Annotated in this window: 114 protein-coding genes, 1 other RNA gene, 1 pseudogene and 1 riboswitch (2 of these 117 only partly in view); of the genes and pseudogenes, 13 read left to right on the top strand and 103 right to left on the bottom strand. The window is 42.0% G+C overall.

Annotated elements, in window-relative coordinates; all coding sequences use genetic code 11:
- From CVD28_RS17605 to CVD28_RS17620, 5 genes are all read right to left on the bottom strand, one after another.
- On the bottom strand, positions 1-460 hold the 5' portion of the coding sequence (locus CVD28_RS17605) for a sulfurtransferase (RefSeq protein ID WP_101594412.1). 386 nt of this gene lie to the left of the window's left edge; the window shows 460 of its 846 coding nt (coding positions 1-460); it begins with the start codon at positions 458-460; its stop codon lies beyond the left edge, outside the window.
- 138 nt (positions 461-598) lie between these two features.
- Positions 599-4,288 carry a dynamin family protein gene (locus CVD28_RS17610; RefSeq protein ID WP_180954205.1) on the bottom strand — a complete coding sequence of 1,230 codons (3,690 nt, stop codon included), beginning with the start codon at positions 4,286-4,288 and terminating at the stop codon, positions 599-601.
- Between the two features lie 189 nt (positions 4,289-4,477).
- Complete coding sequence (locus CVD28_RS28200) at positions 4,478-4,642, bottom strand: hypothetical protein (RefSeq protein ID WP_180954206.1); 165 nt, start codon at positions 4,640-4,642, stop codon at positions 4,478-4,480.
- Between the two features lie 117 nt (positions 4,643-4,759).
- Positions 4,760-5,302, bottom strand: a complete 543-nt coding sequence (locus CVD28_RS17615) for an isoprenylcysteine carboxyl methyltransferase family protein (protein WP_101594418.1) — start codon at positions 5,300-5,302, stop codon at positions 4,760-4,762.
- Positions 5,302-6,390 carry a type III polyketide synthase gene (locus tag CVD28_RS17620; RefSeq protein ID WP_101594420.1) on the bottom strand — a complete coding sequence of 363 codons (1,089 nt, stop codon included), beginning with the start codon at positions 6,388-6,390 and terminating at the stop codon, positions 5,302-5,304. The genes CVD28_RS17615 and CVD28_RS17620 overlap by 1 nt, the downstream gene beginning before the upstream one ends.
- Before the next feature lie 175 nt (positions 6,391-6,565).
- Here CVD28_RS17620 and CVD28_RS17625 point away from each other — a divergent pair, with 175 nt between their 5' ends.
- Entirely contained in the window at positions 6,566-7,018 is a 453-nt protein-coding gene (locus tag CVD28_RS17625) for a chemotaxis protein CheX (protein ID WP_101594422.1), read from the top strand.
- A 148-nt stretch (positions 7,019-7,166) separates the two neighbouring features.
- Here the strand turns inward: CVD28_RS17625 and CVD28_RS17630 are convergent, their stop codons facing one another.
- Entirely contained in the window at positions 7,167-7,940 is a 774-nt protein-coding gene (locus CVD28_RS17630; RefSeq protein ID WP_101594424.1) for an SDR family NAD(P)-dependent oxidoreductase, read from the bottom strand.
- A gap of 701 nt (positions 7,941-8,641) precedes the next feature.
- Here CVD28_RS17630 and CVD28_RS17635 point away from each other — a divergent pair.
- From CVD28_RS17635 to CVD28_RS17645, 3 genes and pseudogenes are all read left to right on the top strand, one after another.
- The gene (locus tag CVD28_RS17635) at positions 8,642-8,791 is read left to right on the top strand and encodes a cytochrome c oxidase subunit 2A (RefSeq protein ID WP_101594426.1); all 150 of its coding nucleotides are present in this window, start codon (positions 8,642-8,644) and stop codon (positions 8,789-8,791) included.
- Between the two features lie 23 nt (positions 8,792-8,814).
- Positions 8,815-9,294: pseudogene (locus tag CVD28_RS17640) on the top strand (cytochrome c oxidase subunit II).
- On the top strand, positions 9,291-10,946 hold the full coding sequence (locus CVD28_RS17645; protein ID WP_101594428.1) for a b(o/a)3-type cytochrome-c oxidase subunit 1: 1,656 nt from the start codon (positions 9,291-9,293) through the stop codon (positions 10,944-10,946). Before CVD28_RS17640 ends, CVD28_RS17645 begins: the two are co-directional and overlap by 4 nt.
- Before the next feature lie 130 nt (positions 10,947-11,076).
- Here CVD28_RS17645 and CVD28_RS17650 read toward each other — a convergent pair whose 3' ends face one another.
- Both CVD28_RS17650 and CVD28_RS17655 read right to left on the bottom strand, forming a co-directional pair.
- On the bottom strand, positions 11,077-11,985 hold the full coding sequence (locus CVD28_RS17650; RefSeq protein ID WP_101594430.1) for a DMT family transporter: 909 nt from the start codon (positions 11,983-11,985) through the stop codon (positions 11,077-11,079).
- A gap of 22 nt (positions 11,986-12,007) precedes the next feature.
- Positions 12,008-13,474, bottom strand: a complete 1,467-nt coding sequence (locus tag CVD28_RS17655; protein ID WP_101594693.1) for a carboxypeptidase M32 — start codon at positions 13,472-13,474, stop codon at positions 12,008-12,010.
- A gap of 294 nt (positions 13,475-13,768) precedes the next feature.
- On the opposite strand from CVD28_RS17655, the gene CVD28_RS28205 reads away from it, so the two are divergent.
- Positions 13,769-13,915, top strand: coding sequence for a hypothetical protein (locus CVD28_RS28205; protein ID WP_180954207.1), 147 nt, complete (start codon positions 13,769-13,771; stop codon positions 13,913-13,915).
- Between the two features lie 91 nt (positions 13,916-14,006).
- On the opposite strand, the gene CVD28_RS17660 is transcribed toward CVD28_RS28205, so the two are convergent.
- The 10 genes from CVD28_RS17660 to CVD28_RS17700 all read right to left on the bottom strand — a co-directional run bounded on the left by CVD28_RS17660 (position 14,007) and on the right by CVD28_RS17700 (position 25,880).
- Complete coding sequence (locus CVD28_RS17660) at positions 14,007-15,920, bottom strand: ATP-dependent DNA helicase (RefSeq protein WP_101594432.1); 1,914 nt, start codon at positions 15,918-15,920, stop codon at positions 14,007-14,009.
- A gap of 203 nt (positions 15,921-16,123) precedes the next feature.
- On the bottom strand, positions 16,124-16,297 hold the full coding sequence (locus tag CVD28_RS28210) for a hypothetical protein (protein WP_180954208.1): 174 nt from the start codon (positions 16,295-16,297) through the stop codon (positions 16,124-16,126).
- Positions 16,298-16,369: 72 nt separating this feature from the next.
- Positions 16,370-17,506, bottom strand: a complete 1,137-nt coding sequence (locus CVD28_RS17665) for a THUMP domain-containing class I SAM-dependent RNA methyltransferase (protein ID WP_101594434.1) — start codon at positions 17,504-17,506, stop codon at positions 16,370-16,372.
- Positions 17,507-17,515: 9 nt separating this feature from the next.
- A complete protein-coding gene (locus CVD28_RS17670; RefSeq protein WP_257985906.1) occupies positions 17,516-19,591 on the bottom strand; it encodes a sensor domain-containing protein in 2,076 nt (691 codons plus the stop codon).
- Between the two features lie 383 nt (positions 19,592-19,974).
- An RNA gene (gene rnpB / locus CVD28_RS17675) (RNase P RNA component class B) lies at positions 19,975-20,362 on the bottom strand.
- Positions 20,363-20,430: 68 nt separating this feature from the next.
- On the bottom strand, positions 20,431-20,742 hold the full coding sequence (gpsB, locus tag CVD28_RS17680; protein WP_101594437.1) for a cell division regulator GpsB: 312 nt from the start codon (positions 20,740-20,742) through the stop codon (positions 20,431-20,433).
- Positions 20,743-20,837: 95 nt separating this feature from the next.
- The gene (locus CVD28_RS17685) at positions 20,838-21,392 is read right to left on the bottom strand and encodes a DUF1273 domain-containing protein (RefSeq protein WP_101594440.1); all 555 of its coding nucleotides are present in this window, start codon (positions 21,390-21,392) and stop codon (positions 20,838-20,840) included.
- Between the two features lie 71 nt (positions 21,393-21,463).
- Positions 21,464-21,970, bottom strand: a complete 507-nt coding sequence (locus CVD28_RS28865) for a spore coat protein (RefSeq protein WP_257985907.1) — start codon at positions 21,968-21,970, stop codon at positions 21,464-21,466.
- A 336-nt stretch (positions 21,971-22,306) separates the two neighbouring features.
- Positions 22,307-23,581, bottom strand: a complete 1,275-nt coding sequence (locus CVD28_RS17695) for a ribonuclease H-like domain-containing protein (protein WP_101594442.1) — start codon at positions 23,579-23,581, stop codon at positions 22,307-22,309.
- Positions 23,582-23,600: 19 nt separating this feature from the next.
- Complete coding sequence (locus CVD28_RS17700) at positions 23,601-25,880, bottom strand: DEAD/DEAH box helicase (RefSeq protein ID WP_101594444.1); 2,280 nt, start codon at positions 25,878-25,880, stop codon at positions 23,601-23,603.
- A gap of 174 nt (positions 25,881-26,054) precedes the next feature.
- Here CVD28_RS17700 and CVD28_RS17705 point away from each other — a divergent pair, with 174 nt between their 5' ends.
- Complete coding sequence (locus tag CVD28_RS17705; protein ID WP_101594448.1) at positions 26,055-26,735, top strand: Crp/Fnr family transcriptional regulator; 681 nt, start codon at positions 26,055-26,057, stop codon at positions 26,733-26,735.
- Positions 26,736-27,069: 334 nt separating this feature from the next.
- Here CVD28_RS17705 and hcp read toward each other — a convergent pair whose 3' ends face one another.
- The gene (gene hcp, locus CVD28_RS17710; RefSeq protein ID WP_101594450.1) at positions 27,070-28,365 is read right to left on the bottom strand and encodes a hydroxylamine reductase; all 1,296 of its coding nucleotides are present in this window, start codon (positions 28,363-28,365) and stop codon (positions 27,070-27,072) included.
- A gap of 184 nt (positions 28,366-28,549) precedes the next feature.
- Here hcp and CVD28_RS17715 point away from each other — a divergent pair, with 184 nt between their 5' ends.
- On the top strand, positions 28,550-29,023 hold the full coding sequence (locus CVD28_RS17715; protein ID WP_101594453.1) for an Hsp20/alpha crystallin family protein: 474 nt from the start codon (positions 28,550-28,552) through the stop codon (positions 29,021-29,023).
- A gap of 218 nt (positions 29,024-29,241) precedes the next feature.
- On the opposite strand, the gene CVD28_RS17720 is transcribed toward CVD28_RS17715, so the two are convergent.
- The 4 genes from CVD28_RS17720 to CVD28_RS17735 form a co-directional block, all read right to left on the bottom strand.
- Positions 29,242-29,787, bottom strand: a complete 546-nt coding sequence (locus tag CVD28_RS17720; RefSeq protein WP_257985908.1) for a YppG family protein — start codon at positions 29,785-29,787, stop codon at positions 29,242-29,244.
- A gap of 72 nt (positions 29,788-29,859) precedes the next feature.
- Positions 29,860-30,228, bottom strand: a complete 369-nt coding sequence (locus CVD28_RS17725; protein ID WP_180954209.1) for a YppE family protein — start codon at positions 30,226-30,228, stop codon at positions 29,860-29,862.
- A gap of 186 nt (positions 30,229-30,414) precedes the next feature.
- A complete protein-coding gene (locus tag CVD28_RS17730; protein WP_101594459.1) occupies positions 30,415-30,672 on the bottom strand; it encodes a hypothetical protein in 258 nt (85 codons plus the stop codon).
- 153 nt (positions 30,673-30,825) lie between these two features.
- On the bottom strand, positions 30,826-31,815 hold the full coding sequence (locus CVD28_RS17735; protein ID WP_101594461.1) for a DUF2515 family protein: 990 nt from the start codon (positions 31,813-31,815) through the stop codon (positions 30,826-30,828).
- 130 nt (positions 31,816-31,945) lie between these two features.
- Here CVD28_RS17735 and recU point away from each other — a divergent pair, with 130 nt between their 5' ends.
- Positions 31,946-32,554 (top strand): Holliday junction resolvase RecU, encoded by a 609-nt coding sequence (recU, locus tag CVD28_RS17740; protein ID WP_101594464.1) that lies wholly within the window; start codon positions 31,946-31,948, stop codon positions 32,552-32,554.
- A 38-nt stretch (positions 32,555-32,592) separates the two neighbouring features.
- Entirely contained in the window at positions 32,593-35,307 is a 2,715-nt protein-coding gene (locus CVD28_RS17745; RefSeq protein WP_101594466.1) for a transglycosylase domain-containing protein, read from the top strand.
- 201 nt (positions 35,308-35,508) lie between these two features.
- On the opposite strand, the gene CVD28_RS17750 is transcribed toward CVD28_RS17745, so the two are convergent.
- From CVD28_RS17750 to CVD28_RS17835, 18 genes are all read right to left on the bottom strand, one after another.
- The gene (locus CVD28_RS17750) at positions 35,509-36,027 is read right to left on the bottom strand and encodes a YpoC family protein (RefSeq protein WP_101594468.1); all 519 of its coding nucleotides are present in this window, start codon (positions 36,025-36,027) and stop codon (positions 35,509-35,511) included.
- Positions 36,027-36,680 (bottom strand): endonuclease III, encoded by a 654-nt coding sequence (gene nth, locus CVD28_RS17755; RefSeq protein WP_101594470.1) that lies wholly within the window; start codon positions 36,678-36,680, stop codon positions 36,027-36,029. The genes CVD28_RS17750 and nth overlap by 1 nt, the downstream gene beginning before the upstream one ends.
- 154 nt (positions 36,681-36,834) lie before the next feature.
- Positions 36,835-37,530: a DnaD domain-containing protein gene (locus CVD28_RS17760; RefSeq protein WP_101594473.1), complete on the bottom strand. Its 696-nt coding sequence runs from the start codon at positions 37,528-37,530 to the stop codon at positions 36,835-36,837.
- A 232-nt stretch (positions 37,531-37,762) separates the two neighbouring features.
- Positions 37,763-39,055 carry an asparagine--tRNA ligase gene (gene asnS, locus CVD28_RS17765; protein ID WP_101594475.1) on the bottom strand — a complete coding sequence of 431 codons (1,293 nt, stop codon included), beginning with the start codon at positions 39,053-39,055 and terminating at the stop codon, positions 37,763-37,765.
- A gap of 148 nt (positions 39,056-39,203) precedes the next feature.
- Positions 39,204-40,403 carry a pyridoxal phosphate-dependent aminotransferase gene (locus CVD28_RS17770; RefSeq protein WP_101594477.1) on the bottom strand — a complete coding sequence of 400 codons (1,200 nt, stop codon included), beginning with the start codon at positions 40,401-40,403 and terminating at the stop codon, positions 39,204-39,206.
- A gap of 16 nt (positions 40,404-40,419) precedes the next feature.
- Positions 40,420-40,896, bottom strand: a complete 477-nt coding sequence (locus tag CVD28_RS17775) for a cell wall elongation regulator TseB-like domain-containing protein (protein ID WP_101594479.1) — start codon at positions 40,894-40,896, stop codon at positions 40,420-40,422.
- Positions 40,897-40,910: 14 nt separating this feature from the next.
- Positions 40,911-41,081, bottom strand: coding sequence for a YpmA family protein (locus CVD28_RS17780; protein ID WP_101594698.1), 171 nt, complete (start codon positions 41,079-41,081; stop codon positions 40,911-40,913).
- 109 nt (positions 41,082-41,190) lie between these two features.
- Entirely contained in the window at positions 41,191-43,989 is a 2,799-nt protein-coding gene (gene dinG, locus CVD28_RS17785; protein ID WP_180954210.1) for an ATP-dependent DNA helicase DinG, read from the bottom strand.
- A gap of 494 nt (positions 43,990-44,483) precedes the next feature.
- A complete protein-coding gene (gene panD, locus CVD28_RS17790) occupies positions 44,484-44,867 on the bottom strand; it encodes an aspartate 1-decarboxylase (protein WP_101594484.1) in 384 nt (127 codons plus the stop codon).
- A 29-nt stretch (positions 44,868-44,896) separates the two neighbouring features.
- On the bottom strand, positions 44,897-45,742 hold the full coding sequence (panC, locus tag CVD28_RS17795; protein ID WP_101594486.1) for a pantoate--beta-alanine ligase: 846 nt from the start codon (positions 45,740-45,742) through the stop codon (positions 44,897-44,899).
- Positions 45,739-46,575: a 3-methyl-2-oxobutanoate hydroxymethyltransferase gene (gene panB / locus CVD28_RS17800; RefSeq protein WP_101594489.1), complete on the bottom strand. Its 837-nt coding sequence runs from the start codon at positions 46,573-46,575 to the stop codon at positions 45,739-45,741. Before panB ends, panC begins: the two co-directional genes overlap by 4 nt.
- Before the next feature lie 299 nt (positions 46,576-46,874).
- Positions 46,875-47,855: a biotin--[acetyl-CoA-carboxylase] ligase gene (locus tag CVD28_RS17805; protein WP_101594491.1), complete on the bottom strand. Its 981-nt coding sequence runs from the start codon at positions 47,853-47,855 to the stop codon at positions 46,875-46,877.
- A complete protein-coding gene (locus CVD28_RS17810; protein WP_101594702.1) occupies positions 47,840-49,036 on the bottom strand; it encodes a CCA tRNA nucleotidyltransferase in 1,197 nt (398 codons plus the stop codon). Before CVD28_RS17810 ends, CVD28_RS17805 begins: the two co-directional genes overlap by 16 nt.
- 5 nt (positions 49,037-49,041) lie before the next feature.
- Positions 49,042-50,181 carry an N-acetyl-alpha-D-glucosaminyl L-malate synthase BshA gene (gene bshA, locus CVD28_RS17815; protein WP_374702546.1) on the bottom strand — a complete coding sequence of 380 codons (1,140 nt, stop codon included), beginning with the start codon at positions 50,179-50,181 and terminating at the stop codon, positions 49,042-49,044.
- Positions 50,181-50,891 (bottom strand): bacillithiol biosynthesis deacetylase BshB1, encoded by a 711-nt coding sequence (bshB1, locus tag CVD28_RS17820; RefSeq protein WP_101594707.1) that lies wholly within the window; start codon positions 50,889-50,891, stop codon positions 50,181-50,183. The genes bshA and bshB1 overlap by 1 nt, the downstream gene beginning before the upstream one ends.
- A 2-nt stretch (positions 50,892-50,893) precedes the next feature.
- A complete protein-coding gene (mgsA, locus tag CVD28_RS17825) occupies positions 50,894-51,292 on the bottom strand; it encodes a methylglyoxal synthase (RefSeq protein WP_101594495.1) in 399 nt (132 codons plus the stop codon).
- Between the two features lie 8 nt (positions 51,293-51,300).
- Positions 51,301-52,101, bottom strand: coding sequence for a 4-hydroxy-tetrahydrodipicolinate reductase (gene dapB, locus CVD28_RS17830; protein WP_101594497.1), 801 nt, complete (start codon positions 52,099-52,101; stop codon positions 51,301-51,303).
- Entirely contained in the window at positions 52,088-52,444 is a 357-nt protein-coding gene (locus CVD28_RS17835) for a nucleotide pyrophosphohydrolase (protein WP_374702547.1), read from the bottom strand. The genes dapB and CVD28_RS17835 overlap by 14 nt, the downstream gene beginning before the upstream one ends.
- A gap of 137 nt (positions 52,445-52,581) precedes the next feature.
- Here CVD28_RS17835 and CVD28_RS17840 point away from each other — a divergent pair, with 137 nt between their 5' ends.
- On the top strand, positions 52,582-53,454 hold the full coding sequence (locus CVD28_RS17840; protein ID WP_101594502.1) for a YitT family protein: 873 nt from the start codon (positions 52,582-52,584) through the stop codon (positions 53,452-53,454).
- Between the two features lie 130 nt (positions 53,455-53,584).
- On the opposite strand, the gene CVD28_RS17845 is transcribed toward CVD28_RS17840, so the two are convergent.
- From CVD28_RS17845 to CVD28_RS17975, 28 genes are all read right to left on the bottom strand, one after another.
- Positions 53,585-54,262 (bottom strand): zinc metallopeptidase, encoded by a 678-nt coding sequence (locus CVD28_RS17845; RefSeq protein WP_101594505.1) that lies wholly within the window; start codon positions 54,260-54,262, stop codon positions 53,585-53,587.
- Positions 54,263-54,319: 57 nt separating this feature from the next.
- On the bottom strand, positions 54,320-55,111 hold the full coding sequence (ypjB, locus tag CVD28_RS17850; protein ID WP_101594506.1) for a sporulation protein YpjB: 792 nt from the start codon (positions 55,109-55,111) through the stop codon (positions 54,320-54,322).
- Between the two features lie 96 nt (positions 55,112-55,207).
- Positions 55,208-55,798, bottom strand: a complete 591-nt coding sequence (locus CVD28_RS17855; RefSeq protein WP_101594508.1) for a DUF1405 domain-containing protein — start codon at positions 55,796-55,798, stop codon at positions 55,208-55,210.
- Between the two features lie 240 nt (positions 55,799-56,038).
- Positions 56,039-56,812 carry a menaquinol-cytochrome c reductase cytochrome b/c subunit gene (locus CVD28_RS17860; protein WP_101594510.1) on the bottom strand — a complete coding sequence of 258 codons (774 nt, stop codon included), beginning with the start codon at positions 56,810-56,812 and terminating at the stop codon, positions 56,039-56,041.
- 47 nt (positions 56,813-56,859) lie between these two features.
- A complete protein-coding gene (gene qcrB / locus CVD28_RS17865) occupies positions 56,860-57,534 on the bottom strand; it encodes a menaquinol-cytochrome c reductase cytochrome b subunit (RefSeq protein ID WP_101594513.1) in 675 nt (224 codons plus the stop codon).
- Positions 57,535-57,537: 3 nt separating this feature from the next.
- Entirely contained in the window at positions 57,538-58,044 is a 507-nt protein-coding gene (locus CVD28_RS17870) for a ubiquinol-cytochrome c reductase iron-sulfur subunit (RefSeq protein ID WP_101594515.1), read from the bottom strand.
- A gap of 179 nt (positions 58,045-58,223) precedes the next feature.
- Positions 58,224-58,682, bottom strand: a complete 459-nt coding sequence (locus tag CVD28_RS17875; RefSeq protein ID WP_101594516.1) for a YpiF family protein — start codon at positions 58,680-58,682, stop codon at positions 58,224-58,226.
- Between the two features lie 230 nt (positions 58,683-58,912).
- Positions 58,913-59,452: a ReoY family proteolytic degradation factor gene (locus tag CVD28_RS17880; RefSeq protein ID WP_101594518.1), complete on the bottom strand. Its 540-nt coding sequence runs from the start codon at positions 59,450-59,452 to the stop codon at positions 58,913-58,915.
- A 34-nt stretch (positions 59,453-59,486) separates the two neighbouring features.
- Positions 59,487-60,746, bottom strand: coding sequence for a tetratricopeptide repeat protein (locus tag CVD28_RS17885; RefSeq protein ID WP_101594711.1), 1,260 nt, complete (start codon positions 60,744-60,746; stop codon positions 59,487-59,489).
- A gap of 31 nt (positions 60,747-60,777) precedes the next feature.
- Entirely contained in the window at positions 60,778-61,647 is an 870-nt protein-coding gene (locus CVD28_RS17890; protein WP_101594519.1) for a hypothetical protein, read from the bottom strand.
- A 504-nt stretch (positions 61,648-62,151) separates the two neighbouring features.
- Complete coding sequence (gene aroA / locus CVD28_RS17895; RefSeq protein ID WP_101594522.1) at positions 62,152-63,447, bottom strand: 3-phosphoshikimate 1-carboxyvinyltransferase; 1,296 nt, start codon at positions 63,445-63,447, stop codon at positions 62,152-62,154.
- Positions 63,448-63,473: 26 nt separating this feature from the next.
- Complete coding sequence (locus tag CVD28_RS17900) at positions 63,474-64,577, bottom strand: prephenate dehydrogenase (RefSeq protein ID WP_101594524.1); 1,104 nt, start codon at positions 64,575-64,577, stop codon at positions 63,474-63,476.
- A 39-nt stretch (positions 64,578-64,616) separates the two neighbouring features.
- Positions 64,617-65,711: a histidinol-phosphate transaminase gene (gene hisC, locus CVD28_RS17905; RefSeq protein ID WP_101594526.1), complete on the bottom strand. Its 1,095-nt coding sequence runs from the start codon at positions 65,709-65,711 to the stop codon at positions 64,617-64,619.
- A 167-nt stretch (positions 65,712-65,878) separates the two neighbouring features.
- On the bottom strand, positions 65,879-66,247 hold the full coding sequence (aroH, locus tag CVD28_RS17910; RefSeq protein ID WP_101594528.1) for a chorismate mutase: 369 nt from the start codon (positions 66,245-66,247) through the stop codon (positions 65,879-65,881).
- A gap of 39 nt (positions 66,248-66,286) precedes the next feature.
- Positions 66,287-67,369 (bottom strand): 3-dehydroquinate synthase, encoded by a 1,083-nt coding sequence (aroB, locus tag CVD28_RS17915; RefSeq protein WP_101594531.1) that lies wholly within the window; start codon positions 67,367-67,369, stop codon positions 66,287-66,289.
- A 1-nt stretch (position 67,370) separates the two neighbouring features.
- Entirely contained in the window at positions 67,371-68,543 is a 1,173-nt protein-coding gene (gene aroC, locus CVD28_RS17920; RefSeq protein ID WP_101594533.1) for a chorismate synthase, read from the bottom strand.
- Between the two features lie 393 nt (positions 68,544-68,936).
- Entirely contained in the window at positions 68,937-69,710 is a 774-nt protein-coding gene (locus CVD28_RS17925; RefSeq protein ID WP_101594535.1) for a CheR family methyltransferase, read from the bottom strand.
- Positions 69,711-69,878: 168 nt separating this feature from the next.
- Entirely contained in the window at positions 69,879-70,325 is a 447-nt protein-coding gene (gene ndk, locus CVD28_RS17930; protein WP_101594537.1) for a nucleoside-diphosphate kinase, read from the bottom strand.
- A gap of 107 nt (positions 70,326-70,432) precedes the next feature.
- Positions 70,433-71,395 (bottom strand): heptaprenyl diphosphate synthase component II, encoded by a 963-nt coding sequence (hepT, locus tag CVD28_RS17935; RefSeq protein WP_101594539.1) that lies wholly within the window; start codon positions 71,393-71,395, stop codon positions 70,433-70,435.
- Positions 71,396-71,426: 31 nt separating this feature from the next.
- Positions 71,427-72,134, bottom strand: a complete 708-nt coding sequence (locus tag CVD28_RS17940) for a demethylmenaquinone methyltransferase (RefSeq protein ID WP_101594541.1) — start codon at positions 72,132-72,134, stop codon at positions 71,427-71,429.
- A 4-nt stretch (positions 72,135-72,138) separates the two neighbouring features.
- Positions 72,139-72,963, bottom strand: a complete 825-nt coding sequence (locus CVD28_RS17945) for a heptaprenyl diphosphate synthase component 1 (RefSeq protein WP_101594543.1) — start codon at positions 72,961-72,963, stop codon at positions 72,139-72,141.
- Between the two features lie 254 nt (positions 72,964-73,217).
- Positions 73,218-73,454, bottom strand: a complete 237-nt coding sequence (gene mtrB, locus CVD28_RS17950; protein ID WP_101594545.1) for a trp RNA-binding attenuation protein MtrB — start codon at positions 73,452-73,454, stop codon at positions 73,218-73,220.
- Positions 73,455-73,469: 15 nt separating this feature from the next.
- Positions 73,470-74,036 (bottom strand): GTP cyclohydrolase I FolE, encoded by a 567-nt coding sequence (gene folE / locus CVD28_RS17955; RefSeq protein WP_101594547.1) that lies wholly within the window; start codon positions 74,034-74,036, stop codon positions 73,470-73,472.
- 248 nt (positions 74,037-74,284) lie between these two features.
- On the bottom strand, positions 74,285-74,557 hold the full coding sequence (locus CVD28_RS17960) for an HU family DNA-binding protein (RefSeq protein ID WP_071351175.1): 273 nt from the start codon (positions 74,555-74,557) through the stop codon (positions 74,285-74,287).
- Positions 74,558-74,999: 442 nt separating this feature from the next.
- Positions 75,000-75,140, bottom strand: a complete 141-nt coding sequence (locus CVD28_RS28215; RefSeq protein ID WP_180954212.1) for a hypothetical protein — start codon at positions 75,138-75,140, stop codon at positions 75,000-75,002.
- Positions 75,141-75,395: 255 nt separating this feature from the next.
- Positions 75,396-76,874, bottom strand: coding sequence for a stage IV sporulation protein A (spoIVA, locus tag CVD28_RS17965; protein WP_101594552.1), 1,479 nt, complete (start codon positions 76,872-76,874; stop codon positions 75,396-75,398).
- 351 nt (positions 76,875-77,225) lie between these two features.
- Positions 77,226-77,969: a hypothetical protein gene (locus CVD28_RS17970; protein ID WP_180954213.1), complete on the bottom strand. Its 744-nt coding sequence runs from the start codon at positions 77,967-77,969 to the stop codon at positions 77,226-77,228.
- On the bottom strand, positions 77,966-78,163 hold the full coding sequence (locus CVD28_RS17975) for a DUF2768 domain-containing protein (RefSeq protein WP_101594718.1): 198 nt from the start codon (positions 78,161-78,163) through the stop codon (positions 77,966-77,968). The genes CVD28_RS17970 and CVD28_RS17975 overlap by 4 nt, the downstream gene beginning before the upstream one ends.
- A gap of 318 nt (positions 78,164-78,481) precedes the next feature.
- On the opposite strand from CVD28_RS17975, the gene CVD28_RS17980 reads away from it, so the two are divergent.
- The gene (locus tag CVD28_RS17980; RefSeq protein WP_101594555.1) at positions 78,482-78,700 is read left to right on the top strand and encodes a hypothetical protein; all 219 of its coding nucleotides are present in this window, start codon (positions 78,482-78,484) and stop codon (positions 78,698-78,700) included.
- Between the two features lie 313 nt (positions 78,701-79,013).
- On the opposite strand, the gene CVD28_RS17990 is transcribed toward CVD28_RS17980, so the two are convergent.
- From CVD28_RS17990 to CVD28_RS18120, 27 genes are all read right to left on the bottom strand, one after another.
- Positions 79,014-80,069: an NAD(P)H-dependent glycerol-3-phosphate dehydrogenase gene (locus CVD28_RS17990; protein ID WP_101594561.1), complete on the bottom strand. Its 1,056-nt coding sequence runs from the start codon at positions 80,067-80,069 to the stop codon at positions 79,014-79,016.
- A 15-nt stretch (positions 80,070-80,084) separates the two neighbouring features.
- Positions 80,085-81,395 carry a ribosome biogenesis GTPase Der gene (gene der, locus CVD28_RS17995; RefSeq protein WP_101594563.1) on the bottom strand — a complete coding sequence of 437 codons (1,311 nt, stop codon included), beginning with the start codon at positions 81,393-81,395 and terminating at the stop codon, positions 80,085-80,087.
- A 427-nt stretch (positions 81,396-81,822) separates the two neighbouring features.
- Positions 81,823-82,008 (bottom strand): capping complex subunit for YIEGIA, encoded by a 186-nt coding sequence (locus CVD28_RS18000; RefSeq protein WP_101594567.1) that lies wholly within the window; start codon positions 82,006-82,008, stop codon positions 81,823-81,825.
- A 5-nt stretch (positions 82,009-82,013) separates the two neighbouring features.
- Positions 82,014-82,898, bottom strand: a complete 885-nt coding sequence (locus tag CVD28_RS18005; RefSeq protein WP_101594569.1) for a YIEGIA family protein — start codon at positions 82,896-82,898, stop codon at positions 82,014-82,016.
- Entirely contained in the window at positions 82,891-83,502 is a 612-nt protein-coding gene (locus tag CVD28_RS18010; protein ID WP_101594571.1) for a YphA family membrane protein, read from the bottom strand. Before CVD28_RS18010 ends, CVD28_RS18005 begins: the two co-directional genes overlap by 8 nt.
- 140 nt (positions 83,503-83,642) lie before the next feature.
- Entirely contained in the window at positions 83,643-84,689 is a 1,047-nt protein-coding gene (gene fni, locus CVD28_RS18015) for a type 2 isopentenyl-diphosphate Delta-isomerase (RefSeq protein ID WP_101594573.1), read from the bottom strand.
- A 14-nt stretch (positions 84,690-84,703) separates the two neighbouring features.
- Positions 84,704-85,840: a 30S ribosomal protein S1 gene (gene rpsA / locus CVD28_RS18020; RefSeq protein WP_101594575.1), complete on the bottom strand. Its 1,137-nt coding sequence runs from the start codon at positions 85,838-85,840 to the stop codon at positions 84,704-84,706.
- A gap of 196 nt (positions 85,841-86,036) precedes the next feature.
- Positions 86,037-86,618 carry a lysophospholipid acyltransferase family protein gene (locus CVD28_RS18025; RefSeq protein ID WP_101594577.1) on the bottom strand — a complete coding sequence of 194 codons (582 nt, stop codon included), beginning with the start codon at positions 86,616-86,618 and terminating at the stop codon, positions 86,037-86,039.
- A gap of 3 nt (positions 86,619-86,621) precedes the next feature.
- The gene (cmk, locus tag CVD28_RS18030; protein ID WP_101594579.1) at positions 86,622-87,296 is read right to left on the bottom strand and encodes a (d)CMP kinase; all 675 of its coding nucleotides are present in this window, start codon (positions 87,294-87,296) and stop codon (positions 86,622-86,624) included.
- 359 nt (positions 87,297-87,655) lie between these two features.
- The gene (locus CVD28_RS18035) at positions 87,656-87,841 is read right to left on the bottom strand and encodes a DUF5359 family protein (RefSeq protein WP_101594581.1); all 186 of its coding nucleotides are present in this window, start codon (positions 87,839-87,841) and stop codon (positions 87,656-87,658) included.
- Between the two features lie 130 nt (positions 87,842-87,971).
- Positions 87,972-88,631, bottom strand: coding sequence for a flagellar brake protein (locus CVD28_RS18040; RefSeq protein WP_101594584.1), 660 nt, complete (start codon positions 88,629-88,631; stop codon positions 87,972-87,974).
- Positions 88,632-88,877: 246 nt separating this feature from the next.
- The gene (gene ypeB, locus CVD28_RS18045) at positions 88,878-90,251 is read right to left on the bottom strand and encodes a germination protein YpeB (RefSeq protein ID WP_101594587.1); all 1,374 of its coding nucleotides are present in this window, start codon (positions 90,249-90,251) and stop codon (positions 88,878-88,880) included.
- Positions 90,252-90,266: 15 nt separating this feature from the next.
- A complete protein-coding gene (sleB, locus tag CVD28_RS18050) occupies positions 90,267-91,145 on the bottom strand; it encodes a spore cortex-lytic enzyme (RefSeq protein ID WP_101594589.1) in 879 nt (292 codons plus the stop codon).
- A gap of 190 nt (positions 91,146-91,335) precedes the next feature.
- Entirely contained in the window at positions 91,336-92,001 is a 666-nt protein-coding gene (gene prsW, locus CVD28_RS18055; RefSeq protein WP_101594591.1) for a glutamic-type intramembrane protease PrsW, read from the bottom strand.
- 573 nt (positions 92,002-92,574) lie between these two features.
- Entirely contained in the window at positions 92,575-92,952 is a 378-nt protein-coding gene (locus CVD28_RS18060; RefSeq protein WP_101594593.1) for a cytochrome-c oxidase, read from the bottom strand.
- 64 nt (positions 92,953-93,016) lie between these two features.
- Positions 93,017-93,985: an asparaginase gene (locus CVD28_RS18065; protein WP_101594596.1), complete on the bottom strand. Its 969-nt coding sequence runs from the start codon at positions 93,983-93,985 to the stop codon at positions 93,017-93,019.
- On the bottom strand, positions 93,982-94,974 hold the full coding sequence (locus tag CVD28_RS18070; RefSeq protein ID WP_101594598.1) for a YpdA family putative bacillithiol disulfide reductase: 993 nt from the start codon (positions 94,972-94,974) through the stop codon (positions 93,982-93,984). Before CVD28_RS18070 ends, CVD28_RS18065 begins: the two co-directional genes overlap by 4 nt.
- A 166-nt stretch (positions 94,975-95,140) precedes the next feature.
- On the bottom strand, positions 95,141-96,418 hold the full coding sequence (locus CVD28_RS18075; RefSeq protein ID WP_101594601.1) for a Glu/Leu/Phe/Val family dehydrogenase: 1,278 nt from the start codon (positions 96,416-96,418) through the stop codon (positions 95,141-95,143).
- Between the two features lie 263 nt (positions 96,419-96,681).
- A complete protein-coding gene (locus tag CVD28_RS18080; protein WP_101594603.1) occupies positions 96,682-97,263 on the bottom strand; it encodes an adaptor protein MecA in 582 nt (193 codons plus the stop codon).
- A gap of 131 nt (positions 97,264-97,394) precedes the next feature.
- Positions 97,395-98,312, bottom strand: coding sequence for a MerR family transcriptional regulator (locus tag CVD28_RS18085; protein ID WP_101594607.1), 918 nt, complete (start codon positions 98,310-98,312; stop codon positions 97,395-97,397).
- A gap of 47 nt (positions 98,313-98,359) precedes the next feature.
- On the bottom strand, positions 98,360-99,142 hold the full coding sequence (locus CVD28_RS18090; protein WP_374702548.1) for a metallophosphoesterase: 783 nt from the start codon (positions 99,140-99,142) through the stop codon (positions 98,360-98,362).
- A gap of 190 nt (positions 99,143-99,332) precedes the next feature.
- The gene (locus CVD28_RS18095) at positions 99,333-99,965 is read right to left on the bottom strand and encodes a CBS domain-containing protein (protein WP_101594610.1); all 633 of its coding nucleotides are present in this window, start codon (positions 99,963-99,965) and stop codon (positions 99,333-99,335) included.
- Between the two features lie 89 nt (positions 99,966-100,054).
- Entirely contained in the window at positions 100,055-100,510 is a 456-nt protein-coding gene (locus CVD28_RS18100) for a YpbF family protein (protein WP_101594613.1), read from the bottom strand.
- A gap of 75 nt (positions 100,511-100,585) precedes the next feature.
- Complete coding sequence (locus CVD28_RS18105; RefSeq protein ID WP_101594616.1) at positions 100,586-101,233, bottom strand: LysM peptidoglycan-binding domain-containing protein; 648 nt, start codon at positions 101,231-101,233, stop codon at positions 100,586-100,588.
- 16 nt (positions 101,234-101,249) lie between these two features.
- On the bottom strand, positions 101,250-101,852 hold the full coding sequence (locus tag CVD28_RS18110; protein ID WP_101594619.1) for a CPBP family intramembrane glutamic endopeptidase: 603 nt from the start codon (positions 101,850-101,852) through the stop codon (positions 101,250-101,252).
- Entirely contained in the window at positions 101,842-103,359 is a 1,518-nt protein-coding gene (locus CVD28_RS18115; protein WP_101594622.1) for a RecQ family ATP-dependent DNA helicase, read from the bottom strand. The genes CVD28_RS18110 and CVD28_RS18115 overlap by 11 nt, the downstream gene beginning before the upstream one ends.
- Entirely contained in the window at positions 103,356-104,462 is a 1,107-nt protein-coding gene (locus tag CVD28_RS18120; protein WP_101594625.1) for a helix-turn-helix domain-containing protein, read from the bottom strand. The genes CVD28_RS18115 and CVD28_RS18120 overlap by 4 nt, the downstream gene beginning before the upstream one ends.
- A gap of 436 nt (positions 104,463-104,898) precedes the next feature.
- Here CVD28_RS18120 and CVD28_RS18125 point away from each other — a divergent pair, with 436 nt between their 5' ends.
- Positions 104,899-105,147 (top strand): ferredoxin, encoded by a 249-nt coding sequence (locus CVD28_RS18125; RefSeq protein ID WP_101594626.1) that lies wholly within the window; start codon positions 104,899-104,901, stop codon positions 105,145-105,147.
- Between the two features lie 112 nt (positions 105,148-105,259).
- Here the strand turns inward: CVD28_RS18125 and CVD28_RS18130 are convergent, their stop codons facing one another.
- The gene (locus CVD28_RS18130; protein WP_101594629.1) at positions 105,260-105,841 is read right to left on the bottom strand and encodes an ECF transporter S component; all 582 of its coding nucleotides are present in this window, start codon (positions 105,839-105,841) and stop codon (positions 105,260-105,262) included.
- Positions 105,842-105,999: 158 nt separating this feature from the next.
- Positions 106,000-106,135, bottom strand: a riboswitch (FMN riboswitch).
- 329 nt (positions 106,136-106,464) lie between these two features.
- Between CVD28_RS18130 and serA the strand changes: the two genes are divergently transcribed.
- Positions 106,465-108,039 (top strand): phosphoglycerate dehydrogenase, encoded by a 1,575-nt coding sequence (gene serA, locus CVD28_RS18135; RefSeq protein WP_101594631.1) that lies wholly within the window; start codon positions 106,465-106,467, stop codon positions 108,037-108,039.
- 267 nt (positions 108,040-108,306) lie between these two features.
- On the opposite strand, the gene CVD28_RS18140 is transcribed toward serA, so the two are convergent.
- The 6 genes from CVD28_RS18140 to ccsB form a co-directional block, all read right to left on the bottom strand.
- Positions 108,307-109,194, bottom strand: coding sequence for a peptidoglycan DD-metalloendopeptidase family protein (locus CVD28_RS18140; protein WP_101594633.1), 888 nt, complete (start codon positions 109,192-109,194; stop codon positions 108,307-108,309).
- 616 nt (positions 109,195-109,810) lie between these two features.
- Positions 109,811-111,082, bottom strand: a complete 1,272-nt coding sequence (locus CVD28_RS18145) for a hypothetical protein (protein ID WP_101594635.1) — start codon at positions 111,080-111,082, stop codon at positions 109,811-109,813.
- Positions 111,048-111,608, bottom strand: a complete 561-nt coding sequence (gene sigX, locus CVD28_RS18150; RefSeq protein WP_101594638.1) for an RNA polymerase sigma factor SigX — start codon at positions 111,606-111,608, stop codon at positions 111,048-111,050. Before sigX ends, CVD28_RS18145 begins: the two co-directional genes overlap by 35 nt.
- 315 nt (positions 111,609-111,923) lie before the next feature.
- On the bottom strand, positions 111,924-113,708 hold the full coding sequence (locus CVD28_RS18155; RefSeq protein ID WP_101594640.1) for an ATP-binding protein: 1,785 nt from the start codon (positions 113,706-113,708) through the stop codon (positions 111,924-111,926).
- Positions 113,705-114,421, bottom strand: a complete 717-nt coding sequence (locus CVD28_RS18160; RefSeq protein WP_180954214.1) for a response regulator transcription factor — start codon at positions 114,419-114,421, stop codon at positions 113,705-113,707. The genes CVD28_RS18155 and CVD28_RS18160 overlap by 4 nt, the downstream gene beginning before the upstream one ends.
- Positions 114,422-114,519: 98 nt before the next feature.
- A protein-coding gene (gene ccsB, locus CVD28_RS18165; protein WP_101594642.1) for a c-type cytochrome biogenesis protein CcsB crosses the window boundary here: on the bottom strand, positions 114,520-115,343 show its 3' portion. Its footprint extends 355 nt past the window's final position; the window shows 824 of its 1,179 coding nt (coding positions 356-1,179); the start codon falls outside the window, past its right edge; it ends in the stop codon at positions 114,520-114,522.

Here is a 115,343-nt window from a genome sequence, read left to right on the forward strand (position 1 = left end):
CGTAAATTGAGTTGTCAATAGCTATCGAGAAAGTACCCGGCTTGAACACAGCCTTCTCAGCATCTGTGGGGTATCCTTTCTCCTTCCAGACAGAAAAGCCCCCATTCAGCAAATATGTATCTGTGTGGCCGATATAATTCATCATCCATAAAAACCTGGATGCAAACGAGCCCTCCCCATTGTCATAGGCAACAATAATCGTTTCATTGCTAATTCCCGCAGCTTCCAGTTTAGTTTTAAAGTCGTGAAAATCAGGCAGCGGGTGCCTGCCTCCATGCTTTTGCTTCGGAGAAGAGAGGTCTTTTTCAATATCAAAAAAGGCTGCTCCCGGTATATGTTCCTTTTCATATTCAGCCTGGCCGTAGGCTTGCTGGCCTAGCTGAAACCGGCAGTCAACCAGCCTCACATTCTTTTTCTCCAACCATTCCAACAGTGTTTCTGCCTCAATAAAATATTTCATAGATACACTCCTTTAATCAATTGATAATCCTAACGGAACCTTCATGTCAATAATATTCTTTGTAATAGCCCGTACTTCCTCTTTGTTCCACAAAAAAAGCCGGATAGCGACATCGCCTCCGGCCTCAGTTTTCTGTGATTACAATCCTAATATCCTATTTCTTTCGCTGATTTCCTTTAATGCTTGTTCGTATAAAGGTATGTCTGCGTTTTCCTCTAATGCTGACCGAAGTCCGAGATACCTATCCTTTATTTCACGAGTATGCTTTTCTCTTAGCATTTCCATTTCAGCAGCAAGTGTGTTGGCCGCCGTGTCAAATATGTTGCGGGACTCTGTTTCGACGTAGGCCTTTGCAGCAGGCATTAAAGTTTCATATAAACTATCGCTCATCTTTTGTTTTTCGTTCTTTTCAAAGAATGATTTTGGATTCTTAAAAAAGGAAAGCTCTCTCTTAAAATTGTGTTCATCCATTTCATTGAAAGCAGATCTAAACTCGAGCGGTTTCATTTTTCCAGGTTCATAGTCACTTAAGGTGATATCCTCACGTATATTTTTTAGTCTATTAAGAAGCTCGGCATCTTTTTCGCCAATTAATTTTTTTACATATACTTCTGCTCTAAGTGCTGTAGCGCGCATTTCCTGCGCAAAATCGAAACCAAGAAAATCAAGCAGCTCACGGAGCGCCGACTGTAAAGCAGCCTTTAAATCCCGGCCGTCATCCTTGAGTACCGCAGGATTAAATGACTCCTTAAAGAAATCTGAAAACCTCAGGAAAACTCGCTGTATACAATAGTAAGCAAGCTCATTAACTTCCTTTTCCAGCCTTTGTTTGTCAGTTTCAGAAGATAGGCCTCCAATAGCCTCTAGCATTCTTTCCAATTCATTTCCAAGCTGCATCAGGATTTTACGTTTTGTCATTTCATCCTGCTTGGAAGAGTCTACAACCTGACGAAGCAGTTCTTCCGTTCTGGATAAAGTTCCCCGGGCTGACTGGATTGCCAGCTCTGTCAGCTCATTTTCAATAAACGATAAGAATTGCTGTTCGAAGTATCCCAGCCCGCTGTCAGGCAAGAAGTGGTGACTGAAAGCCTCCCCTTTCTTTTCTGCAATAGCTCCTTTTGATGTAACCGGGAAAAGCTTGGGAAAACGCACTCCAAAGCTGGTGAGCTGTTCTCTGACGTATACCGTCACTTCATTAAGTTCTTCAGCTGATCCAGCCAAATCAACAGCATTGATTAAAAAGAACATCTTATCCATGGCAAATGAATCTTTAACCCTGCCGAGCTGAATTAAAAACTCCCTGTCCGCTCTCGAGAACGGATGATTATAATAGGTTACAAATAAAATGGCATCCGAATTTTTGATATATTCAAAGGCTGCACCAGTATGCCTCGCATTGATCGAATCCGCTCCGGGGGTATCAACAAGGACCATCCCCTGCCGCGTTAGCTCGCATTCATAATATAGCTCAATCTCGTCCACAAAACAGGAATAGGCTTCATTTGACGCATACATTTTGAACTCATCAAGACCTACCAATAACTCGGCGCCTAAATTTGTCCTGTGCACTGGCAGGCCGGCAGAAAATGCCTTCAGGAAGGCTAGTTGAGTTTTGCCCTTATCATTTGGAACCTCCCCTTCAGTGAGCGATCGGGAGGCTTCCAGCGCCTGATCAAGATTATCTGCCTTAAGTTGGAAAGCAGATAAAGCAAGAACAACGTCCTCCAGGATCATATGTTCAGACTTAAGCCGGACACTTGCTGTACCATGGACTAAGTCCCCTTTTGGCGCCTTAATTTTATTAATCGCCGCCGTAGTAGGATTCGGAGACACAGGCAGCACTGTTTCACCCATTAGCGCGTTGGCAAATGAGGACTTCCCGGCACTAAAGGCACCAAACAGAGCAACCGTAAAAGTTTTTCCGTTTAACCGTTCTGCTTTATCCTTAAGCTCCTTATAAAGCGATTGGAAACCCTGTAGTGGAGAAACTAAATGCGATGCTTTGGTCAAGTTTTCCGCTGTTACTGAAAGCCTTTCTTTTCCTGTTAAAGCAGGGGCCTCACTATCTTGCTCTTTTGCAGTAATTTCAGGAAGAATTTCTGCTGTTTTTTCGGCGGGATCAGCAGAAGGAATCTTTTTAATTTCCCCGCTTTCCATAATTGCTGCATCCCTGTCGTCCTTTTCCCATTGACTTATCAGCAAAGCAGCTTCTTCATCGCTTTCTGGCGGCTGGGTACCGTTTAAGATAGATAACAGCTGTTTTTTTTCCTTATCTGCAAGATGTACAATATTTTCTGTATTTTGAAACGCATCTTCATACTTCTGCAGGCTTTCCAATTCTTCTTCAATTGTTAGAAGTCTGCTTTTCGTATCCGTTTGGGCAGCTGTGAAAACCCTCTTCGCAAATTCAGCAGCGGCATTCCTCGCCTGTTTCTTGACCGTGTCGGCCAGGTCGTTCGTATAATTTAAGACATATTCACCTGTGATTCCAGCCTGAGCCTTCAGCGGCTTCCGAATTAATTGTTCATTTACCTCCAGCTCAATTCCCTGACTGGCGGCTTCAAGTTCGGGGCTAATAATACCGGAGGACCTTAATGTCTTGGCTGCCAGCTCCTTAATATGCCAGACAAGCTGCGATGTTACCTTCTCACTCAGGTCATTTTGCAGCTTCAGCAGCCTTTCCTCCCGTTCAGCCTCTGTTTTTTTCCGGGAAAATAAAAGGCCAACTTTAAAATCTGCCTGGTTGGCTTCAAGAAAATCTTTCGCTATTTCCCGTGTTTGGGCAGGCATGATATAGGCATTCTTCAGAACCTTCTCCAATTCTTGCGCGAAGCCTGCCTCCAATTCCTCTGTTTTGGAACTCAATTCATTTTTTTCCGACTTTAACGAAGCCAGCTTACTGCGAATTTGTTCGAGTTCTCCCTCTTCCAATTGACCGAGAAGCTCGAGACTTTCCTGTTCTGCCTCTTCACCCTGAGCCTTTTGCCAAACAGCATGATTGAGGATCAGCCTCTCTGCTGCAAGGGTTATTGACAGACCATTGTCCCTTGTGCTATTTGCTATTAATTCTTTTACTAGTGCTATATCATTGTTTTCGTTGTCCAAATCCCGTAAGGACGTATAGAAAATTCCGTTTGGTGTTACACCCCAGTTTTCAAACGCCTCCTGAACGGAATGTTTAAACGACGAGAAGCTTAACTCTGAATCGTCATGTTTATCAATTTGATTCACAATCAAATATAAGGGTTTTTTTGCCTCAGCCATGTCCCGGGCAAATAAAAAATTCACCTCTGATTGGACATGATTATAATCCATCACATAAAAAATAATATCTGCCAAATGCAGTGTCGATTCAGTTGAGACCCTGTGAGCATCATCTGTTGAGTCGATACCCGGTGTATCCATGACCGCTATCTGTTCCGGAAGAGGAAAACTGCTTGAACTGACGGTAATCGATGCTACCTGATCACCATTTTTGCAGTACTCCTTCACCGCAGCAAAATCATAAGGCGCAGGAAAAAGGACAGGTTGCTGATTGTTAAAATAAACCTTAGCATAATCCTTTCCTTTTTGAAGTTTCACTGTATTGGCACTCGTTGGGATAGGGCTTGACGGCAAAACCTGCTCGCCCATCAAAAAATTAATCATGCTTGATTTTCCGGCTGAAAAATGGCCGCAAAAAGCAAAAATAAACTCTTCTTTATGCAGTTTCTTCATCAGCTGTTTCATTTTTTCGGCATTGCTGATATCTCCGCTTATGGTGAATTTGCGGTACAATTCTCCAAGCCTGCTAAGCTGACCATGCTGTACAGCTGAAATTTGCATCATGAAATCCATTACCCCTTATTTTATTAACTTTAATACACTCTATTGTAAACGATTTCGCTGTCTATTTATAGAAAAAATCCTTGATTGTACAAAGGAACCAGCTCCATGGTAAAGCTGCTGCTCACAAGCAGGCATCTCCAAAGATTTCGCTTTCTTTCATTATCCTTAAAAACAAAAAACCAGGCATGGCTACCTGGTTTGGGATGCTGTTATGAAATTTTGGCGTTTATTATTGTGCTGATTATTTGCAAAGGCTTGGGCTGTACGTTTGGCTGGCTTTTGAATGTTATTTAAAACATACACCATCACAAGGCTATATGTAACGACAGTAAGGGCAATTAAAAACCAAATCATGAAAGCACATCCTTTTCGTTAATGATAAATCATTTTTTAATTGAGAATAAATATCATCTTCAATTAGAATTGTATCATTAACGATAATCATTTTCAACGCTAAATATTTTGAACATCTTATGAATCGTGTGTTTCCGCCTTAAATGCAGTGCTGTAATCCGTTAGTGATTTAAGTGCCCGTTCTTCTTCGGGTATTCTCACCCGCATCATCATAATGTTTAGGCAAGTAAATAAGACTGCAGTAATAAAGGCATTAAACAAAAGTGCCATTACAATTATTTCAGTCGCTACAATTAAATAGTTCGGATGCTTGATGAATTTATAAGGCCCTTTAATCACAACATTTGCCCCTGGCAAGACAATGATTTTAGTATTCCAATATCTGCCCAAGGAAGAAAGCGCCCACACTCTTCCTGCCTGTGCTGCAAGAAAAATAGCCAGCCACAGCCCCCAGATTGGCGAGAGGTCGGTGTCCAGGTATGATACTTCCATGATTAAAGATAAAAAGTATCCAATGTGCATCGCTACCATCCAACGGTAATGGCTAGTCCCAAATTCGATTGCCCCCTGCTGCTTCATCCATTTTTCATTCCGCTTTGCTATGAATAGCTCCGCAAACCGCTGCAGGCAGACTATGGCAATAATACCGCCAAATATCATTATTCCCACCTCATTAACAGCATTTCCGAAGAAAATCCAGGTCCAAGAGCTGCAGCCAGCCCGTACTCTCCGCTCTCTATTCTTTTTTGCAAAAAACGTTCAAGTACATACAGAATGGTTGCTGATGACATATTGCCATATTCACGCAAAATTCCCAATGAAGTTTCGATATGATGATCCGAGAAGCCAAGAGAGTCCTGATAGGCCTCAATGACTTTTTTCCCTCCTGGATGGGCTATAAAGTGCTTAATATCCTTCAATCCTAATTCCTTGGCATCCAGAAACTCCTCTACTTGCGGCTTTAGCCATTGTTTTACAATAGAAGGAATATCCTTGGAAAAAACAACAAAGAGCCCTTCATTCTTAACATCCCAGCCCATCACATCCAGAGAATTAGGCATAAGTGCCGAATGTGTCTCCATAAGCTTTGGCACAGCCGGAAGCTTAACTTCAGAAAGCTTTTCAAACTCATCCCCGCACACTAAAGCGCAGGCAATGCCATCCGAAAATAAAGATGTCCCTATTAAATTGCTTTTAGAGATATCATCCTTTTGAAAGGTCAAGCTGCAAAACTCGATTGCAAGGACAATAACAGAGGCTTTTGGATAGGCTTTGCAATATTCAAATGCCCTTGATAGCCCCGCAGCTCCTCCTGCACATCCAAGTCCCCAAATCGGAATCCTTTTTAAATTAGAGGAAAATGGGATATGATTCATGATCCGTGCATCAATGGTAGGTGTTGCCAGACCCGTGCTTGAAATAAATATAAAGGCGTCAATATCCTTTGGATTGACTGGTTTATGTAAAAATTCCCCGTTGTTAAGGCATTCATAAATTGCTTCATAGCCATATTTCACAGAATGTTCTATGTAAAGGCTGTTTTTCTCTTCAAATGATCTTTCTTCTTTGAACCATTCCAGAGGATTTGAAAAGTTCCGGGCCTGTACCTGTCCGTTTTCGAACACATGGATGAGCCGGTCTATGTCTCTGAAGGATGAACCAAACATGCTCCTAGCAAATTCCCTTGCAGATTCCTGGTTTATTTTATAGGGCAGTTCGATATGGGAGGCAGACATAATATATGGCATAGGATCACCCCTTCGTTTTATAAAGGGTAATATATCCTCTTTTATGTAAAAATAAACTTTAGCCCTTATGATCCATATGACCTGTGATAAAGTTACTGTTTTTTACTGATTTTTGGTGCTATACCTTCACTATTTTTGTTATTATAAAAAATATACAAAAATTCAGGGGGTTAATATGACTAGTGGTGTGATCACCAATGTTTTAAACGGGACTATTGATTCTGTAAAATCTGTAATCCCGCTCTCAATAGTAATAGGAAAACCGGCACTCATTGTACAGCCTGTTGAGCATGAAGCCATAGGCGTCCTTATTGGCATGACGGGAGATATCCGCGGCAGGCTGATAATTGAAGGAGCTGAGGAAACAATAGGAAAAATAGGAGAATCCATGTTCGGCATGCCGCTTGCGGGAGAAATGCTTGAATCCTTTGCGGGAGAGCTGGGCAATATGATTGCCGGCAATCTGGCTACTACTATCGCGGGGCAGGGATCAGAAATGGATATTACCCCTCCTACCGTTCTGGTGGGGAAGGCAAAAATGTATGGGTTTGAAAAGGCGCTTCGCTTACCGATTGGCTTAACAGATATAGGTGAATTGCGGATTATCTTAATGATGGAAGTTAGCTGAAAGAGCAGGTTTTGCAGAAGAAATTGCCTTACTGAAGCAAATAGAGAAATACAAGAAAACAGCTGTTCTGAACAGGGGTTTATAGCAAAGTATGGAGTTATTACATACCTTTTGCTGTCAATCCTGTTGGAACAGCTTTTATTATTTACTAGAATCCTTTAATTGTCATGCCTCCATCTACAAATAAAGTTTGGCCTGTAATATAGGAAGACGCATCACTTGCAAGAAATACAGCCGGACCTACTATTTCAGGAAGCTCGCCAATCCGGTTAAGAGGGGTCACTGCGAGAATATCATTAACATATTCTTCATCACTTAGCAGTTTTTCAGTTAGCGGTGTCTTAAAATACCATGGGCCAAGGCTATTCACCCTTATTCCAGACATTCCCCATTCCAGCGCAAGAACCTTGGTCATTTGAATCATGGCAGCCTTAGTAGCCGCATATACCACTCCTGTTCTTAACGCGGTGTGCCCGCCTACTGATGAAATAGAAATGATGCTTGCGCCGTTTTTATTATCCGCCATATTCCTGCCGATCTCCTGGGACATCATGAAAGCCGATTTCAAATTGGTATCCATAATTTTTTGCCACTCTTCATCCGTCACGTCGAGAGCTTTTGATCTTATATTCATTCCAGCGTTATTGACTAGAATATTAATCTCTTTAAACTCGTCCATAATTGCGGCAACAGCTTGCTGAATCTGTTCACGTTGTGTAACATCCAGTGCCCTAATATATGCTTTTCTGCCTGCAGCCTCAATCATGGCGGCAGTTTCCTGCAAATCACTTTCAGTCCTTGACATTATAGCAACATCTGCACCTGCTTCAGCCAGCCCAACTGCAATTGCCTTTCCAATTCCCCTGCCTGCTCCTGTTACAACAGCCGTTTTTCCATCCAGCCGAAATGTAGGTAAATACATCAGAAACCACTCCTATCTGCAATCTACTATTATTAAATCACTACTGATTGAGACAGACAATTACATGATGCTATAAATATAGCTCTATTGCTTCTTCGGCGGGTTGTTTTGGACTTCGATAATGATCGGTTTAAAGATGTTCCGCCCACAGCGGGTACATTGAGTTTCAACTGTGTATATTGCCCTGCAATGAATACAATATTTTTTCTCCAAAATTCCACATTCCTTCATTTAAATAATAATATCCTATTCTATTCACATATAAGGATTTTGTTTCCTTATTTTTGGAGGATTTCAGGTGTTAAGGGCCATCAAGAAGAGCCCTGCCAGACAAAGGTCCGGCAAGGCAGCTTTTTATGCATAACTATTCTATTGTCCGGTCAAAATTAATATTTATTTGCCAAAAATAGTATCGCAAGGAAACTAGCCATAAATGCCGAGTTTTATCCCGTTCAGGTAATAGCGAATTAAGTCATTGCCTTTGGGATTATCATACTCCTTAAACTTCACATATTCTTCACAACTTACAGGGTTTTATTGTGATTAAAATCACTGTTACATCAACTTTTACCTATTATCATGTTATTAAGTAAGCTTTGAACAATTTGTGAAATGAAAAAAACCAACTGGAATTGAACAAATTGTTTTGTATGATGAAAATGTATTTATCTATTTCCATTGTCTAGAAAGGAGTGAAAAGAATGGCACAGCCACAATTAAAAAATAAAACAAAAACAACAGTCGACGACCACTCATCCCTAAAAGGGACTCTGGCTTCCGTGTTCACGCTTGGATTGATTTTGATTATTACTTGGGTTAGTGTATATTTCTTATTTCTAGATCGTCTATAAAGAGAATTTAGGGGGAAAAAGCCATGCATATGCATAAATTTGAAAAAATATGGCTCATTTTCGGGATTGGATCATTGCTTGTTTTTCTAACAGTCCTTGGTGTCAGCGCTTTCTATATGGGCAATCAGCCGCCAAGCTGTTTAACTACGATTGATCCTGGAAAGATTGACCAAACTTAACCATTCGACAAGCCTGGACTTCATAAGGTAGAGGGCAAGGATTGGGATTATGAACTTGTATTTGTAGCACAGGCATTTGCGTATAACCCGGGTAAAGTAGAAATTCCAAAAGGTTCTACAGTGAAAGTTATTGCAACCACAAAGGATGTAATCCACGGATTTGAAGTTGCCGGAACAAACATTAACATGATGCTGGAACCAGGTTTCGTAAGTGAAAAGGTAGCTATCTTCAATAAAACGGGAGAATTCCTGATTTTATGTAACGAATATTGCGGAGCAGGTCACCATATGATGAACTCCCGAATTGAGGTGGTTGAAAAATGATAAGCTCTTTTGAAAAAGTAAAAGTTGATCCGCGTGATGCCAAGCTTTCGATGGCACACTTTTATGTAGCATTCACTGCCCTGGCACTTGGAGGGCTTGCCGGTTTGCTTCAGGTTCTGGTCCGTTCAGGCAAATTAGAATTGCCATTCGGAATCGGCTACTATCAAGTATTGACTGTTCATGGCGTATTATTAGGACTTGTATTAACTACTTTCTTTATTTTAGGATTTCAATTCGCGGTCATAAGCCGCACTGCCGGAACTTTATCAGACGGCGCCCGGAAAGCCGGCTGGATCGGTTTCTGGACAATGACGATCGGTACTGCCATGGCAGCTGCAATGGTTCTGCTTAATGAAGCTTCCGTACTTTTCACATTCTATGCGCCTCTAATGGCCCATCCAATTTTCTATATAGGTTTAACACTAGTGGTTGTCGGAAGCTGGATTGCCGGAGGTGCGATGATTACATCTTACATTAGATGGCGGAAGACTAATCCTGGCAAGCCTAGCCCGCTATTAAGCTTTATGGCAGTGGTAAATACTCTCATGTGGATTGTCGCCACAATTGGGGTAGCAGCAACCGTTCTTCTGCAAATGCTTCCTTGGTCATTAGGTTTAGTAGATACTATCGACGTTTTAATCAGCCGTACTCTTTTCTGGTACTTTGGCCATCCGCTCGTATATTTTTGGCTTCTTCCTGCCTATATGTGCTGGTATGCTATTGTTCCAAAAATCATCGGCGGGAAAATTTTCTCTGATTCTTTAGCTCGGATGTCTTTCATTCTGTTCTTGCTTTTCTCAATCCCTGTCGGTTTCCACCATCAGCTGATGGAGCCAGGTATTGATCCAGCTTGGAAGTTCTTGCAAGTAATATTAACATTCCTTGTAGTAATCCCTTCATTGATGACTGCTTTTTCTATGTTTGGGACATTTGAAATGTACGGCCGCTCTCAGGGAGCAACAGGCTTGTTCGGCTGGCTTAAGAAATTGCCTTGGGGTGATGCTAGATTTGTAGTTCCTTTTATCGGAATGGTATCTTTCATTCCTGCAGGAGCTGGCGGTATGGTTAACGCTTCTCACCAATTAAATCAGGTTGTCCATAATACCATTTGGGTAACCGGTCACTTCCATTTAACATTGGCTACAGCTGTTGTCCTAACATTCTTTGGTATCTCTTACTGGCTGGTACCTCACTTAACTGGAAGGGTATTAACAAAGAAAATGAACCGTTTGGCAATTATTCAGGCAATTGTTTGGTCCGTTGGTATGACATTTATGTCTGGTGCGATGCATGCTGCAGGACTTCTTGGAGCGCCTCGCCGTTCATCTTTCTCAACTTATGGTGATGCTGCACAGGCTACTGACTGGATTCCTTACCAAATTGCCCAGGCAGTTGGCGGAACTATTCTTTTCATTGGTATCATCTTAGTTTTGTATATCTTCGTAAACCTTGCTTTCTTTGCACCTAAAGGCGAGCAGGAATTCCCTGTTGGTGAAGTTGCTGATGCCGCTGAAAAGACTCCTATGGTATTCGAAAACTGGAAACTATGGCTTGGTATCACAGTTGTTCTCATCCTATTCGCATATACAATTCCGTTTATTGATATGATTCAAAATGCACCTCCAGGATCAAAAGGATATAAACTTTGGTAAAAAAAGCATACTTTCATATCTTTTACACAAAAAAGCAGATCAAACTCGATCTGCTTTTTTGTGTTGGATTCGAAATATCTCCCCCATCACCTGCTGCCGAACAAAAGATGATTAGGAGTTTCAGATAAAATTAGATTATGGTGCCAATCTCTTTCTTTTCTGTAACTGGGTCCCTTCTGCTGTATAAAACAACAGCCAGAAGAATAACCCCTGCTCCAGTTAATTGCAGCAGGGAAAGTGATTCAGAAAAGAAAGCAAAACCAATGATCATTGCAGTTACAGGTTCGATTGTGGCCAGGACTGCTGCTTTGCTGCTATCCATTGCCTTCAGGCCCCAAGTATACAAGAGGTACGCAAGTACTGTTGACAGCAGGCTTAATCCCAGAACCTTGAGCACTATTCCCATGTCAAAAAAGATTGGCGCTTTTGTCCAAATCCGGGTAACCGGAAGCAGAAATAAACTTGCTACAAAAAACGTATAAGCAGTAATAGTAAAGGTTTGGTACTTACCCAGTGCTGCTTTGCCAAAAATACTGTACAAAGCATACCCTAGTCCTGAACCGAGTCCAGCCAGATATCCAATTGGATTTCCATGCTGCATTCCTGAATCAAGTGCTCCTGTTACCAGAAAACAGCCCGCAAGCGTACAGCAAAGGAGGACTAGTTTTCTGGAGTTGAATTTCTCTTTTAAAAAAAGTACCGAGAGAACCATCACAAACACAGGCGAAGTGTACAAGAGAATAACAGCCGCAGAAATCGAAAGCATGTTCATTGCGGTAAAATAACACCAATTAAAAAAAACGATACTTAAAATCCCTGTTCCTATAAATAGATAAATATCCTTTAAATTAATTCTTAACAATCTTCTGTCCTTTATCAGCCCGATAATGAGAAGAAAGGCACTGGATGCTATAACTCTTACTGTAACAATCTCCATGGAAGAGAAGCCAGCTTCCGCAAGGCCTTTAACGAATATCCCAATTGCGCCCCATAAAATAGCCGCAAACAGAATGGCCAGAGCTGGAAGAAATAGTTTCATTCGGGATTCACCTTAGCTTTCATTACCTCAGCTTATAAACGCTCCTGTATTTCTCTTCAAGATAGTCGATTAAATAATTGGCATTTAGTCCATCCCCAGTAGTATCCAGCAAAATCTCGAGCGGCTGCTTTGTTTTTCCGTACTTGTGGACCTTTTCTGTCAGCCAGTCTTTAATCGGCGCTATATTCCCTGCTTTCAATAAATCATCAAAATTCGGAATGTCCTTTATCATAGCAGCCTTGAACTGAGCTGCATACATGTACCCTAGAGCATAAGATGGGAAATAGCCAAAGCTGCCGTCTGACCAATGAACATCCTGCAGCACTCCCTGCGCATCATTTTCCGGACGGACTCCTAGATATTCCTCATATTTTTGATTCCATACGGCCGGCAGATCTCTTACCTGAAGCTCACCATTAATCAAGGCTTTTTCAATTTCGTAACGGACCATAATATGTAGCGGGTATGTCAATTCATCTGCCTCAATCCGGATTAATGATGGTCTTGACTCATTGATTGCCCTGTAAAAATCCGTAACATCGACCTGTGCGAATTGGTCCCCTGAGAATGCTTTAAGGGAATCGTACTGTTTTTCCCAAAAACTGAAATTCCTGCCGACAAAGTTCTCAAAGAAAAGCGATTGTGATTCATGAATTCCCATGGACGTTCCGTCTGCAAGCGGCGTCCCCGTCAATTCTTTAGCAATATTCTGCTCGTAAACAGCATGGCCGCATTCATGTATTGTTCCAAAAACCGCAGTCCTAAAATCATTTTCGTCATACTTTGTTGTAATCCTTACATCCCCTGGATTCAGTCCAATGGCAAAAGGATGAACTGTCTCATCGAGCCTCCCCGCTTCAAAATCATATCCAAGCTCTTTCAGGATTTCGAGGCTGAACTCCCGCTGTTTCTCTTTAGGAAACCTGTTATATAAAAAAGCAGTTTCCGGCTTATTCGAACTATCTGCAATTTGCTTCACTAATGGTACAATTCTTTCCCGCAGCTTACCAAATACATTATCAAGAATTTCAACCGTCATACCCGGCTCATACATATCCAGTAAAGTGTCATATTTGTTATTTTCATATCCCCAATAGGACACAAATTTTTTCATATAAGCAACGATTTGCTCCAAATATGGCTGAAAAAGGCTAAAATCAGATTTTTCCTTTGCCTCTTCCCAGACAGCCTGAGATTTTGACTGCAGGACAACATATTGTTTATATTCGTCAGCAGGGATTTTCTTGTTTCTTTCATATTCTTTTTTACATTCCTGAACCAGTTTGTTCGTGATTTTATCCAGCTTGCTGTTAGCTTCCTCATTTGATAGCCTGGCAATATACGAAGCCATTTCTTCACTTGTAGACATGCTGAAAACCTCGGAGGATAAAATGCCGATTACCTCTGCTCTTTGTTCAATCCCTTTTTTAGGTGCACCCGTCCGCATGTCCCAATACACCAGCCCAAGTGCCTCATTATAAGCTGACATTTTCTTAACATACTCAGCAAATTCTTTTTTTACCTTCTCAATAGACACAAAAACTCCCCCTATTCTTAGCGTCAGGAGTGCTTCAATATTCCTGACTTCCCATTAACTGATCCAGCCCGCTCAGCTTCTGATAGGCTATTTTAAAACCTTATTTTTCCTTTCAACCTTTTTCATTTTATCATAACAGGCAAAAAATTTATCCATGGTTTATTCGTGAATTTTCATTATTAAAATATTTCTTACTACTTCTATTTCATGTTACGATTAAAAAAATTGTTTAGAGGAGGAACCAGCATGATCGAATTAGTCGGGAAGTGCAATTGCTGTGAAAGGGCTATTTACTGCAGAGATGGTTTTCTGGACGGAGAAAAGCTTGGCAAAAACGGTGAACTGTGCTGTTTCCCTTGCCTGGAAAACATGGAAAATGAAAATAAGGAATAGCGGGAGATAATTAATTTCTGCATAAAAAGACCCGCACCCCTAAAAATCAGGGTACAGGTCATTACTTCCAAGATTTAAAAATATCTTTGTTCTAAACGGTTGGCAGTACAGCCCTCATTTTGGCAGCAGTGTGATCATCCAATTCAGCCGGAAGCAAGATATGCACGGCCCCTTCATCCTGAGTCGTACGGATGAGCCGTCCAATACCCTGCCGCAGCCGGAGAAGCATGTATGGCAGATCTACTTCTTCAATCGGATTAGCCGCCGATTGTCTTTTCGCTTCAAACACCGGATCATTTGGAGGATATGGAAGTGAAAAGATTATCACATTTTTTAACGACTCCCCTGGGATGTCCAGCCCTTCCCAGAGATGGTAGGAAAGCAGCACGGAATGCTCCTCTTCCTGAAACCTTCTTACCAGCTCGCTGATTTCCATGTCACCTTCATAATAAAATGGATACGGTGAACTGCTGTCCGCATTTTCCTTAAACCATTGCAAATCTTCCTTCGAACGAAACAGTATTAATGTCCGCCCTTCATATGAAGAAATGCTGTTCAGTGCATATTCCAGTTTACTTTCCCTGTCATCCGCCTTAAATTCAGGCAAGTTCATTTGCATAACTTCGTCGTAATCAAAAGGAGATTCAACGCTAAAACTCAAATAGTCGTGAATCCCAAGACTGCTTGCGATATAGTCAAAAGACTTATCTTCCGATAGCGTTGCTGACGAAAAAACATATGGAATTTTCTTTGAAAATACTTCTTCACCCAATATGTCCTTCACCAGGCGCGGCATGATAACAAGAGTATTCGACTGGGCATGCTGTTCAAACCAGCTAACCGCTTTATTATCCTTTAAGAAAAGTGACAAAGAATAGCCAAACTGCTCCAAAAACTCCTCAGTTACCTTTAGATCATACTCATTTATTGTGTACATTTCTGCTTCGAAGACAAGGCTTTCTTCTAATTCTTCCACTTTTCGGTGAAGAAATTTCCCGCTTTTCATCAAAGTTTCTGATGTAAGAATCTTGTGGCGATTGGACCCGGTTACAGGCATTGAGTGTTTTTGCAAAAGAGAGAAAAACTCTTCATTCATGTCAATCAAGTCCTCAATGATGTATAACGTTTCATCGCGGACATCGTTTGCCATCAATCCCTGCAAAACCGCGGATAGCGTGTTGTCAGCAACTTTATAGGTAAGCGCCTTTTGGGCCGAAAACTCCAGGAGATGGCCTTCGTCAAAAACAACGCAGCTGTGTTCGGGCAGCAGCGGCAGCTGACCTTCTCGTTTTCTGGCATCTTTTGTCCAAATATGCTCCATAAAGAAATCATGTGAGCAAATAATCAGATCGGCAGCTTTCCGATAATAATCCCGAGACAATGTCTGGCCGCAGCGATGCCGTTTCTCACAGCTGAAGCAATTTTGGAGCTGATCCCAGCCAACCTTCGACCAATCCTCATCATTAACATAAGGATATTCTTTACGATCCCCATAGGGTGTGTACGATGCCATTGAGCTTCCTTCATTAACGAATCCCGGCAGCTCATCATAAAGGCGGTCGATTGATTCGGAATCTTCATTTGACACAGCATACTCCAGCTTTTTCAAGCACAGGTACTGGTCATGGTATTTTGCAAGGCGAACGTCAACCGAGATATCTAAGGCACTCTTGATTTTCGCTATATCTCCTTCTTCCTTGACCAGCTGCTCAATCAAAGTTTCATCCGCACAAGAAATGATGGCGGGCTTATTTGTATATCGTGCGTAACAGATGGCATAAAGCAGATAAACAAGGGTCTTTCCTGTGCCGACACCTGCTTCGGCAAAGATGACTTGCTTATCCTTAAAGGCTTTTTCCAGCTGAAAAGCCATAAAGACCTGTTCGTCTCGGAGTTCAAATCCTTTTTCCGGCAGAATATCGTAAAAGACATCGCCAATCCATTCGGAGAATTTTTCATAAAAGGAATCCGTTTTTGTGACTGTAAAAGGCAATGTTTGAAGCATTCTATTCTCCCCTTTTTATAAAACCCCAATAAATCTCGGGGGCTAATAACCTTAGGCATAAAATTACATTATTGCTGAATCTCGCTTGATAGTCAAGAAAAAACCTTACCAAAGGTAAGGCAAGGTTTTATGCATATTTTTGGCGCCAGGAGAAAACATGCGCTGCTTTATTAGCCGAAATAAGCCTTGAATTTTTCAAAACCCTAATCGGGAGTATTCTGCTGTTGAAGCTGGAAGGATAATGCCTGAAGCATATTTTTTTCCGCTTCCTTCAGTCCGTCTATCCCTTTATCACAGTTTCCTTCCAGTCTGATTTTTTCATATGAAGTATACAGTGCCTTAGTAATCATTTCAAAATCCGCCATTCTTGCGTACATAGGACCGCTCCTTCCCGATAAAAAAAGATAATCTCATTTTATGCAGGATCTGAGGACTGTATACATACAATATTATTTTCTCGGCGGCCTTGGCCCGAAAAACTGGTGGTAATCGGTTCGGATGAAGCCATTGAACAGCTTGCGCTTTTTTGTGGCTTGCTTTCCATAAAATTTTTCAAAATCAGGGTGGGAGGTTATGATATAAACCGACCATGTATCAAGCTTTTCAAACGCTATTCCCATTTGGCGATACATGTGTTCAACAGCTTGTTTTTCGCCGAGACGTTCTCCATAAGGCGGATTTCCGACAATGACACCGTATTCCTTTCTGGATGTCACATCGCTGACTTGCATTTGCTTAAATTGCAGCAGGTCCCCAAGGCCGGCTTCAATACTATTGTTCTTTGCAATTTCGACCATTTTATGGTCTATATCGTAACCGGCAATATCCAGCGGCTGGTCGTAATTTGCAAGATCCTCAGCCTCGATACGCACTTCATCCCATACCTTTCGACTCATCCATTTCCATTTTTCCGACGCAAACTCGCGATTGAATCCAGGAGCTATATTTTGTCCGATCAGCGCTGCTTCAATCGGTATTGTTCCTGAACCGCAGAACGGATCGATAAAAGGGCGGTCCGGATGCCAGTTTGTCAGCATGATAAGTGCCGCCGCCAGTGTTTCTTTTAATGGAGCTTCCCCTTGTCCAGTCCGGTAGCCGCGTTTATGCAGCCCTGCTCCGCTGGTGTCTATGGTTAGGGTTACTGTATCCTTTAGGATAGCGACCTCAATTTTATACAAAGCACCTGTTTCTTCAAACCAGCTGTCACGTCTATACTGCTTTTTTAACCGGTCTACAATGGCTTTTTTAACTATTGCCTGGCAGTCAGGGACAGAATAAAGCGTTGATTTTACTGATTTCCCTGAAACAGGGAATTCCGCATCCTCCGGTAAATATCTTTCCCAATCCAGAGCCTTTGTTTTTTCAAAGAGTTCGTCAAATGTTTTTGCCTTAAACTCACCGACCTTAATTTTCACACGGTCTGCAGTCCTTAACCAGAGATTTGACTTTGCGATGGCTTGCTCGTCACCTTTAAAGCTGATTCTTCCATTCTCTACTTCACATTCATAGCCCAGTTTTCTGACCTCGCCTGCAACGATGGACTCAAGTCCCATTGCTGAAGTTGCGATTAAATCATATGTTTTCAATCAATCACCCTATTTCATTATTGCTTGTGGATCCCAAGTTTCTAAAAATACTAATAAATCATCCCAACATAATGGCTTTGTAATATAAAACCCCTGAATTATATTACATTTTTCCCTGGCCAGAAATTTCAAATGCTTTTCCTGTTCTACCCCTTCAGCTACTACAACTAAATTCAGAGTATGCGCCATGGTAATGATAGCTTGAACAATTGATGCATCTTCCTTGTATGCCGACAGCTTCTTTATAAAGCTCTGATCAATTTTCAATGAATCAATCGGAAGTCTGTGCAAATAGCTCAACGATGAGTACCCAGTTCCAAAATCATCAATCGATAGCTTTATTCCCATTTGCTTTAGCTTGACCAGTTTGTTGTTCGCTTCAGGGGCATTTGGCATAATGATGCTTTCCGTAAGCTCCAGATCTACGCAATGCGGAAAGATGTTGGTATGCTGGATAATCTTCGTGAGATTTTTCACGAAATCATCCTGATTAAAATGGATTCCGGAAATGTTAATACTGACTTTAAGGCCAGTATACCCGACAATATGAAGCTTTTTAATATCATCGCAGGCTTGCCTGATCACCCATTCGCTAATAGGTACGATTAATCCAGTCTCCTCAGCAATCGGGATGAAATCAGCAGGTGATATCAGGCCGAGTTCCGGAGAATTCCAGCGAAGCAATGCTTCTACTCCTTCAACCTGCCCATTAGCCACATTTACAAGGGGATGATATTGCAAAAAAAGCTCCTTTTTTTCAACTGCTTTCCGGAGGCGGTTTTCAAGTACCATTTGCCTTGTTTCATTTTCAATTTGCAAACCTGTATGATAAAGCTCAAAATTATTCTTACCGTTTGCTTTAGCCTGGTACATGGCGCGGTCAGCGTGTTTAATAAGTGAATCAATGTCTTCGCCATCAAAAGGATAAAGGCCTACCCCAATACTTGTCGAGGTATAAACCTCCTGCTCGTGCAGTAGAAAGGGCTGTTGAAACGAATTTATTATGTCCTTGCATACTGAAACCGCTTCTCTCGGATGCTTTATGTTTGGCAATACAATCACAAATTCATCTCCCCCAAGGCGAGCGATAATATCTTTGTTCTTCAGCAGGCCTTTTAAACGGGAATATACCTTTTTTAAAAGTAAGTCACCATAATTATGCCCTAATGTATCGTTTATAAGCTTGAATCTGTCCAAATCCAAAAATAAAACAGCCAATAATTGATTATACTTCTTGGCGGTAATCAGTAAACGTTCGAGCCTTTTATACAGCAGGTATCTATTCGCGGCACCGGTAAGCACATCATAATGCGCTAGCTTGCGAAGCTTTTCCTCAGCCTGTTTTTGGTCAGAAATATCCGCAAAAACAGCGACATAGTTCGTCAGGGTACCCTCATCATCCAATATGGAACTGATTGTCAGCCATTCGGGGAATACCTCGCCGCTTTTACGCTTATTCCAAATTTCGCCCCTCCAACGCCGTTTTTCACCTATTTCCCGCCACATATCCCGGTAAAACTGGTCATTATGAAGGCCCGATTGAAGCATATTGGGTGTTTTGCCAATCACTTCTTCCTCAGTATAACCTGTTACAATTTGAAATGCAGGATTTACCGACAGAATTCTGCCTTTAGCATCAGTGAAGAGAATTCCTTCACTAATATTTTCAAAAATTTTGTCAGCCAAACGCAATTCTTTTTCGGATTTTTTTTGAGGTGATATATCTTCAAAAATTACGAGAAAAAAAACATTATGTAAATCTTTGTCAATTTTTCGGATCTTCATTCTATCTGTATATATTTCTCCATTTTTGCGTACCTTCTCGGTTTCGCCGCTCCATTTATTAATCTTTACAATCTTGTTCCAAATGCTGCTGTATTCCTGATGAAAGTAAAAAAGCCTTTGAAAATGAATACCTGCGAGTTCTTTTCCGGAATAGCCCGTAATTTTCTCTGCAGAGCTATTACTATCAACAATTTCACCTGTATCATTTAAGACCAGGACACCCTCTTGCATATGATCATAAACCAGTTCAGCTAAAGAGTACTGATCTCCAAGTCCTAAAAATGAATGATTTCCAACCACCGATGCATTCCCCCACATCAAAACTGTGTACCCTCAAACATTATACCAATAATGAAAATGTATTTTATTTATTATATATGTACGTTTTTCAAATTATCGGGACGATTTTCATAAAAATGTCGATATTCGTTTAAAAGGGTTGGGGGAATGTTGTTTTTGGAACAAATGCAATTTAGGTGCAGCTAAAACCATAGGGATGCAGGAATAGTAAAAAAACCTGCAGCTTCTAAATCTTATCCGCTAAAGGTGAGGAGCACTTCATGACACTTGTCTTTCATTGCACTTTCCTTCTATTGCTCCTATAAAAAAAATAAACCTGCCAATTAAGCTGACAGGGTTTATTATAAGGCAATTATCTTCAATTATAAATGTGTTTGTTAACGTTCTGTAAGCCATGTTTTGTACCATTGTACTGCAAACGATTGCTCATCTCGTACTCAGGTGGTAATCATCTATCTACAGGCATAATATATGCCTGTCTTTCTCCTCGTTCATTTCCAAGGAAGAAAGTGCCCCTACCAAAATTTGGGTTTCTCGCTCGTGGGGTTTACCTCGTTCCACCCTTTCCATTTCTGGAAAGGCTCCGTCACTGTGGCACTTTTATAGGTATTCATGCCATATTCATAATGAACTTAGGCATTTTCCCGGCCGTCAGCATCAAATGCTGCCCTGGCTTATTTTTTCGCCAGGCACGAACACTACAGGCATCTCAGCCTGTGCGAGCATGGACTTTCCTCTACAGCGTAAACGCTGCAGCAATTACCCAAACGTTAAACACAACATAATTGATTATATAGGACAATCGCTAAACGTGCAATGGTAAATAAGGCCAGCACCCATTAATCAAAAAGCTTGTTTCCGAAAACGTGTTTTTCCAAATTCGACAGCCTTTTAAGTATGTCAAAGTTTGTTGTTCCAGGCGCTGCACCGGGAGTCTGCTGGACCTGGCGTCTGGATACATCATCTGACTGCTTCCTCAAGCGAAGGTTTTCCTGCCTGAGATCTTCAATTTCCTGATGGAACACTTCATAATCTTTTATTATCAGATCTAAAAATTGATCCACATCTTCCTGTTTATAGCCTCGCATCGCTGTTTTAAAATCTTTTTCAAGAATATCTTTTGCAGTTAATTTTATCTTATCAGATAGCATAAGACCCACCTCAATACTTTCGCCAAACGTCTTTTCTTATATTTTTTCAAAAAGCGGGGAATTTGTCAACGAATGATACGGAAAACATTTTAGTATTAGTTCCAATCATCATGAGATTGATCTTCAATTACCTGCTGGAGATCATCAAACGTGATCTGAAAAACATGATATTCGCCTGATTCACTTAGTCTTTTTGCGTCCTTATAGACATATTTGGGCGAGCCGTCCTTTTCTTCATCATAGACAATCAGCATACCATCGCTTTTTTGAAGCATGAACATACTTTTCGTCCGTAATTGGGCCGGACCTTCATATGGCTTTTTAGATATGGAATCGACAAAATCGGCCTGAGCAAGCACACTTTCATAATATTCTCGATTATGCTCTTTCCAGGATTCTTCCTGGTTCAAATAAGGAGTCAGAACTGCCAGCTGCAGCTGGCTGTATTCCTCTTTCAGTTCCAGAACCATCTCCGCTCCCCATAGCTCTGCACCTAACTGTCCATTGATAATAACCCATTCCAGGCCTTCCTCGGCAAATAAAGCAATTCGCTGTTTTATTGCGCTTTGAATATATTTTACCCCTGGATGATCATTTTTAAAAATGCCTAATTCAAAAGGTTTGTAGCCCGTCAAGTATAGAACCTTCATCGAAAACTACATCCCTTTCTTTTAATATTATGTAAAAGAGCAAGGGCTGGAGATCCGCCCTTGCATCTTATTTAGAAGCAAATTCCCGGTCTTCTTGGAGGGCAGAAAGCTGGTGATACCGGCGGGCACATAGCCGGAGATACCGGTGGACGACCTCCACAAACAAAATGCTGATTCTTGCATGTCTCGACAACGGATTGGGTTTGAGGGAAGTAATGCTGGTGGTTAAAGACATGATTATTTACCGTTGTAGTGTGTGTTGGATGAACATGCGGCACAATATGCGGAATCACATTTTGGTTTACTACATTTTGTGTTGGATGAACTACTGTTGGAAGTATGTTGGCAGGAGCAACCTGAGTTGGACCGCCATATGCAGGTCCAGTTTGCGCTCCCATTACGCCCGGTGCCATACCCATAGGACCTGTTTGTGCCCCCATTACACCTGTTGGCGGATACGCAGGACCAGCTTGTGCTCCCATTACCCCCGGTGTCATACCCATCGGCTTAGTATATGCTCCCATTACACCGGACGGTTTTTTACCGCAGCAGCTGCCGGACATTTTATACATTTCCATTAATAAATCCCCTTTCGCCAGGTTTTGTATTACAGTAACAGACTATGACGAAATGGGGATACATGTACTAATTAAAGCACCTATTTATAAGAAAGAATAAAAGTTTTCTTTTAAGGTTGAAAATAGAATTGCCGTTAAGCATACAACAATGAAGAATAAGACTAATACCGCTTTATACATTTTTAAACAGCCCCGCTTGTAAAATGAATTAGTTGACCACAGTTTATCATTTTACACATTTTGTTAAAAGTCGACAATAGTTTTATGAAAAAGAAAGCGTTTAATAAAAGTGACAATTTCATGTCATTTCGCCGTCGCTCCAAACTTGTCTTCATTTTAGGATAATAGGAGGTTAGCCTTCCTTTTTTCTTTCTTTGTTTGCAGGCGGCCAATTCTTTTTTCCAGATCACTTTCAAGTATACCATGTAAGTTTGCTTTGCCGTTGAGCAACTCAAAGAGCTTCCAAGAAGCTGACAAGGCTGCATCATAGTCCCTGAAACGATGCTCATGCATTTTGGCCAGCTCAATCAATGCTTCCGCTCGCTGCCGCTCATTTCCGCCAGCGGATACGAACTCCCATGCTTCCCGTGCTTTATCATATTCCTTATCCTTTTTCCATTGACTTGCAAGTCCGTGCAGTGCAGTCAGCTGCTCTGACTCAGTCCCTTTCATAATGGCAGACTCATACGCATGGCGGGCTGCATCTTTATTTCCAAGAAGCTTCAGCCAGCGGGCAACCTCAAGAGATTCTCCGTTATAGCCATCCAATTGCAGAATTTGCCTGGATAGATGGATATATAGCGTAATTAAGGAAAGTACATCAATTTCATTGTGCTTCATAATACCAAATAATATTTCCGGATCTTTTCGCTCTACAAAATCGAAGTAAATCATCGGAGCTAAAAAGCCAGGAATATCATTTTCTCTGTGCACGCCAAGGATATCCTTTTCCACTGCAGATAGTTTTACTTTTTCAAGCTTATTTTTCCAGAGCCTTCTTGAGGCATGGTACAAATCAAAATGGCCAAATTCCGGAAGCCGGGGCACATGTTCCTTGATCAGAGTATGTCTTGTTTTCAGCTGGGGCCAATCAAAGGCCTTCCCGTTGTAAGTGACTAGCTTTTCATAATTCACCTTTTCCAAAAAGCTTTGATACAGAGGAACTTCATTTCCAGGCTCAGGCAGGATATGCTGCCGGACGATTACATGATCATTTTCAAAAAAGGCGTAGCCAAGCAAAAAGATTGTATTTCCCGTACCTCCTCCCAGTCCAGTGGTTTCCGTATCAAAAAAGAAAAGATCCTCTGCCCTATGTCCTGCACAAGAAAGGGGATGCTCAACCAAGCTATTGTTCCAGCTCTCTACCGCCCCAAATAATTCATTGAAGCGATAGCTGCCATGCTGGTAATCGAGCGGATAAATGGTCTCCCTGATCAAGCAATAAGTCCCATCCATTTGATATACGCTTGTGAAATTTTCCGTCCATTTCTCTATAAAAGGGATGGCCGAAGAGCTGACTTCAGCCGTTTTTACCTCTTTCAGAACGGCTTTTTCCGCTTCCGGAAGTGACATATGGCTTTTCATCCGGCCAAGTTTACTTTTTAGCGACATGTCATCACCGCCCCTTTCCCTATTGGATCATCTCAGTTGAAAACAGCTTCAATAGCTGGACTGCATCCCGTTTTGCGGTATGGGATGCTGAATCCGTCCCTACACAGGACGGGCATCCTGTTTCACACTGGCATCTCTCAATCATTTGCGTTGTCTCATGCAGAATCAAGTCTGCATTTTCATATACCTTTTCACTTAGCCCCACGCCGCCCGGATAGCGATCGTAAATAAAAATAGTCGGCTTTTCATTATGGGCCGCTTTTACCTGCGGGTACACATGGATATCATGCGGGTCGCACATTACATAAAGAGGCACCATGCCATTTAACGCCTGGGCAGCGCCGATCAATCCCTGCTCAATCCTGTTTTCTTCCCATCCAAGTATCTCCGGATTAAGGGAAAGCATAGCTGCAGCTGTATGAAGCTCTTCCTCGGGAAGTGTAATGGGGCCTGACCCGATATTGTCATGTGTATCAAATTTGATTTTTTTGAAAATGGTTGCCATAGCCCTTACTGAAACGTCCCCAAATGCTGCCTCGTGTGAAGGGGAGTTTCTTTGTTTATCAATTTCCAGAACCGATAACTGAACTGCCAGATTGGCATCTGTATAGTAATCGACATTCACTTCCCGCACATATGCTTTCTTTTCCTCCCAATCCAGCTCCTCAACCTGATATTGGACACCCTGATGCAGGTAAATAGCCTCATCATGCAGCAGAGTCATGGCACTGTAACGATCCATCTCTCCGATAACCTTCACATCTGGTTCGTTCGTCAAATCAATAATGACCACATTTTCCTGAGAAGCGGAGCGGAGGGAAATGTTATGCGCCGGGAAGGCATCATTCATCCAAAACCATTTGCCGTTATTTTCGTGAAGAACCCGTTCCTCAGTTAAAAATTCAAGAACATCAGCAATTTCTGCTTTCCCAAAAGTATCACCTGCTTTAAAAGGCAGCTCATATGCGGCGCACTTTACATGGTCGACCAGGATTACGAGATTATCTGGATTGATTCGTGCCGTTTCTGGATTCCTTCCGAAAAAATACTCCGGATTTTGGACAATATACTGGTCCAGCGCGCTGGAGCTCCCTACCATAATTATCAGCGCCTCACCATGCCGGCGGCCAGCCCGTCCTGCCTGCTGCCAGGCGCTGGCGATTGAACCGGGATATCCAGTCATAATACATACCTGCAGCTGCCCAATGTCTACACCCAGTTCAAGTGCATTTGTGCTGACGACTCCATAAATACTTCCTTCTCTAAGACCCTTTTCAATCTCCCTGCGCTGTTTCGGGAGGTAACCTCCCCGGTATCCGCGGATAGATTTTGGTCCAAGCTGCTTTGAAACCAATTCCTGCAAATAGGTCAGCAGGATCTCCACTCTTACCCGGCTTCTGGCAAAAACAATTGTTTGAATCTTGTTTCTTAAAAACTCCATGGCCAGCCTTCTTGATTCCAGAACGGCACTTCTCCTGATATTAAGCGGCTTGTTGACGACAGGCGGATTATAAAAAACAAAGTGTTTTTTTCCGCTTGGAGCGCCATTGTTATTAACAAGCACCATGCTTTTTTCAGTCAGCTCTTCAGCCAGTTCCCTCGGATTTGCTATGGTAGCAGAAGTACAGATAAAAGCTGGATCGCTTCCGTAGAAATGGCATATTCGCTTCAGCCTCCTGATAACATTGGCTGTATGGCTGCCAAAAACCCCTCTGTATATATGAAGTTCATCTATCACCACATATTTCAGGTTTTCAAAGAGTGACACCCATTTTGTGTGATGAGGCAGGATCCCCGAGTGTAGCATGTCGGGGTTTGTAATCACAATATGTCCTGCCTTCCGGATTTTCTGGCGGATATTTGACGGAGTATCCCCATCATAGGTATAGCTATTAATATTGACCTCCATTTCGTTGATCATTTCATGCAGTTCGCTTTTCTGGTCATAACTCAAAGCCTTTGTCGGGAATATATAAAGAGCCCTTGTTTTCTCATTTTCAAGTATTGATTGAATGACTGGCAGGTTGTAGCATAGCGTTTTTCCAGATGCAGTCGGAGTAACCGCAACAAGACTTTTACCCTTCGCCGCCGCATCAAAAGCGGTGGCCTGGTGGGTATAAAGACCGTCAATCTTGCGCTTCTTCAGTGCCTCCTGTATCCGCAGGTCCATAGAGTCCGGGAACGGTACAACTGAAGCAGGTTTTGCGTTTATTGTATGCCAATGGGCAATATTATCCTTAAATTCTTCATTCGTCTTAAGCTCTGAAATTAATTCCTGGAGATTTTTTCGCAATTTCATATCATCACCCCATTCTTTTATTTTAACGAATGAATGTTCGTTTAAAAAGAAATAAATTTTTACATTTCAAAGTTTCTTTCATCTGGGTTCTCTTTTTAGCAGAGGAATACTTTCACAGCCAATCACGGCACTGATATAATATGAGGAAAGCTTTATGCGGAAGAGGTTGTAAAAATGGTAAAAAATGCTTTAAAAAGCGCTCCGCTATTAAACGCTTTAAGCGCTGAAGAAATTAAGCTCATTGAAGAAATTTCAATCGTTCGTACATATGCAAAAACGCACCATATTTTTCTTCAGGAGGAGCCAATCCAAAATGTCTTATTTCTATTTGAAGGCCGGGTAAAGATCTATCGAAACGACGCAAATGGCCGGGAGCAAATTGTAGCAATCCACACAAATGGGGAGATGTTTCCACATGTTGGTTTTTTCCGGGAAGGAGGATATCCAGCATTCGCCCAGGCACTCGAACAGTGCACGCTCATTATCATACCGAAAAAAGAGTTTGAAAAGATCCTAATCTATAATCCGGATATGAGCAAGAAAATGTTCCATGTGTTAGGTGAAAAAATTGTTGATCTGCAAAAAAGGCTTGAAGCTCAAATCCTTAATAATTCTTATGAACAAATCATCAAGCTCATCCTCCGTCTCGGAAGCGACCTTGGCAGGAAAGATAGCGGTGGAGAAATTCATGTAGATTTAAACATAACGAATCAGGATCTGGCAAAAATGATTGGCTCCACCCGCGAAACCATCAGCAGGACATTAAGCAAGCTGAAAAAGCTCGGTCTTTTAATTGAAACGAAGGAAGGATACCGGTACCATCCTGAAAAATTGATGGATGAACTGCTGTTATAGAGAAGCACAAACGCCCTGTTCAGAGGAAGAACGTCTTAACTCTCCACTTCGTCACAAAGCTGTCGCTTTGTTTCGTGCGATGAAATGCTGTCGAAGCTTTCCTTGTCCTGTGGCGCAGTCGGCACTAGCACGTCCTCACAAAGCTAACGCTTTGTTTCGTGCGATGTATCGCTGCCGTAGAATTCCTTGTCCTGTGTGTCGGGGCTGGTTGCTGGAGCTAGACATCTGACTTGTTAAAAAAGTTATACTTTCTCTTTGAAAGCTCAAACGCCCTGATAAAAAAGGAAACCCCGTCCGCTGCAATCCTCAGACGGGGTTTCCTCATTTTTCAGTATTATTTTTCAACTGTATTAAGCATTGCTGCCATATCTTCCTGAGCAGTTGTAATCAATTTGAGGTTAAATGCATTTTGCAATACTCCCAAAACTCCTTCAGAAATAAATTCAGGGGGTTTTGGCCCAATAAGGATATCCTGGATTCCTAGGCTGAACAGTCCAAGCAGAATTGCCACTGCTTTTTGCTCGAACCAAGATAGTACGATACTTACCGGAAGCTCGTTTACCGGACAATCAAAGGCTTCAGCCAGCGCTAAGGCTATCTTAATCCTAGATACAGAATTATTGCACTGGCCCAGGTCAATATAACGCGGGATATTAGTCCCCGGAACAGTGCCATAATCTACATCATTGAAACGGAATTTACCGCAAGAAGTGGTCAGAATAACTGTATCCGGAGGCAGGGATGTTGCCAGCTCGCGGTAATACTCTGCCCCTTTGCCTGGTGCATCACAGCCTGCAATTACAAAGAAACGGTGTATTTTACCCGCTTTTACAGCGTCGATAACTTCAGGTGCTATGCCCAAAACAGTTTCATGGTGGAAACCTGTTAATAAAGTATCCTCAGATTCCATATCTGCTGCCGGCAATTCCAATGCTCTATAAATCAATGGCGCAAAATCGTTTCCTTCAATCTTTCGAACACCCTCAAGACCTGCTACTTCATATGAGAAGAATCTGTCTGCATATGTACCTTTAATTGGCATTACGCAGTTTGTTGTTGCGAGAATCGCTCCAGGGAATATTTCGAAAAGCCTTCTCTGGTCAAACCAAGCCTTACCGATGTTCCCTTTAAGATGAGGGAATTTTTTAAGGGCTGGGTATCCATGTGCTGGAAGCATTTCGGAGTGGGTATAGATGTTGATGCCCTTTCCTTCTGTCTGTTTTAACAGCTCTTCTAGTGCAAACAGGTTATGTCCTGTTACGACAATGCATTTTCCTTCAATTTTGTTCTGAGTTACCTTAACAGGCTGAGGAACTCCCAGTCTTTCTGTATGGGCCTTATCAAGCAGCTCCATTACCTTTATAGCCGCCTGGCCTACCTTTATAGCCGCCTGGCCTACCTTCATCGCCATATCTATATGCTCTTGAGTCATGTAAAGTGCTTCGTGTGTTACTTGATCAACAAACGGATCTGTATATCCCAGCTGTGCAGCATGTGTCCTGTATGCAGCAATCCCCTTTAAAGCAAAAATTATCGTATCCTGCAAACTCGAGATATTTTCATCTTTCCCGCATACCCCTACAATAGTACATCCGCCAGTTGGCGTTTGTTCGCATTGATGACAAAACATTACGTTTCCCCTCTCTCCTTTGTTATCTACTTTTTCATCATACTGGCTATGCTTTTCTAGTAACGTGATGTGCATCACACTTTTGTGATGTTCGCTGTTTTTACATATTTGCGCTATCAAGGCACCAATAAAGTTCCTTTCTCATAGGCTGTTTAGAAGCAGCATATACAACGGAGGGATTTCTATGGCATCCTCAGAAAACAAGCAGTCCTCAAAGGATTGGAAGAAAGAAGCTTTCAACGATTTCCTTTATTCGATGGATCGATTATTGGGCGAAAAGCCGATTAAAGGTTTATTGCAGTCGATGGATGATTTCTTTGCCACGGCTTCAAAAGAGAAAAGCTTTCCAGTTGAGCTATCCGAAACAGAAAATGAGTATCTCGTTTCTGCCAAGCTACCGGGCATTAGCCGCGAACAGATTGAACTGGAGTTTTTCTCGCAGACACTGGTCATTTCAATCAGCCATCAGGAATTAGAAATGGAAGAAAACCAATCGAAAGGAATCTTTAAAAAGCACTCAGCAACCAGAAGGCTTTCCCATTCTGTAGCCTTTGCAAAACCTGTTATGGGCGAAAATATCAAAGCAAATCATCGCGACGGCCTGCTCGAAATAAAGATACCAAAGGTGAGGGGTAAGAGGATTCAAATTATTGAATGAGGGGGAGCTAATGCACTCCCCCTTTTTTGCGGAGAAAATTCCAAGTGCTTCATTATTGAGCTTTAATTGCTCGCTAGCCGCAATCAATAGGCCAGCCCTGCAAAAAATTGTTCATTTTTTTAAAAAAACGACCCGTACCACTTTATTGTGTGTACGGGTCACTTACTAGTATTAATAGGTTTTTTATTTGGGCAGTTTTTGGAATACAGTATGGCCTTTTACGCTTTAAAGATGCTTCCGGCCCCTTTAAACATCGCCGATACCTGGCTAACTGTATTAAGCACCTGTCCGGCAGTATTCACCATTTTATTTAGATCGATTGTTCCATCCTGAGTTTTAAATTGGTTGAGTACTGATGATAAGCCCGCCTGCTGGGGCTTTTGCATAAAACTTTGTTTTGGATATGGATTGACGAACTGGTGTATTCCTGGCTGCTGGTATGGATTCGGCGGCGTGCTCGGCTGCAGCGGATTATCAAATGGATTATGCTGCTTTTCCGTATAATAAGGAACGGCCTGATGGGGCATCTGCTGTGCCCCCTGCATAAACGTCCCTGCTCCCATCACTTCTCCATTAAATGGCGGCCGAAATTGCGGCTGAAGATATGGTGATGGGGCATAGGTCTGGTACCCTCCAAAATGTCCGGCAGGAAAACTGTAGTGCTGGGGAAAGTGCATCTGCTGCGCCATAACAGCATAAGGCTGAATGGCTGCATCTTGCCTGGTAAATTGCTGTTGTCCAAAAAGGGACCCCATTCTGTACATGAGCCCTTCATCCTCCTCGTGATAATAGCTGATATACTATATGAGAAGAATCCCAATATGGTGCCCGCACTTTTATTGGAGTTTACGTTCAGCTTCCCGCAGGATGTTTTGAAGGGTAAATTCTACCGATTGGACATGGCTTTTAAAACGGCTTAAGCTTGTCTTTGGATAGAATGCCTGTATTGCTACATTTGAAATATTCTCTGCTGCCTGTTCTACCTGCAGCGGATATAAGTAAGAGAAGCTTTCCGCCTTCATCCAGCCCTTAACCGCTTCCGCCCACTCCCTCGCCAATTGATGGACATCATCGGCAAATGGCTTCACCTCCAGGAAGAAATCCCGTTCAGTTCCGTCAGCTTTTACACCATCAAAAATTTTATCAGCACGGTGGTTATATTCAATCAATTTTTTAGTCTGCTCTATAATCAAGCTTTTATCCACATTGCTTCCTCCTAACAAAAGCTTCGAAAGACAGATATGTCTGCGAAGTAAAAGTTTATACTTATAAAATAGCAGAAAATCACTATATTGAGTATTCTTTCACCAGGCAATTAAAGAAAGCTCTGATTGGGCCTGCTGGTAAACAGCTGGAATATTATTAGCATTACGAAAACAAGTATCAGATTATTAATAACTAAGGTTTGGCTTAATGGAAATAGGCTTGCCTATAGTCTGCAGCTTCTGGCTGCCTGCTGCCTCTGCAGTAATCCTCACTTTTCTAATTTTCAGCTGAACTCCCTCAGTTATATTCCGATTGTTTTGCATAATAAGGCCTCGTTCCCTTTCTACGCTCTTCTCAAGGTTTGTTTCCAGCCGTTCAATTGAAGCTTCTATTTCTGAGAGCAGTTCAAGTATTTCTTGTCTTGGTATCATTTTTACTGCCATTTATTTAATCCTCCTGTGTACTTTTTATTGTAAGATTCTTGCCGTCTGGCCGCGTTTCCTTCACTGTTGACAAAACTAGAAGAGAATCGGCAAACAAAGTGCCATTCCACGCAGATTCGACAAAAAGCAGATAAATAGTGTATAATGGCTAGCTTAATATCTATTTTTGACCGCCTTTTCCCCTATCACTATGTTTTCTATCGTTATCCCCATATGGAGCTGTTTTTGCTTTTTAGCAAACCAATCATTTAAATGAATTTTTTTTGGAACAGCCGGCTCCCGATACCATTTGCGTTTAACCTTTACTTTGCGGTCCCATTGTGAAAAATCCTTTCGGTGGTGGGATATTACAGGATAAGAAGCACGCAAAAAAGGAGTATTCCGCACTTTTTTTCTTTTAAAATATTGTTCGTAATCGTATCTGGATCCCGTATGCTCAGTCTTCCTTGAAAATTCGTGAAACTGAGGAAAAAGCTTTGGAGAAAATAAGATTGCAAATAACTTTTTGCCTAGTTCAATCCGGGTATCCAGTTTCGAGAACCGGGAAACTGAAGCGCCAAATAGATCTCCGTTTAGTGTTGGAAAAAGAACTACACTGAAATGCAGCAAATCCTGAAGCAAAAAAACCGTTGAGCGGAAAACATGCTTCTTATAAAAAAGATGGTCAATAACAGGCTTCTGGATAATATTCTGCTCATTGATTATCAAGGAATAAACCAGCCTTTTTTGATCCCTCACACCCCAAAAATAATTCCATTCCTTTTCCATAAAAAAAGAAACTGAAAAATATTTGCATAAGTGAAACATTGGGGTGCCGCATTCCGTCGAATAATGATAGAGAAGGAGCTGGGGGAAAGCATCTTCAAAAATAAGCCAATTTGCACGTTCATACAGCAAAAACAATATATACCGGTAATGTCTGGGGAGTCCTTCCTTCAGCCATTTCCCTTCAAGGTCACACATGTTATAGCCAGCATTCCGTGAAACCATGCTGGCCAAAAATGACCACTTTATGGATGGATGCTGAGCAAAAATTTCTGCATATGCCTTTGTTCTGGATATATTATCTTTATTGCAGCGTTTTGTTATTTCGTTAATTTTATTAATGATTTGCTGTTCTTTATCTGACAGAGGAAAACTCATATGTTTAGTTCACTCTTTCTGTGCTGTTTGCTGGTAATACTTGTATGGTTCAATCAAATAGTCACTTTTATTCACCCATTAGCCGCTATTTTTGTTATCATAGATGAGGTACCAAAAAGGAGGGGGAATTGTGGCCTTTCATTATCCGAACGGGAAAAGATATGTTCCGGCTGTTGCAGCATTGACCAGCCGCCCTGTAAAAAAAGCTAATTACGGCAATAGGGGGAAATCGCTCGAGGATGACATCAATGACTCCAATGAATATTACTTGGCTAATGGGATTGCCGTTATCCATAAAAAACCTACACCCATTCAAATCGTTGATGTTCACTACCCAAAGCGAAGTGCTGCTGTAATCAGAGAAGCCTATTTTAAACAAGCATCAACCACTGATTATAACGGAGTATATAAAGGGAAATATGTCGATTTTGAAGCGAAGGAAACCCAGAATCCAACCTCTTTTCCTTTGAAGAATTTCCATGAGCACCAAATCAAGCACATGGTGGCAGTCTCACAACAAGGGGGCATTTCTTTTGTACTGCTGAAGTTCTCAGCGGCTGATGAAATTTACCTTATGGATTCTCATCATTTAACCGGCTTTTGGGAGCGCATGCTCGAGGGAGGAAGAAAATCGATTTCGAAAGAAGAAGTCGAAGCCCATTCCAGTTTTATCCCGCTTGGATTCCAGCCAAGGATTGATTATATTAAAATCATCGATGGGATACTAACAAACAAATAAATAGATTGTGTTTTACATTAGAAAGGCAGGTTGCTGTAATGGCAGAAAAATATAAAACAAGGGAAGAACGCCGAAAATTGGCCGAAACAAAGACCAAAAGCAAGAAAAAGCCAAAATCAAAAGGCCTCTTTAGGAAGATTTTTCTCTTGCTAATCACATTGGGAATAGCAGGCATGGTTATAGGTGCAGGAACATTCGCTTATTTTGTCAGTGACGCACCGAAGATTGATGAAAAGCTGCTGAAAGATCCGATCTCATCAAAAATTTATGATAAAGATAAAAACCTGATAGATGAAGTAGGCAAGGAAAACCGTGACTTCATTCCGTATGAAGAATTGCCGAAAGAGGTTGAGGAAGCATTCCTGGCAACAGAGGATGTACGATTCTACAAACATCACGGTGTCGATCTTCTCCGCCTGGGAAGCGCTGTTGTCGCTAACCTTACCCAGGGATTCGGGTCCCAGGGGGCAAGTACGATTACCCAGCAATTGGTAAAGCGCTCCTTCCTGACTCCTGATAAAACGATAAAACGGAAAGCTCAGGAAGCATGGCTGGCGTATAGACTGGAACAAAAGTACACAAAACAGGAAATCCTTGAAATGTACGTTAATAAGATCTGGTTTGCCAATGAAGCTAATGGAATTGCTACGGCTGCCAATGTTTATTACGGCAGAGAACTAAAGGATCTGGAGCTGCATGAGATTGCTCTTCTTGTCGGCCTTCCGCAGAGCCCAAGCAGATACGATCCTTTTAAACACCCGGACAGGGCAAAAAAACGCCGGGATATCGTTCTGGGCCTTATGAATCAGCATGGGTATATCACAAAAGAAGAAATGAAAAATGCACAGGCAATACCTGTTGAAAAGAGTCTTGTAAAATCTGAAAAACAGGAAAAAGATACAACTCCTTATGATTATTTTATTGATACGGTAATTGAAGAAGTTGAAGATATGGGCGACTATAACGTCCATACTGACGGACTTGAAATCTATACAACCCTGGATACAAAAGCACAGGAATATGTCGATAAAATGCTATCAACAGACGAAATCATTAATTACCCGGATGATAAAATGCAGGCAGGCATCACCCTTCTGGATACTAAAACGGGAGAAATCCGTGCTATTGGCGGCGGAAGAAATGCAACCGTTAAACGAGGCATGAATTTTGCGACAGACATTGAGCGCGATCCTGGATCAACAATAAAGCCAGTCCTGGACTATGGTCCAGCAGTTGAAAAGTTAAAATGGTCCACTTACGAACAAATTGTCGATGAGCCATATGAATACTCAGATGGGACGAAAATAAACAATGCATCGAGGTCCCATTATGGCCAGGTATCAATCCGTGAAGCGCTGGTACGTTCACTAAACATCCCCGCATTGAAGACGTTCCAGGAAGTAGGCATGGATAATTCGCGGGAATTCGCGGCCAAGCTTGGCATTTCATTAAAGAAAGACACTTTTTATGAATCTGCTGCTATAGGCGCCCTTGAACCAGGCATTTCTCCGCTCCAGCTGGCTGGGGCATACAGTGCCTTCGGAAACAACGGAATCTATACAAAGCCGCATGCTGTAACGAAAATAGTTTTGCGCGATAAAAATACAACTATCAAAACAGCTCCAGATCCAGAGGTTGTAATGAAAGAATCAACAGCCTTCATGATCAGTGACATGCTTAAAGATGTTCTTAGAAAGAGCTATGGTACAGGACACACAGCAAATATCCCTGGCCTCCCTGTTGCAGGAAAGACAGGGACGACCAACTACACGGCAGAAGAGAAAAGCAAATATGGTTTTCCAAGCAAAGCAGTTCGGGATGCATGGTTTGCAGGATATACGACAAACTACACCGCAGCAATCTGGACAGGATATGATAAACAAAACGAAGACTATCTCGGACAGCAATCACAGCATATAGCCAAGAAGATGTTCAAAAATCTTATGACATATGTTTCAGAAGATGTAAAAACAGCCGATTTCACTAAACCAAAGAGCGTTGTGGAAGTTGGAATTGAAGCAGGATCCAAGCCGGCAAGCCTGCCTAGCAAATATACTCCTAAGGATAAAATCGTCTATGAATATTTTATCAAAGGAACGGAGCCTACAAAGGTTTCCAAGCAATTTGACAGGCTCGACGGACCAACTAACCTACGCGTCAACTATGACCAGCCTATGAACCAGCTGGTTCTGGAATGGGATTATTCTTCAGATGAGCAGCCTGACTTTGAAGTAACGGCAGCACTGGAAGGCGGAACGGAACAGGTTATAACAACTAAAGAAAAACAACTCATCGTCCAAAGTGCGGTTCCAGGCGGCATTTACAAATTCACTGTCGCGGCAAAAGAAGATGACCAAAAGAGTGATACCGCTTCTGTCACCTATCAGGTTCCAGGAGCAATACCTGAAGAACAACCTGAGGATCCTGCTGACGAAGACGGCGGCGATGGTGAAAACCAGCAGCAGCCGGGTGATTTGAGTGGAAATGGGAATAGCAACGGTAATGGGAATGGTAATGGGAATGGTAATGGGAATGGTAATGGGAATGGTAATGGCAACGGTAATGGGAATGGTAATGGGAATGGTAATGGGAATGGGAACGGCAATGGTACTATTCCTGGAGGGGGAAATAATGAAGAGCAACCCGATGAAGGTGAACCAGATGAAGATGGCCAAGTACCTCCAGAAACTCCGGAAGGCAATAGAGGCACTAATCCCGGAACTGGAACAACACCTCCCGGTACCACTCCCTGAGATTACATGAGGTAACGGAAAGAAAATGGCTACAATTAAAACGTTATGAGTAAAACAAAAGGCTGGCCCTAACGGTCGTTACAAACGACTATCTGGGGCCAGCCTTTTTAATAGCAGAATTATAGAAATTTTTTAAGCTGGTTATCCATAATCCATTCAAATGCCAAAATAAAAAAACCTAGTTTCTTAAAGAAGCCAGGTTTACTTTTGCAGCGCTATTTTTTTATAATATTGTTTTTCCAATTCAATCATGAGTTCTGTTAATTGTTTATATGAGTGGTATAGGAGCGGCCTGTTCATTACGAACTCCAGCCGTTCTACAGCATTAACCGGTTTAAAGTCAAATCCAGATAGTCTGCCTTGCCAGTCAGACAGTGTAACAGGGTATCCATTCATCCAGAACAGAGCTGAAATGAAAATGGCTAGCCCCTCTATCATCGGCCCAGCCGCTTCCTTAGTATTCCTTTCGGCAAAAAGCAGCCCTGCCTCCAAGCTTAATGTTTTCCACTTTGCAAATAGATCCGGCAACGCTTGTCCACTCTCCTGCCAAGGCTGAAATGCGTGATTTCCGTTTGCCGCCAGTATCTCATATGGATAAACCGCATATTCAGCAAGATTATCCCAAACTTGAAAACAATCAATTTCGAGTGCCAGTTCATTTGAAGAATAAAATAATGGATGCTCAAGGTCAGCAGGTATTTTACAATGTACCTGACTCATTAGCTATTCTTCCGTTTCATTCGTTTTTTGCCTTCCCTGCATACTTCCAGAAGAGGACAGATTTCACATTGCGGAGCCTGTGCTTTGCAGTGGTAACGTCCAAAGAATATAAGCCTGTGATGGGTTGCCGACCACTCATCCTTTGGAACCTTTGCCATCAGCGTTTTTTCTACCTCGAGGACACTGTCTTTCCACCGGCAAAAACCGAGGCGTTTGCTGACCCGCTCTACATGCGTATCAACCGCGATTGCAGGAACCCCGAAAGCAACAGAAACGACGACATTAGCTGTTTTACGGCCCACACCAGCAAGCTTCGTTAATTCATCCCTGTCCCTTGGCACTTCGCCTTGATAATCTTCTAAAATCATCCTGGACAGTTTTTGTATATTTTTCGCTTTATTACGGTACAGGCCGATGGAACGGATATCAGTTTCCAGTTCTTCAATCGGAACCGCTAAATAATCTTCTGGAGTTTTATATTTGTTAAACAAGTCCTTCGTCACTTTATTCACCAATGCATCTGTACATTGAGCTGATAATGCTACAGCAATGACTAGCTCAAACGGGTTAGAGTGATTCAGCTCACAATGGGCATCTGGAAACATCTTGCCCATCACATCAAGACAATGGCGAATTTGAGCTTTGTTCAGCATTTCGTACTACACCATCCTCATTGCAATTTGGAAAAGTTTGTTTAAATTTGGCCATATTAAACTTCGATTGAGCAAATCTTCCTCATAGAGACTAAATCATCCGGTTGTTGATTATGCCCATTCCCCCATAACTAAATTAATCTGCGTCAGATTTCTACTGCTCTAGCCAGTTGTAAAATGGAACATCCTTAACAACAACCGGCTCAGGCTTTCTTCCGCGCTTTTGGTGGGCCCGGAATTTCTCTCCCTGCATCTTTGCCTGATCAATTGTTTTAATTCCATTTTTCTTCCATTCAAATAAAATCCTGTCTATGTAGCGAAAATTCAGCTTTGCGGAAATAACAGCTTCTTTTAATGCTGCTTTAATAATTTCCGGCTGATGTGCATCATCATCCATCCACATGGCAAGTGTTTCACATTCAAACGGGGATAAAGGCCTTCCAAATTCCTGTTCGAAAACGGTATACAGGCTTTCTTCTTCTTGCTTTACCTGCTCTGATTCTTTATGATTTTGTTCATTCAAGAAACAGTTTATAATTTTTACTAGCATCGGCTCCAGGGAATAACTTTCGTGGCGAATGCTATCCGTGATTTCTTCTTCGATTACAATAAAGCCTTTTTGAATCAGCTTCTGCAAAAAGAGTAAGCATTCAGCCTCCGAAAATGTCATTCTTGCCGATATTTCTGCCGGTGTGGGAAACTTGTTCCCCTGTTCGGAAAAATTTTGAAGCTGCAAAAGCAGCATTAGCTCACTTTCATTCAGTCCGAGCATTTTATAATGTGATAAAAGAAAAGAAGGTACCATGATATGGCCTTCTTTCATCCATTCAAGCAATCCAGTTTTAATCATAGGAAACACACCTCATATGTAGTATAACATGAAAATTCCGCACCCGGCTAACTGCAAAACAGGAGAAACTTTTTACAGTTTGCTATGAAATTTCCTCGCTGTTATGGTCCCTAGCTTGGCAAGGGATTCAAAAAAATTAAAAAAAAAGAAAAACCCTGCCAAATGACAAGGTTCTTCTTAGCCGGAGAAACAGGTACATAATACCTAACATCGTACTGTCTGTAAATTTCTATTATGGATATAAGCGGTTTAACAAGCGCGGGAAAGGAATTGTTTCCCTTACATGCTCCACTCCGCTGATCCAGGCTACCGTCCTTTCAAGACCAAGGCCAAAGCCGGAATGAGGAACAGAGCCGTATTGTCTCAGCTCTAAATACCATTTGTAAGCATCTTCATTCAAACCATGCTCTGCTATCCGCTGCTTCAATAATTCAAAATCATGGATACGCTGGGATCCGCCAATGATTTCTCCGTATCCTTCAGGGGCAATCAGGTCGGCACAAAGTACAACGTCAGAACGCTCAGGATGCGGCTGCATGTAGAATGGTTTGATACCTGTCGGATAGTGCGTAATAAAAACAGGCTTGTCATAGCTTTCAGCAATCGCTGTTTCATGCGGCGCCCCGAAGTCATCACCCCACTGGATGTCGTCAAAGCCCTTTTCATGCAAAAACTTGATTGCTTCATCATATGTGATTCTTGGGAAAGGCGCTGAAATTTTCTCTAGAACAGTAACATCGCGGCCAAGAGTATTTAATTCCAGCTTACAATTTTCCAAAACTGATTGAACGATGAAAGACACATAGTCTTCCTGGACCTTCAGGTTATCTTCAAACTCATAGAAAGCCATTTCAGGCTCAATCATCCAGAATTCAATTAAGTGGCGGCGGGTTTTGGATTTTTCTGCACGGAAAGTAGGGCCAAAGGAAAATACTTTTCCCAGTGCCATTGCCGCAGCTTCCATATATAATTGGCCGCTCTGGGAAAGGTATGCATCCTCGTCAAAATACTTCGTAGCAAATAGCTCAGATGTGCCTTCAGGAGCACTTCCTGTCAAGATTGGCGGATCTACCTTTGAAAATCCGTTTTCATTAAAAAATTGATATGTAGCACGGATGATCTCGTTACGGATCTTCATTACAGCATGCTGTCGTTTAGAACGCAGCCATAGATGGCGGTTATCCATTAAAAACTCCGGGCCATGTGCCTTCGGTGTAATTGGATAATCCACAGCCTCGTGAAGAACTTCAATGTTTTGTACGAGAAGTTCATATCCGAACGGAGAACGCTCATCGCGCTGAACAATTCCTGTTACATACATGGAAGATTCCTGTGTTACAGACTTTGCCTGCGCGAAGATTTCTTCTGGTACATCAGCTTTAACAACAACACCCTGAATAAATCCAGTTCCGTCACGCAGCTGTAAAAAAGCGATTTTTCCGCTTGAACGTTTATTGGCTAGCCAGCAGCCTAAAGTAACTTGTTGGTCAACATGCTTACTGACCTCAGAAATAGTTATTTTCACTTTGTTTTCCCTCCATAAATTACAGCAAACAGCTAATTTCACTTTCTCATTATACATTTGGGGATAATGACAGGCAAACACAAAAATCATAATAAAGCCGTGAAAGAAAACCTTGCCAGACAATTGACAAGGTTTTCTTTTTTATGTGTTAAGCGTTTTGTACTTGTTGGATCTTGGCATTCACAAAACTTTGCATACGTTCAATAGCTTTTTCAAGCTGATCCAGGGAAGTAGCATACGACAGTCGGATATAATCCTCAGTACCGAATCCTGAACCCGGAATCACTGCGACTAACGCTTCTTCAAGCAAAGCTTCAGAGAATTCGTCTACATTGTTATAGCCGGTTAATACAGCCGTTTTCTTTGCATTAGGGAAAAGATAAAACGCTCCTTGCGGCTTTACACATGTGATGCCTGGTATCGCCGTTAGCTTTCCATAAATAGCATTAAGCCTGCTTTCAAAGGCATCCCTCATTTCAGAAACAGTATCCTGCGGCCCATTATAGGCTTCAATCGCTCCGTATTGTGCTGTTGAGGTTGGATTTGATGTACTATGGCTCGCCAAATTTGTCATAGCTTTAATGATTTCTGCACTACCAGCAGCATAACCTATTCTCCACCCTGTCATAGAGTGGGATTTTGAAACGCCGTTAATAATGATAGTCTTCTCTTTAAATGCCTCCGACAGCTGTGCGATTGAGGTATGCTCTGCACCGCCGTAAACAAGCTTTTCATAAATCTCATCAGAAACGATAAGGATATTATTTTTGACACAGATATCGCCGATTTCCTGCAGTTCTTCCGCTGAATAAATCATTCCGGTCGGATTGCTTGGAGAGTTTATGATCATTGCCTTTGTCTTGGAAGTAATGCTTGCTTCCAGCTGTTTGGCAGTAACTTTAAAATCATTTTCTTCTTTACCTTCAACATAAACAGGTACGCCTCCTGCCAGCTTAACCTGCTCAGGGTAGCTCACCCAGTAAGGAGAAGGTATGATCACTTCGTCCCCTTCATTCAATATTGCCTGGAAAAGTGTATAAAGAACATGCTTTGCTCCTGAACCTACCATTATTTCTGAAAGCTTATATTCAAGTCCCTGATCCTTTTTGAGCTTGGCGGCAATCGCCTTTTTCAATTCTGGCAGCCCTGCAGACGGCGTGTATTTAGTATGGCCTTCATTCATGGAGCGGACAGCCGCATCAATGATATTCTGCGGCGTGTTAAAATCAGGTTCACCTGCACCAAGTCCGATGACATCAAGGCCTTGGGACTTTAACTCCTTTGCTTTTGCTGTAATTGCCAGTGTAGTAGAAGGCGTGAGAGCCTGAACTCGATTTGCCAATTCCATTATTAAATCCCCCATTCTAAATGTTACGGTAAAATTTGAGCAATTCACCGGTCTTGAATTCATAGTACTCATAGTTATAGCGCCTTTTATTATCCAAGTATGTTACTTCCCATAGCGGGACACTTTTTTCCATACCCAGTTTAATAGTTACAATTTTATCAGGATCCGCTTCACTGGAGACTATTTTTCTGATGTCTTCTTCTGTCTTGCCGCTATGAAAATCTTTGATAACAACCTTTTGCTTTTTATCAAAAGGAATCCAGACAGCTTTCTGTTTTTTATTTTTATCCTTGCCGACAATCACATAATAGGACTCCATACCATTATAAATATAAAACTTGTCCTTCGTGACGAGTCCGGCTTCGTTTTGCGCTTTGCTAAACGCCCTCTTATAAGCAGCGTCTTTTGGCTTCAACGCGTGTATGTAGGCACCGGCCGAAATGCCGATTAGAATCAGAACGGCAAGAGAGGTAATAATCAGCCACTTTTTCAATGCAGTCACTCTTTCTAAGTACGATAAATAGTAAAAATTGCTTTATCTTGATTTTCTGAGTCCAGCGCCAGTCCGAACATTAAATCCTTTTCCTTAAGCGTCCGGTTCAGTGCATCGACAATTTTATATAGATCCGGAGAATGCTGGATCTTCACCGTCGAAATTACTTCAATTTTGCTTTCCATTTCTTCTGACCCCACTTTCGCTAGCCAACTAAGTGCGTTCTTTTTTTCACAATATTTATTATAACAGCAACTGCCGCTTTCCGATAATATTTCTGTCGCTTTTTGAAATTTATAGCCAATCATCTATTTCCTTTGATAACTCTAACTGACCGGCTTCCATCCACTCCAGGGACGGAAGCGCCCGGCGGAATTCTTCTCCATATTTAGCCGAAACAATGCGCCGGTCCAATACAAGCAGGATCCCTTTATCGTCTCTGGTCCTAATCAACCGGCCAAATCCCTGGCGAAAACGCAGCAGAGCTTCTGGCAATGCATAAACGGAAAATGGATTTTTCCCTTCCAGTCTGATTTTATTGCACTTAGCCTCAGTTATCGGTTCATCCGGCGGTGAAAAGGGCAGCCTTGCGATGGCCAGGCAGGACAGGGCTTCGCCTGGAATATCTATACCATCCCAAAAGCTGGCCGTTCCAAACAGCACGGCTTTTTCAAAGCTTTGAAAATTGCGGATAAGCCGAGATCTGCTTCCTCCGCTCACACCCTGGGCGAATAAAGAAAAATCTTCAATCCTGCCAGATTCCTTCACTTTTTCATAGGTATTCCTTAGCATCTCGTTTGATGTAAACAACACAAGCATTCTCCCTTTTGAGGCAGAAGCAGCTGATATTATATGCTTTGCAAGGGCATTTGTATATTCATCCGCCGTAACCCGGTTAATGTCCGGCATTTCTTTGGCAATCAATGCTTTGACATTTTTCCGATAATCAAAGGAAGATGGAAAAATTGCTTTTTGAATCCCCTTTTCCTTCGGTACGCCCAGCTGGTCCATAAAGAAACGGAATGATCCTTTTACACTTAGTGTGGCCGATGTCATTACCACACTGTCATATCTTGTCAGGTATTCTTTCCAAAGCTTTTCTCCTGCATCAATTGGCTGAGAATACAGAGAAATGCTTGAATGGGAAACGGTTTTGTTCGTTTCAAGAAAATAAACATTCTCTTCTGATGGATTCAGAAAAAACTCATGCAGCATGCTTTTCACCTGTAAAATTCCTGCCAGCACTGAGTCAATTTCATTTAAGAAAAACAGCTGATTTTTCTTCAGCTGTTCTTGCATATTTTGCAGCTGAACCGTCCTGAAAAGTATTTTTTTATATATTTCCGCGAGATAATGAATCAGTCTTTCCGCGAGAAGCTGTGCCGGCTTAAGGAATCCCCTTTGTTCATTGCTATGCTGAATTCTGATTGCGGATCTGTTGTAGCCTGCTGCAGAAGCGTTCTTTTCCGCCAATCTGGCCAATGTATAAAACATTTGTTCAAACTCATAGGAAAAATCATTAATTTCCCTTTCGATTGACTGATAGGGATCATCACAATTGATTTCATATTCCTGTACCATTTTTTCAAGCCGATAAAGCAGCTGTTTCTGATCGTGCATGCCAATACGGTTAAGCATAGTCTTGACAGTTATATAATCCAGCTTGTCCCCCAAGTATCTTGATGCAGCTTTTTCAATGTGGTGGGCTTCATCCAGCACGAGGTTTAGGATTCCTGAGAAAAATGTAGTTTCCGAACGGTAGTCAGCCAGCAAAAATGAATGGTTGGTGACAATAATATCTGCTTTCGCCGCTTTCTTTTTAGCCCTTTCAAAAAAATCCTTCTCCACCCATGGCTCCTGCAGACCTTTGTAGATGGTTTCCTCGCTTTGCAGCCTTTCCCAGAACAGCTGGCCTCCGCTTGTCAGGTTAAGTTCGTCCCTATCTCCTGTAACTGTTTCCGTCAGCCAGACAAGAATCTGGATTTTTGTCAGAGCAGTTTCGTAGTTATCTTCTTTCTCCCTCAAAGACCGCTCAAATTTGGCAAGCGATAGATAATTAGATCTTCCCTTAATAAGCACGGCTGAAACTGGAAATGGCAGCATTGCTCTTAACTTTGGAAGCTCCTTTCCTAATAGCTGCTCCTGAAGCTGAAGGGTATGTGTCCCGATCATAACCGGCGTTCCCGTTGTCTTAGAAATGTATACAGCTGGAAGCAGATAACCCAGTGATTTACCGATCCCGGTACCAGCTTCAATGATTGCATGGGTGCTCTTTTCAAAGGAATGATAAACAATGTCCATCATTTTCAACTGTCCTTCCCGGATTTCCGGGTTCGAAAACGCTTTGCTGAGCATAGCCAGCTTTTCAGACCGCGCAGCAGGATATTCCGGATTATCACCTTCACTGTTTGGCGGGATTGCATCGCTATTATTTAGAGCAAGACCGCGAAAAATTTCTATGTTTGGATTATGTATAGGAGATGACTTTTTCCTTATGTCAATACTCTCTTTTACTAGTTCCGCCAGCTCGCTTTTAAGCGACAGCGAAAGCCGGTACATATGTTTCAAAGTAAGAAGCGGCAGAGAAAACAATTTCTTTTTTAGATTTATGAAAAGCATGGCCGTTACATAGGCATCGCTGTCGGCACGGTGCGGCCTTGTGTGTGTGAATCCTTCTTGTTTAGCAAGATAGCTCAGTTTATAGCTGTCCGAGGTTGGCAGCAAGAGCTTCGAAAGCTCAACTGTATCAATAGCAGAACCAAAAAAGCCGTCATATCCGCAGCGCTTTAATTCTTCTTGTAAAAATGATAAATCGAATAGGACATTATGGGCAACGAAACAGGAGTTGCTCAGCATTTCAACAATTTTCGGTGCTACTTCCTCAAATACAGGCGCATCCTTAACCATTAAGTCGTTAATGCCAGTGAGCTCCTCAATAAATACAGGAATCTCTACGCCAGGCCGAATGAAAGTGGAGAATTCCTCGATGATCCGGTCATTTTCTATTACAACCCCGGCAAATTGGATAATCCGGTCGCCTTTTTTGGGTGAATTTCCTGTTGTTTCTAAATCTATCACTACATATCGCTGCACTATTATTACACCTCAATTTACAACATGCCTGTTTTCGCATAAAGTGTTGCTTTTCGTATCCAAACACCCTCCAGTTTTTTTGGGGGCTTCCGGGCATCTTCTCGGAAGAGTTTAAGGGATTTACTCAGTTTTTAAAACAGCCTTAGGGTCAAAAGCAACAAAGTTTCCCTAAAAGAGCCTATAACCTGCATTTTACGAATCTTATCTTTTATAACATAAGCTGCAGCATTAATAAAATGGTTATCCATTAATGAAAGATCATTTAAAAATGACAGAGTTTTAAACTTCCCATCAATAGATTCAGCTTAAGTCGTTGAAACATTCTTTTTTATATATTATAAACATAAATCGAATTAACTTTTAATGATTTGAAGAATTATTCTCTACTTTCCCAATAGTGTTTATGCTATATGGATATTTACCCTTCAAATAAATAAACAAGGGCGAAACTGCTGCTCCCAGTTACGCCCTTGTGTTAAAAAGGTTGATTTTTTCTAATAAATAGTAGCTTCCGGCTCATGTGAAATCATTTCAACGATCCGGTTATTTTCATCCATAATCGCGACTTTCGGCTTATGGCCGCGAACTTTTTCTTCTGGAATCATTACATAAGAAATAATGATCACGATGTCATCGGGCTGTACAAGTCTTGCTGCAGCACCATTCAGGCAAACAACTCCGCTGCCTCTTTCTCCTGCGATAATGTACGTCTCCAGGCGCGCCCCATTGTTATTGTTCACAATAGCCACCTTCTCGTTTGGAAGCATCCCGACAGCATCGAGGATGTTCTCATCGATGGTAATGCTTCCTACATAATTTAAATTGGCTTCTGTCACGCGAGCGCGGTGAATTTTGCCGTTCATCATTGTCCGAAACATTTCTTTTCCCCCTATAGGAATCTATGTTGTTAGATGGTAAAGACAACATTATCTATCAGCCTGGCCCTGCTGAATCTTACTGCCAGCGCAATAATAATTGTGCCTGACAGTTGGGAAAGCGGCTTGAGCTCTGGATAGGAATAAATTTCTACATAGTCAATCTTTCCATTAGTTTTATTTTCCAAATGCTCCCTTATCATTGAAACAATCGCTTCTGGATTTGTTTCACCATTCAATACTGCATTTTTTCCAATAGTAAGCGCCTGATAAAGTTCACTTGCCTCAGTGCGTTCTTCCTCAAGAAGGTTGATGTTGCGTGAGCTTTTGGCAAGCCCGTCCTCTTCCCTGATGGTATCTACCGGCACAACTTCAACCATAAAATTGAAGTCTTTCACCAACCCCTTAACAACGGCAACCTGCTGGGCATCTTTCATCCCAAAGTAGGCCTTGTCAGCTTGGGTAATATTGAATAACTTAGTCAGCACTGTGGCTACACCATCAAAATGGCCTGGCCTGTTTTTGGCGCACAGCACATCAGTCCTGTCTTTAACCACAACGGAAACGGAAACTTCATCCTGATACATTTCTTGTACAGTCGGATAAAAGATATAATCGGCGCCCGCGTTTCTTGCAACTTGTTCATCCCTGTCCATGTCCCGCGGGTATGAATCGAAATCTTCATTTGGACCGAATTGGAGCGGATTCACAAATATGCTCAAAACTAGAATATCGTTTTCTTTTCTCGCCTTTTGCAAAAGTGATTCATGTCCTTCATGCAGGTATCCCATTGTCGGCACATAGCCGATGCTTTTTCCGGCCGCTTTTTCGTTTTTAATATAATTTTGCATTTCATCAGCATGGGTAATTATTTTCATTTTCTGCCTCCGTACAATGAAGCAACTTCATCCTCTTGCATTGTAAATGTATGTTTGTCCTCCGGGAAGGAGCATTCTCTTACTTCAGAAACATATTGGGATAATGCTTCGGAAATTAATTCATTCGCATTACCGTAAGTTTTAACAAATTTAGCTACCCGGTCGACACCATAATTAATTACATCATGGTAAACCAGCACCTGGCCATCCGTCTCTTTTCCGGCACCAATCCCAATTGTCGGAATTGATAAGGCTTCTGTAACCATTGCAGCCACTTGGTGCGGCACGCATTCAAGAACAATGGCAAGTGCACCTGCTTTTTCACATGCCTTTGCATCTTCAATTAGTTTCCTTGCTGCTTCAGCATCCTTCCCCTGAACCTTGTAGCCGCCAAGCACGCCGACAGATTGGGGTGTCAGTCCCAAGTGGGCAACTACGGGTACACCAGCGCTGGTTAACGCAGAGATCATGGTTATGACATGGTCGCCGCCCTCCACCTTAACTGCATCGGCCTGGCCGTCCTGGATGATTCTTGCAGCATTTTTCAGAGTGTCTTCTATTGATAAATGGTAGCTCATAAATGGCATATCTGTTACAACAAATGTATTTCGTGCCCCTCGTTTTACAGCTTTTGTGTGGTGGATCATATCCTCCACCGTTACCGGAACCGTAGATTCATATCCCAGTACTACCATACCAAGGGAGTCACCGACTAAAATCATATCAACCCCTGTGTTTTCTGCCAATTTGGCAGATGGATAATCATAGGCAGTCAGCATGACAATTTTTTCTTTTTCCTTCTTCATTTTCAAGAACCGATTGGATAGCTTCATCCTTTTTCCTCCTTTTTAATCAAGAGGAGATGAAACACCTTTTCAGATGTTAGAAATCTGGAATACAAAAAAGACCCTTCATTGACAGAAGGATCCTGTAATTATCCAGAAATTTCATCCCTCCGTCCCAGTCCGGCACCCGGATCAAGGCAGATTATCAGATTTTACTTTCAGGGTTAGTTCAGGTGCAGTTCAGATTGGTGCTTGCTTTGCCACATTCTTGATACTGCCCACAAAGATTATAACAAATTCCTGCTGGAAATAGCTATTGTATTCTTTTCACAGAAGGGAAAAAAATGTTAAGCAAGGGAGATATCCGCTGAATAAATTTTATGTATCTGGCCGGAAATGTCTTCTAGCAGTAAAACTCCTTCATCGGTAATGCCTAGGGCGCTCCCTTTTATGGTGTCAGTAAGGGTGGTAGCGATAATTTCTTTGCCTATCGACACAGCGTAGCTTTCCCAAAGCTGTTTGATAGGCGAAAAACCTTTGTCCAAATATAGATCATACATACGCTCAAGCTTTAGCAGCAACGCCTGGATAAGCTTCGCTCTGGAAATCGGTCTCCCCTGCTCAATTTGAATAGATGTAGCTTTTTCCTTCAAATCATCAGGGAAATCCTCCAGCTTAGCATTTACATTGATTCCAATACCAATTATTACTGAATGGATTCTGTCGCTTTCGGCCTGCATCTCAGTTAGAATGCCCGTAACCTTTTTCCCGTTTATCAGGATATCATTCGGCCATTTGATTTCTGGAAGAGTATCTGTAACATCCTCAATGGCCTGCACTACTGCAACTGCGGCAAGCAAGGTAAGCTGCGGCGCCTGATGAATCGGGATATTAGGCCTAAGGATAATGCTCATCCAAATACCGGTATACTTTGGCGAGTGCCAGCTTCGCGAGAGTCTCCCTTTGCCTGATACTTGTTCCTCTGCAATCACTATTGTCCCTTCGGGTGCATCCTCGTTCGCTAGTTTGTGGGCAATTTGCTGAGTCGATGCCACCGTTTCCTCATAAACTATTTCTTTACCAAACCGATTCGTTCCCAATCCAATCTGAATTTCCGTTTTTGTTACTTTTTCCGGGGCAGAAACGATACGATAGCCTTTCTTTCTAACCGCATCCAGCTCATAGCCCTCTTTGCGAAGCTCTTCAATATGCTTCCAGACCGCTGTCCGTGAGCAGCCGATGAATTCAGCTAACTCCTGGCCTGAGACGAAATCGCCCTCCGCCTTCGAGAACGCCTCTATCAGCTTCGTCTTTACGTTTGATTCCAACTTAAAAGCCACTCCTTTATTGCTGCCTTTTCATTTTTGGACTGCTGCTCAAGCACCGCTTTAGTTATTCTATCGAGGTCCTCCTTAATCCAAGGACCAGGTTTTTTTCCAGACCACTGCATCAAATCACTGCCTGAAACCGCTAATTCTGACATATCTTTTATAACAAGCCCGGCGTATGCCTGGCTAACCCGTTCTTCTGCACTACTGTGATCAGAATCGTTTAATATACAAAGAAGCTTTTCCGCTATCAAAGCTTCATGCAGACCATAACGAAACAGAATATCATTTGATGTTGATGGAAGGACTCCAGCTTTCAGGAGTGCAGTGATTCTCTTGATCTCCTTTATCAGCTTAATCGGCATTTTCCAACGTCTTAAAAAAGCTTCTGGATCCTGAATCCGAAAAGTATAGATTATCAATGACCACTGTCCTGCTGGTTCATTAATTTCCTCAATCGGCAGGGCCAGCAGCTTGGTCAGCCCTTCTTGCTTACTTTCAAATCCAGGCAAGAAGGCAAATAGACCGCTATCCAGGAGCATTTTGAGGGCTTCTTTCCTGCCTTCTCCCTTCAGCAGCTTTTCAAATTCGGCAAAAATTCTTTCAACTGCTATTTTTGTCAGCAGTTCCCCATTCCGCTCAAGACTTTGAAAGGCTCCATGATCCAATGTAAAGGATAATTGGCTTACAAAGCGAAGTGCCCGCATCATGCGGAGCGCATCCTCTTTAAATCTTTCGTCAGGGTTTCCAACAGTCCTGATCAGCCGTTCCTCTATCGCTCTGCGTCCTTCAAACGGGTCTGAGAGACGGCCGTCTTTATCCATTGCAATCGCATTCATTGTAAAATCCCGGCGCATTAGATCTTCATAAAGTGACCTGATATATGTAACACTGTCAGGCCTCCTGTAATCAGAATAGCCGCTTTCTGCACGAAAAGTGGTTATTTCATACGTTTCATTCCTATACAAAACCATGACCGTTCCATGTTCAATACCAACATCAGCGGTCTTAGGAAAAATGCTCTTGATTTCAGCTGGTGTGGCTGATGTCGCAATATCCACATCGTGAATGGGTCTGCCAAGGATCATATCTCTGATCGACCCGCCGACAAAATATGCCTCAAATCCTGCCTGCTCAATCTGTTCAAGCACAGATGCTGCTTTTGTGAAAATTTCATTCATCACTATCAGGCTCCTGTATGGGCGAGCAGCTCTTCATATATAGAAATATACTGCTCTGTAATGATATCAGATCGGAATCGTGCTTTAACCAGCTCGAGTGACGCCTCGGAGAAACGGTTGTGCATCAAGGTGTCATTAAGCAGCATGATCGCTTTGTCCGCTGCAGATCGAGTATTTCCCAATTCACAGAGAAATCCGGTCTTGCCGTCCACAATAACCTCCGGAATGCCCCCAACATTTGTGCCAATGCAAGGAACACCGCATGCCATCGCTTCCAAAAGAACCAATCCAAAGCTTTCCTTTTCTGATAACAGCAGCATGAGGTCGCTGATTGAGTATAATTCTTCCAGATTATCCTGTTTACCGAGAAAAAGGATATTATCTTCCAAGCCTAAGTTTTTCACTTGCCTGCAGATTGCCGACATTTCAGGTCCGTCCCCCACTAATAATAGCTTTGCAGCAATCTTTTCTAAAACCAGGGAGAAAGCATCCACTACATCATCAACCCGCTTGACTCCCCTGAAATTGGACACATGAATGATGACCTTTTCATTGGCTTTAATTCCGAATTGCTCTCTTAAATGCGGGGAATCCGTTTTTCGGTAAACCCTTTCATCGACAAAATTATATACAGCCTGGATATTTTTATCAGGGGCAATAAGCTCATGGGTCTGCTTTACCAGCGCCTCTGATACAGCCGTTACTGAATCCGATTTCTCAATGCCAAACTTTATCACTTCAGTCATAGAAAGATCATAGCCCAGAACCGTGATGTCTGTTCCATGAAGCGTGGTCACGATTTTCACGGAAGTCCCCGACATTTGCTTGGCAAGAATTGCACAAACCGCATGCGGAATAGCATAGTGAACATGCAATATATCAAGCTTCTCCCGCTTGATAACTTCTGCCATCTTGCTGGCAAGAGCCAGGTCGTAGGGAGGATATTGAAACACAGAGTACGTACTGACCTCAACCTGGTGGTAAAAGATATTAGGGTACATTTTATTGAGGCGGAATGGCATGCTTGAAGAAATGAAATGTATCTCATGACCCTTTTCCGCAAGCAGCTTACCCAATTCCGTTGCTACTACACCTGATCCCCCAACAGTCGGATAACAGGTAATGCCTATTTTTAACTTCATCATTATTCTCCTAACAGGTCTGACTCAAGAACAATCGGCTTTTTACTGAAAAACCCTTCGGCATAAGCCACCCCAGCCTCTTTGCCAAACAGCCGCTCCCTTGCTTCTATCGATTCTATGTATCCATGGGTAAGCGGAGTGTCAAGGCTTCCTTCCAGCTTTTGAAACTGACTCGTATAGGCGTTCAAGCTGGCCAGCTTCTGCTCTATATGCAAGGAAATATCCACTACAAACCCTGGCTGATGGAATCCGTTTATCATATAAAAGTAAAGATTCCTGGTCCGGTGGGGTTCTTGCCCATTCGCTGTTTCATATTTTTTAATACCAGCTGAAAAAACAGCTTCTTCTACCAATCGCGCACAATTTCCATGATCGGGGTGACGGTCAGCTGTATAAGGAGCAAAAATGGCAAAAGGTTTATAAGTCCGGATAACTTCCGTGATTTTTCTTATGTATTCATCTTTCATAAACAGCCCCCGGTCGGGCAGATTTAAAGTGATTCGCTCCGCAGCCCCAAGGATGCTGGCAGCGGCCTTAGCCTCCGTCACCCTTGTGTCCACATTGCCATTGGATGATAGCTCCGCTTTAGTCAAATCACAAATAACGATCTTCTTACCTTGAGCCGCGTATTTGGATATCGTGCCTCCCATGCCGATTTCAACATCATCGGCATGGGCGCCAAACGCCAGTATGTCTGTTTTATAATCCTTTATCTTCACTTTTTGTGTTCCTCCACCCAGTCTATTAAGCCGTACTTCATGCCCCGTATCAGCACCTCAGCCGTGCCCATATTAGTAGCCAGCGGTACAGAATAAACATCGCATAAACGGACGAGGGCAGTAACATCCGGCTCATGGGGCTGGGCTGTAAGTGGATCACGAAAGAAAATAACCATTTCCATCTCTTTTCTTGCAATCTTGGCACCAATTTCCTGATCCCCGCCAAGCGGTCCTGAGTTAAATCGGTGAACGGGAAGCTTAGTCGCTTCCATCAGCCGCTTTCCAGTAGTACCTGTTGCATAAAGAGCATGCTCCTTAAAGATATCCTTGTAGGCCGTAACAAACCGTATCAAGTCATCCTTTTTATCATCATGGGCAATTAAGGCAATGTTCATAGTCTCACCTACTCTAATATATTTTCAAGTCCGTACACGAGAACATGAATTTTCATTACGCTTTCGACTGCCAGTTTAACTCCTGACATAAAAGAAGCACGATTGAAAGAATCATGGCGCAGGGTCAGGAGCTGTCCGTCTGAACCAAAAATAACCTGCTGATGGGCAACCAATCCCGGAAGGCGGACACTATGGACCCGCATTCCCTCAATGTCTGCCCCTCGTGCTCCGGCTATTGTTTCTTTTTCGGAATGGTGTCCTTGTGTTTTCTTTGTTCGGGTTTCTATGATCATATCAGCCGTTTTCACTGCCGTTCCAGATGGAGCATCAAGCTTTTGATCATGATGCATCTCAATGATTTCAACATCCGGGAAATACTTAGCTGCCATCTGCGAAAATTTCATCATTAAAATTGCACCTACTGCGAAATTTGGAGCAATGATACAACCCAGCTCTTTCTCAACGGTAAGAGCTTCAAGCAACTGCAAGTCTTCCTTTGTAAAGCCGGTTGTCCCAACAACCGGACGAACTCCATGATTTAATGCGGCAACCGTATGCTTCATTCCCACTTCTGGGGTTGTTAAATCAATTAACACATCTGCCCCTACAGCAGAAAGGCATTCGTCAATATCAGCATAAACTGGTGCATCAATGGCTGGAAGGCCATCTATATCCTTTACAAGCATCCCGCCATGCTTACGGTCCAGTGCAGCAACCAATTCAAATTCCTTAGTTTCATGGACAAGTTTTACTGCCTCTCTTCCCATTCGCCCTCTAGGTCCTGCTACAACAATTCTAATTTTCTCCATTTTCTTTTCCCCCTGATTCTATCCGTGTCCAGCGATCATGGTCTCTTGTATTAAATTTATTCATCACACGATCATGAGCTGTCTGCAAATCAATGCCCAGCGAATTGGCAAAGCAGATTAGGACAAACAGCATATCGCCTAATTCCTCTTCTACCGTGTTTTCCTTCTCACTGTTCTTTTTCGGCTTCTCGCCATAATAATGATTCACTTCCCGAGCAAGCTCTCCCAATTCCTCGCTCATTCGGGCAAGCATGGCCAGAGGGCTGAAATACCCTTCCTTAAACTGACTTATGTATGCATCCACTTCCTTTTGCAGGTCCTGAACAGTCTTTGCTTCTTCCACTTTAATCATTCCTTTACCTTTATTCTTACATGTTAGCTAAAACCATCCATGATGACAAATATTTTCGCCGGATTGCCCCTTTACACCCGTTTCGTTATAATATTGGCAAAGAATAGAAATTTCCGGGAGGCTCTCGAATGATTTTCGGCTTACGACTGAAAAATATCTTTTTTATCCTATTGGGCGCTGCCATCATGGCTTTTGGGCTGATTCACTTCAATGTTCAAAATGATCTGGCTGAAGGCGGCATCACTGGGGTAACCTTAATTTTATATCAATTATGGGATATCAATCCGTCCTATTCCAACCTGCTATTGAATATCCCTCTTTTCTTCCTTGGCTGGAAATTCTTTAGCAGATCTTCCTTTCTTTATACAATCATTGGAACAGTTGGACTTTCCATCTGGCTTTGGGTATTTGAACGTTATCAGCTAAAAGTGCCGCTTCATGATGACCTTATGCTTGTCGCTTTGTTTGCCGGGGGTTTTTTGGGAATCGGTCTGGGTATGATTTTTCGCTTCGGAGGTACTTCGGGCGGTGTCGATATCATTGCAAGACTTGCCCAGAGTTCCTTCGGGGTGAGCATAGGAAGGACCATGTTTTTATTTGACGCCCTGGTAATTACCCTTTCGATTTTAACCTATCTAAATGCCCGGGAAGCAATGTATACGCTGGTAGCCGTGTTCATCGGAGCCCGAGTTATTGATTTTATGCAGGAAGGCGCTTATTCCGCTAGGGGAGCAATGATTATCAGCGAAAAGAATAGTGAAATTGCCGAGAAGGTTATGAAAGAATTAGATCGCGGGGTAACCGTGCTAAAAGGCTATGGGTCATTTACTAAAACGGAAAGGGAAGTTTTATATTGCGTAGTTGCTAAAAATGAAATAGTCCGTTTAAAAAACGCGATTACATCTGTCGATCCGCATGCATTCGTTTCAGTAAGTGTAGTACATGATGTGCTTGGGGAAGGATTTACACTTGATGAAGAAAAAAATCCGATCGAAAGATGATTCTTTGCTGTTAAAATCTGAGCAGCGGTATCATCGCTGCTCATTTTATGTGTGGAGATCACAGACTGCCAAATGAAAACAGCCCTTCCATAACCTAGCCGGAAGGGCTGTTTAAATAGTAATATAACCATTAATCGTTTCTTGTCATCCCTGTGTAAATCAGAATTAACCGTACCAATTCAAGTACCGCTACAGCGGCAGCAGCTACATAAGTCATGGCAGCAGCATTTAACACTTTCCGGGTTTCACGCTCTTCATCATTCCTGATAATTCCAAGAGAAACAACCTGATCCATCGCTCTGTTTGAAGCATTGAATTCTACCGGTAACGTTATCACCTGGAAGACGACTGCAGCAGCCATGAACAGGATACCAATAAGCAATAAGCCGGAAAGCTGAGCGAATATCCCAATCATGATCAATACCCAGGAAAGATTGGAGCCAAGGTTTGCTACAGGAACTAACGCGTGGCGAAAACGCAGAAAGGCGTAATCCTGCTGATCCTGGATGGCATGGCCTACCTCATGCGCCGCAATTGCAGAGCTTGCCAATGAATAGCCATGAAAGTTACCTGAAGACAGGCGAACCGTTTTAGAACGGGGATCATAATGATCGCTTAAAACACCACGGGTTTCTTCAACTGTAACGTTATAGAGGCCGTTTTGATCAAGAATTTGCCTGGCTACCTGAGCCCCAGACATCCTTGAAGAAGAAGGAACTTTCGAATACTTTTTATAAGCGCTCTTTACTTTCATTTGTGCATATAATGGTACCAGGATGATGATCGCAAAATAAATAATGTATGTCATTGTTCCCTCCATAATAATACGTCTTACATTTATTTTAAGAAGTTTGTGCCGTAAGTGTCAATCATTCTGACCTTTGCTAGGCTTTTGCTTCTCTTTATCCCCTTTATACTTTCTCCAACCCACATAGGATAATGTAGAAATAATAATGCTGCCAGTCGTAAAAATAACCCACCATAACGAAGGATCTGTTTCATCCTCGGTCATTTCATCAAATATTGAAGCCAAATCGTCATGAAGCTCGTCAAGCTCCTTTTGACTTGCTTTTTCGGAAAATACCTGCGGGCGGTATTGATTAATAAAGCTTAGCCTTGCATCTAACTTTTGTACCCTCTCTGGGTCCAAATCAATCTTAAGGCTAGGCTGGATAATATCGTATTGCGCTAACAGCTGATCCAGCTGGTTTTCGAACTGCTGGGAGTCCTTGGATAATACTGCATCCTTTGCTTGGCTAAAAGTTCCCATAATCTGATCTTCCATAGACGTCCATAAAGGCTGGTGAGTCGACTGCACAGCATCCATCACGAGCCGGAATTTTGTAATGGAATTAATTTTTTCTTTATCGTCCTGTCCGGAATCCTTTACGGCCTTTACTGCATCATTGTGGGCTACAGTAATAATCCGAAGCTCGTCCATGCTAAAAAGCTTCTCCTCGCCTGTTGCCTCCAAAAACTTCTCTGAAAAATAAGTCAGCATCTTTGCTGAGTCATCATAGCGGTGCAGTCTTGCTAATTGCAATGCTTCATCTGATATGTCATCGAGCTTTCCCAAACTAGCAGAGGATTGGGCATAAACGGCAAACATCGGTACAGACATAACGGCAATAAATAGCAATAGAATCTTTTTAAGCATACAACTTGTCCCTCCTCATTACTCTATTAAAACTGTATGAGTAATAAGGAAAGAGTAGACCATCCGAACGATAATTTTTGTAAAGTCCTATATCTTCTATAGAGACAAGGTAAATCTGTTCTTCCTTATACCGAACCAATAAGCGATAAAGATAGAAAGTATGCTCAGCCAGAACGTAAAATAGCCGATTTCAGGCAAAAACTGCATCAGATCACTGTAACGAGGCATCATTTCAAATACATAATCTATAATATCATTGTGTACAGTCCAAACTCCTGCAGCTGCCAAATGCCATGTCTTTATCCGATAAAACGGGGAATAAAGGATTCCTTGAACTGCCATAGCAAAATGAGACGCCATTAGCATATAGCCTGTCCAAGCAAGATACCCGGTGGTATAGAGAGTAAGGATATTCATGATAACAGCCCAGATGCCGTACTTAAAGAGAGTAATAATGGCTAGAGCCTCGATCAGACCCCAATTCCTTTTTAATAAAAAGGCGATAATAACAAATACAAAAAAGAGGCTTGCAGTCGGGCTATCGGGAACAAAAATCAAGAAAATATCTGGAGTAATGCTTAATTGCGAGCCATACCAATAATACCCATAAATCGTTCCTAGAATGTTAATTATTAAAAGCAGGAAAAGAAAACTTCTGTTTGAAAGAACACTGTATAAATATTGCATGAAGACCCTCTTTCTTGGATTGGAAAATTTAAACCTTTGTTTATCCGGAACCTCTTATGGTTCCATTTTACCTTGAAATCCCTCAAAATCCAAGGTTTTCCAAGACCATTGAAACGTTTTATCCTGACTATTACTTCTGTGCGCAGGCGCCCATTATTCTATGAAATAGGAAGGAATGAGTTCAACTCTATCATAAAGCGAAAAAAACTGACGAACGAATCGTCAGTTTCATCAATCTTATTATTTACTTTTTGCTGTAGAAATAAATTCAGCCAGCTGCTTAAGTTCTTCATCAGTACCTTTGAAGATACCTGCCGGCATGCCGCCTTTACCTTCTTTAGCAATTTTCGCTACTTCTTCAGGCTTTAGGTTTTTGTCAACTAAAGCAACTCCGCCTGCTCCACCTGAAAGTTCTGCCCCGTGGCAGCCAATGCAGCCTTGAGCTTCATAAACTTTATAGCCAGGGCTTTCTTTATCAACTGCAGATTCAGCAACAATTTTACCTTGAGCTTTTGCAGCTTCCCAGTCATGCGTTGCAACAGACTGCCAAGTGAGGAAGAATGTTGCAGCAAGTGCCAGCAGCATAAATCCTGTGGCAAAAGGTCTCTTTGAAGGCCTGCGTTCAGGACCGCGGTCAATGAACGGTGCAAGCAATAGACCACCGAATGCCAAGCCTGGTATTACCATGGCTCCGATTACGTTATAAGGACCAGAAGCATACGAATATTTTAATAGTTGGTACAGGAATAAGAAATACCAGTCAGGAAGCGGAATATACCCTGTATCAGTAGGATCAGCTACCCTCTCCAGCGGAGACGGATGAGCAATTGTCAAACATAAGTAACCTACTAAAAACACCGCTCCAACCATCCATTCCTTCAAAAGAAAATTTGGCCAGAAAGCTTCTGTTTTCCCTGGATATTCCGAGTAATCCTTAGGAATATTGGGCTTTCGTTCTGATGGAGCCGGAACACGAGAATCCCCAACGAACTTCATACCTTTTCCACGATGCATTGAAAAATCCCCCTCCTTTTTGAAAAGGTTATAGTATTTACGAGATTTTATAGAGGGCCAGAAATACCCTGTTTACGGATCATCAGGAAGTGAGCCCCCATTAGTCCAAGAAGCGCTGCAGGAAGGAAGAAGACATGGATCGCGAAGAAACGAGTCAATGTCTGTGCCCCAACGATTGTTGGATCACCTGCAAGCAAGGTTTTGACAGCTGTACCGATAAACGGTACCGATTCAGCGATTTGAAGGCCTACGCGTGTTGCGAATAGCGCTTTCATATCCCAAGGCAATAAGTAACCAGTGAAACCTAGACCTAGCATAACAAAGAAAATTAATACTCCAACTACCCAGTTAAGTTCACGTGGTTTTTTATACGCACCTTGGAAGAATACGCGCAATGTATGTAAGAACAGCATAACAATTACTAAGCTTGCTCCCCAGTGATGCATTCCCCTTACAATTTGACCGAATGCGACTTGATTCTGCAAATAATACACGGACTCCCAGGCGTTTTTGATATCAGGCACATAATACATTGTAAGGAACATACCCGATAAAATCTGGATAACCGTTACGAAGAAGGTTAAACCTCCAAAGCAGTATACAAAGGCAGAAAAATGATGCGCAGGGTTTACGTGTTCGGGAACCTCGTGGTCTGCAATATCTCTCCACAAAGGCGTAATGTCTAAACGCTCGTCAACCCAGTCATAAATCTTGTTTAACAATTATTACGCCCCCTTATGCGGCTTTACTGCACCCAAGTAAAGAATTCCGTCTTTTGTTTTATGCTCGTACACATCCAGTCCAGCCAACGGCGGTGTACCCGGCACGTTCGCTCCGTCTTTCGTGTATAGACCGTAGTGGCACGGACAGAAGAAGTGATTAGGATTCGACTTATCTGTGTTCCATGCAACGGCACAGCCCAAGTGTTTACATACCGGTGATAATGCGACGACCTCGCCCTTATCATCCTTATAAACCCATGCTGTTTTTGTTTCTTCAGATTCGTACCACGCATCTACCTGCTTAACAGTAAAATCGACACGTTTTGGTTCGTCAGTTAAATCATCCACTTTTTGTTTCGTAGCAACATAGTCGCCGCCTTCAGAAGCCTTAAGTACAGGATCCACTGCAAACCTTACCATTGGCATTAACATGCCTGCCGCCATAAATCCGCCTACACCTGTGAGTGTATAGCTCAGGAATTGACGTCTTGAAACCCGATGCTTGCTCATGCTTTTCCCCCCTCTATCACTATAATGAGCCCAAGCGGACCAATCAAATAGCAACACTATAAAACTAGGACATTACAATGATATATCAATAATTTGCCAAGGTCAATAATCAGTTAAATTTAAAAGATGTCAACAATGTGTCCAATTTAAAGGAAATGTATGCGTTTTTATTTAAATTATCATTCATGCCATTTTCGGGTAAAAATCGCTAGCACCTGCCGTACTTGATCATCGATCATCGGTTTCTTATGTTTTTCTTCCAAATGCTCGAGCGGTATCGAAGGAATCCAGATCAAAGAGCCTTCCAGCTCCTGCTCATTTTCCTTCCATTCACTGTCCGAGGTTATGTAAAAGACATGGGCGAATCCTTGCTCTTTTAGCTCGCGGGCCCAGCCAGCTGCCAGCTCCAATCTTTTTTCTTCATCCAATGCGGATAAATAGGCCAGCTGCGGCAGCAGCATAATCCGGCCTTTAAATTGCCGTTCAATTTCCACTGTTAAAATGTCAGTAAAGTCTTTCATGGATGCTGATTGTTTCATATTTTCGGCAAAACTAACCGGCACAAGCGGGATTAAGGCCGTGTCAACATATTCCTTTGCCTGAAGATACATATCCATATCATTTGGCGTCCATTTCATGCTATCACTCCTAGTATGTCAGTCTACTCATTTATCTATCTTAGCACTTTTTAATAGAGTTGTGTGCAGGACATTATTTTATAAAATTAATACACTCATAGACCCCATTAAACCCTGACCTGCTGTATTCTTTATCCTGCTCTTATTGCTAATAGTTTCAGCCAATAAAAAAACGCACCCTCGATTTACTCAGGTGCGCGATACTCAATTAAATATGGAAATCAGTTACTTTATTTTAATTTTGCAAGCTGAGCAGTGAGCTGTGAAAATGCAGCAGAATCATTTTTGTCAAGTGCTTCATCAATAAGCCTCATAAGCCGGTCCCTTTGGAATGTAAGGATTGATTGCTCCAGGAACTGCTCGGCAAGGACTTTATCCTTGTCATTTCCCGGAAGATTCCGGGGTACATAAGGATTCTCCTCGAGCACAGCAGCATATTGATGAGAGGAATAAGCAGAGCGAAAGTTCAGCTGGATATATATTTCTTCATCACGGTTAAGACGTATATCGTGGAAAGATTTCTCGGCATCAGTCGTCATAACATTGGATTTATAAAATCTAAAGGGAGCTTCATCAACACAATGCGTTGACATGATCAGCCCCCGGGGGCAATATTGAGCCTGCTCGACAAAATGTACCCTCTTCATTAACTGATCATGGCTCATTAGATAATTTAATATCCAGACACATTCTCTTCTTTTCAGTTGATAATGGTTTAAAAACCAGCGGATAAAATCTTTTTTCTCATTCACAGATACAGGGGCAGCCACATGTATTCCCTCCTCTGTCCTTTTTTTATTTTTCCTACTCAGCTTCGAGCCTTTCCAGCATCATGATATATTCTTCATTTGCAGGGCTCTCGCTAAGCAGCTTGCTAAATACTTCTCTAGCTCCTGCCCTGTCTCCTTCTTCAACTAAGAAATATCCATAATCAATAAGAAAATCCTGATTCATTTCAAAAGCATTATATGCTTTTTTATAAGAGTTTAATGCCTCTGAATAATTTTCCAGCCCTTGATAGCTGACTGCGAGCAGCCAATCGAACTGAGGGTCATCTTCACCATAGCCCCGTATGCTTTCAATGCATTCCACAACATCCTCGTGCCGTTCAAGATGCACCAAAAGCTTCATCAAAGTAAGGGCAGCCTCCAAATAACCCGGATCCAGTGCCAGGGCTTCACGGAACATGTCCTCAGCTTCCTGTTCCCGGCCTGTCTTAAGGGCAACTTTTCCGCCAAAAAAGTAAAGTTCCTTATTGAATTCGTCAGCTTTAATTCCTTCCTTAACAATCTTTAGAGATAGCTCCAGCTCTTCAAGATGCTCATAGGATCTGGCAAGAAATAAATATAAAGAATGATATTCAGGATCAAGCTCTTTCAATTCGCTAAATTTAGCGACTGCGGTTTCATAATATCCCGCCTGATATGCGGTCAGCCCGTACTCGAATAATGTATTGATTTCAAGCTTATTTTCTAATGCCTTATCAAAATAAGTAAGGGCTTCTTCAAATTGGCCTGAACTGCTGAGAGCTTCAGCCATTCGCTGGCTGATATCAATGCCTCCAACCTCTTGCATGACAGGCAGCACTTTTTCAAAAGAAGCGATGCTTTCAATAAATTTGCCCTGCTGATAGTAAAGCTCGCCAAGCGCAAAATCGATGAGAATTTCATCTGGCAGTGATTGCTTTGCCTTTAATAACTTTCTTTCGCTGACTTCATCCATGCCCTGCATTTGATATAAATCCGCTTCAAGCAAAAGTGCACTCGGATAAATGTCATCCTCTGGGTCAATCTGTTCTAGAAGCAGCATAGCTTCATCCTCTTGGTCCATTTCTGTTAAAATCTCGGCAAGCGACAAGAGGATTTCACCTTCATCGGGGTACTTCTGGTGAAGGAATTCAAATAAATCCTTTCCCTGTTCAATAAATCCAAGCTGCGTAATTTCTTCAGCCAGCAATAGGATATCCTCATCCGATTCACTCTTTTTTATTTGATTTATATGTGAAAAAGCTTTCTCTAATTCGCCATTTTTAAGAATTTTCAATACATTTTCAACCGAGTTCATAAACATTCCTTCCTCCAGCAAAAACTTAATTCTATATGAAGAAACCGGGAATATGGACGGTAATTTCCTCACCATCACCTGGGACTAGAAAAAGATTTTCCCCGGCTCTTATTACTTTACCTTTTGAAACCGTACCTATTAGTTTATCATAAACTAAGCCATTTTTTCCATTTAGGAGGCTAGCGGCCGCTTCTTTAAGGTAGATGTTATAATTTATTTCTCCACCGGCATGCAAATCTCCTCTTTTCGGATAGATGCCAAGTTTTTTCATTTGTTCAAGCCCCATAGGCTCCCCTGGCACAAGCTCGTTTTCAAGGCTGTTCACTTTCACCATCTGCATGAGCCTCCTCCAGCGCTCTTCCTTTCCCCTTACTGGATCTTTCTTATCAAAAACAGGAATTAGTACTGGCGAATAAGGAAATCCGGCATGCTTTATCCATGTCCAGGCAAGGCATTCCAGCTCATCCATTTGATCAATTTCGATAAACACCGCAGGAATTTTCGCGGATTTGCAATACATAATGATGGAGGGAGTAAGCAATCTCTGCGGGATTTTCAGGGTAAGGACATAATCCAAAGGAGAGTTCTTAAGGAAAGACCTGTACAATTTAAGATTTTCTTTTACCTCGTATTCAAACCGGATTGGTACGGGAACTATAGTAGTCGTAATACCTCTTTTCACATATTGATCCATGAGAAAGTTTTGCGGGCTGCTGTCCAGCTTCTCTGCCACCGTACAATAGGAGGGTGTAATAACGAAACCGTCCAGATTCATTTTTATGAATCTTAGCTTTGACGTAGAAATATGGATGGTTTGTATTTTATTGTCATTAACGAATATTGACGTTTCCTTCAGAGCATCATGCTGAAATAGTTGAATTTTTTCCATCAAATAAGCCATATTCCACCCCCAACTTGTCTTATGACAGAATATGTTTTTTTAGATGAAATAAGACCTTTTGAGCGGGGATTCTTAAAACTTTTATTAGCTGAGGCTGTAAAGGATCACACAGCTGCATTTCTCCTAATTCTAAACTTTGTTAAATTTGCCTGTGGATTGCAGCGGGAGGCACTCGCTTTCTTGTCTCACGTTTTTATCAGTGAAGTCTCCCTTGACTCGCTACTTCCCAGGTATACGATTCTTGAAAAAACACCGCACGAAGGAAATGCGAAGCCCTATTTGAGGAGTCTCGCTCCTTCCGCTCCAATCAATATAGCACCAAAATCCTTAAAATTTAATATAACGCAATTCTAAAATAGTGAGGAATACCTTCAAAAAATAACACTGTCATTGACACCAGGATGGCTGCTGCATGGTATTTATACTTCAGTATTAAAAACCCTGTTCCGCACATTGGGATCAGGGTTATACTTTATATTGTGAGCTATTAATACAGCTGTATCGCTACAGTTGTACCAGTGACGATAAATGCTTAAAAAACTGAGGGTAAGAAACGGCAATAGCTTCAGGGTTTTCCAGAAAAACCTCTCCATCAGAGGCCAGTCCTGCCACAGCCAGCATCATTCCTATCCGATGGTCGCCATGGCTTGAAACAGTACCACCTTTTAGCTGAGCACCGCCTTTAATGATCATACCGTCGGATGTTGCCGTTATATTTGCACCGAGCTTGGCCAGTTCACTTGCTACTGTATCGATCCGGTTTGTTTCCTTCACCTTAAGCTCATGAGCATCTTTAATCACAGTAGTTCCTTTCGCGTGCGCAGCCAGCAGTGAAATTACCGGCAGTTCATCAATCAGGCGAGGAATAAGATCTCCGCCAATCTCGACGCCCTTTAATCTTGAGGATTTAACAGTGATAGTACCTGTCGGTTCAGCATTCTCTTCAACGATATCTGGTACAACTGTCATATCCGCACCCATCGCAAGCAAAACATCGAGGATACCAGTTCGGGTCGGGTTCAAGCCTACATTTATTAATGTTACTTCACTATCAGGGATGATTGCTGCTGCCACCATAAAAAAAGCGGCAGACGAGATATCGCCAGGTACTTTAATATTCGCAGCTATTAACTTTTGTTTTCCTTGGACAGATACCTCATTGCCGTTAACCGTAATTTCTCCTCCGAACCGTGCAATCATCCGTTCCGTATGGTCACGCGTTTTTGAGGCCTCCCTTACAATAGTGACACCTTCGGCCTGCAATCCGGCAAGTAAAATAGCTGATTTAACTTGAGCACTTGCCACCGGCATTCTATAATCAATGGAAGAAAGCGAACCTCCCCTAATTGATAAAGGCGTTCTTTCCCCATTCTTCCTGCCATCAATATCAGCTCCCATCAGCCTAAGCGGATCAACCACCCGGGTCATTGGCCGTTTAGCTATTGAACTGTCTCCTGCTAGGACAGCATGAAAAGGCTGGCCTGCCAGGATGCCGAGCATGAGCCTGATGGTTGTGCCAGAATTTCCTACATCCAGAAGCTCAGAAGGCTCCGTGAGCCCCTGAAACCCCTTTCCTGTTACCGTTACGCTGTCCCCATCCCTTTCAATCGGAACACCTAGCTGCCTAAAGCAGGAAATGGTGCTCAGACAGTCTTCCCCTGGGAGAAAATGACTGATGGTTGTTGTACCTTCGGCAAGTGCACCGAACATTACGGCCCTATGAGATATTGACTTATCGCCAGGTACATCTATATAACCTTGCAATGACTTTACTTTAGTTTTCAGTGATACGGTTTCCATCTTTTATTCCTCCTTTTCCGTTTTTTTTACGCCAGATATGTATCATATACAGTTAGGCGGCCGAGGCATTCCTGCGCTCTTTCCCGATCGCTGTCAGTCTGGAAGCTCAGCACGAGAACTCCATATATCTCTTCACGGGTCTCCAAAATCCTGATATTAGTTATACTGATCCGTTCTTCTGCCAGATAACCGGTGATCTCGGAAATAACACCGGGATAATCCGGAACATCGACATATAAATCGTAAAAAGCAGGGATCGCACCTTTTGATTTCGCTGGAAGGCTATCCCTGAATTTTCTTGCTTCATCAAAGAATTGATAGATTCCATCACTATCCCTGTCCTCGACCAATGACTTGATATTGGCCATCTCTGTCTGCCAGCTTTCCATTAGCGAAAGAATCACTTCCTGGTTCTGCAGCAGGATATCACGCCACATGGCTGGACTGCTGGAGGCAATTCTAGTAATATCGCGAAATCCCCCTGCTGCAAGCCTAGTTACTAAATCCTGATCAAGTGTGCTGGACCTCGCTTGGTTAACAAGTCCAGCTGCAATGATATGCGGGAAATGGCTGATAACTCCTGCAAGCTGATCATGAAGATGCGGACTAGTTACAAGAAAGTGTGCTCTTGTCCCTTTCAGCCAGTCCTTAAGCAATTCTATTTGTTCCGTATTGATATTTTCACCTGGTGTCAGCATGTAAAAAGCATTTTCAAATAGATGGGCTTTTGCAGCTCCAGTACCGCTTTTATGCGATCCAGCCATAGGATGAGCACCAATAAAGGCTATACCCCGGGCTGTAAGAGCTGCTGCCGCCTCTACAATCCGTTCTTTCGTGCTGCCAACATCTGTGATCAGGACTTCCTTTTTCAAAGGCATAGCAGCAAGGCGCTTAATCATTGCTGCAGTTTGGAGAACAGGTATGGCAATCACAATCAAATCTGCCTGTGCAGCACCTTTTTCAACTGTTTCGCAGCCTTCATCAATGATTCCCAGTACTTTTGCCAGTGCAATATTCTGTTCATTTACATCGTATCCGGTAATGCATGCCTCTTTATGCTCCTTCTTGATGGCGAGTGCAACCGAACCGCCAATCAAACCAAGGCCTATTACTAAAACGTTCCCTTTCACAGTTCTGCTCCTATCTACTCTCCTAAAAGAATTTAATTTCTATTTATTCCTTACAGCCAGCAGAGATTTCATTTGCTGGATGATTCCTTCGTTCTGCTGCTGTGAACCAACTGTAACGCGGATCCAGCCAGGAAAGCCAAGCGCCCTGCCAGAACGGACTATATATCCTTTTTCAAGCAGGAATTGAAATACTTCATCACTATCCATCTCAAAATTAATCAAGATGAAGTTTCCCTGTGAAGGATAGTAGGCAAGACCTGCTTCTTCACAAAAGCTGTAAAACTGCTGCAGACCCTTTTTATTTTCCTCTTTGCAGCGGATGATAAATTCCTGGTCACCGAGCGCAGCGATTGCAGCAATCTGGCCGAGTGTATTTGTATTAAATGGCTCGCGTGCCGGCTCCAGTCTGCGGATAATATCCTTATGTGCAATTCCATAGCCAACCCTGAAAGCAGCAAGGCCGTATATCTTTGAAAAAGTCCTCAAGATTATTAGATTAGGGAAGGAATCGAGCAATTTAACTGAATCAGGATAATCCTCAGCATTTGTATATTCAAAATATGCTTCGTCCAGAACGACCATAACGTCGTCTGGAACTTGGGATAAAAAGCCGACAAGCTCTCTCTCAGGAATATGGATACCGGTCGGATTGTTCGGTGAACAGACCCAGACTACCGATGTTTCCCCGTCAATCGCTGCAAGCATTGCTGTTAAATCATGGGCTCCATTAATTAAAGGCACTTCCCTAATGCCTGCACCTTCAATGACAGCATTGTGTTTATATTGCGGGAAAGTAGGAGCTGCCATGACGGTATTACGCCCCGGATAAAGCAGGCTTCTCGAAATGATCTGGATAATTTCATCTGATCCATTTCCGAAAATCAGCTCTGTTTCTTGTTTGTTAACATGCCTAGCGACCGCTGATCTCAAATTTGTGGCATAGCCATCAGGATATAGTGCATAGGAGGTTCCATAGCTTCCTATAGCTTCCCGGACAAGGTTTGAACAGCCAAAAGGATTTTCATTTGATGCCAATTTTGTTATTTCTGATAAACCGTATTGTTTTTTTACTTCTTCAATGGACTTGCCAGGCTGATAAGGCTGTAAATTTGTTACCGCTTCTTTCCATTTCATTACCAAACCCCTCGATTCACTATTACTTTAAAGCGACAAAGTATATGGATATTGTATCACATAGACGGAATTGTTTCTGCAATTACTTCTTCTTTTTTAAGTTATCTTCTAAATTAAAGCAATTACAATAATTATCCTATTTTCAAATGGGCCTTCATTTTATTTACTTAGTTTGATGGCTGCAGATCAGGCCTTAACGAGACTGCTTTATTTAAATAAACATGATGGATATCCTGCTGGTCTTTTTCTGTATTTACATGCATCATAATTCTAATGCAGAGCGGAAGAGCTCCCGGCACAGCAATTTCTTTCATGCACATGACAGGAACATATTTCCACCCTTCAATATTTCGTTGTGCTCTAGCGGGAAAAGCTGCATTAATATCATCGGTCACCGAAATAAATACCGATGCCACAGAATCCGCCTTTAATTCATTTTCACTAATCAGGGCCAAATAAAGCTTTTCAGTCTCTCTAACAATTAACGTCTCATCATTCTTATTGACAGTCGTCGCTCCGCGGACTCCTCTTATCATCTCTGCCCCTCCATTCTGCATCCTCATTTCTCGTTCAGCTCACGAATACATAGTTACCAGCAAGTCTTTAATAATATCATCAGACAGTTCAACAAGCTTTGGAAAACCAATTTGTTCTAATAAGACAAATTTCACCTTGCTCGTTACCGTTTTCTTGTCTTTTTTCATGATAGTGATAAGTTTTTCCGGCTCAAGTTCAGCTGGAACTGAAGTCCGGTATCCAAGGGACTCAAGCCAGTCAATAAGCTTAGCCAAATCAAAACGAAAACCAAGCTCCTGAATACTAAGTTTTAAAGCAAATAACAAGCCGATGATAACCCCTTCACCATGGCTAATCTTCCCATAACCCATTTCGGATTCAATTGCATGCCCCAATGTATGTCCAAGGTTTAGAAAAGCTCTGATTCCAGATTCTTTTTCATCCTCCTTAACGATGGCCGCTTTAATTCCAACACCTTTTTGAATCATGTATGACAGTTGACCGTCTGTAAGCTTTTCAAGTCCGGAAATATTATCCTGAAGCCAATTGTAAAAAGTTTCGTCCTGAATCAGTCCATGCTTGATCACTTCAGCAAACCCCGATCGAAGTTCAGAAAGCGGGAGTGTATGTAAAAATGCCAGATCATAAAAAACTGCTTTAGGCTGGTGAAAAGCGCCAATCATATTTTTCCCTAACGGATGGTTGATTGCCACTTTTCCTCCAACAGCACTATCATGGGCAAGCAGAGTTGTCGGCAGCTGGATAAAAGGCACTCCACGCATAAAAGTTGCAGCCACAAATCCGGCAAGATCGCCTACCGCTCCCCCGCCCAAGGCAAGAATAAGGGAATTTCGATTTAGGCCAGCTTCAAGTGCATATGTATGACATTGATAAAAAACCTCAAAAGTTTTAGCGAATTCACCTTCAGGGACAATGTACTCATTAACAATCAAACCATTATTCTTAAGGAGCTCCTTGACAGATTTCAAATGAAGAGCTGCTACCTTCTCATCAGTTAAGATTAGCAGTTTGCGCTTGTCAAATCCTTCACTTTTCAAAAAGTCAGGCAGCCCTTTAATTGCATCTTTGCCAATATAAACTGGATACTGTTCCGAAGATGTTTGGACGATAATGCTTTCCATATTAAAACTCCTTAGTTTCTTGCCTATATTGTTCTATATACTCAGCAAGTCTATCAAAGCGATCAGAAGGAAATTGGTCCACTATTGCTGTGGCAAGTTCCCACGCTACCACCGCTTCGGCTACTACAGCTGCCGCAGGAACAGCACAGCTGTCAGAACGTTCAATGCTTGCAGTGAATTCTTCCTTTGTGTCAATATCAACACTCTTTAAAGGTTTATATAGAGTAGGAATTGGCTTCATAACCCCTCGTACAACAATAGGCATACCTGTAGTCATTCCGCCTTCAAGCCCGCCAAGCCTGTTCGATTTACGATAGTAACCATCTTCCGGGCTCCAGGCAATCTCATCATGGACTTCGCTGCCAAATCTTCCCGCAGCTTCAAAGCCGATTCCGATTTCCACCCCTTTAAAGGCGTTAATGCTGACGATGGCTGAAGCCAGTTTAGCATCCAGCTTTCTGTCATAATGGACATAGCTTCCTACACCCACAGGCATCCCTTCCGCAATAACCTCAACAATGCCGCCGATGGAGTCACCATTTTTCTTGGCGTCATCAATTGCCGCCATCATTAGAGCCTCCGCTTCCTTATCAAAACAGCGGACTGGAGATTCTTCTGTCCTTTCCTTCAGCTCTTGAAGGTTTTGATAATTTGCAGGTGCGGCCTTTACATCGCCAATTTGCAAAACATGAGAGCCAATATGTATACCAAGAAGCGACAACAATTTTTTTGCTGCTGCACCCGCCGCTACACGAACAGTAGTTTCCCTTGCGGATGAACGCTCCAGAACATTCCTTAAATCCCTGTGGCCATATTTAATGCCCCCATTTAAATCCGCATGTCCTGGTCTCGGACGAGTGATTTTGCGTTTTACTTCTTCCGTCTCATCCTCCGACAGCGGAGCGCTTCCCATTATTTTTGTCCAATGTGTCCAGTCTTTATTTTCAACAACCAAAGCGATCGGTGATCCAAGGGTATAACCATGCCTGACCCCGGAAGAAATAAATGCCCTATCCTTTTCAATCTGCATTCTTCTGCCTCTTCCATGGCCTTTTTGCCTTCGTTCAAGCTCGAAGCTGATATCTTCCTCGGTGATCGGCATTCCCGCCGGAAGTCCCTCAATTAAAGCTGTTAGCTGAGGTCCATGTGACTCTCCTGCTGTTAAGTAACGCATATAGAGTTCCTCCTCCTTTTCCTCGTTAAAGGATTTATGTATCAATATACCATAGTTTTTCGTAATGTGGGTATCTCAAATGATAGAAAATTCCGCTTTTTTTAGAAAGAGGAAGCGTCAGGTTAAGACCAACAATGTTTGTGACAGAACTTAGTCACAACCCAAATTGGCTTTAACCTTTCTCAAAGAAAAAAGATAAGGAGTGCAGAAGACTTATAGTAATGTATAATAAATTCTTTTTTTCCTGAGCGAAGCTAAACGATACAACTTCCTTAGAATTTACATTTTTATTTAATTTATTTTTTTACCGAACAATCGGCGCAGCTCCGCCCCTTTTTCAACAGAAAAAAGCCTTGATATTCGGATCAAGGCTCTTTGCCGAAAACTCCTATATTATAGCTTCCGGTAAAAAAAAGTATCTTCCGTTTCAAAATCGTATTGTGCCGGGTTGAAAATCTGCTCTGTACTTCCTACAAAAAAAACACCGCCTGATTTAAGAGATTGGCTAAACTTCCTGTACAAAATATCCTTTGCTTCCTCTGTGAAATATATAAGCACATTCCGGCAGATAACTAAATCATGCTGAGACTCAAACGGATCGGCGAGAAGATTGTGCTGTTTAAAGGTAACTGTCTGTTTTATTTCCTCTGTAACCTTATAAAATTCTCCCTCTTTAGTAAAATGCTTTGCTTTAATATTAGGGGGAACCTCATTCAGTGACCTCGACGGATATACCCCCAGCTTGGCCCGTGCAATTACATTAGTATCAATATCCGTTGCCGTAATCGAAATGGAGGATAGAGGAACCAGGTTTGATAAAATCATCGCGATTGTATAAGGTTCTTCCCCTGTTGAACAGGCAGCACTCCATATTTTTAGCTTTTTAGATTTTTGGAGCAGACGAGGGAGAATCTGTTTTTCGAGCACTTCCCACCGTTTGGCATTTCTGTAAAATTCAGAAACATTAATTGTCATGCGGTCCAGAAATTCATTCATAATCTGTTTATCGCACTGGATAGCTTTAGCATAATCCCGGAAAGAAGAATAACCTTTCTTCTCATAAAGGGAAGTAAGTCTCCGTTTCATCTGGGCTTCTTTATATAAGGATAAATCTATTCCTGAAATTTTTTTTATCTGGTTTATAAACTCAAGGTAATCTTGCGGCATCTTCCATTTCTCCCTGCACTAATATTCGGCTGTCTAGACTTCTATAGGTATATCGGATTAGTTTAACAGATGTTTATGGGCGCAGACATTTGGAGCATCAATAATTAACAAAAAAAAGTAAACACCGTAGGTGTTTACTTTTTTCATAATTAATTAGCCGGCGGAGAATTAATAAACCCACTCATTGATAAGCTTTGAATATTCCACAAGTTCTTCTTCTTTAAAGAAAAGTGCAATTTCGCGTTCAGCGCTTGCTGATGAATCAGAGCCGTGGATTACGTTTTTGCCAACAGTGATAGCAAAATCGCCGCGGATTGTTGCAGCTGCTGCATCCTTTGGATTTGTTGCACCCATCATTTGACGAGCTGTTGCGATTACGTTCTCACCTTGCCAAACCATAGCAAAAACCGGACCAGAAGTAATGAAGTCTACAAGCTCCCCGAAGAAAGGACGCTCTTTATGTTCACCGTAATGCTGCTCAGCAAGTTCCTTTGAAACCGCCATCAATTTTGCACCTGCTAAATGAAAACCTTTTGTTTCAAAACGGGAAACGATTTCACCAATCAGGTTACGTTGTACTCCGTCAGGCTTTACCATTAAAAATGTTTTTTCCATGTAAGCTCCACTCCTACGATTATGTATGTTAGTTGCCTTTAATTAGACAATCCTTGAAAATATTATCATTTTTATGAAAATTTATCAACCTGAGCCCAATCGCTGCCTTAATATTTTCGTTTTCCGATAAACCTGGCAAGCTCATATAGAGTCTTGTTTGCCCTATTAGCAGGCAAGCCTCTAAGCTCGGCAAACGCTTTGCTTAAATAATTTTCGCTAACAGCCGAAGCCCTCTCAATGGCGCCCGATCGAGTAATAACCTCTATTACAGATGAAAGTTCTTCCTGCGGCATGCCTTCGCTTACATTGCTAACCAATTCTTTTATATGAGGATGATCTATTGCCATGAGTACTGGAAGCGTAATGTTCCCTTGTCTCAGGTCGCTGCCTGCAGGTTTGCCCAGTTCTTTTTCAGTAGCAGTAAAATCCAGAATGTCGTCGGTAATCTGAAATGCCATACCAACGTTGTAGCCAAACTTGTAGAGCTTGGTATGTATATGGTCTGGCACCCCAGCTGCAATCGCTCCAAGCTGGCAGCTCGCTGCAATAAGTACGGCCGTCTTTCTTTTTATCCTGCGGAAATATGTGCGGATATTTTGGTCAAACTGATATTTCTGGTCAATTTGCTCTATTTCCCCGACAGCTACTTCAAGAATTGTCTGGGAAAGAATTTTATGAGCAAGAGGATTTTTTATTTCCGCCATAATTTCAAGGGATCTGGCAAAGATGTAGTCGCCGGTATACATTGCAACCCTGTTGTCCCATTTTGATTTTACGGTTGGAGCTCCCCTTCGCAAATCGGAATCATCTATTACATCATCATGGACTAATGAAGCCATATGGATTAATTCAAGCGCAACAGCAACTTTTTTCACCACATTGATATCATATTCACCAAATTTAGCCGCCAAAAGGACGAACACTGGGCGGATCCTTTTCCCCCCTGCCTGCAGCAGGTGCAAAGAAGCCTGTCTCAGCACGGCGGAGTCGGATTGAAGGGTCGCTTCCATTTCTTTTTCTATTAATTGCAGGTCTGTATTCAAGAATGAATACATCATTTTAAGTTTCATACATTCCACCCAGCTTAATAAATGCTATACCTTACTTCTTTTTATACCCGAAATGTGTAGCAGCTACACCGCCGCTGTGAGACTTAAAGGCAACATCCACAAACCCTGCCTCTTTAAACATCCGGGCGAGCTCCTGCATTCCCGGAAAATCGCGTGCTGATTCCTGGAGCCAAGAGTACTCCTGAAAGCTCTTGGCAAATAGTTTTCCAAATAGCGGCATCATGTAACGGAAATAGAAATAATACAATTGCTTAAATCCCGGCATTGTAGGCTGAGAGGTTTCAAGACAGACTGCCATGCCCCCTGGCTTTAATACGCGGTTCATTTCCTTTAAAACCTGCATATAATCAGGAACATTCCGAAGACCGAACCCAATTGTCACATAATCAAAAGAGTTGTCTTCAAACGGCAGATCCATTGCATTTCCATGGATAAGCCGGATATTTTGCAGATTCAGTTCCTTTACCTTTTGCTCACCTATCTTTAGCATATTTTTACTGAAATCCAAGCCTGTCACCTTGCCCTCGGGCCCAGTGGCTTTGGATAAGGAAATCGACCAGTCAGCTGTACCGCAGCAAAGATCGAGTGCAGACGATCCTTTTTTAACGTTCATTAAGTTCATGGTAGCCCTGCGCCAGATAATATGCTGTTTAAAACTTATTACTGAGTTCATCTTGTCATATTTATCATAAATATTTTCAAAGACATGATGAACTCTTTCTTCCTTAGACTGTCCCATTGGTTTATCCTTCCTCCACTAGCGATTTAGCCGTTCCAGCATGACCGGCTATGAAAGAAGCCAGTTTTTTTTGCAATTCCCCATCAGGCGACAGCTTCTCAAGCCCCAGAACAGCTGCCTCGCGCGCCTGGTTAATGCAAAGGTCAATTTTATTCAGTAAATGCTTTCTCTGATCAGGCGAAAGCTCTTTTGACCTGTCCCTCTTCGGAAAGGACATTTTTTTCAATATATCAAAGATAACGGATTGTCCGCTTTCCATATATTTATTTTTTTCCTCAATAAGCCGATTGTGCAGAAGGAAGCTGGATGAAAACTCTATCCAGTCATGCTTTTGGAAAGAATCAGCAACTTTCCTGATCAGGCTTGATTCAATCGATGCAAGGGTATCATTCAGCACTGTCATTTCATTTATCGATTTTTGATATAGATTAATCTTTTGCTCATTTATATCTTTTATGGCTTCAGCCAGGACACGGATAAGAGAGATATTTTCAATGTCAGCAAGCAGTTTATAATATAAGCCACTGTAATAATCTCCAGCCAAAACGGTAAGCTGCCTGTTTTTTAGGACACCCTCGCTATCTTGGCCAGCAGCTTTATTTGTCACTTTCTCATGGGTATCCAAGGCAATCTGAATCAGCATCGTTGAAAGAATATACTTATCACGTTCTTCCACTGAAATATCCAGTTCCTCAAAGATACTAATGAGCAATAGCAGCTTATTCTCATCAATCAAAGGCTTTTCTAAAAATCGCAGCAAATAGGGATGATGTGCTTTTGCTTCAATCATGTCTTTTAATTCTGCCAATGTTTTGTCGCTGTTTAACATATGATATCACCCTTGCATCCCTTTTATCGTCATATCCGTTTTCTATGTATTTCTTTTATAGGCCGCGTATGGCCTTGTACCTGTTTTAAAAACACACATCATTATAACATAAAAAACTTTGGAAAGGGCTAATCCATGGATTTTTTCCTATTTTGGCTGCTGTGATCAATTATTTAGTCCAAAATCCAATCAGCCTGTCTAATAATAAATAAAACCCTGCGCGGCAGAATCGCGGCAAGGTTAATAAATACAATTCATTCAGCTTTTTTCGCTTCACTTTCGACTACTCCATAGGGGGTATATACTTTGGCCTTACCCCTTATTTTAATGGCAGAAGTATGCTCGGTAAATTGTGCAATCATTATTTCACCTGCATCAAGTTTTTCCGAGTGATGAAAACGGGTATCAGTTCCTCTGGTCAGGCCTATTACATTAACACCGTCATCCTCTGCCTTTATCACTACAAAATCCTTGCTTGTTTTTTCATCCATTTACTCACCCCATTGCTATCCCTTAATAAATGACAAGACCTCGGCCCGAGACCGTGAGTCCTCTGCGAAAACGCCTCTAACAGCCGAAGTAACCGTTTTGGAGCCGGGCTTTTTGACTCCTCTCATCGTCATGCACATATGCTCTGCCTCAACAACGACCATTACGCCGTGCGGCTTAAGCTTTTCCATAATTGAATTCGCGATGGTAGTCGTAATCCTTTCTTGGAGCTGAGGCCTTTTTGAAACTGCCTCTACTGCCCTTGCAAGCTTGCTTAAACCTGTAACCCTGCCATTCTTTGGGATATAAGCAACATGGGCCTTTCCATAGAAAGGGACCAAGTGGTGTTCGCAAACCGAATAAAATGGAATATCCTTAACAAGTACAAGCTCTTCATGGTCCTCACCAAAGATAGTTTCAAAATATTCCCCTGGATCTTGCTGCAGTCCAGAAAAAATCTCTTCATACATCCTTGCCACTCTTTTCGGTGTATCCAGCAAGCCTTCACGCTCCGGATCCTCACCAACTGCTTCCAAAATCATTTTAACCGCTTCTTCTATTTTCGCGTGATTTACTTTCGACATCATTTTCCTCCTAGGTACTTTGCAAACCGCAGGGTCCATGCAACCTTCCCCCGCTATTAATATTAATGCAGCGGATTACCCGCTTTTGGGCCGCTGCAGCTGCCTTCATTGCATTGTACCCGATTGATTAGGTATTGCCAGGTACAGTAGAAACTGAAAAAAGCACGCTTACATATTATCATATTTGTAAAATAAGGAGCAAAAAGGACCACATTCGTGGCCCTTTTCTCTTAAAGTGCTCTATGTAATTACTTAACAGCGTCTTTAAGTGCTTTACCTGGTTTGAATGCAGGAACTTTGCTTGCAGCGATTTCGATTTCATCGCCAGTTTGCGGGTTACGACCTTTACGAGCCGCACGCTCACGCACTTCAAAGTTTCCAAAACCGATTAATTGTACTTTATCGCCGCTTTTTAATGCATCTAGGATTGTATCAAAAACAGCATCAACTGCTTTTGTAGCGTCTTTCTTGGAAAGTTCGCCTGCTTCTGCAACTGCGTTAATCAATTCTGTTTTGTTCATGCCATTCACCTCCTCCCAAAAGCCTTTAATAGTAACCCATTATTACCGAATAATAGTGAATTATTACTTTTTTGAACATTCAGGGTACATTCTATACCTGCTTGTCGTATATTTCAATCATTTACTCTTCCAATGAATAGAAGCCCCGAAAATACAAGGTGGCAATACCCGCCAGTCCAGGTAAGAATGGCTTTAAATAGCGTTTTCTGTTAGTAGATTATCATAAACTCTATTCCATAAGCAAGAGATTAAAAAAAATATTGGTAATCTTTTCATAAAAAGATGCATATTTTTATTAATTTTCGGAAATTCCGGCTAAAACCCATACTGTTTCTGCCGTATCAATAATAATTAGCCGCTGCTTCAAACTACTATAAGGTCATTAAAATATCAAATAATAACTGCTATTCGTATAAAAACAGGTCTCTACTCCTATTCACAGCTAAGAAAATTCGCTCTTTCCTGCGTCTTCCGCACCAAAATAGAAAAGCGAAAGCACTCTGGCCAGAGGAAGAACGCCTAAAGCCGCCAGTGTTGTAACTAAATTCGTGTTACAACCTTCGTCCTGTGGCGACATCGGCACTAGCACGTCCTCACAAAGCTACCACTTTGTTTCGTGCAATATATCGCTTCCGTTGTGTTACTTCTCCTGCGCGTCGGGGCTGGGCGCTGCAGCTAGACATCAACATAGTGGTAAAATCAACTATGAGCTTTAAACGGAGCCTAATTTAATCAGTTGTTCTTAGCCCGAACAATCGGCTAAGCTCCGCCCCTTTTCCAAAGAAAAAAGAGGCGAAAAACCCTGCAAGCGGGTATCGCCTCTTTCTATCCGGCCCTTTTAAAGGATAATTGCAATTAGTCCTCCGGAGCCTTCATTAATGATTCTTTCAAGAGTTTCTTTTAGCTTGTAGCGTGCATTTTCAGGCATTAACGAAAGTTTTGCCTGGATTCCCTCACGGACTATGGAACTGAGGCTTCTTCCGAAAATATCTGAATTCCAGATTGATAACGGATCATCTTCGAAGTCCTGCATCAGATAACGGACAAGCTCTTCACTTTGCTTTTCTGTTCCAATGATCGGTGCGAATTCAGACTCCACATCCACTTTAATCATATGGATGGACGGAGCAACTGCTTTAAGTCGAACACCAAAGCGTGCTCCCTGTCGGATGATTTCAGGCTCATCAAGGCTCATATCAGCAAGTGAAGGCGCTGCAACCCCATATCCTGTTTGCTTTACCATTTTAAGTGCATCTGCCACCTGGTCATATTCCGCTTTCGCATGGGCAAAATCCTGCATGAGTGATAAGAGGTGGTCTTTCCCCCTTATCTCTACACCCACAATTTCTTTTAAAATATCATCATATAGTTCATCTGGGGCATATAGATCAATTTCCGCTACACCCTGACCCATTTCCATTCCCGCAAGCGAGGCACGGTCAATGAACTCAAAATCTATGAATTGTGCAACGACACGGTCAACATCCCTTAAACGCTTAATGTCCTTAACCGTTTCCTTTACAGCCTCCTGATAGCTTTTGCGGAGCCAATGGTTTTCCTTAAGCACCATTACCCAGCTAGGAAGGTTTACATTCACTTCCAAAACAGGGAATTCATATAATGCTTCACGAAGAACACTTAATACATCCGACTCACGCATGCCCTCTACACTCATCGCCAGCACCGGAATATCATACTTTTCCTGAAGTTTTACCCTTAACGCTTCTGTTTCTGCATGGTGCGGCTGGACAGAGTTCACAATCATAATGAACGGTTTTCCAACTTCCTTAAGCTCTCCAATGACTCTTTCTTCAGCCTCTAAATAATCAGCACGCGGAATTTCGCCAATGGTCCCATCCGTTGTGACAACTACCCCGATCGTAGAATGATCCTGTATTACTTTCCTTGTGCCAATTTCAGCAGCCTCATGAAACGGTATCGGTTCCTCGTACCATGGCGTATGAATCATCCGCGGCCCGTTCTCATCCTCATATCCCTTCGCACCAGGCACCGTATAGCCTACACAATCAACCAGCCTGATGTTTACATCAAGGCCCTCATCGACATGGACACTTGCTGCCTGGTTCGGAACGAATTTAGGTTCAGTCGTCATGATGGTCTTTCCTGCAGCGCTTTGCGGAAGTTCATCTTGCGCTCTTGCACGCTCTGCTTCACTGTCAATGTTTGGAATCACTACAAGTTCCATAAATTTCTTTATGAATGTTGATTTACCTGTACGCACGGCCCCGACTACACCTAAATAAATGTCGCCTCCCGTACGTTCAGCGATATCTTTAAAAATATCTACCTTTTCCAAGGTATCCCCTCCCGATATTAGAGTTGCTGGGATCATATCATCCTATTATGAATCTAGTACAATATATATTTATGATGTTGTCCTAAAGGAATATTCCTGCTATTTTAAAAAAATCCCCCCAGTACGATTTGAGCAATTATATTAAGGGCTGAAATTCAAGACTGAGAATGATACATGAAGATTAGAAAACTCGTCGATTGGCGAGCCTTAGAAAGGCGAAGACAGAGGCGTAGTTGCCCTTATGCGGATGGAAAGGAGATAGCAATTTTCAGCCCAAAAATTTTACACTTTCCTATCCGCGAAAAAAATAACCCTTCTCCTACAATATATTGTGCAGGAAAAGGGTTATTCCTAATTTGTCATAAACACCGGTTTTTTCTGATTATCTATCGTGTACGGCAGAGAGTTAGCCGGAACAAATTCCGAGCCATCAACCAACAGGCGACGTATATCCTCACCTGGTTTTATTCCTTCCCCGCCTTCTTCTAGGGCTTTCATTAAATCAGGTGTATAGTCGACATATAGCTTGGCATCCGGCGTATGTATTACAAAGTGAAGTGCCTGTCCAGAAAAAGGGCTTACAACAGTCGGTTCTTCCTTCAAGCCCATTTTCTTATAATCAAGTGTGTACACTTCTTTGGACAGCTGCTCATTATACGGAGGAAAGCCATTATTCTGCATGTAAATCGTAAGGCGTGTATGAAGATTCTGGACCGCTTCAGAAATTCTGATATCAAACAATTTAACTGTCGGATCCTTCTCAACATCTGTCAGTACATACTGAAATATGCCGCCCATCTCATATGCGTTGCCAGGCGGCTCAGCTATATATTTTGGTGCGAGTTTGCTAAAATCAATCACATATTTGTTATAAATAGGAGTTTCAGCGTCTTTCGTCTTAATTGGAAGTATTCCGCCTCCGTCCTTCTGGAATTGGTCAACTGCCATTTGGACTGACTGAATATGGTCTTTATACGGGATTTGGTTTTCTGAAAGCTTCTTTTCAGGGTAAAGGCATCCTGACAGCAGGAAAACGATCCCAATGTGAACGAAAATGGCCTTCAGCTTTGTATGATATTTATTTTGTTTTTTCATTTGGTCGGCCCGCTTAATACTACCACAAGTATAATAAGGCCAGCCGATATCATTAAAATATAGGCGATGATTGCCGTTAAGATTTTCCAAATCCCTTTAAGTTTAAAGCGGCTAAAATAGATAGCCACAATTGAAATGAACATAAATAGCATAGAGGCTAATGAAATCCACATTTTTTGCAGTGCTGGTGTCATCTTTTTTCTCTCCTTCATCCCAATAAAAAATGCCAAAAAATCACCAATAGGCTGATTCTTCCGGAGCAATGTAAAACATCCGATTGCGTGTTAAATCCTTCTTTGGGCCTGTCCAATATTTATATATGGTGTTTCCCTATAACGTGAAGTATTATAACACACGATAATTGCGTTGAGAAAAAGTATTTTCTAATATTCCTTAGACGGCTTCATACATTTTTTATTTCAAGAAAGTATTCAAAGCGACAGAGCCACCCTGAAGGAGGCTGACATAGCATTTAGGAGCAAACAAAGCTGTGGCTGCAGCAGGCGGCAATTATGGTATTGATGCTTCCTAATAAACAAACAGCGCCTGAATTACTCTCCAAACCCATCGCTACCGGTAACTCTTCTTATCAAAAAGCTATGTTAAAGCTCATTGTTAATTTTGCAACTATATTGATTGGAGCGGAAGGAGCGAGACTCCTCGAAAATGCTTCGCATTTCCTTCGTGCGGTGTTTGTTCAAGGATGCCCATTCAATGTCCTGCGGGAATAACAGTCAAGGGAGACCCCGCAGGCCAAAGCGCCGAGGGCTCCCGAACCGCCACCAGAGCTGAAATCAACAGCCAAGGTCAAACAGATCCTATTAAAAAAAAGGCAGCAGATTGGAAAAATCCCAATCTCCTGCCCATGACTAAAAATCCCCAACTCCAGGTAGAACTACCAGTTTGCTACGTTGCATTTTATGCATGCCTGCAAGGATCCGGATCACCGAATGCCCATCCCATGCATTTAAAAACTAACGGTAACCTTAGTTCCGTTAAACATATACTATGCACGTATAAACCCCATGGTGTTGCTGTTTTTGCTTAATCGCTCAGCCTTTCGCCAAGAATATTTATGAGATCTTCCATTTCATTTGTTTTCATACGGCTCATTAAAGTGTCAACTGAACTTTTTACATTGGACGAATTAAACAAAACATCGTACAATGCGTTTGTAATTGGCATATCCACACTGTATTTTTTTGCAAGCTGATAAGCTGCTTTCGTTGTTCTAACACCTTCAACTACCATTCCCATATTGGCAAGTACCTCGTCCAGCTGCTGGCCTTTTCCGAGCATATTTCCTGCTCTCCAGTTCCTTGAATGGACGCTTGTACAGGTTACAATTAAATCACCGATGCCTGTCAGGCCTGAAAAGGTCAAAGGGTTTGCCCCCATTTTGGTTCCCAGCCTTGCAATTTCTGCTAGCCCCCTGGTAATAAGAGCCGCCTTGGCATTGTCGCCATATCCAAGCCCATCGGTAATCCCAGCAGCAAGAGCGATGATATTTTTCAAGGCACCGCCTATTTCTACTCCAACTAAATCCGGGTTTGTATAGACACGAAAATTCTGGTTAATAAACAGATCCTGAATTTCTTCAGCTGCATTCATATTTTTTGAGCTTACCGTTACCGTTGTCGGATGCCTAAGACTGACCTCTTCCGCATGGCTTGGCCCTGAAAGGACTACGACATCAGATAATAGCCCCTCGGGCATCTCTTCCTCTATCATTTCTGAAATACGCATCAGCGTGTCTGGCTCAATTCCTTTGCTTACATGGACGATCGTGACCGAATCTGAAACAAGAGGATGTATATTCCCGAGAACTTCCCTGATTGCTTTTGTAGGAACCGCAAGGATAATGATGCGAAGGCCTTCAAGCGCCGCTTCCAAAGAAGAGTAGCCAGTAATGCCGGTTGGCAGGGTGATACCCGGAAGATATTTCTTGTTTGTATGTTCTTCGTTTATTTCTGAAATTTGCTCATGTTTATGGCCCCATAAGCGTACCTCATGCCCATTGTCCGCCAGAACCATCGCAAGCGCTGTTCCCCAGCTGCCTGCCCCGATTACAGCCACCTTCTTCTCTCCGTTCGGGTTCATGCAATCACAACCTTTTTATTTTCTTTGACGACCGAGTATCTTGATTGGCGTGCCTTCAAAATCAAAAGCATCACGAATTCTGTTTTCTAAAAATCTTTCATATGAGAAGTGCATTAATTCCGGATCATTTACAAATACGACAAATGTTGGCGGCTTAACGGCTACCTGTGTTGTATAGTAAATTTTCAGGCGCTGCCCATTATGGGTTGGTGTCGGATTCATCGCAACCGCATCCATAACTACCTCATTCAGTATATTTGTTTGAACACGCAAAGCATGGCTTTCACTCACTTTGTCAATAACAGGGAGAAGAGTATGGACCCTTTTCTTTGTTTTCGCGGACAAATATACGATCGGAGCGTAATCAAGGAACAAGAAATGTGCCCGGATACTTTGTTCAAATTCCTTCATCGTTTTTTCATCTTTTTCAATTGCATCCCATTTATTAACGACAATAATAATTCCCCGTCCTGCTTCATGGGCATAACCGGCAATTTTCTTGTCCTGCTCGCGAATGCCTTCTTCTGCATTCAGTACAACAAGGACGACGTCTGAACGTTCAATAGCCCGCAAGGCACGCAGGACGCTGTATTTTTCTGTGCTTTCATACACTTTTCCTTTTTTCCTCATGCCCGCGGTATCAATAATGACATATTCCTGGTCATTATAGGTGTATGGCGAGTCAATCGCATCCCTTGTTGTTCCTTCGATTTCACTGACAATAACCCTTTCCTCGCCAAGAAGAGCGTTCACCAGTGAGGATTTGCCCACATTCGGGCGTCCGATGAGGCTGAATTTAATGACTTCTTCATCATAATCCTCTTCATCAAATTGCGGGAAGTTTCTTGCAACTTCATCAAGCAGGTCTCCCAAACCTAACCCATGGGATCCTGAAATCGGAAACGGTTCACCAAAGCCAAGCGCATAGAAGTCATAGACTTGGTCGCGCATTTCCGGGTTGTCCACCTTGTTAACCGCAAGCACTACCGGTTTCTTGGATTTATATAATATTTTTGCAACTTCCTCATCAGCTGCGGTTACTCCTTCACGGCCATTGGTCATAAAGATGATAACATCCGCTTCATCAATCGCAATTTCAGCCTGCTGGCGAATTTGCTCTAAGAACGGTTCATCTCCAATATCAATTCCTCCGGTATCGATAATATTAAAATCATGAGTCAGCCATTCTCCTGAACTGTAAATTCTGTCCCTTGTTACACCTGGCACATCTTCAACGATCGAAATTCGTTCCCCGACAACTCGATTGAAAATAGTAGACTTCCCAACATTGGGACGGCCGACTATAGCCACTGTAGGTTTTGGCATAGCATTCACCCTCTCTAAAAAATTATGGATGTTATATATCAACCATGATCGGTTTTTTTTGCAGGAAACTGGTTAAAAAACATCTCAAAAAAATAATTTATCAAAAACTCAATCCAAAAAGCCTGAATTCCTGCTTAGGCCCATGGGACGTGGCGCCCTTAGTCTGTGTTCTGCTAATGGCAGCTGGCGCTCTAACTATCATATAGTATCAAAAAAAAAAGCAATCAACAATCTTTGTCTATTTTGGGAAATGCTGAAGTGCCCTGTTCAGCCCTGACAAGCATAAGACGAGCGCTGGCAGAAGGCGCTTTTTGCCTTCAGAAGCGATTGACTTATGACCAAGGTTGTAACGGCCCTTGGTTACAACACTCGAGGTGCTGGTTGCTGAAGATAGACATCTGTATATATTGAAAAAACAAAAACATTATTAATGTTTCACAATAATATAAACTTCATCACTCAGTGAATGGGCGATCCCATCAAGAATTGCTTCCAGGTTCGCTGCAAAATGGTCCATTTCCTTTTTATCCTGACAATGGAATATGTGGGCGCCGGACGGGACTTTTTGTGGATTCGTCGTAACAACTGCAAGAATATACTTTTCAACAGGCATCAGTCTCACCCTTTCTGATTCACATTTGCTTTTGTAGGCATGCGAATTGCTGTTTCCAGGGTAGGCACGTTTTGAATGATTTCTTTAGCTTTTTCAATATTCCTTTCCTGGGGAAGAACAAACACACCTACCCGCCCATCATCCAAATCTCTTTTTGCGAGCGGTACAAGTGCAGGTGTACCTGAGTCCCGAAAGACTCCAAGTGCGGTCGAAACATCATGCAAAATTGCCTGGCGTTGGCCCAAGTTCGCGATGGTGGTCCGAGCATTAAAATTTTTGGGAGTGAGAATAAATCCCATCCCATACTTCAGGATTTCCTTCTGGCGTTCAGGATGGCCGATATTCATGATATAGATATTGTCGACGTAAAGCCCTGGCCCTTTAAAATAAAGTTCAATGTACTCAATATCAACAATATCCTCTAACCTCCCTCCTGACATAAGCTTCCGGCAGATAATCAGTGAAACAATCGCCGCTATAATGGCTGCCCATAGGTTTAAAATAAGATAGCTTGCAGTAGTCAGAAAGGAAGTCAGAATTACTAGATAGTTTCTTCCCTCAAAAGCAATTGCAATTCCTTCAATATACGTCTTGCCTCTGCTAACCAGCTCATATTGATCAACCTCGGTCAAAGTGTCTCGTTCCATATTCCTTACTTCTCTGAATTGTGAGGCGGCGAGCGTGAGGAAAGTAATCGCAGTAAATTGTTCCTCCATAAAAGACGGAACCACTATTGCCCCTAAACCGGCAGCGATAAACCCAACCGATAGGTGAATGATTTTGCCGTGTAAATAAGTGGGGTATTGGCGATAATCGGTCCGCAGCATATACACTCGTGCGAGCGTCCCAACAGCTATACCTGATAATACGGGATATACATACTCATTCATATGATCTTTGTCTCTCCTTCTGCAATGGATTTGTTTGGGTTTGCAGCATCCTGCTTGCGTAACCTGCCAATATGCCGGTAGCGGCAACTCCCAGTGCTAATGCGGCATCATCAAGCCAGGAAAATGAACCCGCTGCATATGGCATCGCAAGCCTCGACAGCAGAAAAGAGGTCATACAATCTCCAAGAGCCATGCCGCCAATTAATCCTCCAAGGCGGATACCTTTTGCTGAAAAAAGGAGTACGCATAAATAATTCAGCAAAATCGCCATCATCCAAGATTTATCAAACAATAGCCAGACCGGATCGAGCATTGAGTATAACTGAAAGCAGCAATAAGCCATTGCCACTGTGAAAATTGATATAACAAATCCAAAGATCTGCATCAAACGCATCCTTCTTATATAAACGCATATGGCAATGAAAATATAAATAACTGAAAAGTTAAAAGAAAGTGCATCAACATTTACCTGATAGCTGGCTATAATCATTATCATCAAAAGATGAATCAGCATTGGAAAGCGGTACTTCCACCTTTCAGAAACAAAAAAAAGCAGGACCACCACAGCTATCCAAGCCAGCCAATAAAAAAACAAACCATCCATAATGTTCCTCCTCTTACGAAACATTATGTCTGATTTGTAAGTTGCTTAAACGTTAATTCATGCTTTCATTACTCGCATTTAATAGCCGCTTTCTGAAATTGCAGCCCGACATGCCTGCCACTGCACATTTCAGGCTGAGCCTATAAGGAAAAAACCGAAGCATCAATGCCCCGCTGCAAAAGCCAATGATAGGTATCACCCTTTATCACGAGCCGAGCTTCTTGCAGTTCTTTAATCGTCCGCTTGCCAAGCGCTGTCATAACGAACTTTAAATCACTGTGCAAATAAGTTATTTCATTAATTAGGCAGTTCACTCCACCCTGCTTATATATCTTAAGGAGATAGCCGGCCAATCCAGTCCCGCTTGCACCTAATGCTATGCTTTTCGCGATATCCCCGGCGTCTTGTATGCCTCCTGATGCAAGTACAGAAAGATTTGGGGAAACGGCCTTTGCTTCAACTACGGAAGCAGCGGCCGAAATGCCCCAATCGTTAAAAATAGAAAGGATTCTGCTTCGCCTTTCATTTTCGATTCTCGCAAAATTTGTACCGCCATACCCGCCAATATCGACGACCTGCACACCTGCGGAAGCAAGGGATTTAACAGTTTCCATGCTCATTCCAAAACCCGTTTCTTTAACTATTAAGGGAATCGGCAGGTTTTGGGCAATGGTTTGAATCCGGTCAAGAGCACCCCGAAAGCATCTGTCCCCCTCAGGCATGGTCAGCTCCTGGATAACATTCAAATGAATTTGAATCGCATCTGCCCCAATCATGTCCACTGCTTCCCTCGCCTGTCCTACCGTTGCTTCACTGCCCAGATTTGCTATTAAAATGCCATTTGGATTAACCTTCCTGACTATTTCATAAGAAGCTCGTTGTTCTTTATCCTTTAGGGCCGCCATCTGAGACCCCACCGCCATCGCAATTCCACTTTCCCTGGCCGCAATGGCAAAATCCCGATTTAATATCTCTGTTTCTTCTCCGCCGCCGCCGGTCATCGCGTTCACAAAAATTGGCGAACTTAAAATAAGTTCGCCAATTTTTGTGCTTAAATTAATTTCAGACAAAGAGATTCCAGGAAGGCTTTGGTGGACAAATACAATGTCCTCAAACCCTGAGAGCCTGTGCTGTCCTGTTTTTAGAGCGTAATCTATATGCTCCAATTTGCGTCTTGTCCTTGACATTAATCATCACACCATTACTTATAGTCTTTTAATTTATCGCCAATCATTTCGCCAAGCTGGAAGCCTTTTGATTCTTCCGGCAATTGATAGTTGGTTTCTTCATATGAATCATTTTCCTGCAGCTCTTTAATGCTGAGAGAAAGACGCTGCTCATTCTCATTTACATCAAGCACTTTTACTTTAACCGTTTGTCCTTCTTTCAATACCTCATTTGGTGTTGCGATATGCTTATGGGAAATTTGTGAGATATGGACCAGTCCTTCCACACCCGGGAACACCTCTACAAAAGCACCGAAAGAAACGAGGCGCTTCACCTGTCCTTCGAGTTCAGTGCCTCTGGAAGCTTTTTCTGCAACACCTGACCATGGCCCAGGCAATGTTTCTTTAATGGATAGCGAAATTCGCTCATTGTCCATGTCAACTGAAAGAACCTTAACCTTTACCTGCTGTCCTTCAGTTACAACATCAGAAGCTTTTTCCACATGCTCATGGGATAGCTGAGAAATATGAACAAGTCCATCTACTCCGCCAATATCGATAAAGGCACCAAAATCAGTAATTCGCTGCACTGTTCCATCAAGAACCTGGCCGGCCTGGATGTTTCCAAGTACTTCCTGTTTTTTCTTGCCTTTTTCATCCTGAACAACAGCTCGGTGGGAAAGGATTAGACGGTTAACTTCCCTATCAAGTTCCACAATTTTAAAGGTCATTGTTTTGCCTTTATAGTCAGCGAAATCTTCCACGAAGTAATCCTCTACAAGAGAAGCAGGAACAAATCCCCGTACTCCAAGATCCACTACCAAACCGCCTTTAACCACATCTTTTACTTCAGCTTCAAACACTTCCTGTGACTGGAACCTTTTTTCAAGATCCTCCCATGCATTCAGTGCATCAATCTTGCGTTTCGAAAGAATCAAAGCATCTTCTTCAACCTTTATGACTTCGAGCTCAAGCTCGTCTCCCTCATTGGCTGCATCAGAGGCTTTTTCAACATGCAGGCTGGAAAGCTCACTGATCGGAATAATGCCGTCTGTTTTGCTGTTTTCGACATCTACGATAACTTGTTTTTCTTCCACTTTGGTAACCTTCGCTTTAACCCTGTCGCCAATTTCGTAGTTGTTAACCTCGACTTGGTTCATGTCTTCTGTCATTAGAATTCCTCCTTAACCGATGACTGCTGCTTACAGTTTTTAAGATTGCGGGGCGGGCAATATCCCGGAGCCTGTTTGCTGTTTCCAATCATTAATAACCCTATACAGGTTTATACCCGCATATTAATTTATAATTCGGAAATATCCCCTTTTTAATAAATTCTAATAAAATAGATAATTTGTCAAGCAAGAAGGTTTATCTATATAACTCTATCAGCTTGCGAATTTCATTCATAATGATAGCAGTTGCTTCTTCAGCTGATTTTTTTTGTTCGCGGATTTCTGTAAAGTCGATCGGTTCCCCGAAGACAACCTTTATTTTACCGAATAGTTTGTAGGGGCCGATGATCGCACATGGGACTACCCTGGCAGACGTGCGAAGGGCAAAAAAACCTGCACCGGCAAGACCTTCACCCAGCTCTCCGCTTTTGCTCCTTGTACCTTCCGGAAATAGGCCCAATACTTTTCCTTCTTTTAAAACGGATAATCCTTTCCTAAGTGCTTCCCGGTCGCTCATTCCCCGCTTTACAGGAAAGGCATTTACCTTTGGAAGGATGCTTTTTAAAACAGGCAAGCGAAATATTTCCTCTTTAGCCATAAAATGGACATCGCGCGGTGTCATAATGCCTGCGACAAGCGGGTCCATATTATCAATATGATTGGCGCAAAGCAGGACTCCGCCTTCCTGCGGAAACTTTTCAGATCCGATTACTTCAATTCTGTATACCGGAGCAAGTCCCACTTTGACCAGACCCTTGGCAAATGTATAAAAACTCAAGGCTTATCTTGTCCTTTCTGTTACTAGCTGCATGATTTTTTCAGCAACCTGCTGTATAGACAGACAGGTTGTATCGATTTCCACAGCATCTTCTGCTTTTCTTAATGGCGAAACAGCACGCTCAGAATCCCATTTGTCCCGCTGAGAAATCTCCTCTTTTAATTTCGCCAAATCCGATGCAAACCCTTTTTTACAATTTTCCAGGTGCCTTCTTTCCGCGCGTTCATCGACACTTGCGATCAGGAAGACTTTAACCTCTGCCGTCGGAAGGACATGGGTTCCTATATCCCTTCCATCCATTACAATCCCGCCACTTTGTGCCATAATCTGCTGGCGCCTCACCAATTCCTCACGAACACATTGATGGGCGGCAACTTCTGATACGGAAGCGGTAACTTGGTTATTCCTTATTTCAGAGGTTACATCGTCTCCGTCAAGGAAAACCTTTTGTCCTGTTTCTCCTGTTTTCAGCTCAATCGTTGTTTGCTCCAAAAGGCTTGCCAGGGCATCTTCATCAGCAATGCTTATTTCATTTTTAAGTGCTTTATATGTCAGTGCTCGGTACATCGCTCCGGTATCAACATAAATATAAGTAAGTTTTTCTGCTACAATTTTCGCTACAGTGCTTTTGCCGGCAGCTGCTGGTCCATCTATTGCGATTGATATCTTCTTTTCCATAAAGCCTCCCGATGCATTAAATACAATTGGTTAAAACATATATATTTTAGCATAAAAACAATTGATACTGCACTTCTTCCCCTCAGTTTCGACGTGAAAGACAAGAAAGTAACAAAGAAGCTTATACCAGATGCAACAACGGTTTATTTTCATCCTAATTTCTGTCTGTTTTTTCCTTTAAAAATAAAACTCTGTTAAACTTGCCTGCTGATTTCCGCCCCAATCAACATATTGCCAAAATCAACAATTAACTATAACAGAGCCTAAACAAAAAAAGCAGGAAGAAACCCGCTTTTTAAAAGATTACTAAAAACGATTGCTGGCCATATTATGGAGCAAAGATTTTCTTATAACTATGACTACTTTCCGGCATCATTAAAAGTTTCTATTACCTTTGTATAGTTATCTGTATGTACACCCTCATATTGGGCCATTTTCTTAAGCTCCAAGAATGAATCTTCCCTATGGAAAAGGAACTGAAAAAACAATAAACAAATCGCCTGGATGATAATGAGCTTAATTATTATTCTTTCAACTGTTTTCATTGTAAAACCCCATCCTTGCAGTACTTCATTACAAGTATGGGGCAGATATATTCTTTTCATTCATTTTTTAAGTAAACAAATTTTTATTGTATAGCTATTTAAGAATTCTTTTTCTTTGCCTGGTACAATGTCAATTAATGCTTGTGCCCTTCTTTTTTTCGAGCTGTTTCTCAAACACAAATCGTATTAAATTCTGCCTGTCCCCTTCACTTACTTCAACGAATTGGATGGAGGCCTTGTTGAATCTCCCCATTTGCTCACTTACTCTGATTACTTTGCTCTTTAGCCTGAGATATTGTATTTCTCCGGATTTAAGCGGCAGTACCATCCAAAGATAAATATGAGATGAAGCGGCCAGAATTACGTGCTTTGGTATTTCAAGTCCAGCTCCACCCGCACTCAGATCGGCAGTAACCGCTGTGAACGGAAGAAATTCTCCACGTTCAGAGTGTACGGCCATATCGATGCGGGTATCAATTCTGACGTATTGGCGGCGCTGGATTTTAACAAAGCTATCTTTGTCCGGATAATGAAGATGGATCATAGGAATGTTTGCTTTTTTCCTGCCTAATACCTCAGTATCAAAAATAAATACCGCCTGTTCAGGATCCATATATGTAATTTTGAGCTGGGTGCCATCTATCAGAAATACGGTTTTCCCAGTGTCCAAATTGACCGGATAATCAATAAAAATATCGTTATCATCGATTTCTACAACCATTGCCTTATACTTTTCAGGCTGCAGGGAAAATTTTGGTTCTATGATAATCGAGTCTCCAATTTTAATCATATACTCCACACTTCCGGATGTTTTTTTCTTATTAACTTAGTGCGAAACAACTATATACATTCATGTAAATAAGACTAAATACATAGGTATAACTACTAATATTATGCCATGTAAAGCAAAAAAGGAAAAGTACATTATCTGTACCTTTCCTTAATTTGTAATTTAATTTTCCATTCCCATTCCGCAGAAAACCATGCTATTCCAATTGTTTTGTTTAACTAACTTAAATGGGCTGGTATGGATAATTTAAACTATATTCTCGTATATCGGCTCCGCATTTTCCAGTTTTTCAACCTTCTCTTCGTCGCCTGTTTTTGCATTAATAAAAATTCGGTATGTGTCATCGCCAATTGTTCCAAGGAATTCATGGCAGAGCACTTCCTCCTGTGTATTATTATTAATTACTGAGAGACGGTGCTCCATAACCTGTACCTTAGAGCTGATTTTTTTCCTTGCAGCCTCTTCGGAAAGAACTGGTGTACCAATCTTTCTTTGTTTATTGGACTTCAGGAATTCATCGGCAGAAAAACCGATGATGCTGCCATCATCCAATGCTATTTTCACTTTAACAGAATCCGGATAAATTCTCGCACCTTGTTCTACAGTGACAAAATTAAATAAACCGATATTATCATACTGCGCGCTTTCGTACAGTTCCAGATTTTCAAACTTATTCTGTTTCAAAAATGCCTTTGCATGGTTAGAGGCTTCATTAAGACTGATCTTGGATTTATTCACATCACGAGTGTTAATGAACCATATAGGATATCCGCCCTTTTTGGTGATATCCATATTTACTTCAGATTCTTTTCTAGCATCAGTTAATGACACACTATAGAAACCAAATTCTGAGCCTTTTTTGTTTTCTTCTACTTTAACTTTTGTTCCTTTTTCGGCTTTTGCGTATCTTGTGGCAATGGATGCCGCTTCCTTCTTGCTGATTTCCTTGCCAGTCAGGTTTTTAAAATTATTCTCTTTTTGCTCGTAGGATGTGAAAGTGGGATCCATCTCGTTTGCCTGGCTGTACCCGCTTACCTTTTTCTCAACTGTTTTAAAACCATCAACAATGGTGTTATCGGATTTTTCTTCATCATCAGAAAGAGCCATTTCTACATCCATCCACTTTAGGTTGTTTTGCAGCGCAACATGCTGGACCTTTCTTATCTCAGTCTGAATATCTGCTGACTGCTTATAAAGTGATTGAAGATTGCCATATTCTTTGTCTGTCAAAGGCTCCTTTTCCAGGTCCCTGATTGCAGTACGGTATGAGAAATCCCCAATTTTCGACAGAAATTCTTCTGTTTTACTAAATGCCATCAGAGATAGAGGAAGCTGTCCAACATCATTTTGTGCCTCTGATGTAATTCTCCAGATATCTGTTAGGCAAGGGCTTAATGAGGTTCTTGAATTCATTGCCAGTGAAGTTCCGATCTTATCGTGAAGTATGTCAACCTGATAGGATAAATCATGAAATGCTCTTTGATAGTTGTTTTCCGCATGTACTAATACTGCATTTTTTGCTTGACTCTCCTGGTTTTTTGCCTGGCGCTCCTGGTAGCCCCAGTATCCTGTTACGACCAATGCAATAGAGAGGGCGGCTATAATAATATTCCTTACCAAAGTTACTCACCTCGTTTATCTGCAGAAAATATGCTTTCCGATTGTTTTAATTTGCGGCCTGCCCCAAATCCATCCACTTGTTGCGGTATCTGGGTTAAAGTAGTAGATCGCTCCGCCAGTAGGGTCCCAGCCGTTAATCGCGTCAATGACAGCTTCCTTGGCGCGCTCATTTGGCGTCAGCCAAATCTGGCCATCTGCAACTGCTGTAAAGGCCCTTGGTTCAAAAATAACTCCTGAAACAGTATTTGGGAAAGCCGGGTTCCCTACTCTGTTTAAGATAACAGCCGCTACTGCTACCTGCCCTGTATAAGGCTCTCCCCTGGATTCGCCGTATACAGCATTCGCCATTAGCTGTATATCATTCTGTGAGAATCCGCCTGGTGCGTTCGAAGCCGTGCGCGTTGCTTTGGCAGTCTGGTTTCCAGTCCTTGCTACTCCGGTTTTTTTCGGATTTGCCTTTCCCTTCCCTTGTCGCTGTTTTACTTGCTTTTCAATCGGCACCCCGCCATAATAAGTAAATTCGTTGCCCTTACTAATTTGTTCATGAACCCAGCGGGCATTAAAATTTGAAGCGTCTGCTAATTTCATTTTGGTCGTTGCACCGGCCATACCATCAATTGGGAGACCATACTGACTTTGAAAATTTCTTAGTGCCCAGTAAGTTCCCCAGCCAAACACACCATCAATCCTACCTTTATAGAAGCCGATATTCTGTAGCCGGGCCTGCAATTCAATCACATCATCGCCCACGGCTCCCTGCTGGATGACTTGGCCTGTGAATGCTTCTGCCTTCGGAACGCCAACATGCAACGCAGCACAGCAGCAAATTGACAGAAAAAGCACTTTCCACTTTGACGAAATGCCTTTCACTAAAAAACACTCCTTCTTTTTCATAAAGTGACATAACAGTAGTTTCTTCATCAAGAAGAGTTTTATGCGAAAAAAACACAAGGAGCTACTGATGGGTCTGCTCCGCTATCTTTTTTTACAAAAGGCTGTTAATCTTTGTGCATAATTAACAATGAACTTTATAAATCAAAAAAAAGAACCCTTAAAGGGCTCCTTAATAATAGCTATCTTTTTATTAATTGCTTGCTGCATGGTATTCGGATAGTATCTTGGCCCGCTTGACTTTATTGAGCCCCAGCCACCAAAGAAAAATCATAAAAGGGAGTATCATATAAAGCCAGAACTCCTGTGTAAGCAAAATAAAGTCATATGTACCGTGTAATAGAACTGGGATGATAAATGCCAAAAGAAGAAACTTTTTCTTCATCCCTTGACTGGAAAATTTCCCTTTTCCTAAATAATAGCCCATAATCACGCCAAAAAGCGCATGGCTTGAAACAGGGAGAACAGCCCTCCCGAATGCATGCTCAACCCCATTGGCAACCAGATACAGGACATTTTCCAAAGTAGCAAAACCGAGCGACACAGCAGCTCCATAAACTATACCGTCATACGGCTCATCAAAATCCGCATGGTTATATATTGCATAAAATAGAATAAACCATTTAAAAAACTCTTCAAGCAAACCGGACTGGATAAAGGCCGAGGCCAAATTGCTATCAAATACATTCTCAGTTTCCATTACATATTGAATAAACATCAGCGGGAATACCAGAAATGCACCAAATAAAAACGCCCTTCCTACAACTGAAAGCGGCTCGGTTTCAATCTGATCCTTCAGATAAAAATAACTAAGCAAAGCCAGGCCCGGCGCCAGACCTGCAGTTAGGATGACCAGCATGTGCCGACCTCATTTCGTTCTTTTTTTTGAGGCTCTTTTCGGGTGTTGCTTTTGCAGCATAATTAAAGGGCTTTACTTAGTTTGTCAAAGCATCTTTCTTCGAGCCACGAAGCCCCTGAAAATACGGGTAGGGGCGCCTTTACGAAAAGCAACAATCTATGCGAAAAAAGCCTTTATTTAATCGTATCACGATATGCTTAAAAAGAAAACGGAAGCTTTCCATGTTAAGGAAATTCTAATTTTGCCCGGAACAAAAAGCACCAGCCTGGCACAAGGAACGTCGACGCCTTCACATTCTTACAGGCGGACGAACGGCTAAAATCGCCAGGTCCTATAGGCGCCGCCGGCCCTAGTACGTTCTCACAAAGCTGCCGCTTTGTTTCGAACGATATCTCTGCCTAAGCTTTCCTGTCCTGTACGTCGGGGCTTTGAAGCTAGATATAGAAACACTCTAATTGCTATCCAGAACTCCTACCTTTTTATAATTTCCTTACGAAAATGAAAAAACCACCTGAAACAAGGTGGCCCTTCCAGAAACTATATTCCCATCATCTCTCTTTAAACAATATACCGTTATGTTTTTTGCGGTTTTAATTTCACTAAGATGTTAAGAGCAAAAAGAATGATGGCCAGAACTAATACAGTGCCTCCAACCGCAACAAAAGGGATTAAAGCATCGTTTCCATTAACGACAAATGCCAATCCCGCCATCATTAAAGGCAATGAAATGTTATGCAGCCAAAAATGGGTTTTCGCAAGTTTTGTCACAGCGATTTGCGGAAACAGATGGTACAAAATTCCAGCAAGTGTCATCGCTGTCCAGCCCAATAAATTAATATGGACATGAACAGGAGTAAGAGTATATGAGTGCGTAATGGACATACCCAGCCCTAAGCAAGCGCCAACAACGAAATAAACCACTGATATTCTAATTAATTGGATACCTAACATTCTTCCTATGCCTCCTATTTGGGCCGACTTATAGAACTATATGCACAGGACAAATGTTAGATAACTAATATTTAAAATCGCTGGACTTTATTTTCTCTTTGCATGCCAAAAGTACAGCCAACTTAATCCTTGCTTTTTTGCTGTCATAATCCGCACCCAAAATGACTCCTCTTTCTTTAAGGTCAAAAGCACTTCCTTCGTAATCATAAGCCGGATATACTTTTCCCTCTTCTGCACTAGTTGTTATCACTATGGATGTATCATTGTCCAAAGCTTTCTGGATTGAACTGACCATTTGCGGAGTAACCTGGCCCCTGCCAACACCTTCCAATATGATTCCCTTTGCCCCCGCTGCAACTGAAGCATCAATAAACAACCCGTCAGCACCTGTATGGCATTTAATGATGTCTACCCTTGGAATTCTATTTTTAACAGGATAAAATTCCCGGTGGAAAGGTTTCTGATAAATGCTCACCACATCATTATCAATAATTCCAAGATATCCATATCCAAAGGATTCAAATCCTTGCAGATTGGAAGCGTGGACTTTTTTAACATATTTTGCTGAATAAATTCGTTCATTGAATACTACTACAACTCCGCCATTCTCCAGAAGCGGATTGGCAGCTGCATAAATAGAGTTCCTTAAATTGGAATATACATCGGTGCCAACCTCCTGAGGCGAACGCTGTGAGCCGGTTACTACAATAGGCCTTTTATCCTCTGTGGCAATATCAAGGAAATAAGCGGTTTCCTCAAGAGAGTCGGTTCCGTGAGTAACAACGATTCCTGTCACACTTGAATCTTCCAATTCTTTGTTTATTGCATCCCGTAAAGCCAGCATGGTTTGAAAATTCATATGCATGCTCGGAACCTTCATAAAATCTACAATTTTTATTTCAATATCATCCGGCAGCTTACAGAGGGCAGCCAGTTCATCACCACTAAGCGCCCCAGAAGATAGCATCCCATTTTTGGTTTCTTTACTGGCAATTGTACCGCCAGTCGTTAATAAAGAAATCTTTTGTTTCATTGTTTAGCCTCTTTTCCCCGGTCATTTTCCCTTCCCATAATTGATGCAGCAATTAAACCGCCATGAAAACGGCCGTTTTCGATGAATATTTCGTTAGCATTATTTCCTGCAGCTATTACTCCGGCAATAAAAATTCCTTCAACATTCGTTTCCATCGTTTCTGCATCAAAGAAGGGCCTTCCTGTTTCTTCATCTATATTTACTCCCATTTGCCTAAGGAAGCTGTGATCTGGATGGTATCCTGTCATGGCAAACACAAAATCATTTCTAATTTCCTTTGATATTCCGTCTTGTGTGTAGGAAATCGTATCAGGGGTAATTTCCAATACATCGGCCCCAAAATCCATCTTTATCGTTCCGCTCTTCACTAATGCTTCGAACTCCGGTAGGATCCATGGCTTTATGCTTTTTGAATACTCATGCCTTCGATATAAAACAGTTACCCTTGCCCCAGCCTTTACCAATTCGAGAGCAGCATCTATGCTGGAATTTTTTCCGCCGATCACCGCCACATCCCTGTCAAAGTATGGGTGTGCTTCTTTAAAATAGTGGAATACCTTTGGCAGGTTTTCTCCAGGCACCTTCAAATAATTCGGATTATCATAATAGCCAGTGGCAATAACAATATAACGGGCAGAATACTCTTCTTTATCGGTATGCAATAAAAACGAGCCGTCTTCCATCTTTTTGATTTGTCTGGCCTTTTCAAAAGCATTTATGCGAAGCTGCTTTCTTCTGACGACCTCCCTGTAATAAGCTAAAGCTTGGTTCCTGACGGGTTTACGGTTCTCTGTAATAAAAGGAACATCTCCAATCTCCAGCTTTTCGCTTGAGCTAAAAAAAGTCTGATGAGTCGGATAATGATACACCGCGTTAACAATATTGCCTTTTTCTATTATGAGGGGAGATTTACCTGTTTCCTTCAATGATATGGCCGCAGCCAAACCGCAAGGCCCTCCTCCTATAATAATAACCTCTTCCTTAATCATCCGTTCCACACCCTTCTTTAACACACACTCTAATGATTACCTTTTCCAGCAATATATAAAGACATTTACAATCATAATAGTACACAAAAAGGCCAGAAACGTAAAAAACCTTGTCTATTTTGGTACAGGACAAGGTTTTTTAGTGTTAATGACTTCGAATCAAATTTTAGATCCAGCCTCTGAAGCGGGAAGCTTCAGCCATCTTTCTGACACCTACCATATACGCGGCAAGGCGCATATCGACGCGGCGGGTTTGAGCTGTTTCATAAATATTATTGAATGATTTTACCAATATTTTCTCCAGCTTTTCTTCAACTTCTTCCTCTGTCCAGTAGTAGCCCTGGTTGTTTTGAACCCATTCAAAGTAAGAAACTGTTACACCGCCGGAAGAAGCGAGTACATCAGGAACCAGAAGAATTCCTCGTTCCGTCAAAATTTGAGTTGCTTCAAGAGTTGTCGGGCCGTTTGCAGCCTCCACTACAATTTTCGCCCGGATATTATGGGCATTTTCATCAGTGATCTGGTTTTCAATTGCAGCAGGGACAAGGATATCACAATCCAGCTCCAGCAGCTCTTTATTTGTAATTGTATTTTTAAAAAGCTTTGTAACAGTTCCAAAGCTGTCCCGGCGATCAAGCAAGTAATCAATATCAAGCCCATTTGGATCGTATAGTCCGCCGTAAGCATCTGAAATACCTACAACGATAGCCCCTGCATCATGCATGAATTTCGACAGGAAGCTGCCGGCATTACCAAAGCCTTGGACAACAACGCGCGCTCCCTTTAATTCAATGCCCTTCTTCTTTGCAGCTTCATTTATGCAAATCGTTACACCCTTGGCAGTAGCAGATTCACGGCCGTGCGAACCGCCAAGCACAAGCGGCTTTCCAGTAATGAAACCTGGTGAATTGAATTCGTCAATTCGGCTGTACTCATCCATCATCCAGGCCATAATCTGGGAGTTGGTAAATACATCGGGAGCAGGAATATCTTTAGTTGGACCAACAATTTGACTGATGGCCCGTACATATCCGCGGCTTAGCTTTTCCAGTTCACGAAATGACATATTGCGCGGGTCGCAGACAATTCCGCCTTTTCCGCCGCCATATGGCAAATCGACAATGCCGCACTTAAGGCTCATCCAAATGGAAAGCGCTTTAACTTCCCTTTCAGAAACAGCAGGATGGAATCTGATTCCGCCCTTTGTTGGTCCGACAGCATCATTATGCTGTGCCCTGTATCCGGTAAATATTTTAACAGACCCATCATCCATACGGACAGGGATTTTTACGGTGAGCATACGAATTGGCTCTTTCAAAAGCTCGTATACCTCTTCCGGATATCCCAGCTTTTCAAGAGCTTTATGTATAACAGTTTGAGTTGATTTTAGTACATCATGTTTTTCTTCATTGTTAGCAGGTTCAGTACCTTTTTCGGCTACCATGTGTGTACCCCCTAAGGTCAATTAGTAAATAAGGACTTCTTCCATGACATAGTATACACCTTTGGTACATTTATGCAAAGCATAAAAATATATATTTTCCCTCTTTGAAACAAAAAATGTAAACGCTGTCATTTTTGGTCTTCTGTCCTATTATTATTCCGTTTCCCTGTTGAATGAGGGAATAAACGGAACCTGTAAAAATTCTGTGTAAATGTTGGGTTTATGATCTTTCAATTTACTAAACAAAGCCTAATAATAGATATTTAACGGGAAAAGTAAGCAGTAATCATTCCAGCGGCATTTTGGTCAATGATCTGCTTACCGTATTCCTGCAGACGCGGGAGTGTAAGTGTAGAGACACTGCCATATTCAGCAGCCAGAGAAATGACTGCATCAAATACTGCATCCGGGATTTCTTCCAGAAGCAAATAATAGATATCTTCATAGCTATATAGGGAACCAGCAATAATGTTAATGTTCTTAAGGCAGTATGAAAGCTGAATTACGTCCTCCAGTATCGGGAAGGAATATAGAATGTAAGGATGCTCTCCAACCTTAACTTCAAGATCGAGATAATCATCTTCATCATTAAGGAATTGGTCCTCTTCATCCCTTGAGACAATAATAATTAAACCCTGTGCCGGAAGAGAAAAAATTTCAACACCAATTGTACCAGCTATTTCAAAACCGATTTCAGCACAGGCTTCTTCAATCATTTCATGAAAGAAACGGTGAATCTTCAGGGAATTTCCTTTTATATCCTCAGCTGTTAATCCGCGATCACTTAAATCATCGAATGTTAAAAATATTTTTATCTTATTAGTTGTCAGCCGCTCAAGTTTCATAAAAAAAGCCCCCCGCGTTCCTATCTTCATACATACTATGAAGACACTGAATCAGGGTGCATATCCTTGATAATTATTGGTTTATTATACCCAAACAATGTGGCTAAGGGGTTTTTGCTCAGTTGGAATTTTTACTCTGTATCCAGCATTAGAAAACGCTCAATCCATTGGTCCCATTCATGTTTAGTATTTCCAATAAATAAATTCTGAAATTTTACTTTTTCATCTTTATTATGAGCTGTAAAGGCTAGCCCGCTCAAGCCAATTTGCAGATCAGGCCTATCACGCTTAAAATCTTCCGCAAGTGTTAATGTTTTCTCCAAATTCGCTGGCACGGTACAGGACACAAATAAAAACCTCGGGTTTACGCTGCCGATCGCAGCTTTCAAATCAGCCTCTGTAACACTGTGCCCCAGATATACTACTTCCAATCCCTTTCGCCGAAGGAAGAAAGTTAATATGAGCAGCTCAAAATCATGCCGCTCATCCGGTCCGCACACAGCCAGCGCTTTTGGAAGAAATCCATGTGAAGGAATTGTATGCATATAATACGTTACTCTTGCCCTGATGATAGATGAGGCGAAATGTTCATGTGCCGAGGTTAGGTCCCCTGTTTCCCTCAATTGCTCTATATCTGCCATTATGGTTCGTAAAATATCCATTATCACAAGGTCGGCTGTGTATAAGGCAAATGCCTGGTTGATCAATTCATGGGATTTTGTCTCATTGAAAGCTATAAACGAATCTAGCAGCCTTGTTTTCAAAAGCTGTATTTGGTTTGTGTCTCCAGCAGCCTCTTCTCCATTTTCTGCTGCCAGCTTCCGGCCTTGCTCAAATAACGAAACAGCCTGGCTAATGGAGAAACCTTGTGAAGTTTTGGAAATTAACCATCTTAGAATTTTAACATGCTCTTCTGTATACAGCCGGTGCCCGGACTCATTTCGGACTGGCGAAATTAACTGGTAACGCCTTTCCCAGGCTCTTAACGTACCTGGCTGGATACCAAGCAGCTTTGAAATTGCTTTAATATTATATTTACCCTCTTGCATGGCTGCCTCCAGAAGGATCTTTTTCTATCCTTTGATTTGCTATTTTGCTATTCCTTCATGAGATGGATCAGATGAGTCTCCGGCTTGGCTCCCAGCCTAAGCGGCAATAAGCTTGTGCCATAGCCATTGCTTGTAAGGATTTTGATTCCCCGCTCTTCCTTTAATCCCCCCAATTCATAAGGTCCCCGCCCAAAAACGCGGATTTGCCCGCCGTGTGTATGGCCCGCCAATACCAGCCTGATACCAGAGCTGGCATTGATATCCTTTATAATTGCAGGGTGATGGCTTATCAGGATTTTAAAGGAATCCGCTTCTGCATCGGCCAGCGCAAGATCCAAACGTGCTTTTTTTGCTTTTAAATAATCCACGCCGAGGATGGATATTACCTCTCCTTCAGCTGATTCAAACATGACTGCAGTATTATCAAGAATCTTAACTCCGTGTTTAAGCAGCGTTGCGTCCAGCAGATGATAATCTGTTTCATAATCATTATTGCCCCATACAAAATATGCCGGTCCAATAGACTTAAGCTTCGCAATATTTTCTTCAACCTGGTCAAAGGGCACGCCGCTTTCGGTAAGATCTCCGCCAATCACAACAAGGTCGGCTTTTCCAAGAGCTTGGCTGATTATGCTATCTGATACCTTCCGTTTGTGGATATCAGAAATAAAAAATATAGAAAGCTTTCCAAAATCCTCCGGAAAATCCTTAAAATTTATATCCGTATTAATGACCCTGTTCATTCTGGCCGTTAACCACATAAAGATAAGCAAAAAAACACCAGCTATAATTAATACAGCAAATAAATACAAAATAATCAAAGAATCCACCCTAGTCCCTTATGTTTCTTCTGAAATCATACCATAATAAAATGCCATACATAAAGCCTTCTTAAAAAGGGAGCATTTATTTCTCTTATTTCTAAGCACCACCCTCTTCTCCTAAAAAAATAACCTTGCCACATAGTTCTATGGCAAGATTATTCATTCCCATTTACCGCTTTCTAAAAGCAGAATATGATTAATCCTCAGAAACGTTAAGCACTCTAAAACCTGATGCCTCAAGCTTTGAAAGGAACTTTTCAATATTTGGCTTCTTTTCAACTTTCATAACGATCCTGCGAACCAATTTGTCTGTTTCATCAAAGGTTACAAGTGAAATGATATGTTCGTGGAACTGGTGGGCAATCTCTGCAAGCCTTGCAATCCGGCCCTCTGTCTCTACAGATGTGAATGCGATCCTTACTCCCGGCTGGTGCATTCCAAAGGCACTGGTAAATTGCTCTACCACATCGCTTCTGGTTACTGCCCCAAGAAATTTCTTTTTCTCATCTACTACTGCCATAATCGGAAATACCTTCAAATCTACTAATGTTTTTTCAAATATCTCGTCACCCTGCAGAAATTGATCCTGATGGGTCGAAATATCTGCAGCCTTAGTCTGCTTCATAAATTCAGATTTAGGCAAGTCCGACTGAAAACAGCTTTTATATATACCGTATCTGGTAATAATACCTGCATATTCATCGCCATTTAAGATTGGCAGCCCATCCACATCTTTTTCCTGCAGTTTTTCTAAAACGGTATCCAAAGTATCATCTTGCTGAGCTACAAAGCAGGCATGCTTTGGAATCATAATGCTTTTAATAAACATGCGAATATCACCCCAATAAATATAGATATATCTATATTCCACAACTTGGGTAATTACACCTTTTTTCTATCTTTAAAAACTTTATTCTATTACTTATTTTCATGGTAAAGATTTATATCATAATTCTTTTTCATGGATTCATAAACTTTATGGCGAGTCTTCCAAGCCTGATCCCTCCATAGATCCTTGCTTCTATCGATAATTTCGCAGCGAAGAGCATGGTATTCCTTCTCCGCTTTGTCTAGCTTTTGCTTCAGCACGAGCATATAGCCATACAACCCAATGACTGCAATTAAAAAGATAAAATGATCAAATTCATCTACAAATGCAGAAAACATCGCGAAGAAGGAGTAGGAGTACGGCTTAGCGATATAAACATAAATATAGCTCAGGAACATACCTGCCAGAGCAATTGATGCCCAAAGGCTGATAAGATGATTTCTTTTATATTTGTCAAATTTCCTCTTCCTGTCTACCACACTTTGCAGCATTTGTTTTGTTGCCTCATCGGTATGCTCGTCCAGTAATATAATGGCTGGCTCCATAACCGAGTCACCCCCAGTAATTGCATGTTTACTCCAAAATATATGCGAAATGTTATGGAATAGTACAACATGCTGCTATTGCTTAATGGGGATTTTCAGCACTTGTCCAACTTCGATTTCATTTGCCTGCAGGCTATTCCATTCCCTGATCAGCGGTATCCCATCCTGGGACTTATAATATTTCATCGAAATCCGAAAAATTGTTTCCTGAGGCTGTACAGTATGATAAAGAACCTTATATCCCGGCGGGTCGCTTTCATTTTGCTGTTTTCCCTGTTCATCGGCAGGTTTTGCAGCCGCTGCAGGAGCAGGGGCTTTCGGTTCACCGGCCAGATCATCTTTAGCGTATGATTCGTTTTGAATGCTTGTACTTGTTTCCGTTTCCGGGGGCGTTTCTGCCTGGGCTGGTATATGCCCTGATCCTTCACTGCTTCCGCCAATATTAATTGTTTCATATCCGCCGCTGGATTCTCCGTTTCTGCCCGCATCCTGCTTTTGGTCGAAATAGCTATACAGGCTGTATATCGTTATTGGCAGCAAGATAAAAAATAAGGATAAAAGCTTTAGCATAGGAAACTTAATTTTCCATTTATTTTTCTTTCGCTTGTCCCTATGCACTTCACTCCTGGTTGGAAGTTTTGAAGAACGTGAGGTTCTGGAAACTTTCATTTCTGACCGAAGCCCTCCAGCCTGGTCATCCATGATTCGCCTCTCTGATTCCATTTAGGCTCCCCTCTTTCTATTGTTGTTCAAGTTCTTTTGCTTGTTTTTCCGCCTGTTTTTTCACAATAATACCTAAGATAAAATCAATTAAAAAGTGGGCGAAAATAGTTACCAGTAAATTTTCAGTGACTTCAAATATATAACCTATAAAAAAACTTAAAACGGTGATATTTAAAAATAAAAACCAATTAAATAGATACCGGTAATGAACAGCTGCGAAAATTATACTTGCCCACATAAGACCTGTCTGGGTCTGGATCATTCCCCTGAACAATATTTCTTCACTGAATGCTACAGCAATAGCAACTACAAAGATCATTGGGTAAGATAGTCTTCCAAAGATTCTGGCATTTACCCCTCCATCATCCTGCCACGATTCAGGAACGATTTTCATTAAAAATAAATCAAACAGGATTACTGCTATTCCCGCCCCGCCGCCGATGATAAAGATATTAATGTCATTGGGTCGAAAAAGAGCGAAAAAAGCAGAAATATCCTTAAATAAAATAATACCTAAAATAAATGAAAGAGATAAGAGAATAACCTGAGTTAACAGTAAATTTATTCTTAATTCCCTATCAGACAGGCTCCTCACCAATTCAGCATGTTTATTTCTCATTAATTACAGCTCTCTTTAACAATAAAATACTCTCCAATTCCTTTTTCCAGGAAAAGTTCTGTTCTACTGTGGAATTCTGCTGATTTCCAGCCGGCAGCTCTTCAAACAGCCGGGCATTAGAAAAACCGCAATTATCACAGCAGTAAGGGATAATTGCTTTCTTTTCTTCCTGAAAATAGTTCAGGAGAAGTTTTCTTCTGCACTCAGATGATTGGAGCCATTGGAAAAAGCCGCTGAATTTCTCATGCTTGACCAGCTTCCTTTCCTGTACATATCCAATTAATTCGCCGGCCTTCTGCGCTGGATTGCTGTCCTTAATAAAAGCCAAAATAAACCGGAGCTGTGTCTCATTGAGAGAGTACTTGGCCATTAGATCCAATTGGACAGACTGAGGAAGCTGGCTGGCATTTAACCCTTCACTGCTAAGAAACCGGCAGGATTCCTCGATTTGAATACTCGTTGGCAGTTCCTGCTCAGCAAGCCTAATCGGCAACCCCTCATCACCTGCACTATAGAGCAGAATCGCTACGCTTTGTTTACCATCCCTTCCTGCCCGGCCTATCTCCTGTACATAAGCTTCCATGCCCATCGGCAAGTGAAAATGGATAACAAAACGGACATCCTCTTTATTGATTCCCATACCAAAGGCTGAGGTTGCACAAATAATCCTAATCTGTCCGCAAAGGAATTGCTGCTGCATGAGCATGCGCTGTTCCTGTTCCATTCCTCCATGATAAAAGCTGACATCTTTTATTCCCTTTTCTGTCAGCAAGGCAGCAGCTGACTCTGCCAGCTTCTTGCTTGAAAAATAAATAATGCCTGACCCTTTTATCTCTGAAGTCAATTCAATAAGCCGTTCCAGCTTATCATCATAGCTGGCTAATTTTTCAACTGTAAGGGCAATATTTTTCCGGTCGATAGATGTAATGATTTGGGTAGGGCTGCTTAATCTGAGCTTTTCTGCGATATCCGTTCTTACCTCAACCGTTGCTGAAGCAGTTAATGCAAGCGTTAATGGATTATTAAGTTCAGCCCTTATCCCGCCTAAGTTTAAATAGTCCGGACGGAAATCATAGCCCCATTGGGAAATACAGTGGGCTTCGTCGACAACGAACAAGCCAATATCAAGGCGTTTAAGAGTTGCCATAACGGAACTCATTCGAAGCATCTCCGGTGATAGGAATATGAATCGGTAACGTCCCAACTGATTCAGCGCAGCTTGTTTTTGCTTATGCGACAGAAAAGAATTGAGAGAGATCACTTTTTTTTCGCCTCTCATCTTCAGCTGCTCTGCCTGGTCCTGCATTAATGAAAGGAGCGGTGAAACAATGATAATATTTTTATTTAAAATATAGGCAGGGAGCTGATAGCATAGTGATTTGCCGCTTCCTGTAGGCAGCATAGCCAATGTACTTTGACCAGCGAGCAAGGAGGCTATTACTTCCTTTTGCCCGGGTCTGAAATCCGTAAAACCAAAATATTTCTGAAGAATATTCTCCAATTTCATGCTATATCCCCCATTTTTGCCAGAACAAGCCGTATTTGAAAATAACTTGCTGTACTTTTCAAATGCTGTTTTATTTCTTTTAGCTGCTTTGTCCCAAGTTTTTCGGCGATCTTTGTGATTGCTGTCTCCAGACCTTCAGGTACATAGGGCTCAATGGAAAAATCTTTATAGCATAAAGCAATTTCAACGATATGATCTTCAATAGTGCTTATTTTCAAGCGGCGTATTTGGGCAATTTCAGAAAGCTGCCTGCCTGCTTTAATGTATTTTAATGTTACTTTTGCCGAATTAGTCAGCGGCATCTCTTCCGTTCCAGCTAGATCTCGTACCAGCGATGATACCAATGGATAACTATCCTGATTTGCTAAAACCGTTTTTATGATATAGTGCAGTGTTCCTGCAAATAAAAAACGGACGTCAGATGGCTGAATACCGAGCATCCTGCCAATTTGTTCATTTGTATAGCCAGTTCGCCGGCTTCCTGTCAGCTTCATAACAAAAATGTCACGCTCGGCCGGCTGCCTTTTCTCAAGAAGCAAGACAAGTTCCTCATAAAGCGTAACTGCAAGATCGGACCTGTCCTTATTTTCATTCTTCAGAAATACTTTAACCCATTGCTGAATATTCAAGTTCTTCTGGATCGGATAAAACGATTTAACCCCGTGAACAATATTGGAAAGCGCTTGGACTAATAGAGTGAACCGTTCCCAAAAGACTGCAGTAAAAGAGTGAAATTGCCAGCCATCCAGGTCGGCAGGAAGAGGATTTTCCAAGTAGAATTGTTCGAGGCTATCTTTCCCGCTCACCGTTGCTTGATAATGATGCTCGGCACCAAGCTTTTTGATATACCCAGCCTTCTGCAGCCCTTGTACAGCAGCTTCAACATTCATACGTGCAACATCAGGGAAAAGAGCGAAAAAAACAGACACGCCAAAAAGCTGGCCATCCTGAATGGTCTGTGAGGATTTCTTGCCCTTAAGCAAGTGGTAAATCCCAAATATTGACCGCTGGCCGTCAAACTTATCGATGCAGTGCAAAATCGCGGCCTGAAAATAGGTTGTAATCAAAATAATCACTGTCCTGATTTGGATATTATTGTTCATAAAGAACCTTAATTCTTGCTGAATTGTGCAGCGCCGATACAGGGCACAATACTAAGAGGGAAAAAGCCTAATAATATTCTCCCGCTTTCCCTTCAATTAGCTTCCAATTAGTCAAGTCACTTGTTCTTTTCTTTACATTCCATTGTATCAGAGGATTCGACGGAATAGGTGACTATTTGTCGAATAATCATAATCCGGCTAAATAAAACCGGAAAAACCCTGAATGCAGCAGAAGGAATCCTTTTTAATTTTTGACGGAATGAAGATCAAAATTAAATGCAGCGACACTTATATTTCACTAAAACCTTTGTGTGATAAGTATTCTCAATACATTTTCTATTGAAAATTTCATGTTTGAGTTTTACAATAATAGTGGAAGTTCAGGTTCCTCCTTATAAAAGTAGGAACTTGTGTACATAATGGGAGGGGTTTTTTCATGGCAAAGTATACAATTGTTGACAAAGAAACATGTATCGCATGTGGTGCGTGCGGTGCTGCTGCACCGGATATCTACGATTACGACGATGAAGGCATTGCTTTCGTAACATTGGATGATAACCAAGGTATTGTTGAAATTCCTGATGTATTGGAAGACGACATGATGGACGCGTTTGAAGGATGTCCAACAGACTCTATCAAGGTTGCAGACGAGCCGTTCGACGGAGATGCAACTAAGTTCGAATAAATTATTATGAGGGCCGTCAGGAGCATTGCTCCCTGATGGCTTTTCTCTTTCTATATTGGTAGCACTAATTAATAAAAAGCCCAGAACTGCAGACTGCAATTCCGGGCTTTTATTATGCGTTTTTATATTGTGACTGCTTTGAAATCCAGGTCTGAAGACGGATGAAAAGCAGCATGAATACAATTGTAATTAATGCGCCTTTTACAAGGTTAAACGGTAAAATTGCAGTTGCAATGAACTGGCGGGCAGCCGGAGCTGACATTGCTTCCCAGCCCATGAAAATCGTATAAGCCGGCAGGAATACATAATAATTAAGAACACCCATTAATACAGACATTGAAAGGGTGCCTGCAACCAATCCAGCTGTCATACCTTTTTTAGATGCCATTTTTTTGTATACAAAGTACGTTGGAAGTACAAAGAGAATTCCTGCTGCAAAATTGGCGATATGTCCGACCGGTACACCTGTTGGGCTGCCAGTCATTATAAAGTCTAAGACGTTTTTAATTAACTCTACCAAAATTCCCGCAGCTGGACCAAATATTAACGCTGCAATTAATGCAGGGATATCGCTGAAATCCACCAATAAAAATTGGGGAAATCCAGGGAATGGAAAATTTAGAAGCATTAATATATACGCTATGCTGCTGAACATACCAATCCCGACTAATGTTCTGACCTTGCTGTTTTTCATATAGATCTCTCTCCTTCTTTTTGTGATCTACCCCACGAAAAGAGGACAGGCCCTTTTGCACACCAATAGAAAGCCCTTCAATCCGCATATGGAATTGAAGGGAGTAATGGCATGTTCAAAGAAACGTTTGAAATATAATTTTAAACGCCGTAAGGAACCTCCATCTTCTCCCATCCAGACTATACTGTCGGCTTTGGAATCTCACCAAATCCTGCCCCGAAAGGCTCGCGGGCTTAAAAGGTTTGAACCTTCATCACCGCCGGTGGGGAATTGCACCCCGCCCCGAAGATAGACCTATTTATTTTACAATACTGATTATATCCCAATCACTTCAGAATGTGAAGATGTATGCTTGAGTTTTCACAAAATCGTAAAAGGAAAAAAGTAGTAAGATTTTTGATTTTATAACTTTTTCAAAAATTATTTTTGGTGAAGCGCTTTCATTCGGGCTAGCTCAATTGACAGGGATTCTGGGCTCTTGTAGAATTAACAGAAATTTAAGATTTAAAGATAAATATAAGCTTTCACGAGAAAATTCCTTAAGTTTCATCAGGAAATACCGGTCGGGAGCAGTACTCCCCCATTTAGTAAATTTTTTTTATATAGTAAAGGATGTGCTGAAAATGTTTCGTATATTAGTTGCAGATGCGATTAAGCCTGAGGGGCTTACACCGCTGATGGATTCCCCGGAAATAACCCTCATCCAGAAAACGGTCGATGAGGCAGTTAATGAATTGGACACAATTGACGCATTGCTTGTAAGGAGCGCAACAACTGTAACAGAGGAATTAATCAACGCAATGCCAAAACTAAGCATTGTTGCCCGGGCGGGAGTGGGGATAGACAATATTGATGTTAATGCCGCCACGAAGCGCGGAATAGTTGTAGTCAATGCTCCTGATGGAAATACGATCTCAACTGCCGAGCATACATTTGCCATGATGGCTTCATTAGTCAGGCATATACCACAGGCCCACGCTTCTGTTAAAAACAAAGAATGGAAGCGGTCAGCCTTTACAGGGACAGAACTGAACCGCAAGAAGCTGGGGATTGTCGGCATGGGACGAATCGGGGGCGAAATCGCGAAAAGAGCCCAGGTATTTGGCATGGATGTGGTTGTATTTGATCCATTTTTAACGAACGAACGCGCTAAAAACATGAATGTAGAACTTCTTACTCTAGAGAATCTTTTGCGTCAGGCCGACATTATTACTGTACATACTCCTTTAACGAATGAAACCCGCGGACTGTTAAATATCGATAATCTGAGAACCTGTAAAAAGGGCGTGTATTTACTAAACTGTGCCCGGGGCGGAATTATTGATGAAGAAGCATTATACGAGCTTATTTTGGAAGGCCATATTGCCGGAGCGGCCTTTGATGTTTTTGTGCAAGAGCCGCCTTTAAACAATAAGCTGCTTGAACTGGATTCTGTTATTGTTACCCCTCATTTAGGGGCATCTACAAAAGAGGCACAGCTGAATGTAGCAACCCAGGTAGCGGAGGAAGTTCTCATCTTTTTGGAGGGCAAGCCTGTCTCCAACTCTATTAATCTGCCAGCTATTACAAAGGAAATGTTCCAAAAAATCCAGCCATATTATCAGCTTGTAAAAAGCATGGGCTCAACCGCTTCTCAATGCATGAAAGAAGGCATACGGGAGATCTCTGTTACTTATTCCGGAGAAGCCACGGGCTTTGATACTAGTATTCTTACCAAAAGCCTGATCTCCGGATTTTTCAAAACGAGGCTTGATATACCTGTTAATGAAGTAAATGCATTGCTGATTGCACAGGAAAGAGGCGTGACAATCGGGGAAAAAGTTGCGTCTGATTCTTCAGGCTATAAAAATTATATTACTGCCGTGATAAAAGGCGATAGTCGGCAATTCGAGATAAAAGGCACCTTTGTTGCCAACTATGGCCCGCGAATTATCAGCATTAATGGCTTTAATATTGATTTCCGCCCTGAAGGCGACCTGCTCTATATTCAGCATACTGACCGTCCAGGTGTAATCGGCCGTGTAGGAAAAATCCTCGGTGACCATGAAGTCAACATTGCAACGATGCAGGTGGGCAGAAAAGAAGCTGGCGGCGAAGCCATCATGGTTCTTTCCTTTGACAAGCCTTTAAGCGACGAAATGTTTGAAATTATGAACAAGCTGGATGACATAACATCCATGTATCGAATCGGTTTATAACATAAGCAAAAGCAGGAGCGAATACCTTTCGCTCCTGCTTTTGCTTATCCTTTTCCAAAAAAGTTGTGTTTAATCAATACGCCTCTAAAACTTTAGCTCTGTTTTTACTTGCCTGTTGATTTCCTCTCTAGTGGAGCCTCCTCGGTGATACAGCCTTCTGGATCCCCTTGGTCTCCTTCTCCTTGGTACACTATCCTGAGTGAACACTGCACGAAGGAAATGCGAAGCATTTTCGAGGAGTCCCGCGCCTTCCGCTCCAATAGAAAATCAATTTACCACTAGCGATTGTTCAGGAAAAATAAGATCGCTTTTAAGCCCATTTAAGTTTTTAATATTTTCAACACTTGTATCAAATCGTTGTGAAATACTAAATAATGTGTCACCACTGTCTACGGTTATCGTCTTATTTTTTTCTTTTTTGGTGGTTTTCCAGTAATTTGGCCCTAATGTGACGGCAATTGTCTCCTGCTGATCTGACGATTCAGCAACACTGTCTTCCTCACTATAATATTGGGAGGTTTCTTCTTTTTTTCCTGCAGGTATTTGTTTTTCACTTTCAGGATTATTAATGCTGACATGAATTGTTCTTTTTCTTGCAGCATTATCTTCTATTTCCTCGATGGAACCAGCATTTCCGGTTTGCGCCAACTCCACTCTTTCTTCCAGCACTGCCAACGGATTTATGGCATTTTCCTTATGTACTGTCCATTCATTTAGATGAAGCTCAAAATGCAAATGAACCCCCCGCGAGCGGCCAGTATTGCCCATTTTCCCTACTGCTTGTCCTTGATCAACTTTATCCCCTTCATTAACCAGCCGTTTCTCCAGATGAGCATAGACTGTTTCATATTTATCATCATGCTTCAAAAACACCACATTACCATATGTACTTGAATAATAAGATTTGGCGACAGTTCCATCTGATGCAGCCACTACGGAAGTTCCTAAAGGTGCGGCTATGTCGATACCTTTATGGGCTCCATCTCTCGTTCCGAAGCGATCTGAGATAATCCCTTCTGATGGCCATACCCAGCCCTCAGGCAAGGATGGCAATTCTTCAGCGCGGACATGGCCATTTTTCCCTCCAATAAATAGCAATCCAATAAAAGCCGCCATAATTATTACTATTAAAAAACGTTTTCCGTAATCTTGCATATTCAGCCTCCTAAGACACATTTACCACTCTTACCCTATGCTGACACGACTTCATTTAGAACACTCTTAAACAAATAATAGTTTGCTCCTTATTATTTTTCTCACCTCTATATAAATATTCATATCACTATATTAAGAGTAGAATGTACCTAGATGTTAAACTGATTTCCAGCTTATTGACTCAGTGATTCTGTAAATAAAAAAAGGCTGCTATGTTGCAGAAGCAGGTCATCACCTGGGCTCAGAAGCACAGTAATTAGATGTGTACTGCGAATGTTGCATATCACTTTGCCCCTTGTAAATTGCCTATTACAAAAGCGCAAATGCCCTGGTAAAAGGAACATCGACTAAGGTCCGGCAGGGCAGTAACAAAAATCCTTTACAACATCCGTCCTCTGCCAATCTTCGACGTCAGCACATCCTCAGCTTTGTTTGGTGCAATGATTCGCTGCCGAAGCGTTTTTTGTCCTGTGCGTATGGGCTTTATTTTCCTGCGAAAAAAAAGCTGCCGGGCGCTTGTGCTAGAGATAGACACACAACTTCCGTTATCCAAACTATGAATTTTTAGAAATTCCTGAAATAAAAAAAAATGCCTGCCGGGGCAAACATTTATTATTTAGCTTGTTTTATTTGGAGCTACCGGCACCATTATCTCCTGTGAGAGGTCCAGATTACCGAGAGTTTGTATATTGCTGTTTACAAATTGTACTTTTTTATAGCCAAATTCGCGTGCCAGCAGGAGTATCGCTTCAATGCTCCTTAAATGGCTTTCCGACTCTTCGATCATGGTGTCTTTAGCAAATGTGACTGCCAGTTTTTCACCGGATGCTTTAAACTCAGCAACATTTATTGCCTGATCAACTGACGCAGAGACGGAAGCCCCTTCGTTTAATTTCTTCATTTCTTCAAAGGCTGCTTCAATTGTTTCATATGAATTGTAAGAGGGCACAAATAGTGCAGAGGATTCCGGATTAAGCTTATGAAGCAATATAGCTCGCATTGGAATTTTATTAATCTTCTCCTCCTGAGTCGGGCCCATATGGGAAAATTCAGCTCCCGGCTTCCCATCCGTACTAAACGTTAGTTTGCTTATTTCATCGTCATACCGGAATGTTTCACTTAAAGCATTTATAAAAAAGGCTTCATTATCACCGAAAGCACTGGTATTGCCTCCTGTGAAATTAATATTTACTGCCCCCTGTTCTTTCCCGGCAGTTAATTCTACATTTAACGGATAAAAGTCAGATAGCCCAAAGTTTTCTTCCATAACATCCGCCATTTTTTGTTTAAGAGACTCTAGCTTGCCCTGATGATCCGTCTTGTTAACAATATAAGAAACAGGTATATAATAGTTTAATTGCTGATCAGGGATTCCTATCGTTAATACGCTATGCTCAGCCAAATCACCCGGATACACGGAAGTTGTCTTAAGTGCTGCGGTTTGTAATTGCTTTGTTTGCTTTTCCGTTAGCATTTCTGTTTGGCCTTCTTTATCCATCGGTGCCTCAGCAGCCTCTTCTATTGGAGTATCTTCATTGTCCGGCAGCTGCTGATCTTGATCATTGCTTTCCTGTTTTGTTATGTCTGATTGTTGGTCTTCCTTCTTTCCGGCTCCAGCAGACTCGCTGGCTGCTTTCTCTGTAGTGCTCTTATCAGCTTTACTTTGTTCACTATGGTTGAATTGAAGCAGCGAGGATGAAAGCACTGTGAACACAATGAGTGCGGCCACAGCGGCAAAGGCTGGAATCCATTTGACCGCTGGCTTTTTCCGTATTACTTTTCTGGAAATTTGCTGATAAATTTCTTCAGGATTACGATTATCATTTACCTTTGGCAGCTTTTTAAACAATGTCTCAATTTCCTGATCGCTCCATTGTGATCTTGTCATGTGCATTACCCTCCTTTACTGCATTATCTTCCATAACCTTTTTCACTGCCTTCAAAGCTCGGTGCTGCGTCGTTTTTACCTTGCTTTCACTCCAGCCAAGTACCTGAGCTGTTTCGGAAATAGATAAGGACTGGATAAATCTGAGGATAATGACAGAGCGCTGGTCAACTGTACATTGGTCCAGACTCCTATAAATCCATTGGGCTTGATCATTTTGCATAGCAATTTCCTCCGGCAGAGGCTTATCATCTATAACCTGATGCCGATCCCAATCGAAATTCTCCAGCAGGCGCTGCTTCCAGCTTTTTTGCTTACGAAAATAATCAATCGCCGCGTTTCTCGCAATTGAATAAAGCCATGTTCTTTCACTGCTTTTCCCCTCAAACCGGGCTTGAGATTTCAAAACTCTTATATAGACCTCCTGAACGAGATCCTCAGCTGTTTCCCGGTTTTTGACCATATAAAATAAAAATTGAAATAAATCATGATGAAACTTTTCATAAAGCTCATGAAAAACGGAGTCCAACTTCATCTCCTCCTCCGTTCAATATAATAGTCGCCATTTAAAAGACAAAAGTTACACATTTACTATAGACTTTTTCCAATTAAAAAGGAAGGAAAATTCAGTCAATAATCCAAACAGTGCGAAAAGCCCTGCAGGAATATATTCCTGGCAGGGCTCCTATAAAACTCTATACCTGGACTGTGTCATAGTCCTGTCTTTTCAATTGGGAGTCCACAGTTTCCTCTGCAAGTTCTGGCGCCGGCGTTCCTTTGGCAGGGCGCTTCCGCTTTTCTATGTTTCCCATGTAACAAGATTTTCCGTCAAACTTTTATGGGATTATTCAATTTCCTGCAATTTTCGGGGAATGTTGAAGGTGAATGTTGTCCCTTTTTCGAGCATGCTGTTGACGGATATATGGCCATCATGCGCCATAATGATATTTTTCGCAATAGCAAGTCCAAGGCCGGTACCTGATCCTCGGGTTCTGGCTTTATCCGCTTTGTAAAACCTTTCAAAAACAAAAGCAAGGTCTTCTTCAGGGATTCCGGAACCGGAATCACGGACAGCGAGTACCAGACCCTTTACCGGATCTGTCCTCTGAATCACTTCAACCTTTCCCCCTGCAGGTGTATGCTTGATTGCGTTATCAATCAGGTTTGTCAGCACCTGTTCTATCCTGTCGGGATCAAATTCCCAGGTTAGGCCAGACTCCTCAGTGCTTGTCTTTACGACAATGTCCTTTTCCTTGGATAAGCCGTGAAATTTATTCGTGATCCGGTTTAAATATGGATCCATATCTACTTGTTCACAGCTAAGGGTAATATGTCCGGCTTCCATTCGGGCCAGATTTAGCAAATCGTTCACCAAGCGTCCCATCCGGAGGGATTCATCATATATGATTCTTGCCATTTCTTTCTTTTCTTCTTCTGTGTCTGCAATATCATCAATAATTGCTTCACTATAGCCTTGAAGCATGGATATCGGTGTCCGCAGTTCATGGGAGACATTAGCAATAAAATCTTTTCGAAGCTTATCCAGCTTGCGTTCCTCCGTCATATCCCGAAGAATTGCAACAGCACCGCGAATAGTTTTATTATTATACAGCGGACTGACAATCAGGACCCAATCATGGCCTTGCAGCGATATTTCTTCAACCTGTTCATTTTGATGCGTCTCTGAACGGTCAAAAAGGTTCATCAGCACTGAGGGCACAGATTGATGCTTTTCCTGACTAAATCCTCTTTCATAATACCAATTTTGGAGAAAGCGATCCGCAGGAGGATTCGTAACCAATATTGTCCCATCTTTATTAAAAGTGATAACACCGTCGGCCATACTGCTTAAAATGCTTGAAAGGTTTTCTTTTTCCTGATTCAATGCATTAAGATTATATTTTAGCTGTTTGCCCATTTGGTTAAAAGCTGTAGCCAGTTCCCCGATTTCATCATGAGTCAGGATCGGCAGCTTTGTATCGAACCTTCCTCTTGCAACCTCGAATGCGGCTTCCCTCATTTTCCTCAGTGGTGCGGTTATTCTTGTAGACAGGAAGAAGGCAAAAATGGTAGTCAGGATGATAGCGACACCCGCTGCAAGAAAGATGAATTTTGTTGTGGAACGAATCGTTTTCTCTCTTGATTCCAAAGATTGATAAAAGTAAATTCCATCTTCCTTTCCGTCAAGCTTTAGCGGTAATCCTACTACAATTGCGGAAACATCCTGATTATTCTTGTTTTTTATCGGCAGGATCATTTCTGCCTTTACAGTTTTTCGCTTAGTAAACACTTGTTTCAGAAGCGGGTCGTCCCGGAAAAATTTAGGCGAAAGACCTTTTTCAAGTGACAGTTCTGAGGAATACAGTTTGCGTTCATCTTCAATCAATACAATTTTCGTTTGGTCTCCTAACAGTTCGGAAGCAATCGTTAATGCGGTCCCCGTATCTTCGTGTTCAGAAATTATTTTTACCACTCTGGTCGCTGTTTTAGTGAGTTCATTTTCAATTTCCTCCTGATAGAAATTTCCAAAAAACTCCATTAACAGGACGGATAAAATAAATAACACAAAAGACACAAGCAGCAAAATGGTAAACCAAAGTTTACCAACTACACTGCGCCAAAACATCATTCATTAACAACTTCGAACTTGTATCCAACACCCCAAACAGTGACAATCATTTTGGCAGCATTTTCAGAAACACGATTCAGCTTTTCCCTTAGCCTTTTTACATGTGTATCTACAGTTCTCAGATCTCCAAAAAATTCATAATGCCAGACTTCCTTTAAAAGCTGCTCACGGTCGAATACCTTATCAGGAGATTTTGCAAGGAAATAGAGAAGTTCATATTCTTTTGGTGTAAGCGCGACTTCCTTTCCATCAGCAAGGACCCGGTGGGCATCGTTATCGATTGTTAAATGCGGAAATACGATAACATCCTTTGTGGTAGTTTCGGTTTGGACATAGCTAGTGCTGGATGAACGGCGTAAAATTGCTTTAACTCGCAGCACGACTTCCCGTGGGCTGAACGGCTTAATGATATAATCATCCGTACCGACTTCAAAGCCCTGAACCCGGTTAACTTCTTCGCCCTTGGCAGTCAGCATAATGACAGGAGTTGCTTTCTTTTCGCGCAATTCGCGGCAGACTTCTATACCATCTTTGCCAGGCATCATGATATCAAGAAGTATTAAATCATACTCGTTAGCAAGTGCCTTTTCCAAAGCCTGATCCCCATCCTCAGCTTCGTCGATAGAATAATCCTCTCTCTCCAGATACATCTTCAATAAACGGCGAATTCTTTCCTCATCATCCACCACTAATATTTTCACATTATCCACCACAAAAAACCCTCCCCGTTTAAGCTGTGAGCAAACCAGCCGGTTCCTCTTATTGTAGCCAAAGGAAAACGGCCTTGAACACCTTTAATAAGAACGTTTTATCATGCATATGAATGCAAGCCGGCAAGAACCAGGTTGACTGCAACAAGATTAAACATCATGATTGCAAATCCGATAACTGCAAGCCAGGCAGACTTCTCCCCATGCCAGCCTTTTGATAGTCTCAGATGAAGGAATGCTGCATAGAAAAGGAATGTAATAAGAGCCCAAACTTCTTTCGGATCCCATCCCCAGAAACGGGTCCAGGCAATTTGTGCCCAGATCATGGCAAATATTAACGCACCCAATGTAAAGACTGGAAAACCAATCAATACTGATCGGTAACTGATTTCATCTACTAAATCAAGATTAATATTCTTAACTAGCGGCCTCAATAAGACTGCCACTCTTCTTCGGAAAATCAGCCTCATTAATCCATAAAGAACCAAACCGCCGCCAATGGACCAAATGACTGTATTTAATTTTTTTGCATTGATAATAGCCGGCATCTCCATAATTGGTTCGAAACTGCCTTCTGTAATAAGTTCACCTTTATGCGGACCTGCAAGAGCAGGCATGGAATATTCCATTACATCTTCTTTGCCCTTTTTATCTACCCAATTAAAGCTTTCCTTGTAATCCAAACCAGAAAATACGGAAGTAACGATTACAAATGCCAATGTACAAATTAATCCAAACATAACAGTTTCAAGCCAAAATGTCTGCCTGCTGCTTTTTGTTTGATCAACTGCCTTAACCAGGTAGATTAGTCCCGCTGCGAAGCTTACCGCCAGTATGGCCTGGCCCGCTGCAGCTGTTGTTACATGGATATGCAGCCAGTCGCTTTGCAAGGCCGGGATCAAAGGAGAAATATCCCTTGGAAACA

This window comes from Bacillus sp. M6-12 (genome assembly GCF_002860285.1).
Lineage (GTDB): Bacteria > Bacillota > Bacilli > Bacillales > DSM-1321 > Peribacillus.

What these genes read in the sequence shown, in the direction of transcription:
- CVD28_RS17760 (WP_101594473.1), bottom strand. Translation starts at nt 37,530, where the DNA reads ATGATTAAAACTGGATTGCTTGAATGGATGAAAGAAGGCCATATCATG.
- CVD28_RS18085 (WP_101594607.1), bottom strand. Translation starts at nt 98,312, where the DNA reads ATGCAAGAGGGTAAATATAATATTAAAGCAATTTCAAAGCTGCTTGGT.
- CVD28_RS17855 (WP_101594508.1), bottom strand. Translation starts at nt 55,798, where the DNA reads ATGCAATATTTATACAGTGTTCTTTCAAACAGAAGTTTTCTTTTCCTG.
- CVD28_RS17810 (WP_101594702.1), bottom strand. Translation starts at nt 49,036, where the DNA reads ATGAATGAAATTTTCACAAAAGCAGCATCTGTGCTTGAACAGATTGAG.
- ndk (WP_101594537.1), bottom strand. Translation starts at nt 70,325, where the DNA reads ATGGAAAAAACATTTTTAATGGTAAAGCCTGACGGAGTACAACGTAAC.
- der (WP_101594563.1), bottom strand. Translation starts at nt 81,395, where the DNA reads ATGCCAAAACCTACAGTGGCTATAGTCGGCCGTCCCAATGTTGGGAAG.
- CVD28_RS17975 (WP_101594718.1), bottom strand. Translation starts at nt 78,163, where the DNA reads ATGACACCAGCACTGCAAAAAATGTGGATTTCATTAGCCTCTATGCTA.
- CVD28_RS18065 (WP_101594596.1), bottom strand. Translation starts at nt 93,985, where the DNA reads ATGAAACAAAAGATTTCTTTATTAACGACTGGCGGTACAATTGCCAGT.
- CVD28_RS28865 (WP_257985907.1), bottom strand. Translation starts at nt 21,970, where the DNA reads ATGGAAATGTATAAAATGTCCGGCAGCTGCTGCGGTAAAAAACCGTCC.
- CVD28_RS17655 (WP_101594693.1), bottom strand. Translation starts at nt 13,474, where the DNA reads ATGTCAGCTTATAATGAGGCACTTGGGCTGGTGTATTGGGACATGCGG.
- cmk (WP_101594579.1), bottom strand. Translation starts at nt 87,296, where the DNA reads ATGGAAAAGAAGATATCAATCGCAATAGATGGACCAGCAGCTGCCGGC.
- serA (WP_101594631.1), top strand. Translation starts at nt 106,465, where the DNA reads ATGTTTCGTATATTAGTTGCAGATGCGATTAAGCCTGAGGGGCTTACA.
- CVD28_RS28205 (WP_180954207.1), top strand. Translation starts at nt 13,769, where the DNA reads ATGATCGAATTAGTCGGGAAGTGCAATTGCTGTGAAAGGGCTATTTAC.
- aroC (WP_101594533.1), bottom strand. Translation starts at nt 68,543, where the DNA reads ATGCGTTACTTAACAGCAGGAGAGTCACATGGACCTCAGCTAACAGCT.
- CVD28_RS17730 (WP_101594459.1), bottom strand. Translation starts at nt 30,672, where the DNA reads ATGGCAGTAAAAATGATACCAAGACAAGAAATACTTGAACTGCTCTCA.
- mgsA (WP_101594495.1), bottom strand. Translation starts at nt 51,292, where the DNA reads ATGAACATTGCCTTAATTGCCCATGATGATAAAAAGGATGACTTGATA.
- CVD28_RS18105 (WP_101594616.1), bottom strand. Translation starts at nt 101,233, where the DNA reads ATGGAATCAGAGAGGCGAATCATGGATGACCAGGCTGGAGGGCTTCGG.
- CVD28_RS17650 (WP_101594430.1), bottom strand. Translation starts at nt 11,985, where the DNA reads ATGAAACTATTTCTTCCAGCTCTGGCCATTCTGTTTGCGGCTATTTTA.
- CVD28_RS18000 (WP_101594567.1), bottom strand. Translation starts at nt 82,008, where the DNA reads ATGCCTGTTGAAAAGTATATTCTTGCAGTTGTTACGACGAATCCACAA.
- CVD28_RS17840 (WP_101594502.1), top strand. Translation starts at nt 52,582, where the DNA reads ATGATTTTCGGCTTACGACTGAAAAATATCTTTTTTATCCTATTGGGC.
- CVD28_RS17700 (WP_101594444.1), bottom strand. Translation starts at nt 25,880, where the DNA reads ATGAAATTGCGAAAAAATCTCCAGGAATTAATTTCAGAGCTTAAGACG.
- CVD28_RS18115 (WP_101594622.1), bottom strand. Translation starts at nt 103,359, where the DNA reads ATGAAATTGGAGAATATTCTTCAGAAATATTTTGGTTTTACGGATTTC.
- CVD28_RS17750 (WP_101594468.1), bottom strand. Translation starts at nt 36,027, where the DNA reads ATGAGTCAGGTACATTGTAAAATACCTGCTGACCTTGAGCATCCATTA.
- CVD28_RS17630 (WP_101594424.1), bottom strand. Translation starts at nt 7,940, where the DNA reads ATGTATTTACCTACATTTCGGCTGGATGGAAAAACGGCTGTTGTAACA.
- CVD28_RS17870 (WP_101594515.1), bottom strand. Translation starts at nt 58,044, where the DNA reads ATGAGCAAGCATCGGGTTTCAAGACGTCAATTCCTGAGCTATACACTC.
- CVD28_RS18100 (WP_101594613.1), bottom strand. Translation starts at nt 100,510, where the DNA reads ATGGAGCCAGCCATTATATTACTGGACGAGCATACCGATGAGGCAACA.
- CVD28_RS28200 (WP_180954206.1), bottom strand. Translation starts at nt 4,642, where the DNA reads ATGATTTGGTTTTTAATTGCCCTTACTGTCGTTACATATAGCCTTGTG.
- CVD28_RS18110 (WP_101594619.1), bottom strand. Translation starts at nt 101,852, where the DNA reads ATGAGAAATAAACATGCTGAATTGGTGAGGAGCCTGTCTGATAGGGAA.
- CVD28_RS17715 (WP_101594453.1), top strand. Translation starts at nt 28,550, where the DNA reads ATGGCATCCTCAGAAAACAAGCAGTCCTCAAAGGATTGGAAGAAAGAA.
- mtrB (WP_101594545.1), bottom strand. Translation starts at nt 73,454, where the DNA reads ATGGATGAAAAAACAAGCAAGGATTTTGTAGTGATAAAGGCAGAGGAT.
- CVD28_RS17695 (WP_101594442.1), bottom strand. Translation starts at nt 23,581, where the DNA reads ATGTCGCTAAAAAGTAAACTTGGCCGGATGAAAAGCCATATGTCACTT.
- CVD28_RS17945 (WP_101594543.1), bottom strand. Translation starts at nt 72,963, where the DNA reads ATGTTAAACAGCGACAAAACATTGGCAGAATTAAAAGACATGATTGAA.
- CVD28_RS18075 (WP_101594601.1), bottom strand. Translation starts at nt 96,418, where the DNA reads ATGGTAGCCGAAAAAGGTACTGAACCTGCTAACAATGAAGAAAAACAT.
- ypjB (WP_101594506.1), bottom strand. Translation starts at nt 55,111, where the DNA reads ATGCTTAAAAAGATTCTATTGCTATTTATTGCCGTTATGTCTGTACCG.
- CVD28_RS17780 (WP_101594698.1), bottom strand. Translation starts at nt 41,081, where the DNA reads ATGGAAAGCAAAATTGAAGTAATTTCGACGGTGAAGATCCAGCATTCT.
- panD (WP_101594484.1), bottom strand. Translation starts at nt 44,867, where the DNA reads ATGTTTCGGACAATGATGAACGGCAAAATTCACCGCGCTCGCGTGACA.
- CVD28_RS18040 (WP_101594584.1), bottom strand. Translation starts at nt 88,631, where the DNA reads ATGATTAAAATTGGAGACTCGATTATCATAGAACCAAAATTTTCCCTG.
- CVD28_RS17645 (WP_101594428.1), top strand. Translation starts at nt 9,291, where the DNA reads ATGATAAGCTCTTTTGAAAAAGTAAAAGTTGATCCGCGTGATGCCAAG.
- CVD28_RS18155 (WP_101594640.1), bottom strand. Translation starts at nt 113,708, where the DNA reads ATGATGTTTTGGCGCAGTGTAGTTGGTAAACTTTGGTTTACCATTTTG.
- CVD28_RS17885 (WP_101594711.1), bottom strand. Translation starts at nt 60,746, where the DNA reads ATGAACTCGGTTGAAAATGTATTGAAAATTCTTAAAAATGGCGAATTA.
- CVD28_RS18010 (WP_101594571.1), bottom strand. Translation starts at nt 83,502, where the DNA reads ATGGATGGTTTGTTTTTTTATTGGCTGGCTTGGATAGCTGTGGTGGTC.
- CVD28_RS17660 (WP_101594432.1), bottom strand. Translation starts at nt 15,920, where the DNA reads ATGCTTCAAACATTGCCTTTTACAGTCACAAAAACGGATTCCTTTTAT.
- CVD28_RS18125 (WP_101594626.1), top strand. Translation starts at nt 104,899, where the DNA reads ATGGCAAAGTATACAATTGTTGACAAAGAAACATGTATCGCATGTGGT.
- CVD28_RS17770 (WP_101594477.1), bottom strand. Translation starts at nt 40,403, where the DNA reads ATGGAATTGGCAAATCGAGTTCAGGCTCTCACGCCTTCTACTACACTG.
- bshA (WP_374702546.1), bottom strand. Translation starts at nt 50,181, where the DNA reads ATGATGAAGTTAAAAATAGGCATTACCTGTTATCCGACTGTTGGGGGA.
- CVD28_RS17970 (WP_180954213.1), bottom strand. Translation starts at nt 77,969, where the DNA reads ATGAAAAAACAAAATAAATATCATACAAAGCTGAAGGCCATTTTCGTT.
- CVD28_RS17635 (WP_101594426.1), top strand. Translation starts at nt 8,642, where the DNA reads ATGGCACAGCCACAATTAAAAAATAAAACAAAAACAACAGTCGACGAC.
- CVD28_RS17685 (WP_101594440.1), bottom strand. Translation starts at nt 21,392, where the DNA reads ATGAAGGTTCTATACTTGACGGGCTACAAACCTTTTGAATTAGGCATT.
- CVD28_RS17620 (WP_101594420.1), bottom strand. Translation starts at nt 6,390, where the DNA reads ATGCCATATATTATGTCTGCCTCCCATATCGAACTGCCCTATAAAATA.
- CVD28_RS17720 (WP_257985908.1), bottom strand. Translation starts at nt 29,787, where the DNA reads ATGTACAGAATGGGGTCCCTTTTTGGACAACAGCAATTTACCAGGCAA.
- CVD28_RS28210 (WP_180954208.1), bottom strand. Translation starts at nt 16,297, where the DNA reads ATGTACGCAAGAATGGCGGATTTTGAAATGATTACTAAGGCACTGTAT.
- dapB (WP_101594497.1), bottom strand. Translation starts at nt 52,101, where the DNA reads ATGGAGAAAATTAGAATTGTTGTAGCAGGACCTAGAGGGCGAATGGGA.
- CVD28_RS18005 (WP_101594569.1), bottom strand. Translation starts at nt 82,898, where the DNA reads ATGAATGAGTATGTATATCCCGTATTATCAGGTATAGCTGTTGGGACG.
- CVD28_RS17925 (WP_101594535.1), bottom strand. Translation starts at nt 69,710, where the DNA reads ATGCCGCAAGATTACCTTGAGTTTATAAACCAGATAAAAAAAATTTCA.
- CVD28_RS17960 (WP_071351175.1), bottom strand. Translation starts at nt 74,557, where the DNA reads ATGAACAAAACAGAATTGATTAACGCAGTTGCAGAAGCAGGCGAACTT.
- hepT (WP_101594539.1), bottom strand. Translation starts at nt 71,395, where the DNA reads ATGAAACTTAAAATGATGTATTCATTCTTGAATACAGACCTGCAATTA.
- panC (WP_101594486.1), bottom strand. Translation starts at nt 45,742, where the DNA reads ATGAAAATAATTACCCATGCTGATGAAATGCAAAATTATATTAAAAAC.
- CVD28_RS18145 (WP_101594635.1), bottom strand. Translation starts at nt 111,082, where the DNA reads ATGACAAGATCACAATGGAGCGATCAGGAAATTGAGACATTGTTTAAA.
- CVD28_RS17615 (WP_101594418.1), bottom strand. Translation starts at nt 5,302, where the DNA reads ATGATATTTGGCGGTATTATTGCCATAGTCTGCCTGCAGCGGTTTGCG.
- prsW (WP_101594591.1), bottom strand. Translation starts at nt 92,001, where the DNA reads ATGCTGGTCATCCTAACTGCAGGTCTGGCGCCGGGCCTGGCTTTGCTT.
- CVD28_RS17625 (WP_101594422.1), top strand. Translation starts at nt 6,566, where the DNA reads ATGACTAGTGGTGTGATCACCAATGTTTTAAACGGGACTATTGATTCT.
- rpsA (WP_101594575.1), bottom strand. Translation starts at nt 85,840, where the DNA reads ATGACAGAAGACATGAACCAAGTCGAGGTTAACAACTACGAAATTGGC.
- hcp (WP_101594450.1), bottom strand. Translation starts at nt 28,365, where the DNA reads ATGTTTTGTCATCAATGCGAACAAACGCCAACTGGCGGATGTACTATT.
- CVD28_RS17980 (WP_101594555.1), top strand. Translation starts at nt 78,482, where the DNA reads ATGGTATTGATGCTTCCTAATAAACAAACAGCGCCTGAATTACTCTCC.
- CVD28_RS18060 (WP_101594593.1), bottom strand. Translation starts at nt 92,952, where the DNA reads ATGTTAGGTATCCAATTAATTAGAATATCAGTGGTTTATTTCGTTGTT.
- CVD28_RS17890 (WP_101594519.1), bottom strand. Translation starts at nt 61,647, where the DNA reads ATGGCTTATTTGATGGAAAAAATTCAACTATTTCAGCATGATGCTCTG.
- CVD28_RS17735 (WP_101594461.1), bottom strand. Translation starts at nt 31,815, where the DNA reads ATGAGTTTTCCTCTGTCAGATAAAGAACAGCAAATCATTAATAAAATT.
- CVD28_RS17860 (WP_101594510.1), bottom strand. Translation starts at nt 56,812, where the DNA reads ATGCATCGTGGAAAAGGTATGAAGTTCGTTGGGGATTCTCGTGTTCCG.
- aroB (WP_101594531.1), bottom strand. Translation starts at nt 67,369, where the DNA reads ATGGAAAGCATTATCGTCCAAACATCTTCGGAACAGTATCCAGTTTAT.
- sleB (WP_101594589.1), bottom strand. Translation starts at nt 91,145, where the DNA reads ATGAAAAAGAAGGAGTGTTTTTTAGTGAAAGGCATTTCGTCAAAGTGG.
- CVD28_RS17745 (WP_101594466.1), top strand. Translation starts at nt 32,593, where the DNA reads ATGGCAGAAAAATATAAAACAAGGGAAGAACGCCGAAAATTGGCCGAA.
- CVD28_RS17990 (WP_101594561.1), bottom strand. Translation starts at nt 80,069, where the DNA reads ATGAACCCGAACGGAGAGAAGAAGGTGGCTGTAATCGGGGCAGGCAGC.
- CVD28_RS18120 (WP_101594625.1), bottom strand. Translation starts at nt 104,462, where the DNA reads ATGAACAATAATATCCAAATCAGGACAGTGATTATTTTGATTACAACC.
- CVD28_RS17940 (WP_101594541.1), bottom strand. Translation starts at nt 72,134, where the DNA reads ATGGGACAGTCTAAGGAAGAAAGAGTTCATCATGTCTTTGAAAATATT.
- CVD28_RS18035 (WP_101594581.1), bottom strand. Translation starts at nt 87,841, where the DNA reads ATGAAAACAGTTGAAAGAATAATAATTAAGCTCATTATCATCCAGGCG.
- CVD28_RS17875 (WP_101594516.1), bottom strand. Translation starts at nt 58,682, where the DNA reads ATGAAATGGACGCCAAATGATATGGATATGTATCTTCAGGCAAAGGAA.
- CVD28_RS17705 (WP_101594448.1), top strand. Translation starts at nt 26,055, where the DNA reads ATGGTAAAAAATGCTTTAAAAAGCGCTCCGCTATTAAACGCTTTAAGC.
- hisC (WP_101594526.1), bottom strand. Translation starts at nt 65,711, where the DNA reads ATGAAATGGAAAGAAGCGGTAACAAATTTACAGCCTTATCAGCCTGGC.
- fni (WP_101594573.1), bottom strand. Translation starts at nt 84,689, where the DNA reads ATGTCAAGGACAAGACGCAAATTGGAGCATATAGATTACGCTCTAAAA.
- CVD28_RS17845 (WP_101594505.1), bottom strand. Translation starts at nt 54,262, where the DNA reads ATGACATACATTATTTATTTTGCGATCATCATCCTGGTACCATTATAT.
- nth (WP_101594470.1), bottom strand. Translation starts at nt 36,680, where the DNA reads ATGCTGAACAAAGCTCAAATTCGCCATTGTCTTGATGTGATGGGCAAG.
- panB (WP_101594489.1), bottom strand. Translation starts at nt 46,575, where the DNA reads ATGAAGCTATCCAATCGGTTCTTGAAAATGAAGAAGGAAAAAGAAAAA.
- CVD28_RS18080 (WP_101594603.1), bottom strand. Translation starts at nt 97,263, where the DNA reads ATGAAACTTGAGCGGCTGACAACTAATAAGATAAAAATATTTTTAACA.
- CVD28_RS18130 (WP_101594629.1), bottom strand. Translation starts at nt 105,841, where the DNA reads ATGAAAAACAGCAAGGTCAGAACATTAGTCGGGATTGGTATGTTCAGC.
- CVD28_RS17610 (WP_180954205.1), bottom strand. Translation starts at nt 4,288, where the DNA reads ATGATGCAAATTTCAGCTGTACAGCATGGTCAGCTTAGCAGGCTTGGA.
- CVD28_RS18140 (WP_101594633.1), bottom strand. Translation starts at nt 109,194, where the DNA reads ATGCAAGATTACGGAAAACGTTTTTTAATAGTAATAATTATGGCGGCT.
- CVD28_RS18095 (WP_101594610.1), bottom strand. Translation starts at nt 99,965, where the DNA reads ATGTTTATTAAAAGCATTATGATTCCAAAGCATGCCTGCTTTGTAGCT.
- aroA (WP_101594522.1), bottom strand. Translation starts at nt 63,447, where the DNA reads ATGGAAACCGTATCACTGAAAACTAAAGTAAAGTCATTGCAAGGTTAT.
- aroH (WP_101594528.1), bottom strand. Translation starts at nt 66,247, where the DNA reads ATGATAAGAGGAGTCCGCGGAGCGACGACTGTCAATAAGAATGATGAG.
- CVD28_RS18070 (WP_101594598.1), bottom strand. Translation starts at nt 94,974, where the DNA reads ATGATTAAGGAAGAGGTTATTATTATAGGAGGAGGGCCTTGCGGTTTG.
- folE (WP_101594547.1), bottom strand. Translation starts at nt 74,036, where the DNA reads ATGTCGAAAGTAAATCACGCGAAAATAGAAGAAGCGGTTAAAATGATT.
- gpsB (WP_101594437.1), bottom strand. Translation starts at nt 20,742, where the DNA reads ATGCTATCTGATAAGATAAAATTAACTGCAAAAGATATTCTTGAAAAA.